The organism is Blastochloris sulfoviridis (assembly GCF_008630065.1).
Taxonomy (GTDB): domain Bacteria; phylum Pseudomonadota; class Alphaproteobacteria; order Rhizobiales; family Xanthobacteraceae; genus Blastochloris; species Blastochloris sulfoviridis.
In genome coordinates this window covers 1-115044 of record NZ_VWPL01000006.1, presented here as the reverse complement: position 1 = coordinate 115044, position 115044 = coordinate 1, and the positions used below count along the sequence as shown (strand labels likewise).

At 67.3% G+C, this 115044-nt stretch carries 101 protein-coding genes and 2 tRNA genes (1 of these 103 only partly in view); 65 read left to right on the top strand and 38 right to left on the bottom strand.

The annotated features are described in order from the left end of the window. The 9 genes from F1193_RS05205 to F1193_RS05165 form a co-directional block, all read left to right on the top strand. On the top strand, positions 1–684 hold the 3' portion of the coding sequence (locus F1193_RS05205; RefSeq protein WP_150096612.1) for a flagellin. Its footprint begins 132 nt before the window's first position; only the last 684 of its 816 coding nucleotides appear in the window; its start codon lies off the left edge, out of view; the stop codon is at positions 682–684. A 62-nt stretch (positions 685–746) separates the two neighbouring features. Then, complete coding sequence (fliD, locus tag F1193_RS05200; RefSeq protein WP_150096611.1) at positions 747–2423, top strand: flagellar filament capping protein FliD; 1677 nt, start codon at positions 747–749, stop codon at positions 2421–2423. Then, positions 2416–2886 (top strand): flagellar export chaperone FliS, encoded by a 471-nt coding sequence (locus F1193_RS05195; protein ID WP_150096610.1) that lies wholly within the window; start codon positions 2416–2418, stop codon positions 2884–2886. The genes fliD and F1193_RS05195 overlap by 8 nt, the downstream gene beginning before the upstream one ends. Before the next feature lie 393 nt (positions 2887–3279). Next, positions 3280–3939, top strand: a complete 660-nt coding sequence (locus F1193_RS05190) for a flagellar hook assembly protein FlgD (protein ID WP_150096609.1) — start codon at positions 3280–3282, stop codon at positions 3937–3939. Between the two features lie 13 nt (positions 3940–3952). Beyond that, the gene (gene flgE / locus F1193_RS05185) at positions 3953–5206 is read left to right on the top strand and encodes a flagellar hook protein FlgE (RefSeq protein WP_150096608.1); all 1254 of its coding nucleotides are present in this window, start codon (positions 3953–3955) and stop codon (positions 5204–5206) included. A 4-nt stretch (positions 5207–5210) separates the two neighbouring features. Next, a complete protein-coding gene (locus F1193_RS05180; RefSeq protein ID WP_150096607.1) occupies positions 5211–5504 on the top strand; it encodes a hypothetical protein in 294 nt (97 codons plus the stop codon). Between the two features lie 19 nt (positions 5505–5523). Continuing rightward, positions 5524–6024 carry a flagellar protein FlgN gene (locus F1193_RS05175; RefSeq protein ID WP_170263385.1) on the top strand — a complete coding sequence of 167 codons (501 nt, stop codon included), beginning with the start codon at positions 5524–5526 and terminating at the stop codon, positions 6022–6024. A gap of 15 nt (positions 6025–6039) precedes the next feature. Next, entirely contained in the window at positions 6040–7788 is a 1749-nt protein-coding gene (gene flgK / locus F1193_RS05170) for a flagellar hook-associated protein FlgK (RefSeq protein WP_150096605.1), read from the top strand. 218 nt (positions 7789–8006) lie between these two features. Further along, on the top strand, positions 8007–8924 hold the full coding sequence (locus F1193_RS05165; protein ID WP_150096604.1) for a flagellin: 918 nt from the start codon (positions 8007–8009) through the stop codon (positions 8922–8924). Positions 8925–9285: 361 nt separating this feature from the next. Here the strand turns inward: F1193_RS05165 and F1193_RS05160 are convergent, their stop codons facing one another. Genes F1193_RS05160 through F1193_RS05150 form a run of 3 tightly spaced genes read right to left on the bottom strand, consistent with a single transcriptional unit; the run spans position 9286 to position 13899 of the window. Further along, positions 9286–12498 (bottom strand): efflux RND transporter permease subunit, encoded by a 3213-nt coding sequence (locus F1193_RS05160; protein ID WP_150096603.1) that lies wholly within the window; start codon positions 12496–12498, stop codon positions 9286–9288. A 3-nt stretch (positions 12499–12501) separates the two neighbouring features. After that, a complete protein-coding gene (locus F1193_RS05155; RefSeq protein ID WP_150096602.1) occupies positions 12502–13662 on the bottom strand; it encodes an efflux RND transporter periplasmic adaptor subunit in 1161 nt (386 codons plus the stop codon). 3 nt (positions 13663–13665) lie between these two features. Then, the gene (locus F1193_RS05150; protein WP_150096601.1) at positions 13666–13899 is read right to left on the bottom strand and encodes a hypothetical protein; all 234 of its coding nucleotides are present in this window, start codon (positions 13897–13899) and stop codon (positions 13666–13668) included. Between the two features lie 14 nt (positions 13900–13913). On the opposite strand from F1193_RS05150, the gene F1193_RS05145 reads away from it, so the two are divergent. From F1193_RS05145 to fabI, 5 genes are all read left to right on the top strand, one after another. Then, on the top strand, positions 13914–14366 hold the full coding sequence (locus tag F1193_RS05145; protein ID WP_150096600.1) for a hypothetical protein: 453 nt from the start codon (positions 13914–13916) through the stop codon (positions 14364–14366). A 486-nt stretch (positions 14367–14852) separates the two neighbouring features. After that, a complete protein-coding gene (locus tag F1193_RS05140; RefSeq protein ID WP_150096657.1) occupies positions 14853–17054 on the top strand; it encodes a DUF3141 domain-containing protein in 2202 nt (733 codons plus the stop codon). A gap of 110 nt (positions 17055–17164) precedes the next feature. Continuing rightward, on the top strand, positions 17165–18151 hold the full coding sequence (locus F1193_RS05135) for a phosphate acetyltransferase (protein ID WP_150096656.1): 987 nt from the start codon (positions 17165–17167) through the stop codon (positions 18149–18151). 5 nt (positions 18152–18156) lie between these two features. Further along, entirely contained in the window at positions 18157–19359 is a 1203-nt protein-coding gene (locus tag F1193_RS05130; RefSeq protein WP_150096599.1) for an acetate/propionate family kinase, read from the top strand. Between the two features lie 15 nt (positions 19360–19374). Further along, the gene (gene fabI / locus F1193_RS05125) at positions 19375–20157 is read left to right on the top strand and encodes an enoyl-ACP reductase FabI (protein WP_150096598.1); all 783 of its coding nucleotides are present in this window, start codon (positions 19375–19377) and stop codon (positions 20155–20157) included. A 146-nt stretch (positions 20158–20303) separates the two neighbouring features. Here fabI and F1193_RS05120 read toward each other — a convergent pair whose 3' ends face one another. Together F1193_RS05120 and nusG are read right to left on the bottom strand one after the other, a co-directional pair. Beyond that, a complete protein-coding gene (locus F1193_RS05120) occupies positions 20304–21395 on the bottom strand; it encodes an AI-2E family transporter (protein ID WP_150096597.1) in 1092 nt (363 codons plus the stop codon). A gap of 120 nt (positions 21396–21515) precedes the next feature. Continuing rightward, positions 21516–22016, bottom strand: a complete 501-nt coding sequence (gene nusG / locus F1193_RS05115) for a transcription termination/antitermination protein NusG (RefSeq protein ID WP_170263382.1) — start codon at positions 22014–22016, stop codon at positions 21516–21518. 581 nt (positions 22017–22597) lie between these two features. On the opposite strand from nusG, the gene F1193_RS05110 reads away from it, so the two are divergent. From F1193_RS05110 to F1193_RS04970, 29 genes are all read left to right on the top strand, one after another. Next, on the top strand, positions 22598–24103 hold the full coding sequence (locus tag F1193_RS05110; protein ID WP_150096595.1) for a sugar transferase: 1506 nt from the start codon (positions 22598–22600) through the stop codon (positions 24101–24103). A 287-nt stretch (positions 24104–24390) separates the two neighbouring features. Next, positions 24391–25164: a glucose-1-phosphate cytidylyltransferase gene (gene rfbF / locus F1193_RS05105; protein ID WP_150096594.1), complete on the top strand. Its 774-nt coding sequence runs from the start codon at positions 24391–24393 to the stop codon at positions 25162–25164. Further along, on the top strand, positions 25146–26237 hold the full coding sequence (rfbG, locus tag F1193_RS05100) for a CDP-glucose 4,6-dehydratase (RefSeq protein ID WP_246164132.1): 1092 nt from the start codon (positions 25146–25148) through the stop codon (positions 26235–26237). Before rfbF ends, rfbG begins: the two co-directional genes overlap by 19 nt. 50 nt (positions 26238–26287) lie before the next feature. Further along, positions 26288–26785, top strand: coding sequence for a dTDP-4-dehydrorhamnose 3,5-epimerase family protein (locus F1193_RS05095; RefSeq protein WP_246164145.1), 498 nt, complete (start codon positions 26288–26290; stop codon positions 26783–26785). Continuing rightward, positions 26782–28008: a class I SAM-dependent methyltransferase gene (locus F1193_RS05090; protein ID WP_210247298.1), complete on the top strand. Its 1227-nt coding sequence runs from the start codon at positions 26782–26784 to the stop codon at positions 28006–28008. Before F1193_RS05095 ends, F1193_RS05090 begins: the two co-directional genes overlap by 4 nt. Beyond that, complete coding sequence (locus tag F1193_RS05085) at positions 28005–29135, top strand: DegT/DnrJ/EryC1/StrS family aminotransferase (protein WP_150096592.1); 1131 nt, start codon at positions 28005–28007, stop codon at positions 29133–29135. The genes F1193_RS05090 and F1193_RS05085 overlap by 4 nt, the downstream gene beginning before the upstream one ends. Further along, the gene (locus F1193_RS05080) at positions 29120–29776 is read left to right on the top strand and encodes a NeuD/PglB/VioB family sugar acetyltransferase (RefSeq protein ID WP_150096591.1); all 657 of its coding nucleotides are present in this window, start codon (positions 29120–29122) and stop codon (positions 29774–29776) included. The genes F1193_RS05085 and F1193_RS05080 overlap by 16 nt, the downstream gene beginning before the upstream one ends. A 38-nt stretch (positions 29777–29814) precedes the next feature. Continuing rightward, positions 29815–30558: a cephalosporin hydroxylase family protein gene (locus F1193_RS05075; RefSeq protein WP_210247297.1), complete on the top strand. Its 744-nt coding sequence runs from the start codon at positions 29815–29817 to the stop codon at positions 30556–30558. Continuing rightward, a complete protein-coding gene (locus F1193_RS05070; protein ID WP_150096589.1) occupies positions 30558–32069 on the top strand; it encodes an oligosaccharide flippase family protein in 1512 nt (503 codons plus the stop codon). Before F1193_RS05075 ends, F1193_RS05070 begins: the two co-directional genes overlap by 1 nt. Before the next feature lie 2 nt (positions 32070–32071). Next, entirely contained in the window at positions 32072–33016 is a 945-nt protein-coding gene (locus tag F1193_RS05065) for a glycosyltransferase family 2 protein (RefSeq protein ID WP_150096588.1), read from the top strand. 18 nt (positions 33017–33034) lie between these two features. After that, the gene (locus F1193_RS05060) at positions 33035–34171 is read left to right on the top strand and encodes a glycosyltransferase family 4 protein (protein ID WP_150096587.1); all 1137 of its coding nucleotides are present in this window, start codon (positions 33035–33037) and stop codon (positions 34169–34171) included. 278 nt (positions 34172–34449) lie between these two features. Then, a complete protein-coding gene (locus tag F1193_RS05055; protein WP_170263380.1) occupies positions 34450–35508 on the top strand; it encodes an O-antigen ligase family protein in 1059 nt (352 codons plus the stop codon). Between the two features lie 55 nt (positions 35509–35563). Next, positions 35564–36730 carry a glycosyltransferase family 4 protein gene (locus F1193_RS05050; RefSeq protein WP_170263377.1) on the top strand — a complete coding sequence of 389 codons (1167 nt, stop codon included), beginning with the start codon at positions 35564–35566 and terminating at the stop codon, positions 36728–36730. Positions 36731–36744: 14 nt separating this feature from the next. Next, positions 36745–37872, top strand: a complete 1128-nt coding sequence (locus tag F1193_RS05045) for a Gfo/Idh/MocA family protein (protein ID WP_150096584.1) — start codon at positions 36745–36747, stop codon at positions 37870–37872. Between the two features lie 109 nt (positions 37873–37981). Then, on the top strand, positions 37982–40114 hold the full coding sequence (locus F1193_RS05040) for a bi-domain-containing oxidoreductase (protein ID WP_150096583.1): 2133 nt from the start codon (positions 37982–37984) through the stop codon (positions 40112–40114). A gap of 5 nt (positions 40115–40119) precedes the next feature. Next, complete coding sequence (locus F1193_RS05035; RefSeq protein WP_150096582.1) at positions 40120–40839, top strand: class I SAM-dependent methyltransferase; 720 nt, start codon at positions 40120–40122, stop codon at positions 40837–40839. Between the two features lie 47 nt (positions 40840–40886). Next, positions 40887–42545 (top strand): heparinase II/III family protein, encoded by a 1659-nt coding sequence (locus F1193_RS05030; RefSeq protein ID WP_150096581.1) that lies wholly within the window; start codon positions 40887–40889, stop codon positions 42543–42545. Positions 42546–42547: 2 nt separating this feature from the next. After that, positions 42548–43819: a glycosyltransferase family 4 protein gene (locus tag F1193_RS05025; protein WP_150096580.1), complete on the top strand. Its 1272-nt coding sequence runs from the start codon at positions 42548–42550 to the stop codon at positions 43817–43819. 70 nt (positions 43820–43889) lie between these two features. Beyond that, positions 43890–45032, top strand: a complete 1143-nt coding sequence (gene wecB, locus F1193_RS05020) for a non-hydrolyzing UDP-N-acetylglucosamine 2-epimerase (protein WP_150096579.1) — start codon at positions 43890–43892, stop codon at positions 45030–45032. Then, positions 45029–46408 carry a UDP-N-acetyl-D-mannosamine dehydrogenase gene (gene wecC / locus F1193_RS05015; RefSeq protein ID WP_150096578.1) on the top strand — a complete coding sequence of 460 codons (1380 nt, stop codon included), beginning with the start codon at positions 45029–45031 and terminating at the stop codon, positions 46406–46408. The genes wecB and wecC overlap by 4 nt, the downstream gene beginning before the upstream one ends. A 202-nt stretch (positions 46409–46610) precedes the next feature. Beyond that, a tRNA-Gly gene (locus F1193_RS05010) sits at positions 46611–46685 on the top strand. A 1005-nt stretch (positions 46686–47690) separates the two neighbouring features. Further along, positions 47691–49430 (top strand): hypothetical protein, encoded by a 1740-nt coding sequence (locus tag F1193_RS05005; RefSeq protein ID WP_150096577.1) that lies wholly within the window; start codon positions 47691–47693, stop codon positions 49428–49430. 77 nt (positions 49431–49507) lie between these two features. Then, entirely contained in the window at positions 49508–51250 is a 1743-nt protein-coding gene (locus tag F1193_RS05000) for a hypothetical protein (RefSeq protein WP_150096576.1), read from the top strand. A gap of 100 nt (positions 51251–51350) precedes the next feature. Beyond that, positions 51351–53129: a hypothetical protein gene (locus F1193_RS04995; RefSeq protein WP_150096575.1), complete on the top strand. Its 1779-nt coding sequence runs from the start codon at positions 51351–51353 to the stop codon at positions 53127–53129. Between the two features lie 414 nt (positions 53130–53543). Next, on the top strand, positions 53544–54005 hold the full coding sequence (locus F1193_RS04990; protein WP_170263375.1) for a GtrA family protein: 462 nt from the start codon (positions 53544–53546) through the stop codon (positions 54003–54005). 78 nt (positions 54006–54083) lie between these two features. After that, positions 54084–54872, top strand: a complete 789-nt coding sequence (locus tag F1193_RS04985; protein WP_150096573.1) for a glycosyltransferase family 2 protein — start codon at positions 54084–54086, stop codon at positions 54870–54872. 51 nt (positions 54873–54923) lie between these two features. Continuing rightward, positions 54924–55664 (top strand): NTP transferase domain-containing protein, encoded by a 741-nt coding sequence (locus tag F1193_RS04980; RefSeq protein WP_150096572.1) that lies wholly within the window; start codon positions 54924–54926, stop codon positions 55662–55664. Between the two features lie 3 nt (positions 55665–55667). Continuing rightward, entirely contained in the window at positions 55668–57593 is a 1926-nt protein-coding gene (locus tag F1193_RS04975; RefSeq protein WP_150096571.1) for a lysylphosphatidylglycerol synthase transmembrane domain-containing protein, read from the top strand. Next, positions 57590–58159 carry an HAD family hydrolase gene (locus F1193_RS04970; RefSeq protein ID WP_150096570.1) on the top strand — a complete coding sequence of 190 codons (570 nt, stop codon included), beginning with the start codon at positions 57590–57592 and terminating at the stop codon, positions 58157–58159. Before F1193_RS04975 ends, F1193_RS04970 begins: the two co-directional genes overlap by 4 nt. 35 nt (positions 58160–58194) lie before the next feature. On the opposite strand, the gene F1193_RS04965 is transcribed toward F1193_RS04970, so the two are convergent. Next, on the bottom strand, positions 58195–58728 hold the full coding sequence (locus F1193_RS04965) for a response regulator transcription factor (protein WP_150096569.1): 534 nt from the start codon (positions 58726–58728) through the stop codon (positions 58195–58197). Positions 58729–58959: 231 nt separating this feature from the next. Between F1193_RS04965 and F1193_RS04960 the strand changes: the two genes are divergently transcribed. From F1193_RS04960 to F1193_RS04925, 8 genes are all read left to right on the top strand, one after another. Beyond that, positions 58960–60330, top strand: coding sequence for a glutamate--cysteine ligase (locus tag F1193_RS04960; RefSeq protein ID WP_150096568.1), 1371 nt, complete (start codon positions 58960–58962; stop codon positions 60328–60330). 294 nt (positions 60331–60624) lie between these two features. Further along, complete coding sequence (locus F1193_RS04955) at positions 60625–61674, top strand: patatin-like phospholipase family protein (RefSeq protein ID WP_150096567.1); 1050 nt, start codon at positions 60625–60627, stop codon at positions 61672–61674. Between the two features lie 2 nt (positions 61675–61676). Then, complete coding sequence (locus tag F1193_RS04950) at positions 61677–63131, top strand: GntP family permease (RefSeq protein WP_150096566.1); 1455 nt, start codon at positions 61677–61679, stop codon at positions 63129–63131. Between the two features lie 241 nt (positions 63132–63372). Beyond that, complete coding sequence (locus F1193_RS04945) at positions 63373–65166, top strand: metallophosphoesterase family protein (protein ID WP_246164131.1); 1794 nt, start codon at positions 63373–63375, stop codon at positions 65164–65166. A 102-nt stretch (positions 65167–65268) separates the two neighbouring features. Continuing rightward, the gene (gene alr, locus F1193_RS04940) at positions 65269–66399 is read left to right on the top strand and encodes an alanine racemase (RefSeq protein WP_150096565.1); all 1131 of its coding nucleotides are present in this window, start codon (positions 65269–65271) and stop codon (positions 66397–66399) included. Between the two features lie 137 nt (positions 66400–66536). After that, a complete protein-coding gene (locus F1193_RS04935) occupies positions 66537–68387 on the top strand; it encodes an AsmA family protein (protein WP_150096564.1) in 1851 nt (616 codons plus the stop codon). A gap of 404 nt (positions 68388–68791) precedes the next feature. Then, the gene (locus tag F1193_RS04930) at positions 68792–70066 is read left to right on the top strand and encodes a hypothetical protein (RefSeq protein ID WP_150096563.1); all 1275 of its coding nucleotides are present in this window, start codon (positions 68792–68794) and stop codon (positions 70064–70066) included. 97 nt (positions 70067–70163) lie between these two features. Then, entirely contained in the window at positions 70164–70484 is a 321-nt protein-coding gene (locus F1193_RS04925; RefSeq protein ID WP_150096562.1) for a YnfA family protein, read from the top strand. A gap of 3 nt (positions 70485–70487) precedes the next feature. Here F1193_RS04925 and F1193_RS04920 read toward each other — a convergent pair whose 3' ends face one another. Genes F1193_RS04920 through thrC form a run of 3 tightly spaced genes read right to left on the bottom strand, consistent with a single transcriptional unit; the run spans position 70488 to position 73780 of the window. Then, the gene (locus F1193_RS04920; protein WP_150096561.1) at positions 70488–71069 is read right to left on the bottom strand and encodes a GNAT family N-acetyltransferase; all 582 of its coding nucleotides are present in this window, start codon (positions 71067–71069) and stop codon (positions 70488–70490) included. A gap of 27 nt (positions 71070–71096) precedes the next feature. Beyond that, complete coding sequence (locus F1193_RS04915; RefSeq protein ID WP_150096560.1) at positions 71097–72368, bottom strand: M16 family metallopeptidase; 1272 nt, start codon at positions 72366–72368, stop codon at positions 71097–71099. Continuing rightward, positions 72365–73780: a threonine synthase gene (gene thrC, locus F1193_RS04910; protein ID WP_150096559.1), complete on the bottom strand. Its 1416-nt coding sequence runs from the start codon at positions 73778–73780 to the stop codon at positions 72365–72367. Before thrC ends, F1193_RS04915 begins: the two co-directional genes overlap by 4 nt. 298 nt (positions 73781–74078) lie before the next feature. Between thrC and F1193_RS04905 the strand changes: the two genes are divergently transcribed. Continuing rightward, on the top strand, positions 74079–74582 hold the full coding sequence (locus F1193_RS04905; RefSeq protein WP_170263372.1) for an invasion associated locus B family protein: 504 nt from the start codon (positions 74079–74081) through the stop codon (positions 74580–74582). A gap of 65 nt (positions 74583–74647) precedes the next feature. After that, on the top strand, positions 74648–76114 hold the full coding sequence (tldD, locus tag F1193_RS04900; RefSeq protein WP_150096557.1) for a metalloprotease TldD: 1467 nt from the start codon (positions 74648–74650) through the stop codon (positions 76112–76114). A gap of 63 nt (positions 76115–76177) precedes the next feature. Here tldD and F1193_RS04895 read toward each other — a convergent pair whose 3' ends face one another. Genes F1193_RS04895 through F1193_RS04880 form a run of 4 tightly spaced genes read right to left on the bottom strand, consistent with a single transcriptional unit; the run spans position 76178 to position 80416 of the window. Next, the gene (locus F1193_RS04895; RefSeq protein WP_150096556.1) at positions 76178–77494 is read right to left on the bottom strand and encodes a glucose-6-phosphate isomerase; all 1317 of its coding nucleotides are present in this window, start codon (positions 77492–77494) and stop codon (positions 76178–76180) included. A 23-nt stretch (positions 77495–77517) separates the two neighbouring features. Then, the gene (locus F1193_RS04890) at positions 77518–78330 is read right to left on the bottom strand and encodes an ABC transporter permease subunit (protein ID WP_150096555.1); all 813 of its coding nucleotides are present in this window, start codon (positions 78328–78330) and stop codon (positions 77518–77520) included. Beyond that, positions 78327–79241, bottom strand: coding sequence for an ABC transporter permease (locus tag F1193_RS04885; RefSeq protein WP_150096554.1), 915 nt, complete (start codon positions 79239–79241; stop codon positions 78327–78329). The genes F1193_RS04890 and F1193_RS04885 overlap by 4 nt, the downstream gene beginning before the upstream one ends. An 8-nt stretch (positions 79242–79249) precedes the next feature. Beyond that, the gene (locus tag F1193_RS04880; RefSeq protein WP_150096553.1) at positions 79250–80416 is read right to left on the bottom strand and encodes an ABC transporter ATP-binding protein; all 1167 of its coding nucleotides are present in this window, start codon (positions 80414–80416) and stop codon (positions 79250–79252) included. 134 nt (positions 80417–80550) lie between these two features. Between F1193_RS04880 and F1193_RS04875 the strand changes: the two genes are divergently transcribed. After that, complete coding sequence (locus tag F1193_RS04875) at positions 80551–81948, top strand: glutamine synthetase family protein (protein ID WP_150096552.1); 1398 nt, start codon at positions 80551–80553, stop codon at positions 81946–81948. Continuing rightward, positions 81941–82402, top strand: coding sequence for a GNAT family acetyltransferase (locus F1193_RS04870; protein WP_150096551.1), 462 nt, complete (start codon positions 81941–81943; stop codon positions 82400–82402). Before F1193_RS04875 ends, F1193_RS04870 begins: the two co-directional genes overlap by 8 nt. Before the next feature lie 27 nt (positions 82403–82429). Here the strand turns inward: F1193_RS04870 and F1193_RS04865 are convergent, their stop codons facing one another. Then, positions 82430–83311, bottom strand: coding sequence for a LysR substrate-binding domain-containing protein (locus tag F1193_RS04865; protein WP_150096550.1), 882 nt, complete (start codon positions 83309–83311; stop codon positions 82430–82432). Between the two features lie 211 nt (positions 83312–83522). On the opposite strand from F1193_RS04865, the gene F1193_RS04860 reads away from it, so the two are divergent. Further along, positions 83523–83819, top strand: a complete 297-nt coding sequence (locus F1193_RS04860) for a DUF1127 domain-containing protein (RefSeq protein WP_170263370.1) — start codon at positions 83523–83525, stop codon at positions 83817–83819. Positions 83820–83940: 121 nt separating this feature from the next. On the opposite strand, the gene F1193_RS04855 is transcribed toward F1193_RS04860, so the two are convergent. The 5 genes from F1193_RS04855 to aroQ form a co-directional block, all read right to left on the bottom strand. Further along, complete coding sequence (locus F1193_RS04855) at positions 83941–84738, bottom strand: DUF937 domain-containing protein (protein ID WP_150096548.1); 798 nt, start codon at positions 84736–84738, stop codon at positions 83941–83943. A gap of 176 nt (positions 84739–84914) precedes the next feature. Further along, on the bottom strand, positions 84915–86318 hold the full coding sequence (locus tag F1193_RS04850; protein ID WP_150096547.1) for an MATE family efflux transporter: 1404 nt from the start codon (positions 86316–86318) through the stop codon (positions 84915–84917). A gap of 168 nt (positions 86319–86486) precedes the next feature. Further along, the gene (locus F1193_RS04845; protein ID WP_150096546.1) at positions 86487–88313 is read right to left on the bottom strand and encodes a monovalent cation:proton antiporter-2 (CPA2) family protein; all 1827 of its coding nucleotides are present in this window, start codon (positions 88311–88313) and stop codon (positions 86487–86489) included. 644 nt (positions 88314–88957) lie between these two features. Further along, positions 88958–89941: an ABC transporter substrate-binding protein gene (locus F1193_RS04840; protein ID WP_150096545.1), complete on the bottom strand. Its 984-nt coding sequence runs from the start codon at positions 89939–89941 to the stop codon at positions 88958–88960. Beyond that, positions 89938–90384 (bottom strand): type II 3-dehydroquinate dehydratase, encoded by a 447-nt coding sequence (gene aroQ, locus F1193_RS04835; protein WP_150096544.1) that lies wholly within the window; start codon positions 90382–90384, stop codon positions 89938–89940. Before aroQ ends, F1193_RS04840 begins: the two co-directional genes overlap by 4 nt. Before the next feature lie 126 nt (positions 90385–90510). Here aroQ and F1193_RS04830 point away from each other — a divergent pair, with 126 nt between their 5' ends. The 7 genes from F1193_RS04830 to F1193_RS04800 all read left to right on the top strand — a co-directional run bounded on the left by F1193_RS04830 (position 90511) and on the right by F1193_RS04800 (position 97591). Beyond that, on the top strand, positions 90511–91503 hold the full coding sequence (locus tag F1193_RS04830; protein ID WP_246164130.1) for a patatin-like phospholipase family protein: 993 nt from the start codon (positions 90511–90513) through the stop codon (positions 91501–91503). A 181-nt stretch (positions 91504–91684) separates the two neighbouring features. Further along, a complete protein-coding gene (locus F1193_RS04825) occupies positions 91685–92623 on the top strand; it encodes a glycosyltransferase family 2 protein (protein WP_150096543.1) in 939 nt (312 codons plus the stop codon). A gap of 192 nt (positions 92624–92815) precedes the next feature. Continuing rightward, positions 92816–94582 carry a fumarate reductase (quinol) flavoprotein subunit gene (frdA, locus tag F1193_RS04820; protein ID WP_150096542.1) on the top strand — a complete coding sequence of 589 codons (1767 nt, stop codon included), beginning with the start codon at positions 92816–92818 and terminating at the stop codon, positions 94580–94582. A gap of 10 nt (positions 94583–94592) precedes the next feature. Further along, complete coding sequence (locus F1193_RS04815; protein WP_150096541.1) at positions 94593–95339, top strand: succinate dehydrogenase/fumarate reductase iron-sulfur subunit; 747 nt, start codon at positions 94593–94595, stop codon at positions 95337–95339. Further along, positions 95339–95791 carry a succinate dehydrogenase/fumarate reductase transmembrane subunit gene (locus tag F1193_RS04810; protein WP_150096540.1) on the top strand — a complete coding sequence of 151 codons (453 nt, stop codon included), beginning with the start codon at positions 95339–95341 and terminating at the stop codon, positions 95789–95791. The genes F1193_RS04815 and F1193_RS04810 overlap by 1 nt, the downstream gene beginning before the upstream one ends. Further along, a complete protein-coding gene (gene frdD / locus F1193_RS04805) occupies positions 95788–96141 on the top strand; it encodes a fumarate reductase subunit FrdD (protein ID WP_210247296.1) in 354 nt (117 codons plus the stop codon). The genes F1193_RS04810 and frdD overlap by 4 nt, the downstream gene beginning before the upstream one ends. A 340-nt stretch (positions 96142–96481) precedes the next feature. After that, on the top strand, positions 96482–97591 hold the full coding sequence (locus tag F1193_RS04800) for a DUF2336 domain-containing protein (protein ID WP_170263368.1): 1110 nt from the start codon (positions 96482–96484) through the stop codon (positions 97589–97591). Positions 97592–97732: 141 nt separating this feature from the next. On the opposite strand, the gene trmB is transcribed toward F1193_RS04800, so the two are convergent. The 15 genes from trmB to trpS form a co-directional block, all read right to left on the bottom strand. Next, a complete protein-coding gene (gene trmB / locus F1193_RS04795; RefSeq protein ID WP_150096650.1) occupies positions 97733–98476 on the bottom strand; it encodes a tRNA (guanine(46)-N(7))-methyltransferase TrmB in 744 nt (247 codons plus the stop codon). A gap of 19 nt (positions 98477–98495) precedes the next feature. Beyond that, positions 98496–99689, bottom strand: a complete 1194-nt coding sequence (gene metK / locus F1193_RS04790; RefSeq protein ID WP_150096538.1) for a methionine adenosyltransferase — start codon at positions 99687–99689, stop codon at positions 98496–98498. Between the two features lie 449 nt (positions 99690–100138). Beyond that, a complete protein-coding gene (locus tag F1193_RS04785) occupies positions 100139–100555 on the bottom strand; it encodes a helix-turn-helix domain-containing protein (RefSeq protein ID WP_150096537.1) in 417 nt (138 codons plus the stop codon). 213 nt (positions 100556–100768) lie between these two features. Beyond that, complete coding sequence (gene lnt / locus F1193_RS04780; RefSeq protein WP_246164128.1) at positions 100769–102415, bottom strand: apolipoprotein N-acyltransferase; 1647 nt, start codon at positions 102413–102415, stop codon at positions 100769–100771. After that, positions 102412–103566 (bottom strand): hemolysin family protein, encoded by a 1155-nt coding sequence (locus tag F1193_RS04775; protein ID WP_150096648.1) that lies wholly within the window; start codon positions 103564–103566, stop codon positions 102412–102414. Before F1193_RS04775 ends, lnt begins: the two co-directional genes overlap by 4 nt. Next, entirely contained in the window at positions 103544–104059 is a 516-nt protein-coding gene (gene ybeY / locus F1193_RS04770) for an rRNA maturation RNase YbeY (RefSeq protein ID WP_246164127.1), read from the bottom strand. Before ybeY ends, F1193_RS04775 begins: the two co-directional genes overlap by 23 nt. A 20-nt stretch (positions 104060–104079) precedes the next feature. Beyond that, positions 104080–105078 carry a PhoH family protein gene (locus F1193_RS04765; protein ID WP_246164143.1) on the bottom strand — a complete coding sequence of 333 codons (999 nt, stop codon included), beginning with the start codon at positions 105076–105078 and terminating at the stop codon, positions 104080–104082. Between the two features lie 57 nt (positions 105079–105135). Next, positions 105136–106578, bottom strand: a complete 1443-nt coding sequence (miaB, locus tag F1193_RS04760) for a tRNA (N6-isopentenyl adenosine(37)-C2)-methylthiotransferase MiaB (RefSeq protein WP_150096535.1) — start codon at positions 106576–106578, stop codon at positions 105136–105138. A 218-nt stretch (positions 106579–106796) separates the two neighbouring features. Beyond that, positions 106797–107618: a lyso-ornithine lipid O-acyltransferase gene (gene olsA, locus F1193_RS04755; protein ID WP_150096534.1), complete on the bottom strand. Its 822-nt coding sequence runs from the start codon at positions 107616–107618 to the stop codon at positions 106797–106799. Next, entirely contained in the window at positions 107618–108067 is a 450-nt protein-coding gene (locus F1193_RS04750; RefSeq protein ID WP_150096533.1) for a Fur family transcriptional regulator, read from the bottom strand. Before F1193_RS04750 ends, olsA begins: the two co-directional genes overlap by 1 nt. Positions 108068–108256: 189 nt before the next feature. Next, on the bottom strand, positions 108257–108745 hold the full coding sequence (locus F1193_RS04745; protein ID WP_150096532.1) for a GNAT family N-acetyltransferase: 489 nt from the start codon (positions 108743–108745) through the stop codon (positions 108257–108259). After that, complete coding sequence (gene tsaB / locus F1193_RS04740) at positions 108745–109425, bottom strand: tRNA (adenosine(37)-N6)-threonylcarbamoyltransferase complex dimerization subunit type 1 TsaB (protein WP_150096531.1); 681 nt, start codon at positions 109423–109425, stop codon at positions 108745–108747. Before tsaB ends, F1193_RS04745 begins: the two co-directional genes overlap by 1 nt. A 162-nt stretch (positions 109426–109587) precedes the next feature. Further along, the gene (locus tag F1193_RS04735; protein ID WP_150096530.1) at positions 109588–110145 is read right to left on the bottom strand and encodes a NifU family protein; all 558 of its coding nucleotides are present in this window, start codon (positions 110143–110145) and stop codon (positions 109588–109590) included. A gap of 219 nt (positions 110146–110364) precedes the next feature. Next, on the bottom strand, positions 110365–110862 hold the full coding sequence (locus F1193_RS04730; protein WP_126400990.1) for a universal stress protein: 498 nt from the start codon (positions 110860–110862) through the stop codon (positions 110365–110367). A gap of 112 nt (positions 110863–110974) precedes the next feature. After that, positions 110975–112006 (bottom strand): tryptophan--tRNA ligase, encoded by a 1032-nt coding sequence (trpS, locus tag F1193_RS04725; protein WP_150096529.1) that lies wholly within the window; start codon positions 112004–112006, stop codon positions 110975–110977. Between the two features lie 175 nt (positions 112007–112181). On the opposite strand from trpS, the gene F1193_RS04720 reads away from it, so the two are divergent. Both F1193_RS04720 and F1193_RS04715 read left to right on the top strand, forming a co-directional pair. Further along, positions 112182–112256, top strand: a tRNA-Gln gene (locus F1193_RS04720). A 429-nt stretch (positions 112257–112685) separates the two neighbouring features. Continuing rightward, positions 112686–113045, top strand: a complete 360-nt coding sequence (locus F1193_RS04715) for a PilZ domain-containing protein (RefSeq protein WP_150096528.1) — start codon at positions 112686–112688, stop codon at positions 113043–113045. A gap of 81 nt (positions 113046–113126) precedes the next feature. Here the strand turns inward: F1193_RS04715 and F1193_RS04710 are convergent, their stop codons facing one another. The 4 genes from F1193_RS04710 to F1193_RS04695 form a co-directional block, all read right to left on the bottom strand. Then, positions 113127–113369, bottom strand: coding sequence for a hypothetical protein (locus F1193_RS04710; RefSeq protein WP_150096527.1), 243 nt, complete (start codon positions 113367–113369; stop codon positions 113127–113129). Between the two features lie 112 nt (positions 113370–113481). Beyond that, complete coding sequence (locus F1193_RS04705) at positions 113482–113691, bottom strand: cold-shock protein (protein ID WP_150096526.1); 210 nt, start codon at positions 113689–113691, stop codon at positions 113482–113484. A 311-nt stretch (positions 113692–114002) separates the two neighbouring features. Next, positions 114003–114191, bottom strand: a complete 189-nt coding sequence (locus tag F1193_RS04700) for a hypothetical protein (protein ID WP_150096525.1) — start codon at positions 114189–114191, stop codon at positions 114003–114005. Between the two features lie 267 nt (positions 114192–114458). Further along, the gene (locus F1193_RS04695) at positions 114459–114710 is read right to left on the bottom strand and encodes a hypothetical protein (protein ID WP_150096524.1); all 252 of its coding nucleotides are present in this window, start codon (positions 114708–114710) and stop codon (positions 114459–114461) included. Positions 114711–115044: the final 334 nt, after the last annotated feature.

The following is a 115044-nucleotide window of genomic DNA, read 5'->3' as shown; positions in this document are numbered from 1 at the left end:
GCCGGCCTCGCCATCTCGACCCGCATCAACTCGGACGTCGTGGCGCTCGAGCAGGCGGCCACCAACGCCTCGCACGCCATGTCGATGCTGCAGACCGCCGACGGCGGCGCGGCCCGCATCTCCGACATCCTGATGCGCATGAAGGCGCTGGTCACGCAGTCGGCCTCGGCCACCGTCACCGACACGGAGCGTGCCTATATCGGGGCGGAGTACGACGCGCTGGTGCTCGAAATCGGCTCGGTCGCGACCGGCACCCGCTACAACGGCCAGTCGCTGCTCACTGGCTCCTTCACCGCCGCCGACGTGTTCGTCGGCTCGGATGCGGCCGATGTGATCGAGCTGTCGTTCACCGATATTGACGCTGCCGCCCTCGGCGTCGCCGCGGCCGGTGCCACGACCCAGGCCGCTGCCGAAACCGCGATTGCCGGCGTGACCACCGCGATCAGCACCGTGTCGGCCGCGCGTGCCAATATCGGTGCCCTGCAGTCCCGGTTCGACTTCCAGAGCGAAACGATTGCGACGTCGATCGAAAACCTCGATGCGGCCAGTTCGGCGATCGCCGACGTCGACATCGCGGCCGAGCAGGCCAAGCTGTCGTCGTCCGAGGTGAAGGTGCAGGCGGCCGTTGCCGCCGCGGCGTCGGCGAACTCCATGCCGCAGGCGCTGCTGAAGCTGCTCGGCTGATCACGCTCCCGGACGGCGGCGGGCCCGGCCCGCCGCCGTTTCTCCAAAATGGATGACTCGCCATGGCCAGCGTCTCCGGCACCGGTTCCTCGACCTCGACGAGCTACACCAGTTCGGCATTGAACTCGGACTGGAGCGCGCTGATCGAGGACGCCGTCGCGGCCAAGCTGTCGGCCGCCGACAGCATCGAGACCCGGATCACCAAGACCGAGACCAAGGTCGCCGCCTATCAGGAATTGCAGTCGCTGCTCTCGTCCATCTCGTCCGCCGCTTATGGCTTGAGCGCGCCTTCCGGCTACCTCGCCAAGGCCGATGATGTGTTCAACAATCGCAGCGCCTATCTGTCGACCGATGGCAGCTACGACACCAGCGATGTTCTGGGCGTCAGCATTGATAGTGGCACCGAGCTTGGCACCTACGATATCGAGGTAACCCAGATTGCCACCGCCCATAAGGTGGCGAGCAGTGCCCAGACGAGCAAGAGCGCCGATCTCGGCTACAACGGCGTCTTCAGCCTGGCCGTCGATGGCGGCACTGCCGTCGAGATCGATGTCACCGCGACGATGAATCTCAGCGAGTTGGCCGCAGCGATCAACACCGTCTCCAGCCAGAGCGGCGTCAAGGCCACGGTGCTGAAGGTGTCCGACTCCTCCTACAAGCTGGTGCTGACCGCGACCGAAACCGGCAAGGAGATCACGGCAACGGCCGTGTCCGGCGACGATGTGCTGAACGGCCTCGGCGTCACCAGCGGTACCGGCACCTTCGCCAATGTGCTGCAGCAGGCCAAGGACGCCATCCTCACGATCGACGGCGTGCAGATCACCCGCGATTCGAACGAGATCAGCGACGCGCTCGATGGCGTGACATTCTATCTCTACGCCACCACGGCGACGGACACCTCGGTGACGGTGGAGGTCGGGGCCGACCTCAATTCGGTTGCCGACTCGGTCCAGGAACTGGTCGACGCCTACAATGCTTATCGCGATTTCGTCATCGCCCAGCAGGCGACGAGCGCCTCCGGCGGCGCTGCCGACAGCGCCGTGCTGTTTGGCGACAGTACGCTGCGTTCGGTCAACTCCGATGTGATGAATGCGCTCAACACCGTGATCGACCAGAATACGATGGCGCTTCTCGGCTTCAGCTTCGACGCCACCAACCATCTCGTACTTGACAGCGGCAAGCTGCAGGATGCGCTGCTGGAAAATCTGGAAAAGGTCAAGTCGCTTCTGACCTTTCAATTCACCTCTTCGTCGGACGACCTGACCGTGCTGCGGCGCGGCACCTCGGCGCCGACTGCGTTCACACTCGATATCACCACGGACGGTGCCGGCACCATCATCTCGGCTTCAGTCGGTGGCGACAACTCGCTGTTCACGGTCAGCGGCAACAGCATCATTGGGGCTGCAGGCACCGCCTATGAGGGCTTCACCTTCGTCTTCATCGGCAACGCATCCGAATCGATCAATGTGACGTTGAGCTACGGCCTAGCCGACCGGCTCCATAACGCCGCAAACAAGGCGAGCGACACCTCCTCGGGCTCGATCCAGACGGTGGTCGATAACCTGAATGAAAAGATTAGCGACTATGAGTCGGACGTCGCGACCATTGAGGATCGGGCAGAAGCTCTGCGCGAGCGCCTGACCGCCCGATACGCGAAATATCAGGCCGCGATGGCCAAGGCCGAATCGACCCTCGCTTATCTCAAGGCAATGCTTGATGCTGCAAACAGCAATGATTGACGCCAAGGCACAGCAATCGGCCCCCTCGGCCGTCGCCGTCTCGGCAGCCTATCGCAGCGCCGCCGTCACCGTGGCGCCGACCACCGCCATCGTCATGGCGCTCGACCGCGTGCTGCTCAACCTCAAGCGCACGATCGCCGCAACCGAGGCGAAGCGCTTCGAAGAGGCGTTCAATCTCACCTCGCATTCGACGCAGATCCTGCGCGGCCTCGCTCATCATATCGACGTCGCCAAGGGCGGCGCGATGGCCGAACGGCTGCAGAAGACCTACCACGCCAACATCATGGCGATGCTGCTGGCGATGGGCAAGCCCGACGCCATCCGCCGCTATCAGAAGCTGGCCGAAGGCCTGACTGAGTTGCGCGACGCCTGGGCGCAGATCGCCAAGATTCCGCCGCTCGCTGCCCGCCCAAGCGCCAGCGCGAATGCCGGCACCGAGACGCCGGCCTCGTCGGCGGCCTGACCCGAAGGCGGGCGGATTGGCCCGACCCTCGCCGCCGCCACGCCGTCATGGCCGGGCTTGACCCGGCCATCTCGATGCCGTGATCGCCCCGCCGGCCGCCTGTTGGTCCGGCACCGTCCGCGTCAGCATCGTGACAATCCCATCGAGATCGCCGGGCCAGGCCCGGCGATGACCAAAAGTTGGGACCAAGCCCGGCGATGACGACAGCGCGCGCATGTCTTGTCGGCGCGCTTCTGTCTTGCGCGCCTGCGCATCGCGCGCGCCTGCCGTGCGGAAAGTGCGCCCGGAATTTCGGGCAGCATCGTTAAATCTCCAGATCGTCCCATTCGTGCAGAAGCCGAGAGCGATCCTGCCCGCCCGCGCCGGGCGGCGGGACATTGGTCGAGATTCGTCATGACATCCGTTTCTTCGATTTCATCGTCGTCAGCCTATACGTCGAGCACGAGCGCCAGCTCCAGTTCGACCGATCTGGACATGTCGGACTTCCTCACGCTGATGTGCGTGCAGCTCCAGAACCAGAACCCGCTGAGCCCGACCGATCCGAACGAGTATATGAACCAGCTCGTGTCCTATGCGAGCCTCGGCGAGCAGACGCAGATCAACGAGCAGCTCGGCAATGTGACCACCGCGCTGGCGAGCCTGCTGGCGGCGAACGCCGTGGGCTATGTCGGCCACACCGTGGAAGCCGTCGGCAAGACCAACGCGCTGGCCGACGGCCAGGCGACCTGGAACTACACGCTTGCCTCGGACGCCTCCAAGGTCGCCATCAAGATCACCGACGAGAGCGGCAAGACCGTCTACACCACGACCGGCGAGACCGCGGCGGGCGAGCACAGCTTCGTCTGGAACGGCAAGACCACGTCCGGCAGCACGGCGCCGGATGGCGCCTACACCATCTCCATCACCGCCACCGATGCCGCCGGCAATGCGATCGACGCCACGACCAACGTGATCGGCACCGTCACCGGCGTCGACAGTTCAAGCGGCACCGTGATGCTGCAGATCGGCGATGCCGAGGTCGCCTTCGCGAACGTCATCGCCATCAAGTCCTGAGGAGCAGTGTTCCATGAGTCTCTCCGGCGCCCTCAATTCGTCGGTCTCCGCGCTCAAGGCCCAGAGCACGGCGATCGCCACCGTCTCGGACAACCTCGCCAATTCCAGCACCTACGGCTACAAGACCACCGTCGCCAGCTTCGAAAGCCTGGTCACCGGCGCCTCGTCCTCGTCCTATTCGTCCGGCGGCGTGCTCAGCAACACGCGCTCCAATATCAGCGCCCAGGGCCAGCTCACCCGCACCAGCAGCACCACGGACCTCGCGATCGAGGGCAACGGCTTCCTCACGGTCACCGGCACGGCGGGCTCGAACGAAAAGTTCTACACCCGCAACGGCGAGTTCTCGAAGGACAACAACGGCTATCTCGTCAATAACGGCTATTTTCTGATGGGCTGGCGCACCGATGCCGACGGCAATGTCATCGGCGCGCCCACCGCCGGCAATCTCGAGAGCATCGACACCAACGTCATCACCAGCTGCGCCGCGCCCACCACCGAGGTGTCGATGAGCGCCAACCTGCCGGCCAATGCGGCGGTGGGCGACACGTTCGAGACCACGCTGGAGATCTACGACTCGCTCGGCACCTCGGCGCTGGTCTCCATCACCTGGGAGAAGACCGGCATCGGCACCTGGGAGGCGACCTTCTCCGACCCTGTGCTGTCGTCGGACGGCACCACGGTGGTCGGCACCTCGATGGCAACGCCGATCGCAATCACCTTCAACAGCGACGGCTCGATCGCCTCGGCCGCGCCGACCACGCTCTCCATCACCGGCTGGACCACAGGCGCCGCCAACAGCGCGATCAGCCTGGATCTCGGCGATCCCGGCAGCTTCAGCGGTCTCACCCAGCAGTCGGTGGACGGCACCATCAAGGTCGATCTCGGCACAATCGAGAAGGACGGTCTGTCCTACGGCTCGTTGAGCGGAATCTCGATCGAGGACGGTATCGTCTACGCCTCCTACAGCAATGGCGCGGTGCGCTCGATCTATCAGATCGCGGTGGCCACCTTCACCAATGCCAACGGCCTGCAGGCGGAAAGCGGCGGCCTCTACCGCGAGAGCGGGTCGTCCGGTTCGGCGACCATGCAGCTCTCGGGCAGCGGCGGCGCCGGGACGGTCAATGGCTCGACGCTCGAAGCCTCGAAGACCGACACCTCCGAGGAGTTCAGCGTGATGATCTCGGCGCAGCAGGCCTATTCCGCCTCCGCGCAGGTGATCAGCACCGTCAGCACCATGTACGACACGCTGATTTCGGCGATGAGGTGATCCGATGCTGCCGGGATGCCGAACCAGCGCGCAGTCTGACGACGAGCCTCTGCTGCGCCGGGCGAAGCGGCTTATCGCCGAGGCGCAGCGGATCGGCGCGTCGTCGTCCACAGGCCAGCCCTACCGCGCCGAGCTCGTGGCGTCGCTGGCGGCGGAGCTGGCCGACGTCTACCGCGCCATGGGCGAGGAGTGCGAGGCGATCAAGGCGCAGCTGGATGCCGCCGTGCGCCAGAAGGCCGCCGTCACCGCCTATGGCCAAATCGCCCAGACCCTGAACATGAACCGCAAGCGGACCTGATCCAACCCGCGAGAGTGCCATGATGGACAACACGCCCCGAATGCCGGGCAGCCAAGTCTTCGACAAGGATGCCGCCAACATCGATGCGTCCGACATCGACGCCGCCGTCGCCGAGGCGATCGAGCTGATCGACCGGCTGGTCGAGGTGCTGACCGAGGAGAACAAGATCCTCGGCCGTGGCTTCCCGGCCTCGCTGATCGGCTCGACCGCGCGCAAGAGCGAGCTGGGCGGGGCGTTCGAGCAGTGGGTCGCCGCGGTGCGTACGCGCCACATCGACCTGACCGCGGCCGACGAACGGCTGCGCGAGGCCATGGTCGCCCGCTCGCGCGTGCTCAACACCGCCGTCGGCGAGAACGTCGAGCGGCTGCAGGCGGCGCTCGACGCAAGTCACCGCCGGCTCGATGCGGTGATGCGGGCGATCCGCGAGGACATGACGCAGAACGCGCCCTACGACGCCAAGGGCCAGGTTCGCATCGCGCCCGCCGCGTCGCCGTCGCTGCGTGCGCCGCTGAACGTTTGACCCGGAGCCCCCGTCATGTCCTTCTCGGTGATCCGCAACATTGCCACCAGCTCGCTGATGGCAACCTCGGTCCAGGTGTCGCTGACCTCCTCGAACATCGCCAATGCGGACGTCGAAGGCTATACGCGCAAGATCGCGACGCAGGTGGCGACCTCGACCGCCGGCGTCGGCGCGGGCACGACGATCACCGGCATCACCAGCAAGGTCGACAAGTACCTGGTCAAGGCCCTGGTCGAATCGATCTCGGTGCTCGGCGCCGCCGAGACCAAGGCGAATTACGCCGATCGCCTGCAGAGCCTGTTCGGACAGACCTTCGGCGGTGACGAGACCGGGACGGGGACGTCGCTGGGCAACACGCTGGCATCGCTGGAGACCGCGCTCACCAATCTCGCCGCCACCCCGGAGGGCGAGAGCCTGCAGGCGGCGGTGGTCGATCAGTTCGAGGCGGCCGCCATCCAGTTGCGCGAGACCTCGCGCAGCGTCCAGGATCTGCGGGCGGAGGCCGACGGCTCGATCGAGGCCGTGATCTCCGACGTCAACGCCGCGCTTGAGGAGATCTCCTCGCTCAACAAGCAGATCATCGCCGCGCAGGCGCGCGGCGACTCCACGGCGGACCTGGACGACCGGCGCAACACCGCGCTGCAGACCGTCGCCGACAAGATGAACGTGTCCTACTTCACCAATTCGGCGGGGGTGATGTACGTCTATTCGGCGTCGGGCAGTCCGCTGGTCGACAGCTCCGCCCACCAGCTCTCCTACGAGTCGGTCGGTGCCGTCACCTCGTCGACGGTCTTCAACGCCATCACCGTCGATGGCAAGGACATCACCGCCTCGATCACCAGCGGCGAGATCGGCGCGCTGATCGAGCAGCGCGACAATCTCCTGCCGGCCGTCCAGGATGAGCTTGACGAGCTCGCCGCCAAGCTGATCGGCGCGATCAATGCCGTGCACAATCAGGGCACATCGCTGCCGCCGTCGTCGACCCTCACCGGCACGAAGGTGGTGGATGCGGCCGATGCGCTGTCGGCGACCGGCACGGTGCGCATCGCGGTGGTCAACGAGGATGGCACGCTGGCGTCCTATTCCGACCTCGATCTGACCGCCTATGCGACGGTCGGCGACCTGGCGTCCGCCATCGACGGACTTGCCGGCGTGTCGGCCCATTTCGATGCCTCCGGCCACCTGGTGGTCGGCGCGGATGCCTCCGGCACCGGCATCGCGATCAATGAGATGACCAGCGCCGTGGGCGCGGGCGGGCAGGGGATGTCGAGCTTCTTCGGGCTCAACGACCTGCTGACCGGAACCAACGCCACCGACATCAATGTCCGCGCCGACCTGCTGGCGACGCCGGGCCTGCTGTCGAGCTCGCAGCTCTCCGGCGCGGCGACGCTGACGGTCGGCAGCCAGGTGGTGACCAGCGGCAACGCCACGATCGCCAACGGGCTCTACGACACGCTCACCGATACGCACGCCTTCTCCGCCGCCGGCCGGCTGGGCAGCACCTCGACCTCGTTCTCGAGCTACGCGGCGGATATCATTTCGGACGTCGCGGCGATCTCGCAGGGCGCGGAGACCGGCCACAAGACGGCGGAAGGCGCGCAATCCACCCTGGCCGATTCGCTAGCCTCGCAGGCTGGCGTCAATATCGACGAGGAGACGGCGCGGCTGAGCGAGCTCGAAGACCTCTACAGCGTCGCGACGCAGATCATCGCCGCGCTGAACGACATGTTCGACGCGCTGCTGCAGGCGGCGCGGACGGCCTAGAGCGCTATCCGATCTGACTGCACCGGATCGGACGCTCTACGTTTCTGGTTTGTCGCATTTTCTTTCGCAAAACCGGTATCCACGTTTGCGGAATAAAATGCTCTAGAGCAGCCGCCGGTCGGACTGACCGGTCGGACGCTCCAGTTTCTTGAGTTGTGGCAGTCTCTTTCGCAAGGCCGGCATCCACGGTTGCGGAGAGTGTCTAGGGAGGACGCCCCATGTCGATGCGTGTTGCAACCTTCAACACCTCCACCCGGATGCTGGCGACCACCTTGGGCACGCAGGCACGCCTGGCCGAGCTGCAGATGCAGCAGGCGACCGGCAAGATCTCGACCGACTATGGCGGACTTGGCTCGTCGGCGGGCCGGCTGGTCAATGTCGAGGTCTCGAAGGCGCGCGCCGAGGCGTTCGCCAAGGCCGCGTCGCTCAGCGGCGACCGCGTCGAGGTGATGTATGACGCCTGCGGCGCGATCGTCGACGTGCTCACCGAGCTGCGCGCCAAGATCTCGCAGGCCACCGGCACGCTCGATGCGACCAGCGGCGAGGCGATCAACGCCGTGGCTTCGGAGCTGATGGAGGAAGCGGCCTCGCTGATGAACACCCAGTTCGAGGGGCGCTATCTGTTCGCCGGCAGCCGTGTCGACACCAAGCCGGTCGACCTGACGGCGCTGGCGGCGCAGTCGACCGCGCCGACCACCGCCGACACGTCCTACTACAATGGCGACGATGCGATCACCTCGGTGCGGGTGTCCAACGACGACGTCATCGAGTATGGCGTCACCGCCGCCGATCCGGCGTTCGAGAAGACGCTGCGGGTGTTCAATCTGGTTGCCAACATGGCGGTCTCGCCGCTCGATACGGCGGCATTGACCGAGGCGTCCTCCCTGGTGCTGGAGGCGCTCGATTCCATGACGACGGTACAGACCATGCTGTCGCTCGATGCGCGCGCCCTGGAGCGTGCCGAGCAGAACCAGCTCGATTATGTCGACTATGCCGAGGCGATGGCGAGCAGCCTCGGCGAGGTGGACATCGCCGCGGTGGCGGCCAGCGTGTCGACCTACGAGGCCCAGCTCCAGGCCTCCTATTCGGCGATCTCGAAGATCCAGAATCTGCGGCTGGTCGACTTCCTGCGCTGAGCGGCCTTCACAAGTCGTCCCGACGCGCTCCGCCGTCGCGTCATCATGGGCGCGTCTCTCCGTCCCGGGCGCGTCTCCGCCGCCGCCCGCACGTCATCCCGGACGGCGCGCAGCGCCGAGCCGGGATCGCTTTCAGAACAAGCTCATCATCCTGCTGACGGTCCCGGCTCGCGCGCCTTGCGGCGCTTGGCCGGGACGACGAGTGTGCGAGCCTGCTGACGGTCCCGGGTCGCGCAGCCAAGGCTGCTTGCCCGGGACGACAGCCTTTCCCTGCGCGCATCCCCCGCACGTCATCCCGGACGGCGCGCAGCGCCGAGCCGGGATCGTTGTCAGAACAAGCTCGCCACTCTCGATCCGCTCCTCAATCCGCCGGGCCGTTCGGCGCGGGTGCGGCCGGCACCGGCACCGCCGGCTCGGCCTCGGGCTTTGCCGTACCGGGCGCCGGGATCTCCACCTTCGGCCGCGCGCCCGGGCGCAGCTTCTCGCGGATCGCCTGGAAGAACACATAGAGCGGCGGGATGACGAAGATGCCGACGAAGGAGGCCAGGATCATGCCGCCGAACACCGGCGTGCCGACATGGCGGCGCGCCAGTTCCGAGGCGCCGGTGGCCACCACCAGCGGGTAGAGGCCGAGGATGAAGGCGAACGACGTCATCATCACCGGGCGGAACCGCAGGCGCGCGCCCTCGGTTGCGGCGTGCAGCAGCGGCAGGCCGCGCTCGCGCTGCTCCTTGGCGAACTCGACGATCAGGATGCCGTTCTTGGCGGCGAGGCCGATCAGCACGACCATGCCGATCTGGCCGTAGAGGTCGAGCGTCAGCCCGCCCATCACGATGGCCAGGAACGAGCCGAAGATGCCGACCGCCACCGACAGCAGCACCGGCACCGGGATCGTCCAGCTTTCATAGAGCGCCACCAGGAACAGGAAGGCGAACAGCACGGCGAAGCCGAGAATGATGCCGGTCTTGCCCTCGGCGCGCTTCTCCTGGAAGGCGGTGTCGGTCCACTCGCCGGCGAAGCCGGCGGGCAGCGTCTTGGCCGCCACCTGCTCCATGGCGGCGAGCGCCTGGCCGGAGGAGACGCCCGGCGCCGGCGCGCCCTGCACGGTGACGGCGCGGCGGTTGTTGTAGCGGATCAGCGACGGCGGCCCGACGATGAGGCGCACCTCGGCGAGGCTGCGCATCGGGATCATCTTGCCTTCATTGTTGCGGATGTTGATCCGGAAGATGTCGTCGATCTTGACGCGGTCGCTCGCCTCGCCCTGCACCTGCACCTGCCACGTGCGGCCGAACAGGTTCATGTCGTTGACGTAGTAGCCGCCGAGCGTCGCCTGCAGCGCCTGGAACACGTCGGAGAGCTGGACGCCCAGCACCTGCACCTTGTCGCGGTCGATATCGAGATAGATCGACGGGTTGGTGGCCGAGAACGTGCTGAACACCCGCGACAGGTTGGGATCCTGGTTGGCTGCGATCAGCAGGCCGCGCAGCACCTGCGCCAGCACCTTGGGATCGCCGGCCTGCAGATCCTCCAGCACATAGGCGAAGCCGCCGCCGGTGCCCAGGCCGATGATCGGCGGCGGCGCCAGCGTCACCACAGTGCCGCCCTGGATCTGGCGGAACTTCGGGGCGAGCCGCGCCATGATGGCGGATGCGGTCTGGTCATCGCCGGCGCGATCGTCGAACGATTTGAGCGTCACGACGATGAACGCGGCGTTCGACTGCGAATAGTTGTCGATGAAGTTGAGGCCGACCACCGAGGTGAAGTCGGCGACCGCGGTCTCCGCGCGCAGCATGGTCTCGGCCTGCCGCACCACCTCGGAGGTGCGCGACACCGAGGCGCCGCCCGGCATCTGCACCACCACGAAGAAGGCGCCCTGGTCGTCCTCCGGCAGGAAGCCGGTGGGCGTCATCTTGGACAGGCCGACCGTACCGATCCCCGCCGCCGCCACCGCGACGATGCCGACGATCGAGATGCGCACCAGCCGCGCCGCAGCCGTGCCGTAGGCATCGCGCACGCGGTCGATCGAGCGCATCACCCAGCCGATCGGCCCGCGCCGCGGCCCATGGTGGCGACGCAGCAGCATGGCGCACAGCGCGGGGGAGAGCGTCAGCGCGTTGATCGCCGACAGGAACATCGCCACCGCGACGGTGACCGCGAACTGGCGGAACAATTCACCCGAAATGCCGGGGATGAAGGCGACAGGTACGAACACCGACAGCAGCACCAGCGTGATGGCGATGATCGGCGCGGTGATCTCCGTCATCGCCTTCTTGGTGGCCTCGGCGGGCGTGAGGTCGGGATGCTCCTCCATCACCCGCTCGACATTCTCCACCACCACGATGGCGTCGTCGACCACGATGCCGATCGCCAGCACGACGGCCAAGAGCGACACCGAGTTCGCCGAATAGCCGATGGCATTGAGCACGATGAACGCGCCGATCAGGCTCACCGGCACGGCGATGGTGGGGATCAGCGTGGCGCGCAGGCTTCCCAGGAACAGGAACACCACCAGCACCACCAGCACGAAGGCCTCGACGAGCGTCTTCTGCACCTCGTGGATGGTGGCCTTGACGAAGGTGGTGGGATCGTAGGTGATCTTCCAGGTCAGATCCTCGGGGAAGCGCTTTTCGAGATCGCCGAGCAGGGTGCGCACCGCGGCGAGCGTGGAGAGCGCATTGGCGCCCGGCGTCTGGTAGATGGCGATCGCCGCCGCCGGGGCGCCGTTCAGGCTGGTGTCGCGGTCGAGATTGGCGGCGCCGAGCTCGACGCGGGCGATGTCGCGCAATCGCAGCACCGACCCGTCGGGATTGGTGCGGATCACGATGTTCTCGAACTCTTCCACCGAGGCGAGCCGCCCCTTGGTCTGGATGTTGAGCTGGAGCTGCTGGTCGTTCGAGATCGGGCGCGCGCCGATGCGGCCGACGGCGGCCTGCACGTTCTGCGACTGGATGGCGTTGATGACGTCGCCGGTGGTCAGGTTGAGCCCGGTGAGCCGGTCGGTCTCCACCCAGGCGCGCATGGCATAGTCCTGCGGACCCCACAGCGTGGCGTCGCCGACGCCCGGCGTGCTCTTGATCTGGTCGAGCAGGTTGATGGTGACGTAGTTCGAGATGAACAGCGGGTCGTAGGTCTGCTTGGGCGAGGACACCGCCACCACGCCGAGCAGCGCCGAGGACTTCTTCTTGACGGTGACGCCCTGGCGCTGCACGTCCTGCGGCAGCTTGGACAGCGCGACCTGAACGCGGTTGTTGACGTTCACCGCGTTGATGTCGGGATCGGTGCCGAGCTCGAACGACACCAGCAGCGTATAGCTGCCGTCGTCGCCGCTGACGCTCTTCATGTAGATCATCTTGTCGACGCCGATCACCTGCGCCTCGATCGGCTGGGCGACGGTGGCTTCGACCACGGCGGCGGACGCACCCGGATAGCTGGTGGTGACCGACACCTGCGGCGGGACGATATCCGGATATTGCGCGAACGGGATCGCGGCGAGCGACAGCAGGCCCGCAATGGTGGTGACGATGGCGATGACGATGGCGAAGCGCGGCCGGTCGACGAAGATGGCGGAGAGCATCGGTCAGCTCCGGCCGACCGGCTGCACCGGGGTGGCGCGCACCGGCGCGCCGGGCCTGAGGCCCTGCAGCCCCTGGACGATGACCAGTTCGCCGGCCTTCAGCCCCTCGGAGATCACCATGTCGCCGCCCACCTCGGCGCCCGCCTTGATGCGGCGCACCACCGCCTTGCCGTCCTCGACGACGAACACGTAGAGGCCCTGCTGGTCGGCGATCAGCGCCGCCTGCGGCACCACCACCTGCTCCTCGGGCTTTGCGGCCTCAAGCTCGACCTGGAGGAACTGGCCGTCGATCAGCGCGCCGCGCGGGTTGGGGATGGAGGCGCGCACCAGCACCGTGTCGGTCGAGCGGTCGACCGTGACGTTGATGAAGTTGATCTGGCCGACCTGATCGTAGAGCTTGCCGTCGGCGAAGCGGATGAGCACCTTGATGCCGGTGAGGTCGGGCCGGCCGCCGCGCTCGGCGGCGCGCAGGAAGTCGCGCTGGCTCACCGGGAAGAGGACGTACATCGGGTCCTGGCTGACGATGGTGGTGAGCACGCCGCTGTCGGGGCCGACCACATTGCCCTTGGTGATGATGGTGCGCCCGATCTTGCCGACGATCGGCGAGGTGATGTCGGTATAGCCAAGGTTGATGTTGGCATTGTCGAGGTCGGCTTGGGCCGCCAGCACGGCGCCCTTGGCCGCGGTCTCCTCGGCGACCGTCTGGTCGCGCGCCACCTCGGTGCCGACCTTCTTGGCGTAGAGATCCTCGGCGCGCGCCCGCTGCAGGCTGGCCAGCGTCAGCGCGGCCTTGGCCCGCTCCAGCGCGCCCTGCGCCTGTTCGACGGCGGCCTGGAACTGCCCCTTCTCGATGGTGTAGAGCGGGTCGCCCGTCTTGATGACGTCGCCTTCCTTGAAGCGCACCTGCTCCAGGAAGCCCTTGACGCGCGCGCGCACGTCGACCCGGTCCATCGCCTCGACGCGGCCGACGAAGCCCGCCTGCTGGGCGACCGGCTTCAGCTCGGCCATGACCACGCCCACCGGCACCTCGGGGCTGCCCTGGGCTGGGCCTTGGGCTTGGTCCTTGGGCTGGTCCTTCGCCTGGTCCTTCGCCTGATCCTTGGCCTGGACCGGCGCCGGCACGGCCAGGGCACACATCAAGAGGGTGATGCAGAGTCTCCGCATACGTCAGTCTCCGTCCTTGGCCTTGTGACGCCGGTCGGCCGGCATTGAGCCGCCATTGCGAATGCCGGCCTTGCGAATGCTGGAGATGTTCCACACCATGGCCGCACCGCCGACATTTGCGAAATAACTATAATTATTTAATGAACATAGGGAAATGACGCGGCTGTGCGCCGCTTGAAACGGTGCGGATTTTGGTAGCATAATTCGTTTCGTCTGAAATAATGAAATCAGCAGCATCAGGGGAGATTGCCATGGTCGCCAATGCGGATGATCTCCTGCCGAACGCGGCAGACTGCCGCAAGGTGATCGCCCAGGTCGAGGCGGACCGGGCGATGCAGGTCGTCCGCGCCCGCGAGCATGAAGAGGCCGAGAAGCACGCGCTGCTCGACCGGTTCAAGCGGCCCTCCGGCATCGACGACGAGGAACGGCTCAAGCGCGCCGCCGCGATCATCAACCGCGCGGTGGCGAACGGCCTGACGGAGACCCAGGTCTTCCGCTTTCCCAACGAACTGTGCACCGATCGCGGCCGCGCCATCAACAACCAGGAGCCGGGGTGGGAGACCACGCTCACCGGCCTGCCCAAGGAGCTCTACGAGTTCTGGGACAAGCACATGCGGTCGCGGGGCTATCGGCTGCGGGTGGAGGTTGTCGACTTTCCCGGCGGAATACCGGGTGACATCGGAATGACGCTGAGCTGGGGGTGAGGGGCGGTCGCGGCCGGCGTGCTCAAGACCCCAGCGTGCAGCACCTCGGTTCGTCACACGCCTGTCACGGGCAGCGTCCGGAGTACGGGATGCGCGGAGCGGAAACTTTGCCGGCTTCAATGAGTCTGCAGGGCATCGCGCCGCAACGTCCCGCATCATGTTGCGTCATCGATCGAAGACCGAGCACAGCACGCTGACTTGAACCTCCAGCAGGAGCGCAAGCGCATGTCGGCGAATCGACCCAAATCCCCCGAGCGCAGCAGGCCCGCGGACCGCAAGTCCGGTTCCGTCAATTCCGTCCCGGCCGAATCCCGGCCGGCCGACCCCGGCCAGGTCGTCGGCACGCAAGTCGTCGGCACGCAAGTCGCCAGAACGCAAGTCACGGGAACGCGGGCCGTCACCGGCTCCGCCGGGCGCCCCGAGACGACACCCTCCGAGACCGCGCCCGGTCAAAGCGCGAGCCGCTACCCGTTTGCCCACGATCCCATGGCGGTGGCGCTCAACCCGATGGCGGCGGCGTTCGAATACATGGTCGACCTGTCCCAGCGCACGGTGCTGTTCTGGGACGTCATGCGCCAGCGCGGCAATGTCTATCGCGAGCACATGGCGATGGCCGCCCCCCACGTGCTCGACTATGAGGCCGAGCTGATCGTCGACGGGCGCACGCTGGAGCGGCCGGTCAATTACGGTCTCGTGCGCATCATTCCGCCCGAGGGCGTGACCATCGATTCCAAGCTCCGGCCGTTCGTCGTCGTCGATCCGCGCGCCGGCCACGGGCCGGGGATCGGTGGCTTCAAGGCCGACAGCGAGATCGGCGTGGCGCTGCGCGCCGGCCATCCTTGTTATTTCGTCGGCTTCCTGCCCGATCCGATGCCGGGCCAGACCATTGAGGACGTCGCCCGCGCCGAGGCGGTCTTCCTCAAAACGGTGATCGAGCGCCATCCCGACGTCGACGGCAAGCCGTGCGTGATCGGCAACTGCCAGGCCGGCTGGGCGATGATGATGCTGGCCGCGGTGGCGCCGGACCTGTTCGGTCCGATCATCGTCGCCGGCTCGCCGCTCTCCTACTGGACCGGCCAGAGCGGCCTCAACCCGATGCGCTATTCCGGCGGCCTGCTCGGCGGCAGCTGGCTTGCGGCGTTGACCGGCGATCTCGGGCACGGCCGCTTCGACGGCGCCTGGCTGGTGCAGAACTTCGAGAACCTCAACCCCGCCAACACGCTGTGGTCCAAGCCGTACAATCTGTTCGCCAAGGTCGACACCGAGGCGCCGCACTATCTCGGCTTCGAGCGCTGGTGGGGCGGCCACGTCAACCTCAACGCCGAGGAGATGCAGTTCATCGTCGACGAGCTGTTCGTCGGCAACAAGCTCGCCGCCGGCGAGGTCAAGTCGTCGAACGGCACGGCGATCGACCTGCGCAACATCCGCTCGCCGATCATCGTGTTCTGCTCCAAGGGCGACAACATCACTCCGCCGCAGCAGGCGCTGGGCTGGATTCTCGACCTCTATGACGACGTGAACGAAATCCGCTGCTACGGCCAGACCATCGTCTATTCGGTGCATGAGAAGGTCGGCCACCTCGGCATTTTCGTATCCGGCGGCGTGGCCCGCAAGGAGCATGGCGAATTCGCCAGCAATATCGATCTGATCGACGTGCTGCCGCCCGGCCTCTACGAGGCGGTGTTCGAGACCAAATCCGCCGACACCGCCAATCCCGATCTCGCGCACGGCGACTGGATCATGCGCTGCGAGGCGCGCACCCTCGACGACATCCGCGCGCTGGGCGGCAACGACGTCGCCGAGGACCGCAGCTTCGCCGCGGCGGCGCGGGTGTCGGAGATCAATCTCGCGCTCTACCGCACTTTCGCCCAGCCCTTCGTGCGCGCCGCCGTCACCGCGCAGGCGGCCGACCTGATGTATCGCCTGCACCCGTTGCGGGTCCAGTACGAGGCGATGTCCGACGCCAATCCGCTCGCGGCGATGCTGGCGCCGGCAGCCGATCTGGTGCGCGAGAACCGGGTCGAAGCCGGCAAGGACAATCCGTTCCTCACGCTGCAGGAGACCATGTCGCGCCAGATCATCGCCGGGCTCAATGCCTGGCGCGACGCCCGCGACAGCTTCAGCGAGACGCTGTTCAAGGCGATCTATGGCTCGCCGGTCGTGCAGGCGATGGTCGGCATCGATCCGTCGTCCGAACGTCCGCTGCGCAAGGCGGGCAAGAGCGCGCTGCACCGCGAGCTGGTGGAGCGGCGGATCGCCGAGCTGAAATCGCACATCGGCAAGGGCGGGCTGCGCGAGGCGGTGGTCCGCGCGCTGCTTTATGTCGGCATGCCGCGCGCCTCGGTGGACGAGCGCGGCTTCGAGATGGTGCGCCGCATCCGGCGCAGCCAGGAGGACATGCCGCCGATCTCGCTGCAGGACTTCAAGGCGCTCGTGCGCGAGCAGTTCTTCCTGCTGCTGATCGATCCCGACGGTGCCATCGCCGCCCTGCCGGCGATGCTGCCGCAGGATGCCGCGGCGCGCGCCAAGGCGATGGCAATCATCCGCGAGGTGCTGGCCGCCGCGGGCGACATCGACGGCGAATCGAAGGCGCGGCTGCAGCGGATCGCCCGCATTTTCGAAGGCGGCGGGCCGGCGCTGAAGGAGGCGACGTCGGGAAGCGGCAAGCCGTTTCTCCGAAGCGTCTGACCGGCCGTCCGGCCACGGATCTGCGGCCCGGCGCGTCACCGGTCGGCCGTTTCCATCCTGGCCGCCGGCATCACAGGGAGGCGAGGTCCATGACCGCGTCCGACGTCTCGATGGCACACGACGCGCTGGGGGCGGAAGCCGAGGTTGCGCCCGCCTCGCATCCGCGCCACGCCAAATATGAGCGGCTGATCGCGCTCGCCAGGGAGCAGCAGCCGATCAACACCGTGGTCGCCCACCCCTGCGACGAGACCTCGCTGCGCGGGGCGGTCGAGGCGGCCGAAGCCGGCATCATCGTGCCGATCCTGGTCGGCCCGAAGGCCAAGATCGCCGCGGTCGCCAAGGCGCACGGGCTCGACATCGGCGCCTTCGAGCTGGTCGATGTCCCCCACAGCGAGGCCGCCGCCCAGAAGGCGGTCGAACTGATCCGCGAGGGGCGGGGCGAACTCCTGATGAAGGGCAGCCTGCACACCGACGAACTGATGCGCTACGTGACCGCGTCGGCCACGGGCCTGCGGACCGAGCGGCGGATCAGCCACGTCTTCATCATGGACGTGCCGACCTATCCCGAGACGCTGTTCATCACCGACGCGGCGATCAACATTTCGCCCGATCTCGACGTGAAGCGCGACATCGTCCAGAACGTCATCGACCTCTACACCCAGATCGGGCTCGGCACGCCGCGCGTGGCGCTGCTGTCGGCGGTCGAGACGGTGACCACCAAGATCCCCTCGACCATCGAGTCGGCGGCGCTGTGCAAGATGGCCGAGCGCGGCCAGATCACCGGCGGCATTCTCGACGGGCCGCTCGCCTTCGACAATGCGATCGACCCCGAAGCGGCGAAGATCAAGGGCATCCGCTCCGAGGTGGCGGGCCGCGCCCAGATCCTGGTGGTGCCCAATCTCGAAGCCGGCAACATGCTGGCCAAGAACCTCACCTTCCTCGCCCACGCCGATGCCGCCGGCATCGTGCTGGGGGCGCGCGTGCCGATCATCCTCACCTCGCGCGCCGATTCGGTGCGCACGCGCATGGCCTCCTGCGCCGTCGCCGTGCTCTATGCGCATGCGCGCCGGCACACCCTCGCCGTGCCGCCCGGATAGCTTCGATGCAGACCATCCTCGTCGTCAATGCCGGCTCCTCCAGCCTCAAATTCCAGCTGTTCGAAGTCGATCCGCAACAAGGCGCGTCGGGCCTCAAGCGCCAGCTCAAGGGGCAGGTCGACGGCGTCGGCTCGCGACCGCGGCTGCGCGCCGTCAATTGGGATGGCTCGGCGGCGACCGACCGGACCTTCTCGACCGACGAGATGCCGGATATGGCGACGGCCATGACTGTCGCCGCCGACTGGCTGCGCAGCACGCAGCAGCACGTCGATCTGTTCGCGGTCGGCCATCGCGTCGTGCATGGCGGCCCGGCCGGCGACCAGCCGCGGCTGGTGACGCCCGAGGTGCTGGCGGCGCTGGAGCGCTGCATTCCGCTGGCGCCGCTGCACCAGCCGCACAATCTGGCGCCGATCCGCGTGCTGGCGGCGCGCCGGCCCGATCTGCCGCAGGTCGCCTGCTTCGACACCGCCTTCCACCGCAGCCACGGCCCGCTCGCCGACCACTTCGCCATTCCGCTGGCGCTCTATGAGGAGGGCGTGCGCCGCTACGGCTTCCACGGCCTGTCCTACGAATACATCGCCAGCCGCCTGCCGGCGGTGGCGCCCGACATCGCCCGCGGCCGTGTGGTCGTCGCCCATCTCGGCAGCGGCGCCTCAATGTGCGCGCTCGATGGCGGGCGCAGCATCGACAGCACGATGAGCTTCACCGGCCTCGACGGCCTGCCGATGGGCACAAGGCCGGGGCAGATCGACCCCGGCGTGATATTGCACCTGATGTCCGGCAAGGGCTGGGATGCCGCCGCCATCGAGCGGTTTCTTTATCATGAGTGCGGGCTCAAGGGTCTGTCGGGCATCAGCAACGACATGCGCGAGCTTGAGGCCAGCGACGATCCGCGCGCAGCCTTCGCCGTCGACTATTTCGTCTACCGCATCGCGCTCTCAACCGGCATGCTGGCGGCGGCGCTTGGCGGGCTCGACGCCTTCGTGTTCACCGCCGGCATCGGCGAGAATTCAGCGTCGATCCGCGCCCGCGTCGCCGAGCGGCTGGCCTGGCTCGGCGTCAGGCTGGACGTCACCGCCAATGCGCGGCGCGACCTGCGCATCTCGGCCCCCGACAGCCGCATCCCCGTGCTGGTCATGCCGACCGACGAGGAATTGATGATCGCCCGCCACACGCTCGCCGTGGTGACGGCGCAGGGAAGATGCTGAGGGAGGGACTCGCCCATGATCCCCGCCTACAAGGTCCGCATCCATGAGGGCCGCCGTGGCCTGATCGTCGGCATCGCCAACGACCAGTCGATCGCCTGGGGCTGCGCCAAGGCGTTCCGCGCGCTCGGTGCCGAGCTTGCGGTCACCTATCTCAACGACAAGGCCAAGCCCTACGTCGAGCCGCTGGCGCGCGAGGTCGAGGCGCCGATCTTCATGCCGCTCGATGTCGCCAAGCCCGGCGAGATGGAGGCGGTGTTCGAGACGATCGCCAAGACCTGGGGCCGGCTCGATTTCCTGGTGCACTCGATCGCGTTTTCGCCCAAGGAGGCGCTGGGCGGCCGGGTGATCGATGTCGGCCGCGACGGCTTCCTCACCACCATGGACGTTTCGTGCTGGTCGTTCATCCGCATGGCGCACCTGGCCGAGCCGCTGATGACCCATGGCGGCGCGCTGTTCACCATGACCTATTACGGCAGCCAGATGGTGGTGGAGCACTACAACATCATGGGCGTGGCCAAGGCGGCGCTGGAGGCGGCGGTGCGCTATCTCGCCGCCGAGCTCGGCCCCGGCGGCATCCGCGTGCATGCCATCTCGCCCGGCCCGCTCGCCACCCGCGCCGCCTCCGGCATTCCCGAGTTCGACGAGCTTCTGGAGAAGGCCCGCACCAAGGCGCCGGCCCGCCAGCTCGTCACCATCGACGATGTCGGCCTCGCCACGGCGTTCCTGGCCCACGATGCCGCCCGCCTGATCACCGGCGAGACGCTCTATGTCGATGGCGGCTACCACATCATCGATTGAGGCGGTTTCCGGTCGATCGGCTCGCCTTTCTTCTTCCCTCTCCCCTTGTGGGAGAGGGTGCCGAGCGATCGAACGATCGCGAGGCGGGTGAGGGGTGAAGTCGAACGAGCTTCGGATACGTTTTCACCCGGCTGATGCCGAGCGGTTCAGGGCTCGGCCGTCACGCGGTCGTCGCCGTGGCGGCGCCACTGGTCGAGCAGCGTGAACAGCACGGCGAGCAGGCTCGGGCCGATGAACAGGCCGAGGAAGCCGAACGAGACGAAGCCGCCGAACACGCCGAGAATGACCAGCGCCAGCGGCATCTTGACGCCGAAGCTGATCAGCCAGGGCCGCACGAAATTGTCCACCGTGCCGACGAACAGGCCCCACACCACCATGAACACCGCCCAGCCGGTGGCGCCGCCATCGAGCAGCCACCACGCCGCGCCGCCCCACACGAAGATCATCAGCACAGCGCCGATCTGGCTGATGGCGAACAGCAGCGTGAGGAAGCTCAGCAGCGCCACGCCCGGCACGCCGGCAATCGCCAGGCCCACCGCCATCACCGCGCTCTGCACCACCGCGGTGCCGACCACGCCATAGGCGACGCCGGCCACCGCGCCCACCGCCACCTCCAGCGACCGCGTCGCCGCCTTGCCGCCGAGCCGGTCGAGAATGTCGCGGATCGCCACGCCGAGCGTGTCGCCGCTTGCCCAGAACATGGTCGCGACGATCAGCGACAGCACGAGCTGCAGCACGCTGTCGGCCAGCGCCTTGGCGGCATCCAGCATGAAGCCGCGCAGCGTTTCGGCGTAGGGCGCGACGAGGGTGCGGAAATCGCCCTGGCCATCGATGATGCGCGTCCAGGCCGATTCGAGGTCGGATCCAACGAGCGGAATGCGGGCGAGGAACGCCGGTGCCGGCGGCGGATTGGTGGTGAAATCGTGCACGAACCCGGTGGCGGTGGCGACCTGCTGCGACAGGCTCGGAACCAGCACGACGATCGGCACCACGATCACCACCAGCGCCACGCCCAGCAGCAGCGAGGCGGCAAGGCCCGGCCGGACGCCGTGGCGGACCATCAGCGCCCGCAACGGCCAGGCGGCGATCGCCAGCGTGCCGCCGAACAGGATGGCGGTGACGAACGGGCGCAGGATCAGCGCCACGCCGGCAAGCAGCCCGCCCAGCAGCGCCAGGATGATCGCCCGCTCGATGATCAGCCGGGTGCCGTGCGCCTGTTCCGACTTCGCATCCTGCACGACTGTCCCCTTGCGTCAGTGTCATCCGCGCCGGCCGGCGCAGGCGCGAACCGGCTGGCCGCGCCGCGCAAGGGTACCGGCTCGGACTGCGCGGCAAAAGGGGCTTGAACGCTCAGGATGTCAGCGGATGGGCTCGATCAGCTCGCGCGCCACCTTGAGACGGACCGTGCCGTTGAGCAGTTCGAGGAGGATCTCCACCCGCCCCCTGGCGTCGAGCCGCTCCAGGACGCCGAGCCCGCCGGTGAACGGGCCGCCGGTCAGCCGCACCCGGTCGCCCGGCGCCAGCTCCGGCTCGAAATGGACGATGTCGTCGTCGCCGGTCAGGCGGCTGAGCTCCTCGACGATGCCGGCCGGAACCGGGCAGGGCAGGTCGCCCGACGACACGATGTGCGAAATGCCGATCGTGCCGTTCACCGACCGCCAGCGGTCGCGCGCGAGGTCGAGCCGGATGAAGATGTAGCGCGGAAACAGCGCCGTCTTGACCACCTCGAAGCGCCGGGCGTGGCGCCTTGTGGTCAGGACCCGCGGCAGATAGGCCGCGAACCCCTGCTGCAGCAGATTGGTACGCGCCAGCACCTCCTTCCGCGGCAGCGTGTGGCCGACATACCAGCGTGCGCCCAAGGGCACATTGTCCGTCGTCGGCCCCGTCAGATTGCCGGCTGCGAAGCCGGCGGTCACCGCAGTTGCGCAGTCGCTTCGTTCTAAAGCTTCCATCGCGCGCTCGTCCTCATCCTTGCCGTCGAGAGGATCGCCTTCAACGCCATCGCCTTCGGCGTCGTCGTCTCCAGCGTCGTCAGCGTCATCGCCTCCGATACGATTGCCGCCCGCGCCGCCCCGTTCCGCCAGTCGGGCGGGCGAACGACGGTCGCAATTTAAGCGTGCGGACGGACGGAGTCACGTCCGCAATTCCGGCCGGTTTGCCCGCCGGCGAATCCGCGTTTGCCAGCCGGCCGGCGCGGGCCACGGCGCGTCTGATTCGGTAGCCGGCGCACAGCACCCAGTCCGGATGCGACCGGAAGGGCGGTTTCCGGCTGCCTCCGCAAGCTGTGGGTGGACGCGCGAATGCACCAAATAAGGGAGAAAACAAATTTTATGTTGCGGCAGGCGCGGATTTTTGGTTGTGTCACCCCGCTTGGCACCACCTGGGCGAGATACCGCCACGGGCGCCGCGGGGGCGGGGGCATACGATGCGATCGGCATACATGCTTGTCATCGATCTGTTGCTGATCCTGGCGGCGACTGTATTTGCGATTCTATTGAGGGACAACCTGGAGTTCTCGGAGGATCGCTTTGCGGCCGTCCTGCCCTACCTCCTGGCCACGCTCGGGACCGCCCTCATCGCCTTCCCGCTGTTCGGGGTGACACGGGCTGTGTGGAAGTACAGCTCGATGCGCAACTACATCGACATCGTGGCCGCCACCGGCGCCACGGTGATCGGCGCGGTGGCCCTCGCCTTCGTCGCCACCCGGCTCGACGGCACGCCGCGGGCGCTGCCGATCATCCAGGCGCTGCTGATCATGGTGGTGCTCATCGGCGCGCGGATTGCCGTGCGCATGTGGCATGCCCGCCGGTGCCGGCTGGCCCGCGTCCGCCCGGCGCTGCTGCACGACCAGGCGGAGACCGTGCTGGTGGTCGGCCTGACGCGGCTGGCCGAGCTCTATCTTCATTGCGTCGCCGATTTCGCGCCGGACCGCATTCACGTCGCCGGCGTGCTCGATCCGCACGGCAATGTCGGGCGCGTGCTCATCACCCACCCGGTGCTTGGCACCGCCGAGCAGGTCTCCGACGTGATCCGCACGCTGGAGGTTCACGGCGTCTTCGTCGACCGCGTGATCATCGCCCTGCCGTTCCGCGAGTTGCCGCAGGCCGCGCAGCGGGCTCTGCTCGCGCTTGAGGCCGGCTCCGCGATCGCGCTCGAATTCCTCGACCAGAGGATGGGCCTCGATGGCGAGGCCACGGGGGCCGGCGGCCTTGATGCCACCTCCACCCCCACCGCCGCCACCCTCGCCGCCGCGCCGTCGCAGCCGGCCGCCGCGCCGCTGGCCCCAACCGCACCGCTGCCCCCCCACGCGCGGGTCGACGTCGGCCTGCGGCCCTTCGCGCGGTCGCGCTACTGGGCCGTCAAGCGCCTCATCGATATCGCCGCGTCGTCGATACTGTTGCTCGTCCTGGCGCCGGTGATGGCAGTCGTGGCGCTCGCCGTCGCCGCCGACGTGGGCTCGCCCGTCCTGTTCTGGCAGCAGCGGCCGGGGCGCCGCGGCCGCCCGTTCCGGGTCTACAAGTTCCGCACCATGGGCGCGGCGCACGACGCCAGCGGCCGCCGCCGGTCGGATGCCGAGCGGGTGTCGGCCATTGGCCAGCTGCTTCGGCGGACCCGGCTCGACGAGCTGCCGCAACTGTTCAGCATCCTGCTTGGCCACATGTCGTTCGTCGGGCCGCGGCCGCTGCTGCCGGTCGACCAGCCGGCCGGCCATTCGGCGCGCCTTCTCGTGCGGCCCGGCCTCACCGGCTGGGCGCAGATCAAGGGCGGCCGCATCATTTCCGCGGAGGACAAGGCGGCGCTCGACGTCTGGTACGTCCGCAACGCCTCGCTCGCCCTCGATCTCCGCATCCTGCTGGGAACCATCCCGATGGTGCTGTTCGGCGAGCGTGTCGCCGAGGACGCCATCGCCCAGGCGTGGCGTGAGCTGCAGGAGGTGCGGGCGTGATGCGTCCCGCGATGCCGGGCGACGCCATGGCGGGAGGCAACTGATTTCGCGCGGGTGAAAGGCAGAGGCGGCGGCGCGTTCGCCGGGAGCCTTCATCCGTCCCAGGCCGAGACCTCGGCCTCACCAAACGCTGCAGCCGGGCCTGCCCGGCTGCAGCCCGCCACGGCCCCGCTTTGCGCGCCGCCCGGCACCTCAACGGCTGAAGCCAAAGCGCTTCACCCGAAGTGCGGTAGCGTGGGATGGCGGGTCGCGCCCATTCCGCAAGAACATTCGGCACCAATACCGACATGAAAGCCGTCATCCTGGCCGGCGGGCTTGGCACACGCATTTCGGAGGAGACGCACCTCAAGCCTAAGCCGATGATCGAGGTCGGCGGCCGGCCCATCATCTGGCATATCATGAAGGTATTCTCATCGCATGGGGTGAACGAATTCATCATCTGCTGCGGATACAAGGGCTATGTCATCAAGGAATATTTCGCGAACTACTTCCTGCATATGTCGAACGTCACGATCGACCTGAAAAACAACGAGCGGATCATCCACCGCAACAATGCTGAGCCGTGGCGGGTGACGCTGGTCGACACCGGCGAAAACACCCTCACCGGCGGCCGCCTGCGGCGCGTGCGCGACCATGTGGCCGATGAGGAGGCGTTCTGCTTCACCTATGGCGACGGGCTCGCCGACATCGACATCGCCGGCCTCATCGCCTTCCACAAGACGCATGGCCGCTTCGCCACCGTGACGGCGGTGGAGCCGGCCGGCCGCTACGGCGCTCTGATCACCGAGGGCGACCAGGTGACCGGCTTCGTCGAGAAGCCGCAAGGCGAAGGCGGCTGGGTCAATGGCGGCTTTTTCGTGCTGTCACCGAAGGCAATCGATTTCATTGATGGCGACGCGAGCAGCTTCGAAGGCGAATCGCTGCCCAGGATCGCCGCCGCCGGCCAGCTTGAGGCGTTCCGCCACCGCGGATTCTGGCAGGCGATGGATACGCTGCGCGAGAAGAACCTTCTCGAAGAGCTGTGGCAGTCCGGTCGCGCGCCTTGGAAGAGCTGGACGTGAACTTCTGGAAAAACAAAACCGTCCTTGTGACCGGCCATACCGGTTTCAAGGGCGCTTGGTTGACGCTGTGGCTGCTGCAGCGTGGCGCACGTGTGATCGGCATGGCGTTGCCGCCAGAGACCGAGCCGTCGCTGTTCGAGCAGCTCAAGCTGGCCCGGGAGATCGACCACCGGCTGGTGGATATCCGCGATCAGGTGGCCGTCGCGCACACGATCGCCGAGGTGGCGCCCGACATTGTGTTCCACCTCGCCGCCCAGTCGCTGGTTCTGCGCGGCTATCGTCTTCCCGTCGACACCTGGGCGGTGAATGTGATGGGCACAGCCCATGTGCTTGAGGCGCTGCGGCGGCTCGACAAGCCGTGCGCTGCCGTGCTCGTCACCACCGACAAGGTCTACCGGAACCGGGAATGGCAGTTCGGCTATCGCGAGACGGACCGTCTCGGTGGACATGACCCCTACAGCGCCTCGAAGGCCGCGACCGAGTTCGTCGTCGACTGCTGGCGTCAGTCCTTCCTCGACGGTGACTCGCCGTTGCGGATCGCCTCGGTGCGCGCCGGCAATGTGATCGGCGGCGGCGACTGGGCGGAGAACCGCATCGTCCCCGACATGGTGCGGGCGCTCGGTGCCGGCCGCGGCATCGAGGTGCGCAACCCGCACGCGACGCGGCCGTGGCAGCACGTTCTGGAGCCGCTCGGCGGCTATATCCGGCTGGCCGAACGGCTGGCCGGAAGCGACGATCCGCAGTTCCAGGACGCCTTCAATTTTGGCCCACTGGCGGATGCGGAACGCACGGTACGGGAACTGGTCGAGGAAAGCCTGCAGCATTGGCCCGGCTCCTGGACGGACGTGTCGCGCACCAACCAGCCACACGAGGCCGGGCGGCTCGCGCTCTGCATCGACCGAGCCCGCACACGGCTGGGTTGGAACCCGCGCTGGGACTTCCGCCGCTCGGTTCGCGAGACGATCGAGTGGTATCGCGACAGCATGGAGGCAACACCGCGGCGGCTGATCGAGCGCTCTCTCGATCAGATCGTCGCCTACGAGGCATCCCTGGTGCCGTGCATGGCACTATGAATCTCCTCGAAACCCCACTGCCGGGCGTCTTCGAAGCCGAGGTCGTGCCGATGCGCGACCAGCGTGGGCAGTTTGCGCGGCTGTTCTGCCAGCATGAACTGGCGGCCGCCCATCGCGATCGGCCGATCGTCCAGATCAACCACTCGCTGACGCGCACGGTCGGTGCCATCCGCGGCCTGCATTTCCAGCATCCGCCACAGGCGGAGGGCAAATGGGTGCGCTGCCTGCGCGGAAAAGTGTGGGACGTTGCGGTGGATCTCCGGCGCGGTTCGCCGACCTTCCTTCGCTGGCATGCGACTGAGCTTGATGCCGAACGCATGAACGCGCTGTTCATTCCGGAGGGCTGCGCGCACGGCTTCCAGGTGATCAAGCCGGACAGCGAACTGCTCTACCTTCACACCGCCCCATATACGCCGGCCCTCGAAGGTGCAGTGCGGTGGGACGATCCTGGTCTGGCGATCGACTGGCCGCTGCCGGTCACCGACATCTCGACGCGAGACCGCGGCCATCCGCTGCTCGACGATGCGTTCGAGGGGATCGCCGCATGAAGTGCCGTCACTGCGGTGCACCGCTCGATCATGTGCTGGTCGATCTCGGTCACCAGCCGCCGTCGAACGCCTATCTGTCGCGCGATCAGCTTGGCGAGCCGGAGCTCTACGCGCCGCTCAAGGCCCTGGTGTGCGATCGCTGCTGGCTGGTGCAGGCACCGGCCTATCATCGCGCGGACGAACTGTTCACGCCGGACTACGCCTATTTCTCGTCGGTCTCGGCGAGTTGGGTCGAGCACGCGCGCCGGTATGTGGCGGCGATGATCGAGCGGTTCGGCCTCAATGGCGACAGCTTCGTCGTCGAGATCGCCTCGAATGACGGCTATCTGCTGCAGTTCGTGCAGGCCGCCGGCATTCCCTGCCTCGGTATCGAGCCGACCGCGTCCACGGCCGCCGCGGCTCGCGCTAGGGGCATCGAGACGCTCGAGCTGTTCTTCGGCGCCGAAACCGGCCGGCAATTGGCCGGAACGCGCCGGTCGGCGGACCTCATCGCCGCCAACAACGTGCTGGCGCACGTCCCCGACATCAACGACTTCGTCGCCGGCTTCCGCGAGGCCTTGGCGCCGGAGGGCGTGGCGACCTTCGAGTTTCCGCACCTGACGCGGCTGGTCGATGGCTGCCAGTTCGACACCATCTATCACGAACACTATTCCTATCTGTCGCTGCATGCGGTGACGACGATCTTTGCCAGCCAGGGCCTGCGGGTGTTCGATGTCGAGGAGCTGCCGACCCATGGCGGCTCATTGCGCGTCTTTGCCTGTCGCAGCGAGGCGCAGGCGCACGCGGCGAGCCCGCGTGTGGAAGCATTGCTGGCGCGCGAGCGCGCCGCCGGCGTCACCGGACTGGCCTATTATGGCGACCTGCAGCGCCGGGCCGAGCGGGTGAAGCTCGATCTGTTGTCGTTTCTCGTCGAGCAGAGGCGGGCAGGCCGCACCTTTGCCGCCTATGGCGCGGCTGCCAAGGGCAACACCCTGCTCAATTTCGCCGGCATCCGGCCGGACCTTCTCGCCTTCGTCTGCGATGCGGCGCCCTCCAAGCAGGGACGCTTCCTGCCGGGAAGCCACATCCCGATCCTGCCGCCGCAAGCGCTGGCGGAGCAGCGACCCGATTTCGTGCTGATCCTGCCGTGGAACCTCAAGGACGAAATCGCCGCGGCGCACGGCGACGTGGCGGGCTGGGGCGGTCGGTTCGTAACGGCAGTTCCGGAGTTGGACGTGTTATGAGCGGTCGAATTGCCTATACGAAGCCGTCGATCACCGAGAAGGAGGTCGCGTACGCCACGGACGCTGCCCGGAACGGTTGGGGCGAGCACTGCTACGACTATATCTATCGGTTCGAGGATCTATGGCGGACATTTGTTGGGACACGCTACGCCATTGCGACATCGAGCTGCACCGGCGCTTTGCACATGGGGCTGGCCGGTCTCGGTGTCGGTGTCGGAGATGAGGTCATTCTCGCCGATATCAATTGGATCGCGACGGCCGCGCCGATCACCTATGTCGGGGCGACACCGATCCTCGTTGATGTGCTTCCCGACACATGGTGCATTGACCCAGATTGCGCAGAAGCCGCCATCACACCGCGGACCAAGGCCATTATCGCGACGCACCTCTATGGCAATCTCTGCGACATGGACCGGCTGCTGGAAATCGGCCGCCGGCATGGAATTCCGATCATTGAGGATGCCGCGGAGGCGATCGGCTCTCGGTGGAGAGGCCGCCACGCCGGTTCCATGGGTGTGTTCGGCACCTTCTCGTTTCACGGCACCAAGACGGTCTCCACCGGTGAAGGCGGGATGTTCGTCACGAATGACGAAGCCCTCTACGAAAGGGTTCTGACGCTCAGCAATCACGGACGTTCCCGTAGCCAGACCAAGCAGTTTTGGCCTGACATGATCGGCTTCAAATACAAGATGTCGAATATTGAAGCAGCGATTGGCTGTGCGCAGGTCGAGCGGATTGATGAGCTTATCGCCGGAAAGCGGCGGGTGTTCGAGTTTTATAGGGCCGCACTTGCCGGGCTGCCGTTGCGAATGAATCCGGAGCCTGACGGGACAGTGAACGGGTTCTGGATGCCGACGATCGTGGCGGAGGAAGGGGTTGCCTTTGATCGTGACGCTCTGCTGATCGAGTTCAAAAGAAACAATATAGACGGACGAGTGTTCTTTTGGCCGCTGAGCATGTTACCAGCATTTCATTCAAAGCCAGAGAACCGGGTGAGTTACGGGCAATTTTTTCAGGGAATTAATCTTCCGACGTTTCACGATTTGAAGACTGCCGAGATGCGGTTAGTTACGAAAATAGTTGCCAACACTCTGATGTCAAATTCAAAAAAATGCGCAAATTCGTGATCTGGGGCAGCTCGGGGCATGCAAAGGTTGTCTCTGAACTTGTGAACCTGATTGGCGGACAGGTCGTAGCGCTATTCGACAATGACCGCTCAGCGAGAAGTATCCTGAGCGGAGTTGAATTGAGACATGGGTGGGATGGATTTATAGAGTGGAGAAATATTATAAACGATCCATCCGACTATAGTGGGATAGTCGCAATTGGAGGTGCCCGAGGGCGGGACCGGCTTTGTATACAGAAAGATTTTGAGAATGCAGAGATCAACGTGAGTTCGATTATCCATCCAGGCTCGATAGTTTCTTCGAGTGTTCGCATCGGAAAAGGTTGCCAAGTGTTAGCAAATGCAACAGTCGCGGCCGATGTTGGCGTCGGTGACGCTTGCATCATCAACCATGGATCCGTCGTCGACCATGAAACACAAATCGACGACGGCGTTCACATTGGCCCCGGCGCAGTTCTTTGCGGGTGCATAAACGTCGGCGCGTTTGCATTCATCGGAGCTGGTTCGGTTGTGCTGCCTCGATTGAGTATCGGATCCGGTGCCATTATCGGCGCTGGATCCGTTGTGACCAAGGATGTTCCTCCTCGGGCTGTCGTCGCAGGAAATCCAGGACGCATTATTAAGTTCACGGGGGAGAAATGATGTCTGAGGCTGTCATCGAATTTAAGCAAAATCGCTCAATGACTATTGTTGAATTGGGTGGAGATCGCTCTCTGAACGAATTTGGTATCGAATTTGTCAAAAATACCGCGAAGTACAAATATTCATACAACTATGACTGGCTTGGAAGGCCAATTATTCAGTTCCCCCAGGACATTGTCGCCGTTCAAGAACTCATCTGGCAGGTCAAGCCGGACCTCATCATCGAGACCGGCATCGCCCATGGCGGCTCGCTGGTGCTCAGCGCCTCGATCCTGGCGCTGCTCGATTATGCCGACGCGGCGGGGCGCGGCGAGACGCTCGATCCGACATCTCCGAAGCGCAAGGTGCTGGGCCTCGACATCGACATCCGCGCCCACAATCGCGCGGCGCTTGAGGCGCACCCCATGCGCAGCCGCATCGAGATGATCGAGGGGTCCTCCATCGCGCCCGACGTGGTGGCGCGGGTGCAGGAGCGCGCGAAGAGCGCAGAGCGCATCATGGTGTTTCTCGATTCCAACCACACCCACGCCCACGTGCTGGCGGAGCTTGAGGCGTACGCGCCGCTCGTCAGCCGCGACAGCTACTGCGTGGTGTTCGACACCGTGGTCGAGGACCTGCCCGACGACTTCTTCCCCGATCGCCCCTGGGGCAAGGGCGACAACCCGAAAACGGCGGTGTGGCAGTATCTGAAATCGCATCCCGAGTTCGAGATCGACAAATCGATCGAGAACAAGCTGCTGATCACCGTGGCCCCTGACGGCTATCTGAAGCGCATCGGCTGATGGCGCTCAAGGCCAACGTCGCGGCCAACTTCGCCGGTCAGGCCTGGCGGGGGCTGCTCGCCTTCGCCTTCATTCCCGTCTACATCCGCTATCTCGGCGTCGAGGCCTACGGGCTGATCGCGGTCTATGCGGTTCTCCTGGCGTGGCTCAGCCTGTTCGACATGGGGCTGCGGCCGGCGCTCAATCGCGAGATGGCGCGCTTTCTCGGCGGCGAGCGCAGCGCCGAGCATATCCGTGACCTGCTGCGCAGCATCGAGCTGATTGCGTTGGGGATCGCCGTTGCTGCCGCGGCGGCGATGTGGGCTGCCTCGGGCTGGATCGCGACAGGCTGGCTGAATGCGCGGGGCCTGCCGGCCGAGACCGTGGCGCAGGCGATCGCCATCATGGGCGGCGTGGTGGGGCTGTCGTTCATCGAGAGCGTCTATGTCAGCGCCCTCAGTGGCCTGCAGCGCCAGGTGCTGCAGAACGCGGTGACCAGCACGATGGTCACGCTGCGCAATGTCGGCGTCATCGGCGTTCTGGCCTTCGTGTCGCCGACCATCGAGGCCTTCTTCATCTGGCAGATGGCAGTCGCAGCGCTCTCGGTGGTGGTGCTCCACATCTGCGTCTATCGCGTTCTGCCGGCGATCGGCCGCTTCGCCCGCTTCTCGGTTGCGGCCCTGCGCGAGGTCGGCCGCTTCGCCGCCGGCATGGTCGGCATCACGTTGATGGCGCTGCTGCTGACGCAGGTCGACAAGACACTGTTGTCGCGCCTGCTGCCGCTGGAGGAATTCGCCCATTATGCGCTGGCCGCGACATTGGCGGGTGCCCTCTATCTGATGGTGGGGCCGATCTCGAACGCCTTCTACCCCCGCTTCACACAGCTCGTCGCCAGAGGCGATCAGGCGGCGCTGCGCGAGACCTATCATCTGGGCGCGCAGCTGGTGACGGTGATGCTGGCGCCGGCGGCGATGATGCTGATCCTGTTCGGCGAGCGGATCGTGGCGATCTGGACCGGCGATGCTGCCCTTGCCGCGGAGGTCGCGCCCATTCTGCGGGTGCTGGCGTTCGGCAGCCTGCTGCACGGCTTCATGTTCATTCCCTATAATTTGCAGCTCGCGCACGGATGGACGTCGCTGACCTTCAAGGTCAATACGGCGGCGGTGATTGTCCTGGTGCCGGCGCTTCTGGTGGTGGTGCCGGCGTTCGGCGGCATAGGGGCCGCCTGGATCTGGGTCACGCTCACCACGGGCTATGTCACCATCGCCATCGGCCTGATGCACCGCCGGCTGCTGCCGAACGACAAATGGCGCTGGTACGGCGAGGATGTCGCAGCACCTCTGGCTGCGGCCGCAGCCACCGCGCTCGCCTGCCGCGCCTTGGCGCCTGATCCCATCGGCCGCGTGGCGGATGCCGGCCTGCTCGTTCTCTACGGCTGCTGCGCCCTCATGGCCGCCGCTGCCGCCGCCCCGCTGGTGCGCCGGCGGGTGGCGGTTCAGTGGGGGCGGGTGCGCGAGGGGTATGTGAGGTAACGATGACATCGCAAATCATGGCGGAAGAAAAATGTCAGCATATGAGCGCTCGTCCCAAAGTATCAATCGGAGTACCTGTACACAACGGCGCGCAATATATTCAAGAAGCTTTAGAATCAGTGTTAGCACAGAATTTTAACGACTTTGAAGTCATAATTTCAGACAATGCATCGAAAGACGCCACGGAAGAGATATGCGAAAAGATATGTCGTAAAGATCCACGATTTCATTATATTCGGCAGGGCGCTAACATTGGAATGATTCGCAACTTCGAATTCGTGGCAGCGCATGCGCGCGGAGAATATTTTGCATTTTTAGCTCACGACGACGCATTGTTGCCAGATTTTTTACAAGACACGTCAGAATATCTTGATAAAAACTTGGCGGTTGTTGCGGTATCTGGCGATAGTATTGTAGTAGATAGTTACGGCGTGCATCTGGAATATGTGAAGCTAGAAAGCATTCGCGCCGCTGTCCCGTGGCGACGCCGGCGCCGAAGATTCTTTATCTTCCCATGCTTTCCAGATAGGCCGTACTTTAGTATATACGGCTTGATGAGGACTGAAGTTGTCAAGGGAGCCTTAAAGGCGTTACGTGATAAAGATCAAATTGACTGCACAGATACAAAAATTATGGCGATCATTGCCACATATGGACAAATAGTGTCAATTCCATATGTTTTACGTAAATACCGCATAAGAGATGCGTCGGAATCAAAGCAAATAATGAAAAATAAAATCCGCAAAGCAGCAATATTAAGAATAATTATAAGAAATATTGACTACGTAAAAACTAGAATAAGTTTGTTAAATATCATCGTTGCTGCCAATATATCGATATTTGTTAAATTAGAAATAATAGCGGTATGTATAATAATTAACAGTATAAAATCAGATATAATAGAGTTTATAACGTTACCAAATAGAGCTAATCGACGGCGTTCGTAATTTGGCTGGATAAATCAAATGATAAAAGAACTTCCAAGCGAGCCGTGGGCGGAATGGGTCAAGCGCATCATCCTCCACGTCCCTGATTATTTATCATATGTCGGTGAGCCTACGAGTGGTGGAAGGCAACGTAAGGTCCGTGATATCGCGCGGATCATACGTGAGAGGATGCAAATTCCTTGCGTCATCCTTCAGAAAGGGGTGTCCGATTGGAAGACCAAGGATGCTGATGGAACGCCTGTCATCGGGTTGAATGCCGGCCTTCGCGTGTCGGGTGATCCCGAGTTCGGCTGGCGCACGCGCAGCTTTCTTCGGCCTGGGGATGCCATTATTTATATGGGAGGCGAGGATGCTTGGCCGTTCTTCGTTAAAGGCGCGAAAGCATATCACGTTGGCGTCTGGTGGGACGGCCCAAATAGCAGCATGGCGAAATGGGCCACGGGCATTCGAACCCAGGCGCTCTTTCAAGCGTGCCGGTCGATTGCCTGCTGTGATACGAATGTAATCAATTGGCTCCGCACACGAGACCGGAAGCATCAGGACAGTGCGAATGAAGCCGTTTACATCCCGAACTGCGTCGATCTCTCATCATTGAACGTATCTGAACGAATGCGGCCTTCAACGCCACTCAAGATCGTGTTTGCGCGCCGTTTCGAGATGAAGCGCGGTCCGTTTCTGATGCTGGACACCGCACGCAAGCTCGCCGACGCTTCTTTCGAGTTCGAACTATTGATGTCGTCCGCTGAAGGGCATGACGGAAGCGATACCATACGGGACGAAGCCCGAAAGCGAGGCATCGAACGCCATGTGAAGACCGCAGTTAATAACTTGAATTCAGTTTACAGTGTCTACAGGGACGCGGACGTGAGCGTCGTCCCAACGCTTTGGTCAGAGGGAACGAGTTACACTGCGGTGGAATCGATTGCGGCGGGATTGCCTGTTGTGACGACCACCGTTGGAGGTCTACCTAATCTCGTTGTCCCGGGGTTCAACGGCTACGTCTGCCCGCCGCAACCGGCATCAATCGCCGAAGCAATTCTACGCTATCGCGATCATACGCTGTGGCAAAGACATCACCGAAATTGTCTTTCGATGAGGGAAGCATTCTCCGTAGAGGCTTGGCGGGATCGAGTAATGGATTGGCTAGCCTCTTGACTGCATTTACAAGATATATATCTCTCACAATTTAGAAACTGTTATTCTCGGTGGCGCTTGTTTTCATAATTTCTGCACTGTACTGCCAGACACTTGCAGCCTATAGTGTGTTTTCGATACCGATTCCATGGCTTTCAACGGCGTTCATAATTCTTGCATACGCATCGACATTAAGGCTGAAAACCAATCGTATAGTATGGATGCGCCCGCTATACGTAATCGTTGTGTGGTCGATAATCATTTCGGCAGTAAATATTGCTGTTGGGACCGTCAGTCAAATGCCGTCTCTGGCAACCCTTCCCTACGAGTACTTCATAGGTGTAAGATATATATCTCTATTAAATTATATACTGATAACGGTTGCTGTATATAAATACTGCATCAATTGTGGGGTTGAAAAGCTTGCGGCAAGTATTTTGATTATTCTCGTGGCGGTCTCGGTGAGTGCGATATATATATATATAGCACAGAAAATTGGTTTGTGGGAGCCGCTACGGACGCGAATGGGCACTGGAGGCCAAGATTTCACAACTACGGAAGTTTCATTTCAATACGCATTCCACCGTGCGCTTGGAACATTCCAAGAGCCAAGTCACTTAGCGCAATGGATGCTGGCTCCACTTCTGATGGCCTCCGCGTTGTATATGAGGTATCGAAGAGGGGCGATTTTGGTCGTGATAATGATTGCGTTATCTGTGCTGGTGTTGACAGGAAGTCTATTGGGTATCATTGGATTCGCATTAGGAATAATGTCAATTGCAATATTTAGTAGAAATACAAGAAAAATTATGTTGGCGAGTATAGCGACCTCGATCTGGGTCGGTTTGTTCCTGACGTCATATATGTTTAGTATAGATTATATCGGGACAATAATGCCGCGTCTGGAAGAGTTGGGATCGGGCGTTCAAAATACCAATAGATCATACGTATGGTGGTACTTAATAGAATCGAGTCCAAAAATTATAGGTTATGGAATTGGAAATTCAAACATTGTACTAAGTGAATATTTAAAAAATATAATGATATCAAGCCATTTAAATTTATTTGTAAATATTATTTACAGCCTTGGTGTTGTTGGCTTTGCAATGATTGGTTTATTTATGGCATATCCGTTCTTGGCGTATATTAACTGCCGAGAGTTGTCGAAGGACTATATGTTCATTGGTTGCGTTGCTGGGCACGTGGCGTGGATTGTGTGTTACTTTGGTAATGCAGAAGAGTTAAACATAATACACGGAGTGTGTATTGGTATGCTGTGGGCGCGAGTTCGTATAAAAAATGCGGGGGCGTATATCAATACATGTGATGATCGGCGGTATGCAATTAGGCAAAGATAGCGTCATTTTAGTTACACTGGCGTTCTTTGAACGCACTCCTTTGGTGTATAATATAATGTTGTCGGTGCTCACATTCGTTCGCCACTACCTTCCCGGCTACAAGCACGGGGGGCCGCTTCGGACGATCGCCAATATGGTCGAGGCTCTCGGTGATGAGTTTTCGTTTCGCATCGTGACCTTGGATCGCGACGCGACTGACACCGAGCCCTATCCGGACCTTCCGTCGGATGGCGGTTGGGTAAACGTCGGCAAGGCAGCGGTGCTCTATCTGCCGCCCGACAAGAAGAGCTTTCGGCATTTCGCCAGGATCATCCGCGAGACGCCGCACGACAGTGTTTATCTCAACAGCTTCTTCGATCCGGTGTTCACCCTGAAGCCGCTTCTGGCACGGCGGCTCGGTCTCGTGCCGGACGCGCGTTGGATCATTGCGCCGCGTGGCGAGTTCTCGCCAGGCGCGCTGGACCTCAAGGCGTGGAAGAAGCGGCCGTTCATCGCAGGGGTGCGTGCGGCGGGTGTCTATCGCGGGTTGACCTGGCAGGCGTCGAGCGAGCACGAGGAGGCCGACATCCGGCGGGCGCTCGGCAGCGATGCGGAGCGGATCCATATCGCACCCGATCTCCCCGGTGGCGCGGCGCCGGCGAATGCCGCGGTCGCAGGTCCACGGAAGGATGGCGAGCCGCTGCGGATTTGTTTTCTGTCGCGTGTGTCGCCAATGAAGAACCTGGCATATGCACTCGATGTCCTGGCCCGCGTTCGCGTGCCGGTTCGCTTCGATATTTACGGGCCGCTCGATGATCGCCGGTATTGGGACGAATGTCGCTCCCGAATTTCGAGACTTCCGGCCAACGTCGTAGCGGACTATCGCGGAGCGGTAGGGCACGCCGAGGTGCTGTCCGTGCTCGCTCGGTACGATCTATTCTTCCTCCCGACGCTGGGCGAAAACTACGGGCATGTCATCTGCGAGGCCCTTGCGGCCGGCACGCCAGTTCTCATCGCCGACACCACGCCGTGGCGAGATCTGGCGGAATCTGGCGTCGGGTGGGCGTTGCCGCTGTCCGCGCCCGGCGCATTCGCCGAAAAGATAGAATGGCTTGCGCGAGCGGTGTGTGTAGAGCGAACGCGAATGCGCATCTGTGCTCTATCATATGTAAAAAAGATGCGTGATCAAGGCAGTGCGATTGAAAGTAATCGCCGGATGCTTCTCGTAAGTGCGCGTAATTAACGCGGAAATCGTTGATGGCAGGCAGATATATGTTACGGGAAGCCAGAAAAGTTTTCCGATTTTTAGAGATCTACGGGGTTGGTCGCGTCATTTATAAGGTAAACGGACGCATTAGAACGCATATTAGTTTCCCGACCTGGCGTCTCCGCAAGGCGACGGAAGGTGTAGGGATAATTGGATGTGGGCAGTTTGCATACTCGACGATTGCGTACTACCTTGCAGAGAAAGGGATATCGATATACACATGCTACGATACCGATATAGATAGATCAAAGAGCTTTGCAAAGGCGCACAATGTGTCGAAAATATCAAAAAGCATAGATGAAGTGATAAGCGAAAATGAAAAAAAGTATATATATATTGCATCAAATCATGCGAGTCATGCAGAGTATGCGGTTAACGCATTAATTCGCGGTCATTATGTGCACTGCGAGAAGCCGGTCGCGGTCAGTGTTGATCAACTTGCCGAACTTCGGCGGGCGGTTAAATCAGGTTGCGGGCATCTATTCGCCGGCTACAACCGGCCATTTTCTGGGGCGATTCGATTGCTAAAGAGTGTTATTAAAGATGCCCCAGGTCCGTTGACGCTATCGTGTTTCGTGGTTGGGCATTTCCTTCCCGCCGATCACTGGTATCGAAATAAAGGTGAGGGGACGCGTATTTGTGGCAATGCAGGCCACTGGATCGATTTGGCAGTTCACATTTTATGTTGGGGGACGTTGCCAGATAAGTGGGGAATTCATTTGACTTGGTCAAACCCTGATGTTCGCGATGAAAACGTTGTTATTACGCTCGTCAGCGAAAGGGGAGATTTAATAAATATCGTCATGTCTGCGCGGGCGGAGCCATTTGAGGGAATCAATGAGACAATAAACCTTCAGATAGGAGGCGTCTCTGCAAAAATTGATGACTTTCGCAGCTTAACAATTTGGGATGACGATAAAATAATTAGAAGAAAATACTTTCCAAAAGATGTTGGTCATAAGATGTCTGTGTTGCAAATGTTTTGCAGAGATCCGGCGCGGGAGTGGCGGGAAGTGGAGATTTCAACGTTGTTGATGTTGTGTATAGCGGAGATGGTGGAGAGAGGATATAATTTTAAGTCATTTTCAATAGCGGAAGAGTGTAGGAGAATATGTTAAAATTGTGTTATTTGAAGGTATTGAGGTTTTTTTGACTCGGGTGGGGCGCGGTGAGTGAATTGTTGTCAATTGCAAATTGGAATGGTCGTTTGTCTTGTGTCATGGCGCCATGAAGCAAATCCTCCAGAACCTCCGCAGCGGTGAGACCGAGCTCGCCGAGGTGCCGAGCCCGGCCGTGCCGGCGGGGCACCTCCTCATCCGCACCACGCGCTCGCTGGTGTCGGCCGGCACCGAGCGCATGCTGCTCGATTTCGGCAGAGCGAGCCTGATCGACAAGGCGCGCCAGCAGCCGGACAAGGTGCGCATGGTGCTGGAGAAGGTGAAGACCGACGGGCTGGTGCCGACGCTGGAGGCTGTGCGCAGCAAGCTCGATCAGCCGCTGGCGCTCGGCTACTGCAATGTCGGCCACGTGGTCGAGGTCGGGCGCGGCGTCAGCGGCTTTGCCGTCGGCGACCGGGTGGCCTCCAACGGCAAGCATGCCGAGATCGTCGCCGTGCCCGTCAATCTGTGCGCCAAGGTTCCCGACGCCGTTTCGGACGATCAGGCCGCCTTCACCGTGCTGGGGGCGATCGCGCTGCAGGGCATCCGCCTCGCCCAGCCGACGCTCGGCGAGACCTTCGCGGTCACCGGGCTCGGCCTCATCGGCCTCGTCGCGGTGCAGCTGCTGCGCGCCCATGGCTGCCGCGTGCTGGGGCTCGATTTCGACCCCGAGCGGCTGGCGCTGGCGCGTGCGTTCGGCGCCGAGACCGTCGATCTCGCGGCCGGCGCCGACCCGGTGGCCGCGGCCGCCGCCATCACCCGTGGCCATGGCGTGGATGGCGTCATCATCACCGCGGCGACGAAAAGCAGCGAGCCGGTGCATCAGGCGGCGCTGATGTGCCGCAAGCGCGGGCGCATCGTGCTGGTCGGCGTGACGGGGCTCGAACTGTCGCGCGCCGATTTCTACGAAAAGGAGCTCACGTTCCAGGTCTCCTGCTCCTATGGCCCCGGCCGCTACGACCCCGCCTATGAGCAGAAGGGGCTCGATTATCCCATCGGCTTCGTGCGCTGGACCGAGCAGCGCAATTTCGAGGCGGTGCTCGACATGCTGGCCGATGGCCGGCTCGATGCGATGGCGCTGGTGTCGCACCGCTTTGCGATCGAGGAAGCCGAGCGCGCCTACGAGATCGTCGGCGGGGCAGAGCGCTCGCTCGGTGTGCTGCTCAGCTATCGCGATGATCCTGAGGCGCTCCTTGAGACTGCGCAGGCGCGCACGGTCGTGATGCCGGCGCCGAGGGTGGCCAAGGGCGTGGGGCGCGCGGTGTCGGTCGGCGTCATCGGTGCCGGCAATTATGCCACCGGCGTGCTGATCCCAGCGTTCAAGGCGGCCGGCGCGCGGCTCAAGACCGTGGCGTCGAATGCCGGCGTCAGCGGCGTGCATGCCGCCCGCAAATTCGGCTTCGAGGCGGCGACGACGGATGTTGAGAGCGTCCTGGCCGACGCGGCGGTCGATGCCGTGGTGATTACCACGCGCCACGATACCCACGCGGAACTGGTCGTGCGGGCGCTGCAGGCCGGCAAGCACGTGTTCGTCGAAAAGCCGCTGGCGCTGAAGGAGTCCGAGATCGACGCCATCGACGCCGCCTATCGGGCGGCCTGCGCGCGCGGCGCGGCGCCGCTGCTGATGGTCGGATTCAATCGCCGCTTTGCGCCGCATGTGGTGCGCATGAAGGCGCTGCTGGCCCCGCTGCATGGCCCGCGTGCGATGGTGATGACGGTCAATGCCGGCGCCATCCCCGCCGATCACTGGACGCAGGATCGCCAGACCGGCGGCGGCCGTATCATCGGCGAGGCGTGCCATTTCATCGATCTCATGCGCCATCTTGCCGGCGCGCCGATCACGGCACGGCACCTGCAGCCGATGGCCAGCGAGACGGGCGACACCGCGACCATCACGCTCGGCTTTGCCGACGGCTCGATCGGCACGGTGAATTATCTCGCGAATGGCAACAAGGGCGTGGCGAAGGAACGCCTTGAGGTGTTCGCCGCCGGGCGCATTCTCCAGCTCGACAATTTCCGCGCGCTGTACGGCTTCGGCTGGAGCGGGTTCCGCAGGATGAAGCTGTGGCGCCAGGACAAGGGGCAGGGCGCCTGCGCCAAGGCGTTCCTGGAGGCGATTCGGATGGGCGGCAGCGCACCGATCGCCTACGACGAACTCATCGAGGTCGGGCGGACCTCGATCGGGCTGGCGCAGGAGCAGTGAGGGCCATGGGCGCACTGACGCAGTGGCTCGATGCCACGCTCTATCCCGACATCAGCCGGAATTGGGACGATGAGCTGTTTCGGGACCGCATTCTTGAGCATCTCAAGCCCGATGATGTCGTACTCGACCTTGGTGCGGGTGCAGGTATCGTCAAACAAATGAACTTCAAAGGTGTCGCTAGGCGCGTTTGCGGCGTCGACATCGACCCGCGCGTTGTCGATAATCCGATGCTGGACGAGGGGCGCATTTCCGACGCCAGCGCGATTCCCTACGAAGCCGAGACATTCGATCTTGTCTTCGCCGACAATGTGCTTGAGCATCTCGCCGAGCCGATGAGCGTATTTCAGGAAGTGGCGCGCGTCCTCAAGCCCGGGGGCATGTTTCTCTTCAAGACGCCAAACAAGTGGCACTATGTGCCGACCATTGCCCGGATGACGCCCCATTGGTTTCACGCGGCGGTCAATGGCTGGCGTGGACGCGAAGCAGACGATGTCTTCCCGACACTCTATCGCGCAAACTCAAGGAGCGACGTCGAATCGTTGGCGGCGGCAACAGGATTTGATGTGATCGCGATTGATCGTATCGAACGCCGACCGGAATATCTTCGGTTTTCTGTCCCGACCTATCTGGCCGGCGCAGCCTATGAGCGGTTCGTCAACATGGCACCGCTCTTTGCGCCGGTGCGCATCCTGCTGGTTGGTGCGCTCAAGAGGTCCGGGAACTAAGGCCTTCCTGCGGGCTGTCGTTTTTAGTTCGCGGACCGAAAGGACCGATGCAACACCTCGCAAGTGCGGCCCGGCTGGTGCGCACCGTGCGGCACCTCAAGCCGGTGCAGGTCTATGCGCGGGCGCGCCTGCTTCTGCCGCGCGGGTGGCCGGAGGACAGGCCGGCACCGGCACTGCGGCCGGTGCGCGTGACCTTCGTCGCGCCGACCTTGCAGGTGCGCTCGCTGCTCGGCCGCTGGCGGGTGCGCTTCCTCAACAGGGAAGGTGAGATCGCTCAGCCTCCACAGTGGAACGACAAGGCGCAGACCAAGCTGTGGCTCTACAATCTTCACTATTTCGACGACCTCTGCGGCCCGCCCGCCGATGCCGCGCACCGGGCGCTGCAGCGGGACGTCATCAACCGCTGGATTGCGGAAAATCCGCCCGGCGCGGGCAATGGCTGGGAGCCCTATCCGGTCTCGCTGCGTATCGTGAACTGGATCAAATGGGCGCTCGCGGGCGAGAGCCTTGAGCCGCATTGGCGCGACAGCCTGGCGATGCAGGTGCGCTGGTTGTCGGAGCACATTGAGTGGCATCTGCTCGGCAATCATCTCCTCGCCAATGCCAAGGCGCTCGTCTTCGCCGGTCTGTTCTTCAACGGGGCCGAAGCGGACCAGTGGCTGGCGCGCGGCCTGTCAATTCTCAGGCGTGAGCTGCCCGAGCAGATCCTCCCCGATGGCGGCCATTTCGAGCTGTCGCCGATGTACCACGCCATCATTCTCGAGGACGTGCTCGACCTCATCAATATCGGCCGCACCTTTGGCCGGGGCGACGCGAAGGTCTTCCGCAACCTGCCGGATATCGCGGCGCGCATGCGCAGCTGGCTCGCGGCAATGACCCACCCCGACGGCGGCCCCGCCTTCTTCAACGACGCGGCCTTCGGTGTTGCCGCCTCCCGTGCCGATCTCGAAGCCTACGCCGGACGGCTCGGCCTGGGTGCGGTCGAAGAGCCGGGCGAAGGCGTGCAGCACCTTGCGGCGTCGGGCTATGTCCGGGTCAATCGCGGCGACATGGCTGCGATTCTCGACCTCGCCGCTGTCGGGCCGGGCTACATTCCGGGCCACGCGCACGCCGATACGCTGTCGTTCGAGCTGTCGCTGGGCTGCGAGCGCATCGTCGTCAATGGCGGCACGTCGACCTATACGCCGGGCGCGCTGCGCGAGGCGCAGCGCTCAACCGCCGCGCACAGCACGGTGGAGGTCGAGGGCGAAAACTCGTCGGAGGTGTGGGCCAGCTTTCGCGTGGCGCGGCGTGCCCGCGTTCAGGATGTACGCATCGAGGCGGCCGGCGGCACCATTCGCGTGTCTGCGGCGCACGACGGCTACCGGCATCTTCTGGGCCGCCCGGCGTGCCGGCGGACTTGGCAGTTCGAGGGGGCATCGCTTGTGGTGGCGGATGAGGTTGCCTGCCTCCTCTCGAAGAAGGCAGTCGCCCGGTTTCACCTCGGCCCCGGCGTTGCGGCCGAGAGCGATGCCGATCGGCGAAGCGGCCGGCTGCAGAGTGAAGGTGGCCGCGTCGTCAATTGGTCGGCCAGCAGCGAAGCGTGCATCGCCCATTCGCCTTGGTTTCCGGAATTCGGACGCAGTGTGTCGACGGACACACTTGTTGTTCCTCTCTCGGCTGGCCAACTCGTCACGCGTTTTGCTTGGGCGCGCCCCTCCGTTTGATCATGCACATCCTGTTTCTGACCGATAATTTTCCGCCCGAGGTCAATGCGCCGGCATCGAGAACGTTCGAGCACTGCCGCGAATGGGTGAGGTTGGGGCACAGCGTGACGGTGATCACCTGCGCACCGAACTTCCCGCAAGGCCGCGTGTTCGAGGGCTACCGCAACCGGCTGTGGTCGCGCGAGACGATGGCCGGCATCGAGGTCATCCGAGTCTGGACCTATATCACCGCCAATGAGGGCTTTCTGAAGCGCACATTGGACTATGTGAGTTTTTTCGTTGCGGCCGTTCCGGCGAGCCTGTTCGTGCGCGACGTCGATATCATCGTCGGAACATCGCCGCAGTTGTTCACGGCGTGCGCGGCGTGTGCCGCGGGATTCATCAAGCGTCGTCCCTATGTGTTCGAGCTCCGGGATCTCTGGCCCGAATCCATCAGGGCGGTCGGCGCGATGCAGGCGTCATTCGTGCTTGATCGCCTGGAAGCATTGGAATTGTTTCTGTACCGTCGTGCCGCGCATATCGTGAGTGTGACGAATGCGTTCCGCAGGAATCTCGTGGGCCGCGGAATACCCGCTGAGAAGATCAGCATCACAATGAACGGAGCAGACCTTGCGCGGTTTCAGCCGCGGCCGCGAGACGAGGAACTCGCGGCCGAACTCGGCCTGCAGGGTAAGGTGGTGGTCGGCTATGTCGGCACGCATGGCATGGCACATGCGTTGGGGACAATTTTGCGAGCCGCAGAGCGTCTCCAGGCGCGCGCGGAGGCTAAGGAGATTCACTTCCTGTTTCTGGGCGACGGCGCGCAGAAGAAGGCACTGATCTCTGAAGCGGCAGAACGCAAGCTAGCGAACGTATTCTTCGTCGATAGCGTGCCGCGAGAGGACGTCGTTCGGTACTGGACGCTCGTCGACATCTCCATCATCCACCTCAAGCGGACGGAGTTGTTCGAGACCGTCATTCCATCGAAGCTATTTGAGTGCATGGCGATGGGCATCCCTATCCTGCATGGTGTCGCGGGGGAGTCAGCAGAACTGGTAACGCGCGAGAACGTTGGCCTTGTCTTCGAACCGGAGGACGATGCGGCGCTGGCTAATCATATCATCAAGCTAGCGCATGACCCCGCGCTCCGCCGCCAGCTGTCGCAAGGCTGCATCGCAGCGTCCCGGGCCTATGATCGCACTGCGCTTGCGCAGGAAATGCTCGAGACCCTGAAGCGCACGTGCGGCCAGACAGTGGCGCATCCGGCGGGCGCGATGAGCGCGCGGCATCCGTGAGCCGAAATTGATGAGCCCGCAGCCGCAGCGACGATAGATCGCTCACGGCCTTAGGTCAGACGTCTTCAACATGCCCCAGAAAATCCTTCTCGTCTTCGGCACGCGGCCGGAGGCGATCAAGATGCTGCCGGTCGCCCAGGCGCTGCGGCAGGAGCCGAGCGTCGAGGTTCGGATCTGCGTCACCGCGCAGCACCGGCAGATGCTCGATCAGGTGCTTGACCTGTTCGAGGAGCGGCCCGATTACGACCTCGACGTGATGACCCACAGCCAGGGTCTCGAACAGGTAACGACGGCGGTGCTCAACGGCCTCGGCCGCGTGCTGGACGACGCACGGCCGGACCGCATTCTGGTGCATGGCGACACCACCACCACCATGGCCGCAACGTTGGCGGCATTCTACAGGCGCGTGCCGGTGGCGCACGTCGAGGCCGGCCTGCGCTCGGGCGATCCGCTGCAGCCTTGGCCCGAGGAGATCAACCGGCGCGTCACCGATGTGGTGGCCGACCGCTTCTTCGCGCCGACTGCGCGCTCGCGCGACAATCTGCTGAAGGAGAATGTGCCGGCGCAGGCGATCCATGTCACCGGCAACACGGTCATCGACGCGCTGCTCGACGTGGTCGAGCGCATCCGCCGGCGGCCGGATCTGGTTGTGGGGCTGGAGCGCCGCTTCGCCTTCCTCGATGCCAAGCGGCCGATCCTGCTGGTGACCGGCCATCGGCGCGAGAATTTCGGCGCACCGTTCGAGAGTCTGTGCGAGGCGATCCGCGATCTCGCGCTCTCGCAGCATATCCAGGTCGTCTATCCGGTCCACCTCAATCCGAACGTCCAGTCGGCGGTGCGGCGCGTGCTGGGCGGCGTGACGCACGTCCATCTCATCGAGCCGCTCGATTATCTTCCGTTCGTCTATCTGATGATGCGGGCGCACGTGGTGCTGACCGACAGCGGCGGCATCCAGGAGGAGGCACCCTCGCTCGGCAAGCCGGTGTTCGTGATGCGCAACGTCACCGAACGGCCGGAGGCGGTGGAAGCGGGCACGGTGCGGCTGGTCGGCACCGACCGGGAGCGCATCTTCAACGCCGTGAGCGAAGTGCTGGCCGATCGCGCCGCCTATGAGCGCATGAGCCGCGCCCACAATCCCTACGGCGACGGCAAGGCGTCGCGCCGTATCGCCGACATTCTCACCCGCGGACAGACCAGCGAGTTCCTGCCATGACAACACGGCCCAGATTCGAGAACGGATTCGAGACCTGCGTCATCGTCGGTCTCGGCTATATCGGCCTGCCGACCGCGGTGGTGGCGGCGCGCGCCGGCATCCGCGTGGTCGGCGTCGACATCAACCCGCGCATCGTCGCGGCGGTGAATGCCGGCGCCTGCACGATCGAGGAACCGGGGCTCCCCGAGGCGCTGGCCGATCTGGTGGCGGCCGGACGCATATCGGCGCGGAGCGAGCCGGTTGCCGGCGACGTCTTCGTCATTGCCGTGCCGACGCCGTTCACCGGCGGCTACAAGCCGGACCTGTCCTATGTGGCGGCGGCGGCCCGTTCGATCGCGCCGGTGCTGCGCAAGGGCGACCTGGTCATCGTCGAATCGACCATTCCGGTTGGCGCCACCGAGCAGGTGGCGCGCTGGATCGAGACGGCGCGGCCCGATCTGGCATGCTCGCGGCGCGGCAGCGCGCGAACGCCCGACATTCTGGTGGCGCATTGTCCGGAGCGGGTGCTGCCGGGCCAGATGCTGAAGGAGCTGGTGGAGAACGACCGCATCATTGGCGGCGTCTGCGCCGCCGCCGGCCGGGCCGGCCTTGCCTTCTACCAGTCCTTCGTCACCGGCAATTGCTTCGTCACCGATAGCCGGACGGCCGAGCTTTGCAAGCTCAGCGAGAATTCGTTCCGCGACGTGAACATCGCGTTTGCCAACGAACTGGCCGAGATCTGCGGCGATTTCAGCATCGATGTGTGGGAGCTCATCTCGCTTGCGAACCGCCACCCGCGCGTCAACATCCTCAATCCCGGCCCTGGCGTCGGTGGGCACTGCATCGCGGTCGATCCCTGGTTCATCGTTTCGGCGCTGGGCGATCAGGCGCGGCTCATCCGTGAGGCACGTTGGATCAACAGTGGCCGGCCGCGCACCGTGGTGCGCGAGATTCTCGGCAAGATCGCCGGCCGGCCGGTGGGCTCGATCGCCTGCCTGGGTCTCGCCTACAAGCCCGACATCGGCGATCTGCGCGAAAGTCCGGCGGTTGAGATCGTCGAATATCTGTCCTCCGAACTCGAGCTGACGCGGCCGGAGATCGAGCTCCTGCTGGTCGAGCCGTTCGTCGACCGGCTGCCGCACGAACTCGACGGCGCGCATGGCGTGCGCAAGGTGGATATCGATGCGGCGCTGGCCGCAGACGTCATCGTCATGCTGGTCGACCACCGGCCGTTCTACGCCATCAAGCCCGAGCAGCTTGCGGGCAAGATCGTGGTGGACACCCGTGGCGTGTGGCGACGGGCGGCGCAGCAGGGGCCGGGCGGGCAGACAGTGGTGAATCGCGAGCCCGCCGGCCGCCCCGCCGCACCGGCCGAATCCGAGGCGGAGCCGGTTTGAGGCCGATGGCGGCGGACGGAGTCCGTTGCCCCGCCCTTCGAATTCTCGTGGCATTTCAAGCCAATCGGGCCGCGTGTCTGTGGGTCCCCTCCCCAATTCCACAGAAAGCGCACAAGATGCGATCGACCCCCTTGCGTCGGGGGGGAGGCTTTCGCTATATGCTGATCACTCGGCGCCGGGACTGCCCCGGACGCTGATGGATGCGGGTGTAGCTCAGGGGTAGAGCACAACCTTGCCAAGGTTGGGGTCGAGGGTTCGAATCCCTTCGCCCGCTCCAAAACTCAAGACAATCAAGCGCTTGCAAACGGCCCGGAAGGGCCGTTTTGCGTTTCTGGCCTCACCCGCTCCGGCCCCGCCCTGCCAGTGCGCCGGTCGGGCCTTGACGCCACCGCGTCCCCACCCGGTTCGTCGCGGCCGGATCCCACCCGAGCGGTGACGCATGAGCAGAGGGAGGTAAAAAGGTAGCGTACGCAAGCTTCCTGCTCGATAATCCGCCTCAGCCACGGCGCGATGGACCGCTCGCCGAGGACAGCCGCAGAGCTCTGCAGGCACGGGTGTCGGAAAGCCCATGGAAGAGCCGCGCGCGACAACGGGACGACTCCGTGATTCGGCGGGCACACGTGCGGGGCCGTCGCAGGACCACCCGGAGTCCGCGCGTGAACTTCGCATATGCCGTCATCCGGTGGATGGCGTCATCCGGTTGTAAGGGAAGAAAGCTATGTGCTGCTGGCGAGTTGATGAATTCAGTCGGGCCAGCAAGGTGATGGTCGTCACGCCCCGGTGACGCGGGACGCGCGGGAGCATTCTTCGCAAATGTGGGGGCCTGTCTTGCGAAAGAGAATGCGTTCGCTCAGAGACGGAATTCCGAGAGCCGCAAGACGTGACGATCCATGCCCCGTGCTCGCCGCCAAGCTTGCGCAGGCTGCATGGATTGGCCTCTCGCGGGCATCCACGACTTGATGGGATTTCCGGTTGATCCCGTCGAGATACCGGAAACGGTCTCGCCGAAAACCCGAGTTCTGCAAGAGGCTCGCGATAACGGGATTTTCGGCGATCGGAATACGGCTCGGAGACTTGATCAGCCGGAAACCGGATGAGACGTCTCTTGGAGAAAAGACATCGATGGCCGCGACAGGCCCGGCCATGACGGCGGCGGATCGGTCGCAAAGACCGCAAATATGGGAGCAGCCACCCGGCTCGGCCGGATTGGCCGACGCTCGAGACGAGACAGACCAGAAGGGCCGGCCGCGCGCGGCAGCGTGCGCCGGGAGAGGGCCGTAGCGTGAGACTTCTATATATTCCCCTGCTTCTCCTGGCGGGCTGGCTTGTCTATCCCATCCTCTTCCCGGTTCCGGTGGAAGGGTTCAGCGCGGCCATTCTCAGCCTCGGTGTCCACCTCACCAATGGCGACCTCCTGGCGTTCGACCGGCTGCAGCCCTTCAATGTCGAATTCTTCAGCCTGTCGAAGCTCGGGGCGGTGCTCGGCATTGCCGGGCTGATGGAGAGCCTCGGCGTCGACGCCGAGACGGCGCTGCGGCTGCTGATGTGGAGCGGCGAGGCCGTTCTTCTCGTCTCGACCTTCGTCCTCGTGCGCCGCTGGTCCGGCGCCTCGCCGCTCATCGCCATCGCCGCGATCCTGCTCGTGCCGGGCATGATCGAGAACAGCTTCTACTACAATGAGAACGTGGTGGCGGCCGCGCTCGCGGCGCTGGGGCTCGTCTGTTTCGGCACGCAATCGCGCGTTCTCCTGCCGCTGATCGGCGGCGCGCTGTTCGGCCTCGGTGCGTTGACGCGGCCGGACATCGTGCTGGCCAGCGCCGCGGTGCCACTCATCGTCTTCGAGCGCTCCGGCCTCACGCGCCGCAGCGCGATCGCGCTTCTCGTCGCCTCACTCGGCGGGGCGATCACCTGGTTCGGCGCGCTGGCGCTGATGGGGGCGAGCGTCCTCGACGTCCTCAAGGCCGCCGGCCACGCCTTCGTGCTGTGGGATCGCCAGCCCGCCTATCCGCGCCACGTGCGCGAACTCCTGTTCTTCGCCGGGCTGCCGGCCGGTCTCCTGGCACTGGCCGGCGTGGTGGCGCTGATCCGGCAGCGGGCATTCGCGCGCCTCGCTCTGCTGGTGCTGCCGATCGTCGTGGTCAATGTGGTGTTCTTCGGCAGCCTGTGGCAGTCGCGCCAGATCCTGAGCGTCGCGCCCTTCGTGGTGGCGCTGACGGCAATCGGCCTGATACAGCTTCTGCCGCAGCCGGGCATGAGCCGGCCGGGCGCGTGGGCGCGAGGTGCGGCCGCCGCCGCGATCGCGCTGATCCTGCTGGTGCCCGGCCCGACCGCCTATGATGACGGGCCGCGCGATCTGTTCGGCCGCATTCCGGGAATTGCCCACTGGCGCAACTGGCAGAACGACGTCGCGGCCGACATGGCGACCATCCGGCGCGCCGTCGATGACGATAAGCCCGGCCTGCGCGCCATCATCACCGACGACTGGAACCCGGACCGCTACGTCCATTTCGCGCTTGTCGATGCCGGCTTTCGGCCGCAGCCCCTCGCCGGCATCGCGCCGGCCTGCGCGGGTGTTGCCGAGTCCTTCGTGCGTGGCCCGCAGCAGGTTTTGCACCTGCGCATCCACCAGAGCTTTCTGAAGGACGCCAACGCGCTCAATCGCGAGCGCTTCGAGACGATGGCTCGCCCCTGTCTCGAGGCCGTGACGCCGGCCGCAACCACGCTGGTGCTGGCGGTCGATCGCCTGCGCTTCATCGAGGGCGGCGGCGACGTGGCGCTGCTCTGGCCCGCCGAGGCGAAGGGTACGTTCGGCCATCTGCTGCAGCGGATGTTCACCGGGCAGGCCGCCGGCCTCACGGCGGTTGCGGTCGATGCGGCGATGCTCGACCGCATGGCCACGGCCTATGTGGCGCTGGAGGCGCAGACGCGGCAGGACTTCATCGCCAAGGGCTACACGCTGCGTACGGTGGCCGACGGGATCGCCGGTACCCGACGCATCATTCCGTTTCCGAGGGGCGAGTGATGCGCTCTCCGACGCAGGCGGCCACGGCCCGCCCCGCGTCGCACGCAGGGCGCATGTGGTCGAGCGAGAATGGCACGATGAAGCTTCTCTTCATTCCGCTGGCCATCCTCGCCGCGTGGCTGCTCTATCCCAGTCTCAATCCCGTTCCGCTGGAGGGGTTCAGCGCCGCGATCATCGGTCTCGGCGTCCATCTCGCACAGGGCGACATGCTGGCGTTCGACCGGCTGCAGCCGCTCCACGTCGAGTTCTACGGCCTGTCGAAGCTCGGCGCCATTCTCGGTGTCGCCGGGCTGGTGAAGCTGTTCGGCATCGATGGCGAGACGGCGCTGCGGATCCTGATGTTGCTCGGCGAGGCGGCGCTCCTCGTCTCGACATTCATCCTGGCGCGCCGCTGGGCCGGCGCGCCGCCGCTCGTTGCCGCGCTGGCCGTGCTGCTTGTGCCCGGCGTGATCGAGAACAGCTTCTTCTATGCCGACAACGTCGTGGCGGCCGGCTTCACCAGCCTGGCTTTCGTCTGTTTCGGCATGCGTTCGGCCATCGTGGCACCGCTGATCGGCGGCGCGCTGTTCGGGCTCGGCGTGCTCACCCGGCCTGACATCGTCTTTGCCGGCGTCGCGGTGCCGCTCCTCATTGTCCTGCAGCATGGCCTCACGCGCCACGGCATGGTTGCGCTTCTGGCCGCAATCGCCGGCGGGGCCATCGCCTGGCTCGGGCCGCTCCTTCTCATGGGCGTCACGCCCCTCGACATCCTCAAGGTCGGCAAGCTCACCCTCCAGCTCTGGGATCGCCAGGTCTCCTATCCGCGCCACATTCGCGAGCTCGTCGTCTTCGTCGGTCTGCCCGCCGGTCTGCTGGCGACACTCGGCGTGGTGGCGCTGATCCGCCAGCGGGCGTTCCTGCGGCTTGCCTTCCTTCTCGTGCCGATCGTCGTCATCAATGCGGCGTTCGCCGGCAGCCTGTGGCAATCGCGCGCGCTGCTGGGCATGGCGCCGTTCGTGGTGGCGCTGACCGCCATCGGCTTGCTGCAGCTTGTGCCGCAGCCGGGCACGGGTCGGGTGGGGCTGTGGGCACGGGGCGCCGCTGCCGCCGCCATCGCGCTGATGCTGCTCGTGCCGATGAAGCCGGCCTATGACGACGGCCCGCATCACCTCCTGGGCCGCATTCCGGGGATTGTCGACTGGCGCGACTGGCAGGATGGCGTGGCGGCGGAGGTTGCGGCGATCGGCGACATCGCCGCGGCGAATCGTCCGGGCCTGCGCGTCATCATCTCCGATTCCTGGAACCCCGACCGCTATCTGCATGTCGCGCTGATCGAGGCCGGCTATCGCGCGCAGCGCCCCGCCGAGATCGAACCGGCCTGCGTCGCGATCGCCGAATCGTTCGAGCGCGATGGCGCGCGCGTCCTGCATGTGCGGCTGTTCCAGGGCTTCGTGAAATACTACCCCGCGCTCATTCGCGAGCGGTTCGAGACCATGGCGCGTCCCTGCCTCGACGCGGTGGCGCCTATCCAGACGACGCTGCTGACGACGGCGGATTTCCTGGCCCTCATGCAGGGCAAGGCGGATCTGGCGGAACTCTGGCTGGCGCAGCCGGCGAGCCCGTTCGACAACCTTCTGCGGCGCCTGTTCACGGACAAGCCGTGGCCCATCGTCGTCGTGCCGGTCGATGCCGGGATGGCCGACGGGATGAGCCGGGCCTATGCCATCGTGGAGGACGAGACCAGGACGCGGTTTGCCGCCATGGGAAGCCGCCCGCCGGGGACGGCGGCCGAGGCGATCGAAGCCACCCGCCGCATCATTCCGTTTCCGAGAGGGGATTGACGGGTCGCTCCGCGCAGAGGGACGGCGCTTGGGACCGCGACCGTGAAGCCGCCGGGGTCGAACAGGGGAGGCGGTCTGGTCGCAACCATCCAGGAAACGCATGAAGGATATCGAGATGATGCCTCTGTATGTTCTTCCGGTCATCCTGGGAGGCTGGCTGCTCTATCCAATTCTCTCTCCGGTTCCGGTCGAGGGTTTCAGTGCGGCGATCCTCGGTCTCGGCGTCCACCTCGCCCAGGGTGACCTTTCGGGGTTTGATCAGCTCCAGCCCTTTCATACGGAGTTCTTCGGTTTGGCGAAGCTTGGGGCGGTGCTCGGCGTCGCCGGGCTGGTGAAGACACTCGGCATCGACGGCGAGACGGCGCTGCGGCTGATGCTCTGGAGCAGCGAGGCGGCACTTCTCGTCTCCACATTCATTCTCGTGCGCCGCTGGTCCGGCGCCTCGCCGCTGATTGCGGCGCTCGCTGTCCTGCTGGTGCCAGGCATCATCGAGAACAGCTTCTTCTACGCCGAGAATTTGGTGGCGGCCGCGCTGGCCACCCTGGGCCTCGTCTGCATCGGCTCGCGATCCCTCGTTCTCGCGCCGCTGATCGGCGGCGCATTGTTCGGGCTTGGCGTGCTCACCCGGCCGGACACCATCGTCGTCGGCATCGTGGCGCCGCTTGTCGTCGTCGAGCGCTCCGGGCTCACGGGCCGCAGTGCGATTTCACTGGCGGCGGCCGCGACCGGCGGCGCCATCACCTGGCTCGGGCCGCTCCATCTCATGGGCGTGACGCCCTTCGACGTCATGAAGGTTGGCGATCGCTATTTCGAGATCCTGGATCGAAACTACGCCGACCTGCACGATCTTCTGCGCGGACTCCTGCGCCAGGTCCGCCAGGAGTTGATCTTCATCGGGCTTCCCGCCGGTTTGCTGGCGGCGATCGGCGTGGTGGCGCTGATCCGGCAGCGGGCGCTGCTGCGCCTCGCCATTCTTCTGGTGCCGCTCCTCGTGGTCAATGCGGTGTTCTTCAGCACCCTGCAGCAGTCCCGCCAGCTTCTGCCTCTCGCGCCCTTCGTGGCGGCGCTCGCCGCGGTCGGCCTGCTGCAGCTCGTGCCGCAACCGGGAACAGGCAGGGCGGGGCTTTGGGCGCGTGGTGCCGCCGCCGCTGCCATCGTGCTGATCCTGCTCGTGCCGGGCAGGACGGCTTATGATGACGGACCGCGCGATCTCCTGGGCCGCATCCCCGGAATCCTGCACTGGCGTGACTGGCAGACGACGGTGGCGGCGGAGATGACCGCGATCGGGCAGGCAGTCGCGGCAGACCATGCGGATCTGCGCATCGTCATTACCGACGAGTGGGATCAGGACCGCTACGTTCATTTCGCGCTGCTGGACGCCGGCTATCGCGCCCAGCGCCTTGCGGAGATCGAGCCTGCCTGCGCCGGGGTCGCCGAGTCGTTCGTGCGCGGTCCGCAGCGGATCCTGCATCTGCGGGTCCTGCAGGGGTTCGTGAGATACTATGCTGCGCTCAGCCGCGAGCGATTCGACACCATGGTCCGGCCCTGCCTCGACGCCGTGACGCCGGCCGAAATGGTGCTGGTGGTGCGCCAGGAGCGCCTCGATATTCTGCAGGATGCGGGTGCGACGCCGATCGTCTGGCCGCCGCCGGGGAACGGCTTCATCGAGGATCAGTTGCGGCGGCTGTTTCCGGACAAGCCCTCGCCGATCCGCGTCCTCACGATCGATGCGGGCATGCTCGACCGCATGAGCAGGGCATATGCGGCCCTAGAGGCGACCGGAAGGCGGGTGATGGCGGAGAAGGGCCTGGCGCTGCCTTCGGCATTGGAGGCGGCCGCAGCCACCCGAGGTATCGTTTCGTTTCCGAGAGGGAATTGATCGGGACTGCAGCCGATCCGGCGATGCGGTTTTCGGCGGATCAAGCCTTCGAGCCCCATCCCGATCGCCGAAAATCCAGTTGCGGACCAGGGATTTTCGGCGAATCTGTTTCTGGAGGTCACGAAAGGATCACCCGGAAACCGTATCAGTCGTGAAGCAGGAGGCTTCGACGATGCCCGACCGCCCGGCCGACCCCATTCGCCTTCGGCCGCCAGAGCGTCCGCCGATCCGATTGGATCACGCGGACGCTCCAGGTTCCTCGTCTATCGCATTCTCTTTCGCAAAACCGCTTCCCACGTTTGCGGAGAAAGCTCCAGCCTGTCCCGGCGCTGGCTGCGGACGGCTGGCGTGCCGGCAGCCATGATCCCCGGCAACACATCCCAAGGCGCGGTCCAAGGTGCGATCGTGGCCGCGATGTCGCGTGCGGGTCTCGGGGGGCTGCTCGGCCGGCTTGAGTCCGGCGCACTGGCCAAGCCGCTGCGCTTCGTCGGCCTGTCCGGGATCGGCTGGCTGCTCGACACCAGCGTCTACATGCTGCTCGTCGGCGGCCTCGGCCTGCGGGTGTTCGTCGCGGCGATGATCGGCGGCCTGTGCGGCGCGACCTTCGCCTTCCTCACCTCCAGCCGCTGGGTGTTCTCCGGTCGCCGCCACGGGCTGGGCGGCCGGCTGCTGGTGTATCTGGTCTACATTGCCGTGCAGATCGTCGCCATGTCGGCCGTGATCGATGGACTCGCCACTGCGCTGCAGGCGGGCTTTGCGCTGGTCGATCTTGCCGTGTCGTGGCCGCTGATTGCGCTGCTGAGCAAGTGCCTCATCACGCCGTTCGTGCTGGCGATGAACTACCTCGTCGCCCGCAGGCTCAATGCGGCTCCGTGACATGTCCGTGGCCCGAACACACAGACCGCATCTTCGCCATCCGGCCGGCGGCCGGCGTCATCAAGGACTCGAAAGCTCGTGACCGACCGCATCCTTGTGTTCATCCCGATGTACAATTGCGCGCGGCAGATCGGCCGGGTGATCCCGCAACTGTCGGGCCGGATCAAGCCGCTCATCGCCGAAGTGCTGGTGCTCGACAACGGCTCGCGCGATGGCGGGCCGGAGGTCGCGCGCGATGCGCTGCAGCAGATCGACGGGCTGTCCTGGCGCATTGCCCGCAACCGCGAGAACTACAATCTCGGCGGATCGCACAAGCTCGCCTTCGACCATGCCATCGACAACGGCTTCAGCCACGTCATCGTGCTGCATGGCGACGATCAGGCCGACATCGATGATCTCTTCGATGCGCTGCAGGACGGCCTGCACCACCAATACGACAGCCTGCTGGGCGCACGCTTCATGCGCGGCTCGCGCCTGCAGGGATATTCAGCTTATCGCCTGATCGGGAACCACGGGCTCAACATCCTGACCAGCGCCATCGTCCGCCGCTGGATCGCCGACCAGGGCTCCGGGCTCAATCTCTACAGCACGGACTATCTCGCGCCGCGATTCTACAACGCCTTCCACGACAACCTCATATTCCCCGCCGAGATGCTCTACCACTCGGTCTCTTCCGGCGCGAAATTCCGCTTCGTGCCGATCTCGTGGCGGGAGGAGGATCAGTCGTCGAGCGCGCGGCCGATCAGGCAGGCGCTTCAGATCCTCGACGTCGCATGGAACAGGAACCGGATATTCGCAGAACCGCCGCGCGAGCCGCCTCCGGCAGCGCGCGGCTTCGATGTCATCTACCGGCATAGTGCGGGCTGAGGGCAAGGGCGCCGCTCGCAGCACGAGCGGACGCGCATCAGGCAAGGCAAGATGGCTGTCAATCTGATCATCCCGATGGCGGGGCGCGGATCCCGCTTCTCGAAGGCCGGCGTCAGCATCCCCAAGCCGCTGGTCGAGCTCGCCGGCCGCCCGTTCTTCTGGTGGGCGACCGAGAGCGTCCGCCGCAGCACGCCGATCGGCGAGATGGTGTTCGTCGTGCTGCGCGAGCACGTGGCGGCGTTCGGGATCGATGCGCGCGTGCTGAACCTCTACCCGTCCGCCCGCATCATCGTCATCGACGAGGTCACCTCGGGCGCGGCAGAAACCGGGGTGATCGGCGCGCGCGCCATCGCCAACGACCTGCCGGTTGCCATCAACGACTGCGACCACGCCTTCAACGCGCCGTTTCTCGACGAGGCGGCTGCGGCGCTGGCGCGCGGCAGCGCCGGCGCGCTGGTCGGCTTTCGCGCATCCGAGCCCTGCTATTCCTATGTCCGGATGGACGAGGCCGGCCGCGTCGCCGGCACCGTCGAGAAGGTGGTGGCGAGCCCCTTCGCCATCGCCGGCTGCTACCTGTTCCGCGATGCGCAGACCTATTGCCGGCTGTTCGAGTCCTACCGCCTGCAATGTCCCTACAATGAGCTGTTCATCAGCGGCATGTTCAACCTGCTGATCGAGGCCGGCGGCACGGTGGAGTTCTGGGAGCTTCCCGTCCATTTGTCCTTCGGCACGCCCGATGAGCTGGACCGGATGCGCGCGCGCGACCCGCTCGCCGCGCTGGGGTGGAGCTGAGCGATGGTGCCCGCGGTCGGTGTCGAGCTGTTTCTTGCGGCGGTCGCGACGCTTCTGGTCGCCCATGTCGTGCGGTGCATCCGCTGGGCCACGCTCTTTCCCAATCTCAGCCACGTCCGGCATTCGGATCTCCTGGTCGGGCTGTCGATCGGCTATCTGGTCAACGCGATCCTGCCGTTCCGCATCGGCGAGCTGCTGCGCATCCTCTACGTCCACTGGCGCGGCAAGGTGCAGATCGCCTGCGTCGTCGCGACGGTGGTGCTGGAGCGCGTTCTCGACATCCTGGTGGTCGCGGCGATCCTGCTCGTCTTCGTCGCGGGCAACCGGCTGCCCTGGTCGGCGACGATAGCGGTGGCGCTTGGCCTTGCTGCCGTCGCCGCCACGGTCGCGTTCGGGCTCTACGTGCCCCGCTCCCGGCGGGTGCGCCAATGGGTGTGGACCGTCGCGTCGGTGTTCAATTCCAAGATCAAGTTCATGATCCTGGATTCGGTCTGGACGTTCGCGTCGCTCCTGGCGTCGCGGCGCTATCTCAGCCCGCGCTTCATGATCCTGACGGTGTCGATGTGGGCGGTCTATCTCGTCTCCTACCTGCTGTTCGCCAGGGCGGTGGAGGCGGGGTTCGTCGAGGCCACCTATTTGCTGCTCGGCAGTCCGCTGAGCTCGCCGATCCTGCTCCTGGCGGACCACAATCTCGACAATGATCTCGCGCTCGGCCTGCTGCTCATCGCCTACACCTCCCTGCCGATCCTTGGCGTCATCACCTACGGCCTGGTGCGCGACCGGCCGGCCATCGTCGGCGCGATGCAGGCCGCCCACCGCTACGGCTTCATCGGCGGCGAGCTCTATCGCATCGTCTCCACCGACAAGTTCCGGCGGGCGTCGGACTACGAGCTGTTTCTCACCGCGCTGTTCGGCGACGAGCACCACCTCGTGTCCGACTTCGGGCTGTCGGCGCTCGACGACGCGGTCGTCCACCGCCTGCTGCACGGCGGCTCTGACGCGATCACCGCCGTCGTCGAGAGCGACGGGCGGCTGATCATCCGCAAGTTCGCCGTCTGCGATGCGGCCGAGAAGCTGTCGGTGCAGGCCGCCTGGCTCAACACCCATCGCGGGCGCCTGCGCACCGTCGACATCATCGAGGAGCACAAGGGCCAGCAGTTCTATCGCTACGACATGCCCTACCTGATCGAGGCCAACGACTTCTACGACGTCATCCACATGCTGCCGATCGAGAAGAGCGCGGCGATCCTCGATGACGTGGTCGGGCAGCTCGACGCCTTCCATCGCGCCCATGATGTCGGCGTCGCCGCAGGGGACGAGGTGGATCGCTATCTGGCCGTGAAGGCGGCCAGGAACGCCGGCATCATCCTCGATTTCGCCCGCTCGTTCCTGAGCGGTCCCGTCTACACCATCAACGAGACCGCCTACAGTCTCGCGGATTGGGCGCGCCTCGCCGACCCGGACTGGCTGAGGGCCCAGATCTCAGACCGCAGGACGACGGTGCTGCACGGCGACCTGACGATCGAGAACATCATCGTGCGGCTGGATGGCGCGCAGAGCTGGTATCTGATCGATCCGAACCCGGACAATGTGTTCAACAGCCCGCTGATCGACTGGGCGAAGATGATGCAGTCGCTCAATCTCGGCTATGAGGGTCTGAACCGGGCGTCGCCGGTGACGGTCAGCGACAATGCCATCCGGCTGACGGTCACCAAGTCGCATGCCTATCAGCTTCTGCACGAGCAGTTCCTGGATATCATGCGCGCGAAATTCGGCGTCGGGGGCCTGCGGGAAATCCATTTCCACGAGCTCGTCAACTACCTGCGCCTCACGCCCTACAAGATCCGGCAGAACCCCGAGAAGGGCATGACATTCTTTGCCTGCAGCAGCATCCTGCTCAACCGCTACCTCGAACGGACCGCCAGATGACGGTGAAGGCGGTGCTGGTGGATCTGGACGGCACGCTGGCCGACACCGAGACGGCGAGCGCCGCCGCCTATGCGGAGGCGCTGGCGGAGGTCGGGGTCGGGGTGGGGGTCGGCGAGCTTGCGCGGTGCGCGCATGGCCGGCACTGGTCGCAGTTCCTGCCGGAAATCCTGGCGGGCGCCGGCCGCGCCTCGGCGCCGGGCGCGGTGGCGGAGCGCAAGAGGCAGATCTACGAGGCGCGGCTGGCGCAGATCCGGATCAACCATGCGCTCGCCAGCCTCATCGCCTTCGTGCGTCCGATGTGCCGCACCGGGCTGGTGACGACAGCCGCCTCGGGCACCGTGACGGCGCTCCTGACGTGCCACGGGCTCGACGGCCATTTCGACATCGTCGTCACCGGCTGCGACGTCGAGTTCCGCAAGCCGCATCCCGAGGCCTATCTGCGCGCCGCCCACCTGCTCGGCGTCGCCCCGCAGGAGTGTCTGGTGTTCGAGGATTCGGACGTGGGCGTTGCCGCAGCCAAGGCGGCCGGCGCCCGGGTCATTCGGGTGGCGGCGCCGGCGGCGTGATGGCGGCAGGTTCCTGGCGCCGATGCCTGGCGGCCTCAGCGCCGCGGCGCCGTGGTGTCGGTCGCACGCTGGCGCCGGGCGAAGTCGGCGGCCTCGGCCACCGTGCGCCGCGGCTCGGGGCCGTAATAGTCGCCGATCTGCACCATCCGCCGCGGCTGCAGCAGGATCGACACGATCCGCTCCAGGAGCGCGTTGCCGGAAACCGGCTTCTTGAGGAACTCATGGACGCCGAGCCGCGTCGCCTCGACGATGCGCCAGCGCTCGACATGGCCGGTCAGCATGATGATCGGTACGTCGGGCTGCGGGAAGACGCCGGGCGAGCGGACGATTCGGACCATCTCGGCGCCGTTGAGCATCGGCATTTCCCAGTCGACCACCACGATGTCGGGGGCGAACATGCGAATTGCCTCGATTCCGGCCAGGCCGTCGGCGGCTTCCAGCGTCGTCTTAACGCCGATATTCGTGAGAATGTTTCGGACAAGCTTGCGCATGAACGCATTGTCGTCCACCACCAGAACGGAAACGTTCTGGAGAAGCTTCTCCACTTTCTTGGGAATGACGCTCTGCATCTTAGGGGAAGGATCACGCTCGTCTGCCGGCCATCGGCCGGAGCAACCTGCCACAGGGATCGTCAAGACCAGCTTTACGGCGGCACGGAAAGACCGGCCGTTAAGGGCAACTTTCGTCCAACCCGTTTCGCACCTTTTGAAAAATATCCGGACGGCGCGAAAGGGCAGCAGGCGATTTGCGCCGGGCGGCGTGTTGTGTAAGGTCCGCCACCTTTCCCGCCGGAGCCCTGGATGGCGCGCGATACCACCGACATGATCCCGATCGAGGGGCGCGAGGAGCTTGCCGCCTATCTCGAGGCCGGATGCAAGCCGCCCGATCGGTTCCGAATCGGGACCGAGCACGAGAAGTTCGCCTTCACCCTCGGCCGTCATGAGCCGATACCCTATCAGGGCCAGCGCAGCATCCGTGCGCTGCTTGACGGTATGCGCCTGCAGCTCGGCTGGGAGCCGATCCTGGAGGGCGACAACATCATCGGCATGGTCGATTCGGCCCATGGCGGCGCCATCTCGCTGGAGCCGGGCGGCCAGTTCGAGCTGTCGGGCGCGCCGGTCGAGACGGTGCACGAGACCTATGCCGAGCTGTATGCGCACCTCGCCCAGCTTCGCCAGGTGGCAGCACCGCTGGGCATCGGCTTTCTCGGCCTCGGCATGAGCCCGAAATGGACGATGGCCGAGACGCCGGTGATGCCCAAGGGCCGCTACCAGATCATGGCCGCCTACATGCCCAAGGTCGGCACGCGCGGCCTCGACATGATGTTCCGCACCTGCACCGTGCAGGTGAACCTCGACTTCGCCTCCGAGGCCGACATGGTCAAGAAGCTGCGCGTGTCGCTGGCGCTGCAGCCGGTGGCGACCGCCATCTTCGCCAACTCCCCGTTCACCGATGGGCGGCCGAACGGCTTCCTGTCGGCGCGCTCGGAGATCTGGCGCGACACCGACAATGCGCGCGCCGGCATGCTGCCCTTCGCCTTCGAGCACGGCATGGGCTTCGAGCGCTATGTCGATTACGCGCTCGACGTGCCGATGTATTTCGTCAAGCGCGGCGACCATTACATCGACGTCGCCGGCGCCTCGTTCCGCGACCTGATGGCCGGCACGCTGCCGCAGCTTCCCGGCGAGCGGGCGACCCGCTCGGACTGGGTGAACCACCTCTCGACCATCTTTCCCGAGGTCCGGCTGAAGCGCTTCCTGGAGATGCGCGGCGCCGACGCCGGGCCGTGGCGGCGGCTGCCGGCGTTCTCGGCGCTGTGGGTCGGCGTGCTCTATGACGATGCTGCGCTCGATGCCGCCTGGGATCTGGTCAAGGGCTGGAGCGCCGAGGAGCGCCAGCGCCTGCGCGACGAGGTGCCGCGTCTCGGCTTCAAGGCGTCCATTGCCGGCCGCAGCGTCCACGAGATCGCCCGCGAGATGCTGACGCTGGCCCGCGCCGGCCTCGCCCGGCGCGACCGGCCGGACGACAATGGCTGCGACGAGACCAGGCATCTGGAGGCCATCGTGCCCTTCGTCGAGGCCGGCCGCACACCGGCCGAGGAGCTGCTCGACAGCTATCACGGGCGCTGGAACGGCTCGGTCGAGCCGGTGTTCGAAGAGCACGTCTATTGAGCGACACGGCCGCTGTCGCGCGCCGGCATTTCGGCACCGCTCATCTCCCGCATCCGCCGGCCTCGCCGAACAGGTGAGTCGGCCGCTGCCGCACGGTCAGGTTGACTCCGATATCGGCGTGTCAACAAGATCAAGTAGACGTTCCGGCCAGCCGGCCTGTTTTCCGGTCACCTTCCAGGTCACTTCCCTGGTCACTTCCCAGGTCAATTTCCAGGTCGCGAACATCCGTCCTGCGGACCGAACGGCCCAAATCCGGGCTTGCCGCCGGGCGCTGCCACAGCAGGAGGGAATCAGATGTCAGCCGCCGAGAGCCGTGAGACGACAACCCGGCGCAAGCAGCAACTGATCGACTTGGCGCTGCAGGGCGGCGGGGCGCATGGCGCCTTCACCTGGGGCGTGCTCGACCGGCTGCTGGAGGAGCCCTGGCTGAAGATCGACGGCATCTCCGGCACCTCTGCCGGGGCGATGAACGCCGCCGTGCTGGCCGACGGCTACGCCGCCGGCGGCGCGGAGGGCGCCCGCGCGGCGCTGGCGGCGTTCTGGAAGCGGGTGTCGGACGCGGCGCGCTTCAGCCCGTTCCAGCGCAGCCCGCTCGACCGGCTGCTCGGCCGCTGGTCGATCGACACGTCGCCGATGTTCGTGGTCATGGATCTGATGTCGCGGCTCTATTCGCCCTACGACCTCAATCCCGGCGGCAACAACCCGTTGCGCGGCATCCTGGAGGAGCTGATCGACTTCGAGCGGCTGAAGACCTCGCCGATCCGCCTGTTCATCACCGCCACCAATGTGCGCACCGGCCGCGGCCGGGTGTTCCGCAATGGCGAGATCACCCCGGACGTGCTGATGGCCTCGGCCTGCCTGCCGACGCTGTTCCAGGCGGTGGAGATCGACGGCGAGCCCTATTGGGACGGCGGCTATTCCGGCAACCCGACCATGACGCCGCTGGTGCGCGAGCTCGACTCCGACGACACCATCCTGATCCCCATCAATCCGGTCGAGCGGCCGGGCACGCCGAATTCCGCCCGCGACATCCTCAACCGGCTGAACGAGGTCTCCTTCAACGCCGTGCTGCTGAAGGAGCTGCGCATGATCGCCATGCTGCGCCAGGTCGCCGACCCCGGCAATTGCGAGGGGGCGCAGTGGGCGAAGATGCGCATCCACATGGTGCGCAACGAGATCATGGGCTCGCTCGGCTATTCCTCCAAGCTCAATGCCGAGTGGGAATTCCTGAGCATGCTGCTCGACGAGGGCCGCCGCGCGGCGGACGCCTTCCTGGAGACGGACGGCGACAAGATCGGCGTCACCTCGTCTGTGAACCTCGACGCGCTGCTCGAGGGCGTCTGACCATGGGTCTCCTCGGTATCCTGGTCGGCCTCGGCCTTCTCATCTTCCTGGCGTTTCGCGGCTGGAGCGTGCTGCTGCTGGCCCCGGCGGCCGCGCTCATCGCCGCGGCCTTCTCGTCGGAGCCGCTTCTGGCGCACTGGACCCAGACCTTCATGGGCAGCGCGGCGGGTTTCATCGCCCAGTTCTTTCCGCTGTTCCTGCTCGGTGCCCTGTTCGGCAAGCTGATGGACGATTCGGGCTCGGTGACCACCATTGCCCGCTTCATGACCGAGAAGATGGGGCCGCAGCGCGCCGTGCTGGCGGTGGTGCTGGCCGGTGCGCTCGTCACCTATGGCGGCGTCAGCCTGTTCGTCGCCTTCTTCGTGCTGGCGCCGATGGCCGAGGCGCTGTTCCGCGCGGCCAATATTCCGCGCCGGCTGATGCCCGCCGCCATCGCGCTCGGCACCTCCACCTTCACCATGTCGGCGATGCCCGGCACGCCCTCGATCCAGAACGCCATCCCGATGCCGTTCTTCGGCACCACGCCGTTCGCGGCGCCGGGGCTCGGCATCATCGCCTCCGCCATCATGCTGGGCTTCGGCCTGTGGTGGCTGGCGCGCATGGAGGCCGCGGCGCGCCGCCGCGGCGAGGGGTTCGGCACGGCGCGGCCGCTCAGCGTCGATGATGCGGCCGACGATCTGGTGGTGCGCGAGCGCGCCACCACCGCCCGCGAGTTCGACCCGGCCGAGATCAATCGCGGCAGCCACGCCGCGGCCGGCCCGCCGGTGGCGGTGGCCTTCGCGCCGCTCGCCGTGGTGGTGCTGGTGAACCTCCTGATGTCGCTCGTGGTGCTGCCGCGGCTCGATCTCGCCTTCCTCGCCGAGCCGCGCTTCGGCTCGACCTCGCTGTCGGCGGTGGGCGGCGTGTGGTCGGTGGCGGTGGCGCTCGCGTCCGCCATCCTGGTGGCGATCGTCCTCAATGTCCGCCGCCTGACCGAACTGCGCGCCACCATGGACGCCGGCGCCAACGCCTCGGTGCTGCCGGTGCTGAGCGTGGCGAGCCTCGTCGGCTTCGGCGCGGTGGTGGCGGCGCTGCCGGCGTTCGAGATGGTGCGCGACTGGGTGCTGTCGATCCAGGGCGGGCCGCTGGTGTCGCTCGCCGCCTCCACCAACATCCTGGCCGCGCTCACCGGCTCGGCGTCCGGCGGCATGACCATTGCCCTCGACGCGCTGGGCGCGACCTACATGAAGCTCGCAGCCGAACTCGGCATCGATCCGGCGCTGCTGCACCGGGTGGCGGTGATCGGCTCGGGCACGCTCGACAGCCTGCCGCACAATGGCGCGGTGGTGACGCTGCTCGCGGTGTGCGGCACCACCCACAAGGACGGCTATCTCGACATCGTCATGGTCGGCATCGTCGGCGCCGTGCTGGCGCTCGCCGCCGTCATCGGCCTCGGCACGGTGTTCGGCTCGTTCTGATGCGATTTGCGGGTGATCGGCTCGGTTTCTTTCTTCCCTCTCCCCTTGTGGGAGAGGGTGGCGCGACCGAGCGAAGCGAGGTCGAGCCGGGTGAGGGGTGCATGTGGATGCACGCTGGAAGAGTCACCCCTCACCCGCCTCGCGATCTTAGATCGCTCGGCACCCTCTCCCACAAGGGGAGAGGGAAAGAGAGTGCGGCTCCCGGCAAGCGGTTGTTCCGAGGCGATCGGCCGGAAACCGTATGACAACGCGATACGATCACAGCGGGGTGCATATGGCGGCCATCATCGACCCGCGGCAGGGCGATGCCGAGGACGACGCATCGAGCACCAAGCAGCGCTCGCTGCTTTCGCTCGCCGGCTCCCTGCTGGCGGAGATCAGCCTGCCCAAGCTGGCCCTCACCTGGGTGCTCTTGATCGGCGCGCCGGCCCTGCTGCTCGGGCTGGCGCCGCTTCTCGCCTCGATCTGGCTGTCCACGGTGTCGGCCAAGCTGGCCTATGCGCTGTCGGGGCTGGGCTCGGCGCTGCTGCTGGCCGGCGTCGTCGCACTCGGCTGGTATGGCGGCACGCGGCTGATAAGGATGGCCGAGCACAATTTCTGGGCGCTCAATTCGCTGGCGGTGCAGCCGGTCTATGCCATGGCCCGCGAGGCGCTGCGCCAGCTCGCCGAATCCCTGCTGGCCGCGACGGCGAGCGCCGAGCGCCGGGCGGCGCTGCGCGCGGCCATCGCCGCGGTTGCCGGCCTCGCGGTCGCGGTGCCGGCGGCGCTGCTGGCGATGCTGGTGTGGCCCCAGACCCGCTGGGTCGGCACCGCAGCCGACCTCGCCATGCCCGGCCAACTGGCGCTCGCCGCGCTGGCCAACGGCTTCGTGCTGATCGTCGGCTATTTCGCCGCGGCCGCGCTGGTATGGGGCTTCGCCGACGCGACGATGGCCCAGCCGCGCGACATCCGCTTCGCCCAGCCGCCCGAACCGGGGCGGCGGCGCTGGCGCATCGCCCATCTGTCGGACATCCACACGGTCGGCGAGCGCTACGGCTTCCGCCTCGAGTCCGGCCGCGCCGGCTCGCGCGGCAACGACCGGGTGCGCCACGCGCTGGCCCGCCTCGACGCCCTCCACGCCGCCCAGCCGCTCGACGTGGTGCTGGTGACCGGCGACGTCACCGACGCCGGCCGCTCGGCCGAGTGGGCCGAGTTCTTCGACGCGCTCGCGCTTTATCCGGCGCTGGCCGAACGGCTGCTGATCCTGCCGGGCAACCACGACGTCAATGTCGTCGACCGCGCCAACCCCGCCCGGCTCGACATGCCGTTCAGCCCCAACAAGCGGCTGCGCCAGTTGCGCACCATCTCGGCCATGGCGGCGGTGCAGGGCGGGCGCGTGCGCGTCGTCGATGTCGCGGCCGGGCGGATCGGCCCGACGCTGGAGGAGGCCCTTGCGCCGCACCGCGCGGCGATGCGCGAGTTCGCCGACACCGGCACGCTGCGCCACATTCTGGCGATGGCCGATCTGTGGGCCGGCCTGTTCCCGCTGGTCTACCCGCCCGATACCGAGGACGGCCTCGGCCTCATCCTGCTCGATTCGAACGCCGACACCCATTTCTCCTTCACCAACGCGCTGGGGCTGGTGTCGGTGGCGCAGGTGCGCGGCATCGAGATTGCGAAGGCGCACTATCCCGCCGCCCGCTGGCTGGTCGGCCTCCATCACCACGTGGTGGAATATCCGATGCCGGCAAAGCAGCTCTCCGAGCGCATCGGCACCGCCCTGGTCAATGGCAGCTGGTTCGTGCGCCGCCTGCAGCGGATCCTGCCCGGCGCGGTGGTGATGCACGGCCACCGCCACATCGACTGGATCGGCGCCTGCGGCAGCCTGCGCATCGTCTCGGCGCCGTCGCCGGTGATGGAGGCGACGGACGACAAGCCGACCCATTTCCTGATCCACACCCTCGCCGACGGGGCGGACGGCGGCCTCGACCTTCTGGAGCCGGAGCGCATCGTCATTGCCGGCGAGCCGGTCGCGGCGGCGGCGGCGATCCTCTGAAGGCGGTCCTCTGAAGCAGGCGCCACGCTGCCGGCCGGCATTCGCAGAGGTTCACGGGCGATTCGGTCTGCTAGACTGGAGTTTTCCGTTTCCGAGTCCGCCATGCCTGCCGCACAGCCTCTCCCCATCGGCGCCCCCGACCTCGCCGGTGGCGTCCTCACCGTCGATCTTGCCGCCCTCGTCGCCAATTGGCGCGCGCTGGCGGCGCGCCTCGCGCCGGCCCAGTGCGCCGGCGTGGTCAAGGCCGATGCCTATGGCTGCGGCGCCGCCGAGGCCGGCCGGGCGCTGCGCTCAGCCGGCTGCACCACCTTCTTCGTGGCGCTGGCGGCGGAAGGCCGGGCCTTGCGCGCCGCCGTGCCGGACGCCGCGATCTATGTGCTGAACGGCCTGCCGCATGGCGCCGCCGAAGCGTTCGCCGCCGCCCGCCTGCGGCCGGTGATCGGCGATCTCGGCGAGCTGGCCGAATGGGAGGCGTTCGTCGCCCGCAGCGGCTGGGGCGAGGGCGCGGCCCTCCACCTCGACACCGGCATGAACCGGCTGGGCCTGCGGCCGGAGGAGGCCCGCGCGCTGGCGCTCAGGCCGCGCGGCCGGCCGCCGGTCTCGCTGGTGATGAGCCACTTCGCCTGCGCCGACGAGAAGGACCACCCGATGACGGCGCGCCAGGTCGCGCTGTTTCGCGAGGTGCGGGCGCTGTTTCCCGGCGTGCCGGCCTCGCTCGCCAATTCGGCCGGCGTGTTCCTGGGGCCGGAGGCGCATTTCGACCTCGCGCGCCCCGGCTACGCGCTCTATGGCGGCAATCCGACGCCCTGGACCGCGAACCCGATGCGCCCGGTGGTGCGGCTCGATCTGCGCGTCATCCAGGCCCGCACCGTGCCGCCCGGCGAGACGGTGGGCTATGGCGCCCGCTGGACGGCACCCGCCACCCGCCGTATCGCCGTGGTCTCGGCCGGCTATGCCGACGGCCTGCTGCGCGCCGCCTCGGCGCGGCCGGGCGCGCGCGTGCTGGGATACGCCGGCGAGGTGGCCTGCCCGCTGGTCGGGCGCATCTCGATGGATCTCGCCGCCTTCGACGTGACCGACGCGCCCGCCGATGCCGTGCAGCGCGGCGACACCATCGCGCTGCTGTCGGAGCGCTTCGGCGTCGACGACTATGCCGAGGCTGCCGGCACCATTGGCTACGAGGTGCTGACCAGCCTCGGCCGGCGCTATCGCCGCGTGCACGTCGGAGGATGACCGTTTGGGGATGACGGCCGGGAGGATGCCCGCAAAGGCCTGATTCGCGACCGTTTCGAGCCTTGAAAGCGTCACAGAGCGCCGCCACAGTCGCCGCACTGCACCCGCCGGTGCCTCCTCATTTTGGTGTGGCTGCCGTGACCGCGCGATCCCTGGCCAAGTCTGTCGCCTTTGCGCTCGCCGGCTTCGCCGGTGTGCTGGTGGTTGGCGCCGTCGTCCTGCGCGTGGCGGTCAGCAACCAGGACGTCCACGCAGCCGTGTTCTCCGCGCTCGGCCGGGATGCCGGCCGCTCGTTTGCGGCGGGCAATCTGCGGGTGGTGGCCTGGCCGCGCCCGGCGGCCCTGTTCGAGGATGTCGCGATGCGCGGCGAGGGGCCCGCCACCTTCACGGCGCCGAGCCTCACCGCCACGCTGAAGCTGCTGCCGCTCCTGTCCGGCCGCGTCGAGGTTGACGAGCTGGTGCTCGATCAGCCCGAGATCACCTGGTCCGTCGCCGGCGGTCCGCTGGTGCCGGCCGCCCCCGGCGGCTCGGCGCCGGACATCCGCATCAATGGCGGGCGGATCGACATCGACGGGCCCGATGGCGCCATCGAGCGGCTCGAGGACGTCACCGCCGAAATCGAGCACGGCTCCACGGCAATCACGCTGTCCGGCACCATGCGGCTGCGCGACGAGCCGATCGAGGCCTATCTGTCGATCGGCGATGCCGCCGCCTTTGCCCGCGGCGCCCGCTCGGCGGTCCGCTTCAAGATGACCGCGCCCGCCGCCACCCTGGCCTTCGACGGGCACGCCGTCTTCAACCGCACGCTTCAGCTCGAAGGAGCCGTGGCAGCCGACAGCAGCGCGCTGCGCACGGCGCTCGCCTGGTTCGATCTCGACCCGGTGGTCCGCGGCGGGCTCGGCCGCTTCGCCCTGAAGGGCGACCTCGCGGTGTCGGGCCGCCAGTTCGCGCTGCGCGACGCCAGCCTCGAACTCGACGGCAACCGCGCCGAGGGCGGTCTGACCGTGCGCTTCGAGAACGGCCAGCCGATCGTGCAGGGCACGCTGGCGGCGGAGACGCTGACGCTCACCCCCTATATCGTCGACGTCGCTCCCCGCCGCACCGGCGGCTGGAACAGCGACCGCTTCGACACCTCGGCTCTCACCGCCGCCAATGCCGACATTCGCCTGTCGGCCGGGCGCATCGTCTTCGGGCAGGCGAGCCTCGGCCACGCCGCAGGTGCCGTGCTGCTGCGCGGCGGCCGGCTGTCGCTGACGCTGGGCGAGGCGGAGGCGTTCGACGGCATGCTGCGCGGCACTCTGGAGCTCGCCTCGAATCCGGAGGGCGTGGAGCTTCGGGTCGACGCCGTCGCCAGCGATATCGATCTCGACCGGTTCGGCCAGACCCTGTTCGGCGCGCGCCGGTTCGAGGGCCGCGGCGCCCTGGTGGTCGGCCTGGCAGGGCAGGGCGCGAGCCCGGCGGCGATGGCCCGCAGCCTCACCGGCGAGGTCAAGGTCAATGCCGGCGCCGGCGCGCTGACCGGCGTCAATATCGAGCAGATCCTGCGCCGCATCGAGAAGCGGCCGCTGGCCGGCACCGGCGATCTGCGCGGCGGCCGCACGGCGTTCAACCGGCTGGCCGTCCAGGTCCGGGTGACCGATGGCGTCGCCACCTGCGATGACGTGGTGATGGAAGGACCGGCGGTGCGGGTGGTAGTGTTCGGCACTGCCTCGGTCGGCGAGCGCACGCTGGACCTCAAGGGCAACGCCGGGCTGGTCCGGGCCGCCGGGGCGGGGTTCGAGCTGCCGTTCATCATCCGCGGCCCGTGGGACAGCCCCTCGGTGGTGCCGGACGCCGAAAGCCTGATTCGCCGTTCGGGCGCCGCTGCGCCGCTGCTGGAGCGCGCGGTTCGCCGCGACGAGCCCGCCGCAGCCGGGCCGAGCACCGCCGCCAATGGCGCGGTGCCGGCGGTGGAGGGCGCAGGCGGGCTGGCCTCGGACACGCCCTGATCCGAAATCCGGCCAGAAGGGCCGGAATTTCCTGTGGGGGCGGACTGTCGCAGGACGGTTGCCGGAAATCCGGCCTCGGCCCGGAAGGAGAGCGGCCCAGGGGGCTGGGCGATCTCGGGTCAGGTCGGGTTGCAGACAGTGCCGAGTTCAAGTTGGGCCTTGCCCAATTTCGAGGCCGAGGTGATCGTGGTCCGGCTGATCGGGCCTGATCCGCGTCGCCAGCGTCTGCTGCCTGTTCCGCCTGCCGCCTGTTCCGCCTGCCGTCCAACCGTGTTCACGCCGACACCACCGCCATGCTTCTCCAATCCCTGCTCGCCGCGGTCGTCTTCGGGTCCGTTACGGCCGCGATTGCCCAAGACTCTGTCCCGCAGGCTCCGAAATCTGCGCCGCCCGATGTCGGCCGGATGATCGACGAGGCCGTGGGCATGCCGTCGATGCCGACGGCGCCGCCGGCCAATCTGCTGCCGCCGGGCAAATCCACGGAGCCGGGCAAATCGGCGGCGTCGGGCCAGCCGGCGCCTGCCGCGCTGCCGCCGGGGCTCGCCATTGAGGTGGTGCCGAGCGACGCGTCGATCGCGGCCGGCAAGGCGGTTGCGCCGGGCGTGACGCGCACGCTGCGCATCGCCCTCACCAATCGCGGGACGGTGCCACTCGCCCGCATCGCCGTCACCGCCCAGCTCGACGGCGCCCGCGCCGACCCGTCCGGCCCGTGGCGGGTGGACGGCGCCCTGGTCCGCGCCGAGGTGCGCTCGCTGGCGCCGGGCGCCCGCATGCTGCTGCCGCTGCAAGTGCGCTCGGCCGATCCGGGGCCGGCGGGGCAGGCCACCGGCCGGGTGCTGGTCGATGCCCGCGTCCAGGGCCAGCCGCCGGCCGGGGGCGATTTCGCCTGGACGGTGCGGGATTGCCCCGGCGCCTATCACGCGGCGCTGGAGGGGCTGCGGACCGGCGCGCTGGCCGAGCTGCGCCGGGTCTCGGAGGCGATGCGCAAGGGCAATCCGGACCTGCCGGCGGGGGGGCTGCGTTTCCGCCCGGCCAAGCCGGCGCGCGGCGCGGCCGGCGCGCCGATCCGCATCGCCGCGAGCATCGCATCGCGCCGCGGCGGCGACCCCGAGCTCGCCCGCAATCCGCTGCTCTACACCGCCGCGCGGACCATTCTCGAACTCGACCAGTACATGAAGCAGCGGGCGGTGCCGACGCTGTGCACCGGCGCCGCCGGGGTGGTGGCGGCCTATCGGCGGGCGTTCGCCCCGGTGGAACGCCGGCTTGCCGCCATTCGCGGCGCGGCCGCCAGGGCCCGCTCGGCCCCGGCCGACCTGGGCGACGTCACGGCGGTTGTCGCGGCCGGCGGCGGGACCGGCGGGACTGGCGCCAGGTCAGAAGCGAGTCCCGGGCCGAGCTCGCTCGACGACCTCGCCGCCCGCGCCCGCCGCGCCGCCATCGATGCGGGCCTGCTGGCGCCCGAGGCGCCGGCCGCCGGTTCCGCCCTCGCCACGCTGGCAGTGGCGGCGCGGGCCGGCACGCAACTCGATCCGGCGGCGGCCGACGCGCTGTCGGCGATCGAGGTGGAGGCGTGGCTGGCCGAGGCCGAGGCCGGTGCCGACCGCCTGTCGCGGGCGTTCAACGCCACACTGGACGGCATCCTCGCCGCCCATGCTGCGAACTGCACCTGCGGGCCGTAGAGCATGATGCGCAAAAGTGGGAACCGGTTTTGCGAAGACATCATGCTCAAGCAATAGCTTAACGCGTCCTTCCGACCACGGCAGGCTCCGACAGACCATGGCCACTGCGCTCGCCTATATCGGCGCCGCCCTTGCGGAAATCGCCGGCTGCTTCGCCTTCTGGGGGTGGCTGCGGCTCGGCAAGTCGGCGCTGTGGCTGGTGCCCGGTATCGGCTCGCTGATCCTGTTCGCCACGCTTCTCACCCAGGTCGACAGCGCCGCGGCGGGCCGCGCCTATGCCGCCTATGGCGGCGTCTATATCGCCGCGTCGCTGGCGTGGCTGTGGGCGGTGGAAGGCGTCTTCCCCGACCGCTGGGACATCGCCGGCACGGCGATCTGCCTGATCGGCGCCGCGGTGATCATCGCCGCCCCGCGGTGAGGCTCACTCCTCCCGCACGCGGGCATAGAGGTAGTGGTCGGCCCATTCGCCATTGATGCACAGATAGCGCCGGGCGTAGCCCTCGCGCTCGAACTGGTTGCGTTCCAGCAGGCGGATCGAGGGCTGGTTGGTCGGCACGCACGCCGCCTCGATCCGGTGCAGGCGCAGCGTGCGGAACGCGAACGGCACCAGCGCGCCGACCGCCGCGCTCATGTGGCCGCGCCCGGCATAAGGCAGGCCCATCCAGTAGCCGAGCGACGCGCTCTGGGCGACGCCGCGCCGCACGTTTGACAGCGTCAGCCCGCCGACCAGCACGTCGTCATCGGCGCGGAACACCAGGAACGGATAGGCGAGATCCTCGCGCTGGTCGCGCGCATAGCGCCGGAGCCGGCGGCGGAAGGCGCTGCGCGTCAGGTCGTCGGCCGGCCAGGTCGGCTCCCACGGCCGCAGGAAGTCGCGGCTCATGGCCCGCAGTTCGGCCCACGCCTCGTAGTCGGCCATCTGCGGCGTGCGCAGCACCACTCCGGCCGCGCCGATGGCCGGAACCGACGGCTCCGACCAGGGGACTGGTCCGAACAATCCCATGCCGCCTCGTCCGGTCTTCCCGGGGCCTCACGCCGCCGGATTGCGCAGACTGTCGGCGATGCCGACCGCGGATTCAAGACCGCCGGCCGGTCCGACGCCGGCAAAGGCCGGCTTGCCGCGGTCGAGCATCATTCGGCCCGCCATACGCACATCCTCGACGGAAAGCGCGTCGATGCGGGCGACCACCTCGTCGGGGTCGAGCGGGCGGCCGTGGAACAGGATCTGGCGGGCGATCTGCTCGGCGCGCGACGCCGGCCGCTCCATGGCCATCAGCAGGCCGGCCTTCATCTGCGCCTTGGCGCGCGCCACCTCGGCGGCGGTGATGTTGCCCGCCGCGGCGTCGAGCTCGCCGGCGATCACCCGCATCGCTTCGGCGATGTCGGACTCGTCGGTGCCGGCATAGACGCCGAACAGGCCGGTGTCGGCATAGGGCCAGTGGAAGCCGAACACCGAATAGGCGAGCCCGCGGCTTTCGCGCACCTCCTGGAACAGGCGGGACGACATGCCGCCGCCGACCACGATGGTGAAGGCCTGCAGCGCGTAATAGCTGGGGTCGTGATAGTCCACGCCCTCGAAGGCGAGGATCATGTTGGCCTGATCGATGTCGCGCCCGTCGATCAGCGAGCCGCCCTGCCACACCGCCGCCGCCGGCTCGGGCGCAATGCCCTGGGCGATGCCGGAAAGCCGCGCGCCGGCGGCGGCGACGAGCTGGTCGTGCTCGACGGCGCCGGCCGCCACAACCACCGTCTGGCCGGTGAGATAGTGGCGCGCCAGATAGTCGGTCAGCCGGTCGCGGCCGAGCGCGCGCACCGACTCCGGCGTGCCCAGGATCGAGCGGCCGATCGCCTGATCGGGGAAGGCCACCGCCTGGACATGGTCGTAGACGATGTCGTCGGGCGTGTCGTTGGCGGCGCCGATCTCCTGGACGATCACGCTCTGCTCGCGCGCCAGCTCGTCGGGGTCGAACACCGAGTCGGTGAGGATGTCGGCCAGGATGTCGAGGCCGAGCCAGACGTCCTCGCCCAGCACATGGGCGTAATAGGCGGTGGTCTCCACCGAGGTCGCGGCGTTCAGGTCGCCGCCCACCGCCTCGATCTCCTCGGCGATGGCCCGCGCGCTGCGCCGGCGGGTGCCCTTGAACGCCATGTGCTCCAAAAGGTGCGAGATGCCGTGCTCGTCGGGGCGCTCATGGCGCGCCCCGGCGCCGACCCACACGCCGAGTGCGGCGGTCTTCAGCTCCGGCATGGCGTGGGTGGCGACGGTCAGCCCGCTTTCCAGGCGCGTCAGGCGCAGTCTCATGCGGCGGCTCCCGGACGCACGGCGCGCGAGCGCTCGGCGACGAAGCGGGCCACAGTGGCGGCGTCGTTGGGCAGCACGGCCATCCGCTCCGGCCGGGTCATCAGGTCGCCGAGCGCCGCCGGCAAGGCCGGGCGGATGCCGCAGGCCGCCTCCACCGCGTCGGGGAACTTGGCCGGGTGGGCGGTGCCCAGCACCACCACCGGCACGTCGCGCGCGGTTTCGACCTTGCGGGCGGCGGCGAGCCCCACCGCGGTGTGCGGGTCGAGCAGATAGCCGGCGCGCTTCCAGGTGTCGGCGATGGTGGCCATGACCTCCGCCTCGTCGGCGCGGGCGGCGCCGAACACGCCGCCGATGGCGGAAAGCGTCAGGGAATCGACCGCGAAGCGGCCGGTTTCCGCAAGGTCGGCCATCTGGCGGCGCACCTTGGCGGCGTCGCGGCCGCCGGCGTCGAACAGCAGGCGCTCGAAATTGGACGACACCTGGATGTCCATCGACGGCGAGGTGGTGGCCACCACCTCGCGCGGCTCATAGACGCCGCTGGCCAGCGTGCGGGCCAGGATGTCGTTGACATTGGTGGCGACGATCAGCTTCTCCACCGGCAGGCCCATCCTGGCCGCCACATAGCCGGCGAACACGTCGCCGAAATTGCCGGTCGGCACCGAGAACGCCACCTTGCGCTGCGGCCCGCCAAGCGCCGCCGCCGCCGTGACGTAATAGACGATCTGGGCGACCAGCCGCGCCCAGTTGATGGAGTTGACGCCGGACAGCCGCACCGTGTCGCGGAAGGCATGGTCGTTGAACAGCGCCTTCAGGATCGCCTGGCAGTCGTCGAACGTGCCCTCGATCGCCACCGCGTGGATGTTGGCGTCGGTGGGGGTGGTCATCATCCGCCGCTGCACGTCGGACACCCGGCCGTGCGGGAACAGCATCACCACATCGACCCGCTCGCGGCCGCGGAACGCCTCGATCGCCGCGCCGCCGGTGTCGCCCGAGGTGGCGCCGACGATGGTGGCGCGCGCGTCGCGTTCGGCCAGGACGTGATCCATCAGCCGCCCGAGCAGCTGCATGGCGACGTCCTTGAAGGCCAGCGTCGGCCCGCGGAACAGCTCCAGCACCCATTCGCGCTCGGAAAGCTGGACCAGCGGGCACACCGCCGGGTGGTGGAAGCCGGCATAGGCGTCCTCGACCATGCGGCCGAAGGCGGCGGCCGGGATGGCGTCGGCGACGAACGGCGCCATCACCGCCTTGGCCACGTCGGCATAGCGCTGGCCGGCAAAGCCGGCGAAGGTCGGGGCCTCAAAAGCGGGCCAGTGGTCCGGGACGTAGAGCCCGCCATCGCGGGCAAGACCGGCCAGAAGCGCGTCGGCGAAGCCGAGCACCGGGGCTTCGCCCCGGGTCGAGACATAGTGCATGGGTGCGTTCCGTGTTCGCGCGGACCCTAAAGCATTCTCCGCAAAAGTGGGAACCGGTTTTGCGAGAGAGAATGCGGCAAGACCGGACCGCGAGGAACCGGCCCAACCCTGTCGGGCCCGTGGTTGCTCGCGAGGGGACGGGCGAAAGGCGGGCAAGCTTGAGCGGCCCGGCTGGCGGCCCGATTGCCGGTTTGGCAAACTTGCCCTTGTTCTTGACACGATTTTTGGGCGATGTCCCGATGGCATGGCAGATTGGACAGGGCTGGCGCGACGATTCGTGCCGGCGGAGGCGTTGACGATGACGAAGCTCTGGGGCGTTCGGATCCTTGCCGCGGCGGCGTTGGCCGCCTCCATCGCCGGGCCGGCCAGTGCCCAGGGTGTGGTCAAGTCCGTGCATGGCGACTGGCAGATACGCTGCGACACCCCGCCGGGCTCCCAGGGCGAGCAGTGCGCCCTGGTGCAGAGCGTCACCGCCGAGGACCGGCCCAATGTCGGCCTCACCGTCATCGTGCTCAAGACCGCCGACCAGAAGGCGCGGCTGATGCGGGTGCTGGCGCCCTTGGGCGTGCTTCTCCCCTCCGGGCTCGGCCTGCGCATCGACGACGCCGACATCGGCCGCGCCGGCTTCGTGCGCTGCCTGCCCAATGGCTGCGTCGCCGAGGTGGTGATGGACGAGAAGCTGCTGGCCCAGCTTCGGGTCGGCAAGCAGGCGACCTTCATCATCTTCCAGACGCCGGAGGAGGGCATCGGCATCCCGCTGCTGCTCAACGGCTTCGGCGACGGGTTCGACAAGCTGCCCTGACGTTGCGCAAGCTGGCAATCGTCGGGCCGGGACCCTAGGTTCTGAGGGTCACCCCGGAGCCCGCAATGTCAGCTTCCAGATCGCCGCTCGCCTACAAGTCTTCGCCGTCCTCCGCCCAGACCCTGTCGCTTTTTGCCTGCCTGGGGCTCAACCTGAGCGCGATCGAGCGGCTGCTCGGCAACGCGCTGGAGGGGGCCGACGACGGCGAGCTGTTCCTCGAATACTGCCAGAACGAGTCGCTGGTCTTCGACAACGGCCGGCTGAAGACGGCGAGCTACGACACCTCCCAGGGGTTCGGCCTCAGGGCGGTGAAGGGCGAAGCCGCCGGCTACGCCCACGCCTCCTCGCTGTCGGAAGCCGCGCTGCTGCGCGCCGCCGACGCGGTGCGGGCGGTCGCCTCGGGCTATCGCGGCACGCTGGCGCTGCCGCCCGAGCGCACCAATGTCCGCCTCTATGGCGACGAGAACCCGCTGGAGGCGCCGGGCTTCGAGGCCAAGACCCGGCTGCTCGCCGAGATCGACGCCTATGCGAGGGGCCGCGATCCCCGCGTCAGGCAGGTGTCGGCCGGCCTCGCCGGCACGTGGCAGGTCGTCGAGATCTTCCGGGCGGACGGCACGCGGGTGCGCGACGTGCGCCCGCTGGTGCGGCTGTCGGTCAGCGTGGTGGTCGAGCAGGGTGGCCGCATGGAGGCCGGCAGCTACGGCCTTGGCGGACGCGAGGCCTTCGAGCGGGTGATCGTGCCCGAGACCTGGAAGGCCGCGGTGGACGAGGCGCTGCGCCAGGCCCTGGTCAATCTGGAGGCGGTGCCGGCGCCGGCCGGCGAGCTCGACGTGGTGCTGGGCAAGGGCTGGCCGGGCATCATGCTGCACGAGGCGATCGGCCACGGGCTGGAGGGTGATTTCAACCGCAAGAAGACCTCGGCCTTCGCCGGCCTGCTCGGCCAGCAGGTCGCGGCCAAGGGCGTCACCGTGGTCGACGACGGCACCATCGCCGGCCGGCGCGGCTCGCTCACCGTCGATGACGAGGGCACGCCGACGCACCGCACCGTGCTGATCGAGGACGGAATCCTGGTCGGCTACATGCAGGACCGCCAGAACGCCCGGCTGATGGGCATGGCCCCCACCGGCAACGGCCGGCGCGAGAGCCACGCCCACATCCCCATGCCGCGGATGACCAACACCGTGATGATGGGCGGCAGCCACAGCCCGGAGGAGATCATCGCCTCGGTGAAGAACGGGCTCTATGCCGTCTCGTTCGGCGGCGGGCAGGTGGACATCACCTCGGGCAAGTACGTCTTCAACTGCACCGAGGCCTACCGCATCGAGAACGGCAAGGTCGGCGCGCCGGTGAAGGGGGCGATGCTGATCGGCAACGGCCCCTCCGACCTGCACCGCGTCACCATGATCGGCGACGACCTGGAACTCGACCCCGGCATCGGCACCTGCGGCAAGGCCGGCCAGGGCGTGCCGGTGGGCGTCGGCCAGCCGACGCTGCGCATGGACCGCATCACCGTGGGCGGCACCGGCGGCTGAGCCGCTGGCGGGGGGTGCGGTTTCCGGCGCATCGAGCCGGATCAACCGCTCCCCGCGCGCCGATCAGCTCTCCGCCAGATACTGCTTCGCCAGGATCTTGCCTTCCTCGACCGCCGGCTGGTCGAAGGCGTCGATGCCGAGAAGCTGGGCGGCGATGATCGTCTCCAGCATGAAGTGCATCAGGAGCGCGCCGAGCGAGCGCTCGTCGAGCGTCTCGACATGGATGGTGCGGGTGGGCAGGCCGTTCTTCGCCAGCGTGTCGGCGGTGGCGCGGCCCTGGGCGGCGACGAGGTCGCCGATGGTCCGCCCGCCGAAGCCCGGCTCGCCCGCGATCTTCGACAGTTCGGGATCGAGCTTGGGCCCCTTGCCTTTGACGCCGGTGGTGATGACCGTGAAGAACTTGTCCTTCGGGCCGGCGAGATAGAGCTGGAGCTGGCTGTGCTGGTCGACCGGGCCGAGCGCGCCCACCGGCGTCGTGCCGTGGCCCTCCTTGCCCAGGCTTTCGGCCCATAGCTGCACGTACCATTTGGTGAACATCGCCAGCCGGTCGGCATAGGCCATCACCACCGCGATGGTCTTGCCGCGCTCCTCGGCGAGCGCGAGCGCGGTTGCCGCGCCGAGCGCCGGGGCCACCTCGGCGGCCGGCTTGCCCGACAGCACCGCGTCCATCACCTCCTGGGCTCCGGCGCGGATCGCCTGGGCGTCGAGGCCGAGGGCGGCCGCCGGCAGCAGGCCGACATTGGTCAAGACCGAGAAGCGGCCGCCGACGCCGGTGTGGTGCTCCATCATGGTGACGCCGAAGGCCTCCAGCAGCGTGCGCAGGCCGTTCGTCTTGCCGGGCTTGGCCGGCTCCGACAGGCCGAACACCAGTTCGGGGATGCGGGATTCGAGCCCGGCCTTCTTCAGCGTGTCGAGCACGGCGATGGTCTGCATCAGCGTCTCGCCGGTGCCGCCGGATTTCGAGATGGCGATGAAGCGGGCGGTGGCGAGCGGCACGTGCGCAAGCAGCGCGGCGAAGCTCAAGGGATCGAGATTGTCCATGAAATGGACGCGCGGCCCGGCGCGGAAGGGGGCGGCCCCCGGCACCAAGTGGTCGGCGAGCTGCGCCACGGTCTGGCCGCCCAGCGCCGAGCCGCCGGTGCCGAGGAAGACGAGGTCGGTGGCGCCGGCAAAGCGCGCGACGACCGGCTTCAGCGCCGCGACGTCGGCGCTCTCGGCCGGCAGGCCGAGCAGCGGCAGGCTGCCGTCGGCGTGCCAGGCGCGCACCACCTTCAGCGCCGCCTCGGTGCGCGCCAGCGCCGCGCCGAGCGCCGCGTCCGACACGCCCTCGCGGCCGATGGCCGACTCGCGGGCGCGCTCGATGGATTGAACGTAGAGCATGAAACCCCCTCCGGGTTGGATTCCTAGGTGGCGGCGCCGCGTTCGGCCCGCTGGCGCTCGACCTCCGAGCGCTTGGTTGAGAGCGAGAACGCGATCACCGCCAGGGTGACGAGGCCGATCAGGATGGTGGATGCGGCGTTGATCTCGGGCGACACGCCAAGCCGCACCGCCGAATAGATCTGGATCGGCAGGGTGGTGGCGCCGGGGCCCGAGGTGAAGCTGGCGATCACCAGATCGTCCAGCGACAGCGTGAAGGCGAGCAGCCAGCCGGCGATAAGCGCCGGCAGGATGATCGGCAAGGTGATGCGGAAGAAGGTCTCGGCCGGCGGGCAGCCGAGATCCTGCGCCGCCTCCTCCAGCGAGCGGTCGAACGAGATGAGGCGCGACTGCACGACGATGGCGACGAAGCTGAGCGTGAAGGTGACGTGGGCGAGCGTCACTGTCCAGAAGCCGCGGTCGAACGCGACGGCGACATAGAGCAGCAGCAGCGACAGGCCGGTGATCACCTCGGGCATCACGAGGGGCGCATAGACCAGGCTGGAGAACACCAGCCGGCCGCGGAAGCGCCCGAACCGTACCAGCACGATGGCGACCAGCGTGCCGAGCACGGTGGCGATGGTGGCCGACACCGCGGCCACCATCAGGCTGACGCGCGCGGCATCGAGCAGCTGGGTGTTGGCGAGCAGCGCCGCATACCATTTGGTCGAGAAGCCGGCCCACACCGTGACGAGGCGCGAGGCGTTGAACGAGTAGATCACCACCAGCAGGATCGGCACGTAGAGGAAGGCGAAGCCCGCCGCCAGCACGGCGATGTGGAAGGCGCCGAAGCGTCTCATCGGTCCGCCTCCAGCTGGCGCGCCTGCATGTGCTGGTAGATGCCGATCGGCACCAGGAGCGCCACCAGCAGCACCACCGCCACCGCCGAGGCCACCGGCCAGTCGCGGTTGGAGAAGAACTCGCTCCACAGCGTCTTGCCGATCATCAGCGTGTCCGAGCCGCCGAGCAGATCCGGAATCACGAACTCGCCGACCGCCGGGATGAACACCAGGAGGCAGCCGGCCACCACGCCGGGCAGCGACAGCGGCACGGTGATGCGCCAGAACGCCTGCCAGGGCGGGCAGCCGAGGTCGGCGGCGGCCTCCAGCAGGCTCAAGTCCATCTTCTCCAGGCTGGCATAGAGCGGCAGCACCATGAACGGCAGATAGGAATAGACGATGCCGATCATTACCGCGGTGTCGGTGGACAGGATGTCGAGCGGCTCGCTGATCAGGCCGAGCCCGCCGAGCGCCTGGTTGAGGAAGCCGTCGCGCGCCAGAATGCCCATCCAGGCATAGACGCGGATCAGAAACGACGTCCAGAACGGCAGCACCACCAGCATCACCAGGAGCGGCTGCGTGCCCTTCGGCGCCCGCGCCATGGCGTAGGCGATCGGATAGCCGACCGCCAGGATGATCGCCGTCGACAGGCCGGCGATGCGGATGCTGGAGAGGTAGGACTCAAGATAGAGCGGATCGGTGGTGAGGAAGACGAACTTGTCGAAATCGAGCCGGCCCAGCGCCTCGGCAAACGCCGCAAAGCCCGCGGAGAGATCGAACACCGGCTCATAGGGTGGCATGGCGATCACGCTCTCGGAGAGCGAGATGCGCACGACGATGGCGAACGGCACGGCGACGAACAGCGTGAGCCACAGCGCCGGCACGCCGATCAGCGCGAGCCGGCCAAGGCGGGTGTTGCGTTGGGTTGCCATGAGGGCGCTCACCGCGTCAGCAGCACGCCGGCCTCCGGCGCGAACGACAGCCAGACCTTGTCGTCCCAGCCGATCGGCCGCTCGACCAGACGCGTGGCATTGGGCTGCGACGCCTTCATGAAGGTGCCGTCCGGCCGGCGCACCTTGTAGATCGACAGATCCCCCAGATAGGCGATGTCGAACACCTCGCCGCTCAGCACGTTGGGCGTATCGGGCGGCAGCGGGTCGGGCGAGATGCGGGCCTTCTCGGGCCGCACCGCGATCCACACGGTTGCGCCCGGCGCGGCATCGGCCATGCCGGCGAGCGCGCGCAGCAGCACGCCCGAGGTCCGCTCGCGTACCAGTGCGACGTCGCCGTCCCGGCCCTCCAGCGTGCCCTTGAACAGGGTGACGTCGCCGATGAAGTCGGCGACGTAGCGCGAATTGGGCTGCTCGTAGATCTCGGCCGGCGTGCCGACCTGGACGAGCCGGCCCTTGTCCATCACCCCGATGCGGTCGGCCACCGTCATCGCCTCCTCCTGGTCATGGGTGACGATGACGAAGGTCATGCCCAGCTCGTACTGGATGTGCATCAGCTCGAACTGGGTCTCCTCGCGCAGCTTCTTGTCGAGCGCGGCCATCGGCTCGTCGAGCAGCAGCACCTTGGGCGATTTGGCGAGCGAGCGGGCCAGCGCCACGCGCTGGCGCTGGCCGCCGGAGAGCTGGTGCGGCTTGCGCGCGCCCAGCCCGTCGAGCTGAACCAGCTTCAGCATCTGACCGACGCGGGCATCGACGCGCGCGCGCGGCCAGCCGTCCATCTTCGGGCCGAAGGCGATGTTGGCCGCCACGCTCATGTGCGGAAACAGCGCATAGGACTGGAACATCATGTTGACCGGCCGCAGATGCGGCGGCACGGCGGAAATGTCCTCGCCGCCGAGGAGCACCCGGCCGGCGTCCGGCGTCTCGAAGCCGGCCAGCAGCCGCATCAGGGTGGTCTTGCCGCAGCCGGAGGGGCCGAGCAGCGCGAAGAATTCGCGCTCATAGATGTCGAGGCTCACGCCGTCGACCGCGGCGACGTCGCCGAACCGCTTGGTGACCGCGTCGAACCGGATCAGCGGCGCCGCCGCCGGATCGGTCCAGGGGGCAAACTCGCGCCGGACGCCGCCGAGCTGCTGCTGCCTGATGACGTCTGCCATCCCCGCCCCATTTCGCCCGTGATCCTGTTCGTTTACCGGGGGGCCGCCTTGCGTTCAACCGTGGCGTCATCGGTCGCTGATGGCTTGACCGGGGCCCGGCCGGGTCCGATCCTGGCGCCATCACCGGAGGAATCATGGCCAAACCGAAGGATCCGAAAGCCGGATCGCCCCAGGCGCGCGGCGTTGAGTCTGCGGAGGCCGGTCGCGCCTGGGCCAAGAAGCGGGGCATCGAGGAGATCGAGTGCGTCCTGCCCGATCAGGCGGGCGTGGCCCGCGGCAAGATCATGCCGGCGGCGAAATTCTTCGCCAAGCCGCAGCTCGCGCTGCCAAGCTCGATCTTCTGCCAGACCATTTCCGGCGAATACCCCGACAGCGACGAGAAATGGCAGGCCGACCCGGCCGACGGCGACCTGATCCTGGAGCCCGACTGGTCGACGCTCGCGGTGGTGCCGTGGGCGTCCGATCCCACCGCCCAGCTCATCCACGACGCCTTCCATTATGACGGCCGGCCGGTCGATGTGGCGCCGCGCCAGGTGCTGCGGCGGGTGACCGAGCTTTATTCCCACCATGGCTGGACGCCGGTGGTGGCGCCGGAGATCGAGTTCTACCTGGTCAAGCCCAACACCGATCCCGACTATCCGCTGGAGCCGCCGATCGGCCGCTCGGGCCGGCCGGAGATCGGCCGCCAGTCCTATTCCATCCAGGCGGTCAACGAGTTCGACGCGCTGTTCGAGCGCATCTACGACTATTCGGAGGCGCAGGGGCTGGAGATCGACACGCTGATCCACGAGGAGGGCGCGGCGCAGATGGAGATCAATCTGCGCCACGGCGAGCCGATCCAGCTCGCCGATCAGGTGTTCATGTTCAAGCGCACCATCCGCGAGGCGGCGCTGCAGCACCAGATCTACGCCACCTTCATGGCCAAGCCGATCGCCCGCGAGCCCGGCTCGGCGATGCACATCCACCAGTCTGTGCTCGACACCACCACCGGGCTGAACATCTTCTCCGACGAGAAGGGGCGGCCCACCGCGGAGTTCTTCTCCTTCATCGCCGGCCAGCAGAAGTACCTGCCGGCGGTGATGTGCATGCTGGCGCCCTATGTGAACTCCTACCGGCGGCTGACCCGCGATTCCACCGCGCCGATCAACACCCGCTGGGGCTACGACAACCGCACCACCGGCCTGCGCATCCCGCCCTCCGAGGCCGACGCGCGGCGGGTGGAGAACCGGGTGCCGTCGTCCGACGCCAACCCCTACCTCGCAGTGGCGGCGTCCCTGGCCTGCGGCTATCTCGGCATGATGGAGGGCCTGCCGGCCACCGAGCCGACCGAGGGCTCGGCGCACGGCCTCGACTTCGAGTTGCCGCGCGGCCTGCTCGAAGCGGTGGCGGCGTTCGAGGACTGCGAGCCGCTGGTCGACGTGCTGGGGGAGGCGTTCGTGGCGACCTACGCCGCCATCAAGCGCACCGAGTTCGAGACCTACATGCGGGTGATCTCGCCCTGGGAGCGGGAATACCTGCTGCTCAATGTCTGACGCCGCGACCCCGCCCGACATCGCGATCCCGCCCGGCCCCGGCCTCGCCATCGGCGATCTCGCCCGCGACGAGATCGCCGCGGCCGTGGCGCTGTGGACCGAGGCGGGCCTCACCCGGCCGTGGAACGACCCCAACGCCGACATCGACCTCGCGCTGGCCTCGCCGGGCTCGACCGTGCTCGCCGGCCGGCGCGACGGCCGGCTGGTGGCCACCGCCATGGTCGGCTCGGACGGCCACCGCGGCTGGGTCTACTACCTCGCCGTCGCCAGGGATTGCCGCGGCCAGGGCCTGGGCAAGGCGATGATGGCGGCCTGCGAGGCGTGGCTAAAGGCGCGCGGCGTGCCCAAGCTGCATCTGCTGGTGCGGCGCGACAATGCCGGCGTCATCGCGTTCTACGATCGCCTCGGCTACGAGACGAGCGACAGCCTGATGCTGATGCGCTGGCTGAAATAAACCGGCGCATCCTCGTTCCGGCTGCGCCTATTCCGCGGCGGCGGCCGCCTCCGACATGTTGTCGAGCGAGGAGATGATGTGCTCGGCCAGCGCCTCGGCCAACGCCGAGCGCTCGTGCGGTGAGCGCGCAAGGCCGATGTCGACGGTGGGCAGCGTGGGGAAGCCGTCGGCATGGCCGAGGATGCGCATGCCCGGCCGCATGCCCGATTCCGGCAGCACCGAGATGGCGAGCCCGGCCAGCACGGCGGCGGCCACCGCCCCGGCGTTCCAGCTCGAATAGAGCACGCGGTGGCGGCGGCCGGTCTCCTCGATCTTCTCCAGCGCGGTGCGCCGCCAGGAGCAGTTGGGCCGGCCGAGCGCCAGCGGCAGGGGCTCGATCTCGTGGGTGGCGTGGCGCATCGAGCCGACCCACAGCAGGCGCTCGCGGCGGAAGGTCTCCACCGGATAGTGCCCCTCGGTGTTGGTGATGATGGCGAGGTCGAGCTCGCCGTCCTGGATGCGGCTGATCAGGTCCGGCGTCGGCTCGCAGATCACGGTCAGCTCGACGCCGGGATAGGAGCGCGAGAACCGCGCCATGATCTCCGGCAGATAGCGGTCGGCATAGTCGTCGGGCACGCCGAGCCGGACGTGGCCGGCGAGCGAGGCGCCGGTGAACGCGCTCACCGCCTCATTGTTCAGCCGCACGATGCGCCGTGCATAGTCGAGCAGGCGCTCGCCGTCCTCGGTCAGCTTGGAGCCGCGGCCGTCGCGGGCGAACACCGGCCGGCCGATGCGCTCCTCCAGCCGCTTCATCTGCATCGACACCGCCGACTGCGTCTTGTGCACCACCTCGCCGGCGCGGGTGAAGCTGCCGGTCTCGGCGATGGCGACGAAGGTGCGCAACTGGTCGATGTCGAGGAGGTGGGCCATGGGTCGGACCGCGGTCGGAGGGGGGGGGGGGTATCAGCAATCGTGATGTTGGAAATTAGGAACATTCGCTCGTCTGATCAATTCGTTTCGTGCATAGTTTGGCTGTAACTGTTCAGCCCCGTGAATGACTCGGCCCCGTGACTGATTCGACTTGCGTCCGCCCCGCGGGCGCGACGCCGGCTCGCTTTGCCCAATTTCCATGGAGACGACCATGACGATCGCCTGTGCGCCCTCTTCCGCACGGACCTCCAAGGCTGTGGCGGGCACCATCGTCCGCACGCTGGCCTGGCCGTTCGTCGCGCTGGCCCGGGCCATCGAGGCCCGCCGCCAGATCGCCCAGATGGCACAGCTGAGCGACTACATGCTCAAGGACATCGGCCTGCAGCGGCAGGATCTGCAGGATGCCGCGAGCCTGTCGCCATTCGCCGATCCCACCCGGCTCCTGGTGTCGCGCGTCGTCGAGCGCCGCGCCGCCCGCTTCCTATCCCGCGAGCGGAAGAAGAACTGACATTCCGGGGCCGCCCGCCCCCCGCGGCCCCGCACAGGCGCCCGCCCGCCCCCGCCGGGCGGGCGCTTTCGTTCGGGGCCTCTCGCGGACTGCCTGTCCGATCAAGGATCGCGCGCCCGCCTCAACTGCCGCGGGCCTTCGAGGTGTCCACGAAGGCGTCGAAGATCTGGCTCAGGCGCTCCATGTGTGCCTTCTGGGCATCGACGCCGGCCTCGAACATCTTGCTGAAGGTGGCATTGCCGGTGCGGCCGAGATCCTGGATCTGCTCGGTCATCGCCGCGATATCCGGTCCGGCCGGCGGCTGCGCCTTCGGGCGCGGCGGCTCGCTCTGGCCGAGCATGGTCTGCATCATCGTCGTCCACACCTTGGCGAAGTCGGCCGGGCTGCCGGGCGCAGGCTCCGGTGCCTGCGCCTGCGGCATCATCGGCACGAAGGCGCGCTGGAACGCCTCGGCCATGCCGGCCTGGCCGCGCATGGCATGGGGCAGGCCGGCGGCGATCATCGCGGCGATGACCGGCATCATCGCCTTGGTGATCTCGATGCCGACGCCCGACAGCGCCGCCGCCTGCGCGGCCACCGCCCGGCTGACCTCCTTGGAGCCGAACAGCAGCGCCATCATCTCCTCGCCGGGCAGCGCGCGCTCTTGCGGGCGCAAGCCCATGGCCTGCTGGGAGGCATCGGCGAACAGCCGCCCGGCATTCTCGAACCACTCGGCATAAGGGTTGCGGGCGAGCATGCCGAAGAACGCGCTCAGCCCGTCCGGCGACTCGGTCGTCCGCTTGAGGCCGAGCGCGAAGGCCGGCAGCAGCGCCTCCACCGCCGCCTGGGCCTGCTCCTGCGACAGGCCGTAGAGACGGGCGAGGTTCGCCATCGCCGCGCCGCCCTGGGCATTGGCGATGATCTCATAGAGATTGAACATGGCTCGATCCTCCCTGGCGGCGCGTTGATGCCACGCTCGAGCGCCAGCACTAAGTTCTTGTATTATTGTTCCAACACAGTCCGGTTCGCAAAGCCGGCCGCCACTGTTGCGGAGAATGCGTGAGGGCACAAGCGCCACCTGCCCGGGGCGGGCGGCCCGAGCTGGCTTGGCGCCCCTCAGGGCAGGAGGGGGCGGTCCTCGGGGCCGGCGGGCGGGGGCGAAGGGTCGGGGAGCGGCGGCGGGCTTTCGGCGCGGCCGAGCCGGGCGATCACCCGGAACGCCACGACCACCCCGACGATGCCGAACACCACCCCGCCCAGTGCCTGGCCGGTCAGCACCCCTTCGGCGCCGGCCAGCGCCGCCCCGGCCCACACGAACGGCATGGTGCCGAGCGTCGCCCGCCCCCAGTTGAACACCATCGACAGCGCCGGAAAGCCGAGATTGTTGAAGGCGGCGTTGGCGACGAACAGCGCCCCGTTGAACACGAACAGGCCGGTGAGCCACAGGGCGTAGAAGGCGGCGAGGGCGGACGCCTCCTCCGACAGGCCGAACATGTGGGCGATCGGCCAGCGCAAGAGCGCCAGCAGAACCCACACCGCCACCACATAGACCACCACCAGCATCAGGCTGTCGGCGAGCGCCCGCCGCACCCGCTCGAAATCCTTGGCGCCGACGTTCTGGCCGAGGATCGGGCCGATCGCCCCGGTGAGCGCGAACACCGGCGAGAAGGCGAGCGGGATGATGCGGCCGATCACCGCCCAGGCGGCCACCGCCGCGTCGCCGAAGCCGGCCAGCGCCACGGTGACGAACACATTGCCGACCGGGGTCGCGACATTGGTCAGCACGGCCGGCACCGCGATCTGCGACAGCGCGCGGGCATCGGCGCGGATGTCGGCAAGGCGCGGCCGGCCGACCAGGTCGTGGATGCGGATCGCGCCGTAAAGCCCGACCCCCGCCAGCATCAGCCGCGACAGGATCGAGACGATGGCGGCGCCGTCCACGCCGAGCCCCAGCACGAAGATGAACAGCGGGTCGAGTGCCGCGGTGACCAGCCCGCCGCCGAGCGTCACCCACATGGCGCGGCGCGCATCGCCCACCGCGCGCAGGAGGCCCGATCCCGCCATGCCGAGCGCCAGCAGCGGCGTCGAGGGCATCACCATCCACAGGAAGCGCTCGGCCACGGCATGGGTGCGGCCGGTGGCCCCGAGCAGGGAGAGGATGTCGCCGAGAAACGGCTGGGCGAGCGCGGTCACGGCCGCCGTCACCGCCAGCGAATAGACCAGGAACGAGGCGCCGAGCCGCCGCGCCGCCTCCCGGTCGCGCCCGCCGAGCGCCCGCGACACCAAGGCGGTGCCGGCGATGGTGACGCCGATCGACACCGCGGTGGCGAAGAACAGCACCGTGCCGGCATAGCCGATGGCGGCGGCAAGCTCGACCTCGCCGAGCAGCGAAATATAGAACAGGTTGAGAAAATCGACGACGAACACCGCCATCAGCCCGACCGAGCCGGTCGAGGTCATGATGAGCACGTGCTTGAAGGTCGAGCCGCGGGTGAAGGCCGGAAATGAAAGATCGGACATCTGGACCGGGTTCTATCTTGGGCCTGGTTCTATCTTGGACCCGGTTTCATCTTGGACCGGGCGCTCGCCGGCCACATTGCCGGTCTGCGGGCGGGGGTCTCCGTAGGGCGGATGCGGCGTGCAGGCGCGAATGCGGCCCCCGTCCTTCCTGCCGGCAGGACCGCTCCGTCAGCCCGAATACTCGGTCTCGCCGGTGAGCGCGTCCTCGGCTTCCGGGTTGAGGGCGCGGCCGGCCTTGCCGGGCTGCACCAGCGGCTCGGGCGCCGGGGTGCGGCGGTAGTGCAGAAGATGGGCGCCGGCATTGAAGCCCTGCGCCTGCTGCAGCACCAGCCGCTCGGCGTCGCGGTGGCGGACGTCGGCCACCACCTCGTCGGCGACGATCTCGGCCGCGCCGAGCCCGATCAAGAGCGCCCGGCCGAAGGTGATGGCCGATTCATAGGTCTCGCGGATCTCGAAATCGACGCCCTTGGCGAGGAGTTCGAGGCTGTGGCCGCGGTCATAGGCGCGCACATAGACCCGGCACGCCGGGAAGGCGGCGCGGACGATGTCGACGATGCGGTCGGCGGCGTCGCGGTCGTCGACGCACACCGCCACCAGCCGCACGCGGTCGCCGCCGGCCGCGCGCAGCACGTCGAGCCGTGTGCCGTCGCCATAGAAGACCTTGAAGCCGAACCGGCCGGCCGACTGCACCATCTCCGCGTCGTTGTCGATGATGGTGACGTCGTAGCCATTGGTGAGCAGGCACTGCGAGGCGACCTGGCCGAACCGGCCGAAGCCGATCACCAGCACCGAGCCGCGGGCGTCGGAGAAGTCCTCGACGATCGGCACCGGCGCGCGGCGGCGCGCCAGGATCGGCGCGAGGCGGTAGAGCAGCGGGTTCAGCGCCATCGACAGCACCACCATCGCCACCAGGATCGAGGCATGGTCGGGCCGGATCACCCCGGCGGACACCGCGGCGGCATAGACGACAAAGCCGAGCTCGCCCGACTGCGCCATCAGCAGCGCCACCTTCACCGATTCCTCCCGGTCGTGCCGGAACAGCCGCATGATGGCGTACATGGTGGTGGCCTTGAGCAGCACCAGCATGGCCAGCGCCAGCCCGATGCGCCAATAGGCCTCGGCGATGACCTGAAGGTCGAGCGCCATGCCGACCGACAGGAAGAACAGCCCCATCAGGATGCCGCGGAACGGCTCGACGTCGGCCTCGATCTGGTGGCGGAAGTTGGATTCGGCCAGGAACACCCCGGCCAGGAACGCGCCCATGGCCATCGACAGCCCGGCCAGCATCATCAGCGTGGCCGAGCCCAGCACCACCAAGAGCGCCGCCGCCGTCATGATCTCGCGCGCGCCCGAGCGCGCGAGCGCCCGGAACATCGGGTTGAGCAGATAGCGCCCGATCAGCACCACCGCGGCGATGGCGCCGACGATCAGGAGCGCCGACAGCCAGAACGGCTCGCCGGCCGCCGCCGGGCGCGGCGACAGGAATGCCACCAGGGCCAGGATCGGCACGATCACCACGTCCTGGAAGATCGCCACCGCGAAGGCGCGCCGGCCGTGCGGCGAGCGCACTTCGCCGCGTTCCTCCAGGATCTGCATCAGGATGGCGGTCGACGACAGCGCCAGCCCCAAGCCCGCCACCAGCGAGGCCTCGAACGGGCGGCCGAAGGCCAGCGGCACCCACATCAGGGCCGCGCTGGTGACCAGCATCTGCGCGCCGCCGAGGCCGAGAATGTCGCCCCGCATCTGCCACAGCCGCGAGGGCTTCATCTCCAGCCCGATCAGGAACAGGAAGAACACGATGCCGAGCTCGGCGAGATGGGAGACGGTACCGGGATCGTGGAACAGGCCGAGCGCCTGCGGGCCGATCGCAATGCCGGCGAGCAGATAGCCGACGATCGAGCCCAGGCGCGCGCGCTTGGCCAGCGGCACCGCGACAACCGCGGCGCCGAGCAGCACCAGCACCTGTTCGAACAGGCCGAACCCGTCCCCATGCATCCCGTTACGTCTCCAGTCGCCGGTGCACCGCCGCCGGCGCGTCGCCCCGGCGCCCTGTCTGCGGGCGCCTCGTGACCACAATGGGGAAAGGCCGCCTCGGACGCTGTTCCGATTCGGGACGGCCAGTCATCCGGCCTCCGGTTGATCCCCCAGGGATGCCGGAATCGACTTCGCCGAAAAATCCTTGATCTGAAAAAGGATTTTCCGGCGACAGGAACACGGAACGCCGGCTTTCTTGGCCGGTTTTCATATCACACTCGGGTGAGCGCTGCCGCTGCCCGACGCAGCCGGCCCGCCCCCGGGTGGTAGCCTTTGGTCGGTGTCATGGGCAAGACGAGACACGCCGGCCTGACGGATGACATTCCGCCACGGGTGGCCGTCGCGCGGCAACGCGCCTGTCTCACGCGGCTGCCGGGTCGTCGGCTCGGGCGCGTGGCTGCCGGGAGCCGCCCTTTTTTCCCTCTCCCCTTGTGGGAGAGGGTGCCGAGCGATCGTCAGATCGTGAGGCGGGTGAGGGGTAAACCTTCCAACATTCGCCCATATGCACCCCTCACCCGGCTCGACCTCGCTTTGCTCGGTCTCGCCACCCTCTCCCGCAAGGGGAGAGGGAAGGAGAGGGAGCCGGCCCGATCGCCCGGGCCGAATCAGAGTTCGAAATAGAAGTCGTCGCCCGGCAGGCGGCCGCCGATCAGCGCCGGCGACAGGTCGGAGAGCGCGGACAGGAACGCCTCGATCGACGGCCGCGCGGTCAGGGCCGGGATCACGATGCTGTCGCCCAGTTCGAGCGCGGCGGTGGTGGCTGCCGCGGAGAACCCAAGCCGCTGCGCGGCGAGCGCGCCGGCCGCCACCGGCTCCGCCCGCACCCAGGCCGCGGCCTCGGTGGCGGCCTCGTGCAGCGCGCGCACCACGTCCGGTGATTCGCGGGCGAAATCGGCGGTCACCGCCAGCCCGGCCATCGGCAGGAAGGCGGGCGTGCCGGTGGCTGCCGCCCAGGCCGACTGCAGCGTGAACGCCCGCCGCAGCGCGAGCCCGGCCTTGTCGGCCGCCAGCAGGGCGGCGCTGGCTGCCGGCTCGTTCAGCAGCACCGTCTGGGCGCGGCCGGCGAGCACGAACTGCGCCGCCTCGTTGGCCGAGCCGGCATAGTCGAGGAAGACATCCTTGTCGGGGACGAGCCCCGCCTTGCCGAGCAGCCAGCGCAACGAGATGTCCGGCATGTCGTTGCGGAAATAGAGCTGCACGCGCTTGCCGCGCAGGTCGTCAAGGCCGGCGATGGCCGGGTCGGTTGACAGCACGTGCATGTGGCCGGCGCTGATGATCGACACCAGCTTGAGCGGCAGGCCGCGCGCGGCAAGGTTCGCGGCGACATTGGTCGGCAGCGTCACCGCCCCGGCGCGGCCGGAGACCAGGGCGGCGCGCAGTTTGTCCGGGCTGCGCCACACGGCGAAGGTCGCGCCTGGCGCCACGGCGTCGAGGGCGCCGCTGTCGAGCGCCCGGGCGACCAGGATCGAGGCGGTGCTGGGCGCCGCCAGGATCGCCAGCGCCTCGGCGCGGGCCGCCAGCGACCGGCTTGCGGCGAGCGCGGCGAGCGCGGCGAGCGCAGTGCGGCGGCTGGGGCGGAAGGCGGTCATGCCGGGCTCCTCAGATGATGGGCCAGGGCTTCGAGCGCCATCAGATAGCCGAACGCGCCGAAGCCGCAAATCTGCCCCAGCGCCACCTTGGCGATGTAGGAGTGGTGGCGGAACGGCTCGCGCCGGTGGATGTTCGACAGATGCACCTCGACCGTCGGCAGTTCGACGCTGGAAATCGCGTCCATCAGCGCGATCGAGGTGTGGGTGTAGGCCCCGGCATTGAGGATCAGGCCGGCATGCCGGCCGCGCGCGTCATGGATCAGGTCGACCAGCTCGCCCTCGCTGTTGGAGTGGCGGAACTCGACATCGAGGCCGAGCGCTTGTCCCTTGGCCCGGCAGTCGCGCTCGATGTCGGCCAGCGTGGTGGTGCCATAGACCTCCGGCTGGCGGGTGCCGAGCAGGTTCAGGTTCGGCCCGTTGAGGACCAGGACGGACAGCGGCATGGTGATTCCCGCCTTCGGCGATGCGGCGCCAGCATTGTTGCCGGCCGGCCAAATGTCCATCATGTTCCCGCGCCAGCTTGTTCCCGCGCCGGCTTGGGCGCACAGCCACCCCGCCCGGACCCAGCGATGACGTCTGACGATTTCCCTTCCGAGAACGCCTCCCCTGCGAACACCGACGATCCCGCCGCCGCGCGGGCCCGCCGGGCCCGGCTGGCGCGCCGCAAGCCGGCCGCCGCCATGCCCGAGGCGCCGGCCTATGCCGAGCCCCAGATCGAGCGCGAGGACGACACGCTGGCGCTGGTGCTGGGCAGCGGCGGCGCGCGCGGGCTCGCCCACCTGCCGGTGCTGGAGGCGCTGGACGAACTCGGCGTGGTGCCGTCCATCGTCGCCGGCACCTCGATCGGCGCGCTGATCGGCGCCGCCTATGCGTCCGGCATCTCGGCCCGCGAGATCCGCCTCCATCTCGTCCACACCTTCCGCGACCGCGCCGGCATGCTGCAGAAGCTGCTCGCCGCCCGCGTCGGCCGCTTCTCGGATCTGCTGTCGGCCGGGCTCGGCAATCCGGTGCTGGTCGATGGCCAGACGCTGTTTTCCGCCTTCCTGCCCGAGGGGCTGAAGAGCGACTTTGCCGAGCTCAAGATTCCGCTGGCGGTGCTGGCCACCGATTTTCATGCCCGCGGCCCGGCGGTGTTCACCTCCGGCCCGCTGCTGCCGCCGGTGGCGGCCTCGGCGGCGGTGCCGGGCCTGGTGCGGCCGGTGGAGATCGACGGCCGCGTGCTGATCGACGGCGCGGTGGTCGATCCGGTGCCGGTGGCCTGCGTCGTCGGCAAGGCGCGCTATGTGCTCGCGGTCGACGTCACCGGCCGGGCCTCGATCCGCGACGGCCTCGTGCCGACCGCGCTGGAGGCGACGCTCGCCGCCGCCCAGATCATGCAGGCGGTGATCTCCGCCGAGAAGCTGCGCCAGCGGCCGCCCGACATTCTGGTGCAGCCGAGGGTCGACGGGTTCGGCATTCTCGATTTCCTGCACACCCACGCCATCCTGCACGCCTCCGAGCCGGTGAAGGACGAGGTCAAGCGGCGGGTGACGGCGCTGCTCGACGTCCGCACGAGCGCCTGAGCCGTCGATCCCCCGGCGCCGGTTGCCGGACCGACACGGGATCGTCACCGCCCTGTCGTTGGCCGGGCCGGGCTGTTTGCTAAGGTGGGCCTGGGGAACTTTGCCGCCTGTGGGCTGGGATGTCGCGGACACCAACGAAACGCGCCGTCACGCCGGGGCTGCACACACGGAGACGGCAGCGATGACGGGTGGCGTGGACTTCTGCGTTCTGTCCTACAACCGGCTCGACGACCTCAAGCGCTGCCTTGCCGGCGTCGAGCAGGCGATGACCGGGGGCGACCAGGTGATCGTCGTCGACAACGGCTCGACTGACGGATCGCGCGCCTTCCTTGCCGACTACGCGCAACGGAACGCTGCCTGCACCGTGGTCGAGACCGCCGAGAATCTCGGCGTGGCGGGCGGGCGCAACGCCGCCTATCGGCTGGCGCAGGGCGAATTCCTGGTCAATCTCGACGACGACTCCATCCCGCCGCCCGACATCGCCGCCCGCACCCGCGAGGCCTTCGCCCGCTATCCCAAGGCCGGCGTCATCGCCTACCGCATCGTGCATCCCGAGACCGGCGACGTGCAGAACGACAATGGCCCGCACGCCGTCGAGGTCGGCAATTTCCACGGCGCCGGCTACGCCATCGACCGCCGCACCCTGCAGTCCATCGGCCTCCTCGACGAGAAGTGCTGGTTCGCCGCCGAGGAGATCGAGTATTCGATCCGTGTCCGCCGGGCCGGCGGTACGGTGATGTCCGTGCCGGACATCGTCGTGATGCACAATTCGCGGCGGCGCACCGGCGAGCACCGGCTGAAGACCGAGCGGATGTGGGCCTACAATTTCAGCCGCGTCAGCTTCACCTATTTTCCGCTGAAGACGGCCTTCGTCTTCCTGATGCGGCAGTTCGGCATCGAGATTCCGCTGGGCTGGCGGCACGGCGGCGTGGTGCACTGGCTGCGGCTGCTCCAGGTCATGGCGTCGGGCGCCATCGACGGCCGCCGCAACCACGTCGCGCTGCCGCCCGAGGTGCTCGCCTTCTACACGTCGCCCGACACGCGGCCGGATGTCGGCAACGTGCCGCTGCGCGCCAAGCTGGCGCAGCGGCTGGCGAAGGCCTTTCCGCGCACGGCCTGACACAACTTTTGCGGCCTGGGGCGCAAAGGTTCGCGCCAGATCTCCGGATTGGGGCGAAGGCGTTCGGTTTGCACCGGCTCTTGCCAATCGGTCCTTCGCTGGCCACCATGCCGCCCGCCATGCCACGCAACGTCACATCGTTCCGGCCGCTGGCCGGGAGGGAGTTCGGAATGCCTGTCGCCTGCGGATGCCATGCGAATCATTTCTGCTGACGTCGTCGTCATCGGCGGCGGGGGCGCGGGCCTGCGCGCCGCCATCGCCGCCGCCGAGGCCGACCCGGGCCTCGCCATCGCCCTGATCTCGAAGGTGCTGCCGATGCGCAGCCACACGGTCGCCGCCGAGGGCGGCTCGGCCGGCGTGGTGCGCGACGACGACAGCCTCGACAATCATTTCGACGACACCGTCACCGGCGGCGAGTGGCTGTGCGACCAGGACGTGGTCGACTATTTCGTGCGCCACTGCACCGAGGAGATGGTGCAGCTCGAGCGCTGGGGCTGCCCGTGGAGCCGCAAGCCGGACGGCTCCATCAATGTCCGCTTCTTCGGCGGCATGAAGGTGCAGCGCACCTGGTTCGCCGCCGACAAGAGCGGCTTCCACATCCTGCACACGCTGTTCCAGACCTCGTACAAGTATCCGGCGATCACCCGCTACGACGAGTATTTCTGCGCCGACCTGATCGTCGAGGACGGGCGGGTGCGCGGCGTCGTCGCCATCGAGATCGCCACCGGCGAGATGGTGCTGTTCCACTGCAAGGCGGCGGTGCTGGCCACCGGCGGGGCGGGGCGGGTGTTCCGCCAGAACACCAATGCCGGCATCGTCACCGGCGAGGGCATGGGGTTGGCGCTGCGCAGCGGCGCGGTGCTGCGCGACATGGAGTTCGTGCAGTGGCACCCCACCTGCCTGCCCGGCACCGGCATCTTGATGAGCGAGGCCTGCCGCGGCGAAGGCGCCATCCTCACCAACAAAAACGGCGACCGCTACCTGCAGGACTATGGGCTGGGGCCGCTCGATCCCTGGCCGCGCGCGAAAGCGATGGAATTGGGTCCGCGCGATCGCCTGTCGCAGGCGTTCTGGCACGAGGACAAGAAGGGCAACACGATCCAGACGCCGCACGGCAGCGCCGTCAATCTCGACCTGCGCCATCTCGGCGAGAAGAAGATCCTGGAGCGCCTGCCGCTGATCACCGAGGCCGCCCGCACCTTTGCCGGCGTCGATCCGGTGCGGGAGCCGATCCCGGTGCGGCCGGCGGTGCACTACACGATGGGCGGCATCGCCACCAATGTGCACACTGAGACGTCGATCTCCGGCCTCTACGCGGCCGGCGAGTGCGCCAGCGTCGGCATCCACGGCGCCAACCGGCTGGGCTCGAATTCGTTGGCCGAGATCGTGGTGTTCGGCAAGGTGGCGGGCGAGCGCGCCGCGCACTATGTGCGCTCCGCCCGCCCGGTCAGTCCTGGGCGCACCGAGCGCCAGGCGGAGGTGTCGGCGGCGCGTGTCCTGCGCCTGCTCGGCAACGAGCGCGGCGAGCGCCTCGCCGAGATCCGCGATGCGATGATGGACGCGATGGAGGAGGGCGTCGGCCTCTACCGCACCGAGTCCGGGCTCAAGGCGGCATGCCGCACGCTGGCCGAGTTGCGCGCGCGCTATCGCCGCGGCATCCGGCTCGACGACAGGAATCGCGCCTTCAACACCGAGTGGCTCGCCGCCATCGAGCTTGGCAGCATGCTGGAGGTCGCCGAGGCGATGGCCCATGCCGCGCTGTGGCGCCGCGAATCGCGCGGCGCCCACCAGCGGCTGGACGCCACGGCGCGCGACGACCGGCGCTTCCTCGTGCACTCCATCGCCCGATCCGGCGGCGACGGCGCGCCGCAGATCAAGTCGGCGCCGGTGACCATCACCAAATCGCGGCCGGGCTCGCGCGTCTATGGCGGCGCCGGAACCAAGGCCGAACTGACGTGAGGTGGTCCATATGACCGACACCCGCACTATCCGCATCGAGGCCCTGCGCTTCAATCCGGAGACCGATTCCGAACCGCGCCTGCAGCGCTACGAGGTGCCGTTCACGCCCGACATGTCGGTGCTGCAGGGGCTGCAGTACATCAAGGACCACCTCGACGGCTCGCTCACCTTCCGCTGGTCGTGCCGCATGGCGGTGTGCGGCTCGTGCGGCATGATGATCAATGGCCGCCCGCATCTGTCGTGCGAGACGTTTCTGCGCGACCTCTATCCCGGCCCGGTGCGGGTGGAGCCGCTCGACCATTTCCCGGTCCAGCGCGATCTCGCCATCGACCAGGCGGGCTTTCTCGACAAGCTGGCGGCGATCAAGCCCTACATCGTGTCGGCAAAGGAGCGGCCCCTCAGCGAGGGGCCGAGCCGCCAGACCCCGGCGCAGCTCGATGCCTATTACCAGTACTCTCAGTGCATCAACTGCCTCCTGTGCTACGCCGCCTGCCCGCAATTCGGCCTGAACCCGGACTTCATCGGTCCGGCGGCGCTGTCGCTCTTGCACCGCTACAATCTCGACTCGCGCGACATCGGCTGGTCGGTGCGCGCCGACGCGGCCAATGCCGACGTCGGAGTGTGGGAGTGCACGGTCGTCGGCTACTGCTCCGAGGTCTGCCCCAAGGGGGTCGACCCCATGCACGCCGTCAATGAGAACAAGGTCAATTCGGCGCTTGATTATCTCGGCGTGAAGCGCCTTCTGGGAGGCCGGTGATGGCCGAGGTGAGAACCTACCGCCGCCCCATGCCGGCGGACTGGTGGACCAGGAACCCGTCCTACGTCGTCTACATGCTCCGCGAAGCCTCGGCGGTGTTCTTCTTTCTCTATGCGCTGGTGCTGCTGTGGGGGCTTAACGCGCTGAGCCAAGGCGAGGCCGCGTTTGACGGCTGGCGGGCCTTGCTGGCGACCCCGGCGATGATCGCCTTCCACGCGGTGGCGGCGGCGTTCGCGCTGCTGCACACCGTCACCTGGTTCATGGTGCTGCCCAAGACCGCGCCGACGCTCCGCCTCGGCGGGCGGATCGTGCCGGTTGCCGCGGTGGTGGTGGTTGGCGTCGGTGCGTCGGCGGCGATCTCGGCCTTCATCTATGCCTGGGTCGCCGGGATCCTGCCGCCCGGCCTCGCCGAGGCGGTCCGCAATCTGGTTCCGCCGGGAGGCGCGTCATGAAGCTGAAGCGCTCGCAGGAACCGATCTTCTGGCTGCTGTTCGGCGGCGGCGGTACGCTGGCGGCGCTGGTCGGCGTGGTGCTGATCGTCATCACCGGCATCCTGGTGCCGGCCGGCAGCCTTCCGCCCGACACCATGAGCTTTGCCGCGATGCACGCCTTCGCCGCCTCGCTGTTCGGCAAGGCCGCGATCTTCCTGGTGATCACGCTTCTCTTGTGGCACGGCGTGCACCGCATGGCAGCCACCGCCCATCACATCGGCCTCGCCAGCGCCCACACCGCACAGATCGTGCTGCGCGGCTTCGCGGCGCTGGCCACCGCCGCCTGCGCCTATCTGCTGGTCGGGCTGTGAAACCAGCGGCCCCACGCCCCACGCGTCAGCGTCTGGGGCCGCTGGGATGGTTCAGTCTCCGGTCGAGGGGCGGTCTCCCCGTTGAGGGTATCATGACCCGGTCGCCCGGAAATCGCAGGGGCGGGCGGTACCGCGCCGCCAGATTGTAACGAAGGCCATTCTTCGCGTTGTCATAAACGGTTCTTTATCCGCCTGCCGCTAAGCTGGTCCCTGGAGCATGATCCGACGGCATCGGGTCGGGCGCTCCAGACTCTTGAGTTGTCGCATTCTCGTTCGCAAAGCCGGTTCCCACTTTTGCGGAGAATGCTCTGGCTGAGTTGCAGTACCGGACAGCATGACGATGGCGGCAATAGCCCGTGAGTCCCTCATCATCGCCCTTGAGGACGCGATCATCCGCGGCTCTGCCGGCCGGCGCATCGAGGTGCTGCGGCAGATCACCGATCTGTTCTTCGCCGGTGCGGAAGTCTACGATGATGAGCAGATCGCACTGTTCGACGACGTGATCGGCCGGCTTGCCAATGCCATCGAAGCGGAGGCGCGCATCGAGCTCGCCTCCCGGCTTGCGCCGGCCGAGAATGCGCCGCCGCGGGTCATCCGCCAGCTTGCGCGCGACGACCTGATCGATGTCGCCGGCCCCGTTCTGTCGCAGTCGCCGCGGCTGACCGACGACGACCTGATCGACATCGCCCGCACCAAGAGCCAGCCGCATCTGCTCGCCATCTCGGAGCGCGAGGAGATCTCGCCGCCGGTCACCGACGTGCTGGTGGCGCGCGGCAACCGCGAAGTCATGCACACGGTGGCGGCCAATTCCGGCGCGCGCTTCACCGACAAGGGGCTGTCCTGTCTGGTCGACCGCTCCGATGGCGACGAATCGCTGCAGATGGCCATCGGCCGGCGCCGCGACCTGCCGCCCCAGCTCTTCCGGGCGCTGATCGCCAAGGCCACCCAGGCGGTTCAGAAGCGCCTTCTGGCCATCGCCAATCCGCTCGATGCCCGCGAGGTGCAGCGCGTGCTGGCCTCGGTGGCCGATCGCATCGGCGAGGCGGTGGCGCCGGCCAAGCGCGACTTCACCGCCGCCAAGCGCAATGTCGAGACGCTGGTCTCGCGCAGCGCGCTGAATGAGATCCAGCTGCACAATTTCGCCCGCAATGGCCGGTTCGAGGAGACGCTGGTGGCGCTCGCCGAACTCACCGGCGTGCCGTTGGAGGTCGCCGAGCGGCTGCTGCTCGGCAGCCAGCCGGACCCGGTGCTGATCCTCGGCAAGGCCGCGGGGTTCACCTGGCAGACCGTGCGGGCGATCGTCCTGGTGCGGCCGGGGGCGCAGGAGATGTCCCAGGCCGCCCTCGACAAGGCGCTCTCGCACTTCGAGTGCCTGTCGGTCCAGACCGCGCAGCGGGTGGTCCGCTTCTGGCGGGTCCGCCGCAACACGCTCACCGCGACGGCGGGCTGATACCAACGGCAGCGAAAGCTGGCCGTTGGTTCCGGTCGCGGATTTTCGCGAAATCTCTGATTTCCGAAAAGAAAATCCGCGAGTTCAACGGCTTCACGCGTCAGCGTTTGGGGCCGTTCGTATGATACGGTTTACGGCCGATCAGGCCTGCGAGCCGTGTTCCGCCAGCGCCCGGCGCCGGAACACCAGATAGGCCGGCCGCCGCCCGGCGGCGATCGCCTTGGCCTCGTAGCGGGTGGAGGGCCAGCCGGTCCAGGGATCGCGCCAGTCGTCCGCCCGCTCGGCCGTCCATTCGAACTGCGCCGCGCGCTTCAGATGGACCAGCGTCCATTCCACATAGCTGTCGATGTCGGAGGCGAAGCGGAACAGCCCGCCGGGCCGGATCGCGCGCGCCATCAGCGCCACGGTGTCGTCCGAGACGAAGCGGCGCTTCCAGTGGCGCTTCTTCGGCCACGGGTCGGGATAGAGCAGGTCGATGCCGGCGACCGATCCTTCCGGCAGCCAGGGCAGCAGCCCGAGCGCGTCGGCATGGACGAGCCGGATGTTGGGGCGGGGCGTTGCGGCGAGCGCCGCCAGCATCTTGGCCATGCCGTTGACGAACGGCTCGACGCCGATGAAGCCGACATCGGGATTGGCATCCGTCTCGTGCAGCAGATGCTCGCCGCCGCCGAAGCCGATCTCGACCCGCACGGCGCGGACCGGACACGCAAACAGCGTGGCAAGATCGGCCGGCGCCGGCTGGGCGAGGTCGAGCGCGCGCGCGGGCAGCGCGCTCGCCATCAGCTCGGCCTGGGTGGCGCGCAGCCGGTGGCCCTTGCGGCGGCCGAAAAATGCGCCGCGGCGGGAGCTGGGCTCGCCGCCGCGGTCGTCCAAGGGGTCGTTCAGCGTCGTCACGTGCAGCCGGTCAGGCTACCGCGCGGCGCAGCGTGTCGGCCAGGTCGGTCCTCTCCCAGGAGAAGCCGCCATCCTCCTCCGGCGCCCGGCCGAAATGGCCGTAGGACGAGGTGCGCGCATAGATCGGCCGGTTGAGCTGCAGATGGGTGCGGATGCCGCGCGGCGACAGGTCCATGACGTCGCCCAGCACCTTCTCCACCACGCTTTCGGAGGCGTTGCCGGTGCCGTGCAGGTCGACATAGAGCGACAGCGGCCGCGACACGCCGATGGCGTAGGAGAGCTGGATGGTGCAGCGGTCGGCGATGCCGGCCGCCACCACGTTCTTGGCGAGGTAGCGCGCCGCATAGGCGGCCGAGCGGTCGACCTTGGTCGGGTCCTTGCCGGAGAAGGCGCCGCCGCCGTGCGGGGCCGCGCCGCCATAGGTGTCGACGATGATCTTGCGGCCGGTGAGGCCGGAGTCGCCGTCCGGCCCGCCGATCACGAACTTGCCGGTCGGGTTGACGTGCCAGATCGTCGCGTTCGAGATCCAGCCCTCGGGCAGCGCCTTCAGCACGTAGGGCTTGACGATCGCCTTGATGTCGTTCGACGACAGCGCCTCGTCGAGGTGCTGGGTGGAGACCACGATCTCGGTGGCCTCGACCGGCTTGCCGTTCTCGTAGCGGACGGTGACCTGGCTCTTGGCGTCGGGGCCGAGCACGCTGGCCTCGCCCGAACGGCGCGCCTCGCTCATCAGCTTGAGGATGCGGTGGGCGTAATAGATCGGCGCCGGCATCAGCTCGGGCGTCTCGCGGCAGGCATAGCCGAACATGATGCCCTGGTCGCCCGCGCCCTCGTCCTTGTTGCCCTCGGCGTCGACGCCCTGGGCGATGTCGCGGGACTGCGAGTGCAGCAGCACCTCGATCTTCGCGGTCTCCCAGTGGAAGCCGGCCTGCTCGTAGCCGATGTCCTTGATGGCCATGCGGGCGATGTGGGCGATCAGGTCGTGGGTGATGTCGGCCGGCCCGCGGGTCTCGCCGGCGATGACCACGCGGTTGGTGGTGGCGAGCGTCTCGGCGGCCACCCGCAATTGGCTGGGATCCCAGCCATAGGTCGGGCCGAGACGGAAGAAGGCGTCGACCACCTCGTCCGAGATGCGATCGCAGACCTTGTCCGGATGACCCTCGGACACGGATTCGCTGGTGAACAGATAGCTGTTGCGGGACACGGCAAGCACTCCGGCGCTGCGCGGGCCCAACCGGGCCGGCCGAGCTGAAACCATATGCGCCACGCCGGGGAACGTGCGCGCGCGTGTTTCTCGCAGCGCGCCCCGCCGCGGTCAAGAGTGGCCGGACGTTTCGTTCGGAGTATCGAACGCGACGCGAGGGCGCGTTTCAAGGGCGCGTTTCGCAAATGCGAGAACTGGGTTGCGAGGAACGCGTATCTCGCCCGGTTTCCGGCCAGTCAAGCCGGAGATCCGTCGACCGGCCGCCGAAATCGCGCGCTCGAACAGGGAAGCGTGTTGCGCGCCAGGGGGGATGGAAGAACGGGATCCGGGGCCACGAAGTGACCCACCGGATCCTTCGGGAGGCGACCAGGTCGTCCTTTCGGGAACGGACCGGGTCGCCACAGCCTTCGCACCACCTCGTGCGACGTCCTGAAGCAGCCGAGCCGCCGTCAGTTCGGCGTCTCGGTGGGCAGTTCGGCCAGTGTCTCGACCAGCTCGACGATGCGCCGGCGCACGCGGGCGTCGCGGATGCGGGTGAAGGCGCGGGTCAGCGACAGGCCCTCTGCCGTAGATAGAAATTCCGAAACGTAAGGCGGCGAGGCCGCATCGTTGAAGCTGATGTCGGTGCCATCCAGATCAGGTGCGCCTTCGAAGAAGAAGGAGACCGGCACGCCCAGCGTCTTGGAAATCTGCTGGAGGCGGCTGGCGCCGACCCGGTTCGTTCCCTTCTCGTATTTCTGGACCTGCTGGAACGTGATTCCCAGGGAGTCCCCGAGACGTTCTTGGCTCATCCCGATCATCATCCGGCGCATCCGAACTCGGGCGCCAACGTGCTTATCGACGGGATTCGGTGACTTTGCAGACATGATTCGTGTTCTTCTCCTTGCGACCGCCATGACCAACCACGTGCGGTCGAGTCTGGTACGGTCATAGTGTCACAATTAAAAATAGATCAACCCCAAGAAGTGAGAATACGATCACAAACAAGGGACCCATCGCCGCAATCCGAAGCAGACGAAACGTACCGGGATCGGCCGCGCACGGAAGGCTGCCCGGAGTGTAAACAACTTGTCGCAAGGTTAACATTGCCTTTGCTGCAGCTTCGCTGTACTGACGGAACCCCGCACGCGACGCGCGAAAATCACAATCGCCAGGGCGCCGAGCCAGAGGGTGAGGGGGATCGCGTCGGCCAGCCGCGCATAGGGTGGCGGGGTGACCGGACGGGGCAGGTCGGCATCGACGATACCCTCGCGCCCAAGGTTGATCTGCGCCCGCATGCGGCCGAGCGGGTCGACGACCCCTGAGATTCCGGTATTGGCAGCCCGCACCACGGGCATACCTTCTTCGATGGCACGCAACCGCGCCTGGGCCAGATGCTGGTGCGGTCCGCTGGTATCGCCAAACCAGCCGTCATTGGTCAGGTTCAGCATCCAGCCCGGTCGCGGCGCATCCTTGGGCAGGTCCGCCGCCGGCGCCCCCGGAAAGACGATCTCGAAGCAGATCAAGGGCAGCGTCGGCGGCGCCCCCGGCACCTCCAACGCCCGGCGGCGCGTACCGGCCGAAAATCCGCCCTGCACCCGGGTGAGCTGCTCCAGGCCGAGCGATTCGAGCGTCGCCTGGAACGGCAGGTATTCGCCGAACGGCACGAGGTGCACCTTGTCGGCGGTGGCGATGATGGCGCCGTCCGAATCGACAATCTGGACGGAATTGTAGACGTCGTAGCGCCGCGGCCCCTTGTCCGGCCGCTCCTCGGCGCGGGCCGCGCCGGTGATCAGCACGGTGCCGGGCGGCAGGTGGTCGGCGATCTTGGCCAGCACCGCCGGCTCGCGGCTGAGGAAGAACGGGAACGCCGATTCCGGCCAGATCAGATGGGTGACCGGCGCCCCCGAGGGCGGGCTCGCGGCGAGGTCGCTGAGCTTGAGATAGTGCGCCACCACCTCATCCTTGGCGGCGTAGCGGAATTTCACGTCCTGCGGCAGGTTGGGCTGCATCAGCCGCAGCCGCACCCCCTCGACGGTGCCGACCGGGGTGGTTGCCAGCCGCACCGCGCCGAAGACGAACATCGCCGCCAGCACCAGGGCGCCGAGGCCCACCCAGCGCCAGGGGTGGCGGGTGTCGCGCGGCGCATCGGCCAGCACCGCCGGCAGCGCGCCCAGCGCCACCGCCAGGAAGGTCAGGCTCCACAGCCCGCCAAGCGAGGCGGTCTGGGCGAGCCGGAGGTCGGAGGCCAGCGCATAGCCGAAGCTGTTCCACGGCAGGCCGGTCAGCACGTGGCCGCGCAGCCATTCGGCGGCGGTGAGGCCGACCGCGAGCGCCAGCACCCGTGCCGGTCCCGGCACCCACAGCGCCCGGGCGAGCGCGGTGCCGGCCGCGGTGAACAGCGCGAGCCCGGCCGGCAGCCCCGCCACCGCCACCGGCAGCAGCCAGCCGAACTTGTCGGCATCGACCAGGAAGGCGACCCCGATCCACCACAGGCCGGTCAGGAAATAGCCGAAGCCGAACCACCAGCCGATCGCGGCGGCCGCGCCGATCCCCCGCCGGCCACCGCTGCCGGCGCCGTCGAGCAGCCACACCAGAACCGGAAAGGTGAGGAAGATCACCGGCCAGGCCAGCGCCCCGAGCGGGGCCATCGCCAGCGCCGACGCGGCGCCGGCCGCCAGCGCCGCCAGCGCCCGAGAGCGCCCCCAGGCCAGGGTGAAGCGATGGGCGATCGGGGCGGCGATCACGAGTGCAGCACCGTGTTGGTGCCGGCCGGGTCGGCGTCGGCCGGGTCGGCGTCGGTGGGATCGGCGTGGGGCGGATCGGCCGGCGGGCCCTGCCGGCGCTGCCCGCGCTGGGCCGGCTCGCCGTCGCCGACCGGCACGATCCTGAGCCGCTTGACGCGGCGCGGATCGGCATCCAGCACCTCGAACTCGTAGCCGGCCGGCCCGGGCAGGATCTCGCCGCGCACCGGCACGCGTCCGGCCACCGTCACCAGCAGGCCGCCCAGCGTGTCGACCTCTTCGGCGCCCTCCATGTCGGCGAACGCCTCGCCGAAGGTCTCGCCCACCTCGTCGAGGCCGACGCGGGCGTCGGCGATCCAGCTCCCGTCGGGCTCGCGGGTGATGCTCGGCCCGGTGTCGTCGTCGTGCTCGTCCTCGATGTCGCCGACCACCTGCTCGACCATGTCCTCGATCGACACCAGGCCGTCGCTGCCGCCATATTCGTCGATCACCAGCGCGAGGTGGACGCGGGTCGCCTGCATCTTCACCAGGAGGTCGATGGCCGGCATCGACGGCGGTACGAACAAGAGGTGTCGCAGGAGCCCGGTCTCGAAGAGCGGCTCGGAGAGGTCGAGGGCCGAGATGTCGTAGCCGGCCCGCCGGAGGCCGTGCACGGCCTCTTCGCCACGCTCTTCGCCTGCCGCCTCGGCGTCCTGCGGGCAGGCGCGGTTGGTGAGATAGGCGACGAGGTCGCGGATGTGGACCATGCCCACCGGATCGTCGAGCGTCTCGCCATAGACCACCAGCCGCGAATGGACGGCATTGGCGAACACCTGCAGCAACTCGCCGAGCGGAATGTCCTTCGGCACCGCGATGATATCGGCGCGCGGCACCATCACGTCGCCGACCCGGAGTGTGCGCAGCCCGAGGATGTTGCGGAGCATGCGCCGTTCTTCGGGCGTGAAATCGGTGGAGGACGGCGCACCCTCTTCAAGCACCTCCTCCAGATCGTCGCGCAGGGAAGAGGTGGGTGGCCTCAGCCCGAGAAAGGCGCGCAGGCGCTCGAACAGGCTCTCCCCCGCGGCCGGTTCGGGGGGCGGCGTCAGCGAGGGCTGGGGACTTCGGGTCTCGGTGGTGTCTGGCATGGCTGGGTCAGTCGATACCGCGGGCGGCATAGGGATCGGCGATACCGAGGGTTGCAAGAATGTCACGCTCGATCGTCTCCATCTGCTCCGCCTCGCCGGCCTCGATATGGTCGTGGCCGAACAGGTGCAGCATGCCGTGAACGACGAGGTGGGCGAGATGGTCGGCGATCGTCTTGCCTTCGGCGGCGGCCTCCGCCGCCGTGGTCTCGAACGCCACCGCGATGTCGCCGAGCAGCACCGGCGCGCCGGGGATGGCGACCGGCGGCGCCGGGAACGACAGCACGTTGGTCGGCTGGTCCTTGCCGCGCCATGCGCGGTTGAGGTCGCGGATCGCGGCATCGTCGACCAGCGCGATGCTGGCCTCGGCCAGCGCCGGCCGATGGGGCATGGCGGCGAACGCCGCCTCGGCCGCGGCGCGCACCCCGGCCTCGACGCCGGGCACCGCCGCCCACAGCGGGCTTTCGACCGACAATTCGGTTTCGAGCCGGGCCGGGTGTTGCCGGATCTGGTCTTGCCGGGTCACGCTGTTTCGGGCCGGAACGTTCACCGTCCGCTCCCCTTGCGCGTCCGCTGGGCGTCGCGGGCGTCATAGGCGGCGACGATGCGGGCCACCAGCTCGTGGCGCACCACGTCGGCGGCGCTGAACGCCACCTGCGAGATGCCCTCGACATCGCCCAGCAGGCCGACCGCCTCGACAAGGCCGGAGGACTGGCCGTCCGGCAGGTCGATCTGCGAAGGATCGCCGGTGACGATCATCTTGGAGTTCTCGCCGAGCCGGGTGAGGAACATCTTCATCTGCATCGGGGTGCAGTTCTGCGCCTCGTCCAGGATCGCCACGGCGTTGGCCAAAGTGCGGCCGCGCATGAAGGCGAGCGGCGCGATCTCGATCTCGCCCGACTGCAGCGCGCGCTCGACCATGCCGCGCTCCATCAGGTCGTAGAGTGCGTCATAGACTGGGCGGAGGTATGGATCAACTTTCTCGCGCAAATCGCCGGGCAGAAAGCCGAGTCGTTCGCCGGCCTCGACCGCCGGACGCGACAGAATGATGCGGTCGACCTCGCGCCGCTCGAACAGGTGCACCGCGTGCGCCACGGCGAGCCAGGTCTTGCCGGTGCCGGCCGGGCCGGTGGCGAACACCAGCGTGGAGCGCTTGAGCGCGCGGATATAGGCGTCCTGCACCGGGGTGCGGGCCCGCACCACGCGCTTGCGCAGCCGGATCTCGGCCGAGGCCAGCCGGCCCGCCGCTTCGTCCTCGAACAGCGAGCCCTGGGCGGTGACGAGGCGGATCGCGCCCTCGACGTCGCCCTGGGTGAGATCGTGGCCGGTGCGCAAGAGCTCGTAGAGCGAGTCGAGCACCTTTCGGGTCTGCTCGCAGGATTCCTGCGGCCCGGCGATGGCGACGTGGTTGCCGTGGCTGTCGGCGATGACGCCGAGCCGCCGCTCGATCAGCGCCAGATTGCGCCCGTATTCGCCGAACAGTGCGTTCGCCAGCCGGTTGTCGTCGAACTCCAGCACGAGCTGAGCGCCCTCCAGCGAGCCGATGCCGGCTGCAGCCTGTCCGCGGCGGCTCGTGCGCTCTGCACCCACCCTCACACCCCCCTAGACCGCGATTGGACGTGCGGCCGCGTCTTCAAGCTCGCCGAACAGCGTGTGGCTGCCGACCGCCACCAGTCGCACCGGCACGATGCGGCCGAGCATTTCGGGCCCGGCCTGCACGTGCACCGCCTGCATGTGCGGCGACTTGCCGACGATCTGGCCGGGCAGCCGGCCCGGCTTCTCGAACAGTACCTCGACCGTCCGGCCGACGCTCGCCGCGTTGAAGGCGCGCTGCTGCACCTCCAGCAGCGCCTGCAGCGCCGAAAGCCGCGCCGACTTGACCGCGTCGGGCACCTGGGTGTCCATCGCCGCCGCCGGCGTGCCCGGTCGCGGCGAATACTTGAACGAATAGGCGCTGGCGAAGCCGATGCGCGCCACGAGGTCCATGGTGTCGGCGAAGTCCTCGTCGCTCTCGCCGGGGAAGCCGACGATGAAGTCCGACGAGATGGCGATATCGGGCCGCGCCGCCCGCACCCGGTCGATGCGCTCGAAATAGAGCTCGCGGCCGTGGCGGCGGTTCATCGCCGCGAGAATCCGGTCGGAGCCCGACTGCACCGGCAGGTGCAGATAGGGCATGAGCTGCGGCAGGTCGCGGTGGGCGGCAATCAACTCCTCGCTCATGGCGCGGGGATGGCTGGTGGCATAGCGCAGCCGGGCGATGCCCGGAACCTCGGCGAGCCGGGCGAGCAGGCGCGCCAGCTTCCACGCCCCCCCGTCCGGTCCCTCGCCGCGATAGGCGTTGACGTTCTGGCCGAGCACGGTGATCTCGCGCACCCCGGCATTGGCGAGCCGCGTCACGTCCGCCACGACCGCCGCGACCGGGCGGGAGACCTCGCCGCCGCGGGTGCCCGGCACCACGCAGAAGGTGCAGAAGCGCGAGCAGCCCTCCTGGATGGTGACGAAGGCCGCGGCCCCGCGGCCGGCGATCGCCGCCGGCGAGGGCGGGGCGAGGCGGTCGAACTTGTCCTCGGGCGTCAGCGCAGTGTCGACGAGGCCGGGGCGGTCGGCGGCGCGCGCCACCAGCTCCGGCAGGCGGTGATAGCTCTGCGGGCCGACCACGAGATCGACCACCGGGGCGCGGCGCACCAGGTCGGCGCCCTCGGCCTGGGCGACGCAGCCGGCGACGGCGACGATCAGCCGGCGGCCCTCGGCGGCGGCGGCGTCCTTCATCACCCGCAGCCGGCCAAGCTCGGAATAGACCTTCTCGGCCGCCTTCTCGCGGATGTGGCAGGTGTTCAGCACCACCAGATCGGCATCCTCGGCCGCCTCGACGCTGACGAACCCTTCCGGCGCCAGGGTGTCGATCATGCGCTCGGCGTCATAGACGTTCATCTGGCAGCCGAACGACTTGACGTAGAGCTTCTTCCGGCGGGAAGCCTCGCGGGGCGGCGCGGCGGCCGGGCCGGGGCACGGGCGGGGGTCGTCGGTCCGGGAGTCGTCGGTCATCGTCTGCGCGAATCGATCTTTCCGAGTGTCGCGGCCTGATGCGACGGGACTGTGAAACCGGAACGCGGCGAAGGCAGAACCGTCGCCGGTAGCGCCACGCCTGCACCGCCGTACCTGTAACGCCGTACCTGCCGCCGGGCGGCTGCGGCATCCCGCCACCCGCGCGGCCGGCCGGGCGGGGCGCCTCGGGACGGGCCTTGTTGCGCAACGCCGGGGTCTTAGCGGGTTTCCGGCAAAAAGGGAACGGCGGCGGTGTGGGGCAGGTCCCGCCCCAGCAGCGCGGCCGCGGTCATCGCCCGCACCGCCGATTCGAGCGAGCGGGTGGTCTCCTTGCGGCCGCTGTTGCCGTCGAACGGCACCGGCGGGCCGAAGCTCACCACCACGTCGATGGCGCTGCGCTTCAGCAGGTTCATCAGATGGGGCGGCATGTCCATGTCGCCGTACCAGGCGACGTGGGGGCGCAGGAAGCGTCCCATCGGCAGGCCGTCGAGCCTTGTATAGGCGATCGACACCGGCTGCATCGTCACCTTGCCGTCGGCGGCGCTGCCCAGCGCGTCATGTGCCGCGCCGACCAGCGCCGAGCGGAACGGCAGGACGCGGTTGCCATCCGACGAGGTGCCCTCGCCGAACAGCACCACCGGCTCGCCCTCGGCCATGCGCGCGGCGATCTCGGCATTGACGTCGCCGGTCTTCAGCCGGCGCGAGCGGTCGACGAACACCGAGCGCTGCAGCTTGGCGAGCAGGCCGAACACCGGCCAGCCGGCGATCTCCTGCTTGGCGACGAACACCAGCGGGAACAGCGAGCCCAGCACCGGAATGTCGAGCCAGGAGACGTGGTTGGCGACCACCAGCAGCGGCCGGCCGCGGGCGGGCTCGCCGCTCACCCACACCCGCACGCCGAGCAGCCGCAGCAGCACCCGGTGATAGGCCAGCGGAACGATGCGGCGGATCGGCAGCTTCAGCGCCACCGCCGCCCATTGCACCGGCAGCAGCACCAGCGTGACCAGCACGAGGGCCGGAATGACGAGAATGGCAGGCATCAAGACCCGGTGCGCGACGGATCGCTCGAAGTGTCATCGAGCGGCAGGCAGTACAGTTCCAGCCGGTGGTCGACAAGGCGATAGCCCAGCTTGCGGGCGATCTCGCGCTGGAGCAACTCGATTTCGTCGGACTGGAACTCGATCACCTCGCCGGTGCGCAGATTGATCAGATGGTCGTGGTGGGTCTCGGTGCGCTGCTCGTAGCGCGAGCGGCCGTCGCGGAAGTCGTGCCGCTCGATGATTCCGGCATCCTCGAACAGCTTGACCGTCCGGTAGACGGTCGAGATCGAGATGTGCTCGTCGACGGCGGAGGCGCGCCGGTAGAGCTCCTCGACGTCCGGATGATCCTCGGACTCGGCCAGCACCCGCGCGATGACCCGCCGCTGCTCGGTCATCCGCATTCCCTTGGCGGCACACAGCGCCTCGATCAGGCTCGTCTTGGAGATCATCACAAAACCTGTCCCCTTCGCCACGATCCGCCCGGCCGCGGGCTGTGCAGGATCGCAGCGTGACTCAGAGTTCCGAAGTGCGGCCCTGCGACGCAGTGAGCGGCTACTTTGTCGGGCCGGGACGCCGCGCGCAACCCCGCGTGGCGCGGCCTGCACGGCAAATCGCAAGACGACGCAACGTCATCCGAGTCATCCGATGGTCCGCCGCAACACAAGCGCGGTCGCGGCTTCGCCTGGGCGGGCGTAATACGCCTTGCGCCGCCCGACTTCAACGAAGCCGGCGCCATCATAGAGCCGGCAGGCCACGGCATTGTCTTCGGCGACCTCCAGGAAAACCTCGCGCACGCCGATCGCCGTCAACTGGTCGAGGTGATGGCGCAGCAGCGCACGGCCGACGCCGAAGCCGCGCTCGGCGGGGCGCACGACCACGGTGAGAACCTCCGCCTCGGTCTCCGCCCGCCGCGACAGGAAGGCGCCGACGATGTCGTCGGGCCCGTCCGGCCCCAGGGCGACATGGGCGACGCTCGCCTGGTCGGTCAGAAGCCGCTCGAACTCGTCCTCGCTCCAGCCGCGGTCGAAACCGGTGGCGTGCAGCTCGGCCAGCCGGGCGCAATCGCCTGTCCGCGCGTCGCGCATCGCCGGCGGGGCAGCGGGGGGGAAGACAGGAAAGACAGGCATCAGCAGCGGGCGATTCGGGCGGCGTCCTGCGGCCGGGCGTCGGGCGGGCGCAGATAGACCGGACGCGGCAGGGCGTCGGGCGAGGTGGCGGCTCCGAGCCGGGCCACCCAGGCGATGTCCGGCGCCCCGCGCGGATCGACCAGCAAAGGGGGGCGCTCGACCGCCGGCCACGCCGCGGCGAGCAGAGGCGCGCCGGAGCCGACCAGCCGCACCTTGCCGATCGCCGCCACCCGCACGGCATCCCTGAGGCTCGACACCCGCGGCGAGATCATTGCCCGCCCGCCGGGGCCGGCGATCTGCATATAGACATTGCCGTGCTTGGCATCGATTGCCGCCACCACCGGCACCCGGTCGTCCTCGGCCATCACCGGCGCCGACAGCGCCGCCAACGTGGTGACGCCGACCGCCGGCCGGCCGAGCGCCAGCGCGAAGCCGCGCGCGGCGGCGATGCCGACCCTGAGGCCGGTGAAGCTGCCCGGACCGACGGTGGTGACGATGCGGTCGATGTCGTCGAAGCCGAGGCCGGCCACCCACATCACCCGCTCGACCAGCGGGATCAGCGCCTCCGCATGGCCGCGGTGCATCGGCAGGCTCTGGACCGCGCGAATCTCGTCCGCCGCTGCATCGAACAGGCAGACCGAGCAGGCACTGAGAGCCGTATCGAGGGCGAGGACGCGCAACCTGAACCTCCGCGGCCCTTCATGCGGTGAATCGTCCCGGAAGAAAAGCCGGCACGCGCGCCGAAATGATGCGGCTTCCGGTTGGTCCCTTCGGGATCCCGCAAACCGTATGACGCCCCCGGCTGCGCCGGAGTCGGGGACGCCGCAGGGGGAGGGCGCCGGTCAGACCGGGCGGACTTCCGTAACGTCCGGCACATAGTGGCGCAGCAGGTTCTCGATGCCGTGGCGCAGCGTGGCGGTGGAGGACGGGCAGCCCGAGCAGGCGCCCTTCATCGACAGGTAGACGACGCCCTCCCTGAAGCCGCGGAAGGTGATGTCGCCGCCGTCATTGGCCACCGCCGGGCGCACGCGGGTCTCGATCAGCTCCTTGATGATCTCGACCGTCTCGCTGTCGGCGTCCTCATAGAACTCGTCGTCGGCCGCGCCGGCACCGGCGTCGTCGCGCAGCAGCGGGCTGCCGGACATGAAGTGTTCCATGATCGCGCCGAGGATCGCCGGCTTCAGGTGCTGCCAGTCGCCCCCGGCCTTGGTGACCGAGATGAAGTCGCCGCCGAAGAACACGCCGGCGACGCCGGGAATGGCGAACAAGCGCTCGGCGAGCGGCGACCTGGCCGCGGCCTCGGCGTCGCGCAGGTCGAGCGTGCTGTCTTCCAGCACGGCCCGGCCGGGCAGGAATTTGAGGGTCGCCGGATTGGGCGTGGCTTCGGTCTGGATGAACATGGGGTACTCCGGAAAGCCCGGTCAAGGCGGGCGGGTCACCGTTGTCTGCTCTCCAGAGCGTCCGCCGATCCGATAGAGCCCGGCGGACGCTCCAAATGACTGAGTTGTCGCATTCTCTTCCGCAAAACCGGTTCCCGCTCTTGCGGAGACTGCTCTAGCAGGTGGGCAGGAGAAGAAAAATGGCAAGCGCCGTCAAGCCGGACCGCCATGCCCAGACCGTCAGGCAAGGGCGTCGATCTCGTCGTCGCTGAGATGCCCGGGCACGATGGCCAGCGGAATGGGGAAGGTGCCCGATGCCTTGCCGGCCAGGGTCGAGACCAGCGGCCCCGGCCCCTCCGAGCCGGTGCCGGCCGCCAGCACCAGCACGGCGATGTCCTCGTCCTCGTCGATCAGCGACATGATCTCGGAGGCCTTCTCGCCCTCGCGCACCACGCATTCCGGCTCGATGCCGGCAAGGGCGCGCACCTCGCGGGCAAAGCGCTCCAGCGTGGCGGCGGCGGCCTCGTGGGCCTCCGCCCGCATCAGGTCGGCCACCCCCAGCCATTGCTGGTCCATGTCGGCGGTCTGGATCACCCGCAGCATCAGCAGCCGCCCGCCGATGCGGGCGATGCGGCGCGCGGCGAAGCGCACCGCGCGGTCGCACTCGGGCGTGTCGTCGACAATGACCAGGAATTTCGGCTTGTGGCCGGATTCATAGGCGCGCCGCTTGCGGCTCATCGGCACCCCCCTGCCGCGATCCCGCCGGATGCTGGCACGGCCGGGTGGGGGGCGACAACCCTCCCGGCTCGGCCGGCACCGCAAGACTCCTCAGCCCAGAAGGCCGAACTCCTCAGCGCAGCAGGCCGACGATGTCCTTGACGTGGTTCATCGTCTCGGCCGCGATCACCCGCGCCCGCTCGGCGCCGTCCTTCAGCACGCCGTCGACAAAGCCGGGATCGGCGAGCAGGCGGCGCATGTCGGCGTTGAGCGGCGCGAGCTTGGCCACCGCCAGATCGGCCAGCGCGTTCTTGAAGGTGGAGAACTGGCCGCCGCCGAACTCGGCCAGCACCGCCTCGACCGACCTTTCGGACAGCGCGGCATAGATGCCGACCAGGTTCTCCGCCTCCGACCGGCCCTCCAGCCCCTTGGGCTCGGAGGGCAGGGGCTCGGGGTCGGTCTTGGCCTTGCGCACCTTCTGGGCGATGGCGTCGGCGTCGTCGGTCAGGTTGATGCGGGCATAGTCGGAGGCATCCGACTTCGACATCTTTTTGGAGCCGTCGCGCAGGCTCATCACCCGCGTCGCCGGGCCCTGGATGACCGGCTCGGTCATCGGGAAGAAGCCGTCGGCGAAGCCCGCCGCCTCGATCTGCGGCCGGAAGTCGTTGTTGAACTTCTGGGCGACGTCGCGGGTCAGCTCCAGGTGCTGCTTCTGGTCCTCGCCCACCGGCACGTGGGTGGCGCGGTAGAGCAGGATGTCGGCGGCCATCAGGCAGGGATAGGCGTAGAGGCCGACCGACGCGTTCTCGCGGTCCTTGCCGGCCTTCTCCTTGAACTGGGTCATGCGGTTGAGCCAGCCGAGCCGCGCCACGCAGTTGAACACCCAGGCGAGCTCGGCGTGCTCGGCCACTTTCGACTGGTTGAACACGATGCTCTTCTTGGGGTCGAGCCCGGCGGCAAGATAGGCCGCGGTGACCTCGCGGATGGCGCTTTTGAGCGCGGCGGGATCCTGCCACATGGTGATGGCGTGCATGTCGACGACGCAATAGACGCAGTCGTGGGTGTCCTGCATCTTCACCCAATTGACCAGCGCGCCGAGATAGTTGCCGAGATGCAGGTTGCCTGTCGGCTGCATGCCCGAGAACACGCGCTGTGCGAACGCCATGATCAGAACTCCCCCAGATAAGGCGGGCGCGTCATGGCACCGTGGCGCTCGCGACGCAAGCGGCGAGATGGGTTTGGCCGCTCTGCGCCGCGCCGCGGCGTTGCGTCCCGCCCGAGCCGCCGCTATGTGTCGGCAGCTTCGGGCGCCGCCGCTGGCGCCGCACCGCAGGCAGTCTTGGGGCGTAGCCAAGTGGTAAGGCAGCGGATTTTGATTCCGCCATTCCCTGGTTCGAATCCAGGCGCCCCAGCCAGCCTCTGCAAGACCCCTGATTTCTTTAACGAATCTGCCGGATGCGGCTCGAACGCCTCAGGTGGGACACAGGCCCGCGGCACACCGGCGCGACACGGGAGCTTCGCCGGCCTCGCCGCTGCAGCCATCCGGCTCCCGTAATAAGGTTTCCGGTCGATCCCGTCGGGATATCGGGCGCGGTCGCGCCGAAAACCCCAGGTCTGCAAGAGACTCTCGAGAACGGGATTTGCGGCGATCGGACTACGGTCTCCGGCCTGATCGGCCGGAAACCGCATGAAGACCGCAGCAAAGGCCTTGCCCTGCGCCAAATCGGCGCAACGCTCGGCTGAATGGCGATATGGACTTTCGTTAAGGTTTCATGCAGGTGTGGAACACATGACGTTTCCCGCGTCCGGGATAGCCGAAGGCAGTTCTTGCCGCGAAAGCCGCCATGTTTGACGAAAAGCGAAGATCGCACCGCAGAGACTTGCAATGGCATGCCTATGTCGTCCTGGAGGATGGCAGGCGGCTGTGCCGGGTGAGCGACATTTCCGACCTCGGCGCCTTCCTCAAGGTCGAAGGGCCCGCGGACATTCCGGAAAGCTTCGTTCTGCAGCTGACCGTCCTGGGGCCGCCCTGCCGGTCCGGCCGCGTCATGTGGCGCGATGAGCAGGGTGTCGGCGTGGAATGGACGGGCCGGGTCAGCAAGGCGGCGTGCGCCGACGGGAAATGCACCTTCGATTGCCCCGGGGTTCTCGGCGGGGCCGGCGGTCCCGGGGATGACACGGGCGACGACCACGCGTGGCTCTGACAGCGCTTGTCACTGAGAACGCGTGGCTCTGACAGCGCTTGTCACTGAGAACGCTTGTCTCTGAGAACGAGGCGGCCGGCGCTATTTCGAGGTCGTCCGGGAAGCGGCCTTCGAAGCGGCCTTCCGTCTCGGCTTGGCGTCCTGGGGCAGGGCGGCATCCCGCGTCAGCCGCAGCGCCTTCAGTCGTTCGGTCTTTGCATGAATGGCAGCCTGGTTGGCGTGATACTCGGCCCAGGCCGCCGATTCCGCCTTCTCCTGCGCTTCCTTGCGGAAGTACTGGCGGGCTTTCTCGGCCGCCGTATTCTGCCGAGGAGTGTCGGTCATCGTGAGGCTCTCGTGTGAAAAAGCCCCGCTGCCCGGCGAACCGGGTGCGAGGCTTAAACCAGAGTTTTACCAGTACATCCGTGGTCGAAGCTCCACGGAGGTGCCGCTGCCGTCAGACGGCCCGTAGATTGTCGGCAGATGATTTGCCGGTCCGCCGGTCGGCAACCACGTCGAAACTCACGCGCTGCCCTTCGTTCAGGGTGGACATACCGGCGCGCTCCACCGCGCTGATGTGCACGAACACATCCTTGCCGCCGTCATCCGGCTGGATGAACCCAAAGCCCTTTTGGCCATTGAACCACTTCACGATTCCTTGCGTCATGTCGTCGAATCCTAAAGATAAGGTGTGAGGCGGTGCGACCGCTCAGGCGTCAGAGATCGAGGCTTTGGTGGGAAACCGTCAGTCAAGCGCGCGTTGCGCGGCAAGGCCAAGTCGTTCGGCCGAAACCCGATGGACCTTTTTAGACGGGATGGCGGTGCGAGGCAAGGAAAGCCAACGGGATCATAATAGGTTTATGTCGCCAGTTTCCCGATCGGCTGGGGAACAATTTTGGCTTTGGCATTTCGACCTGCCAAGCCCTGGCTGGCGGCTGCCCCAGCGTGCCCCCGCCGCTCCTTGGCCAGCCGCGACGCTCACACCCTGCGCCGCTGATCCAGCTTGCGCACGACGGCCGACCAGAACCGGTGCTGGCGCGCATCCGCGACGCTCTGGCGCCGGTTCTCAAGCGCGACGGCGCGCGCCTGCGGGCCATGCTGCCCGATCAGCTCCGCCACCCGTCCCCTGACGGTGCACATGAATTCCTGAAGCGTGACATCGTTCACCTGGGCCATCCTCGCGCGCCGAAAAAGGACAGGGCGGCTCTGTTCCGGCCACACCCCGCCCGTGCCTCAACCAAGAACCGGTGGGCGCGCTCTGCCGCTACATTGGATTGCATCCAAGTATGAACGGCACGGCCGAACACAATGGTCGACGCCACGAAACGGGAGCGCTTTTTCGGTCCGGAGCAAGACCCTCGCCGCTCCCGGCCCGCCGCTGGCGCATTCTGCGCAAACGCGGGAACCGGCTATGCGAAAAGAGGGTGCGATCGCTCAGTCTCTTGGCGCATCCGCCTGGTTCGATCGAATCGCCGGATGCTCTGACGGCGAGCGTCCGGCGTCGGTGGTGACGGCAGATGCCGGGGCGGCTGCGCCGGGGTCAACGGCGGCCAGGGCGAAGTGCAACCCGAGAATGGGCGCGAACACCAGCCCGAGAAGGGCAACGACGATGAGGGTCACGCTGTCGCTGCGTGCATCTGCCGCCCGCTCGCGCGGGCCGGTGGAGAACAGGTTCTGGAGGGTCATGGCTCACCTCGCTTGACCAGCCGCCTCGGGCCGGTCGCGTGGCGAGCCGATCAAGCGATCAGGCGGCGGTCACGCGGTCGGCCGGGGGCGGCGCGGTCATTCGACTACTGTCGCTTGGCATGGGATTCGGAGTTCCTGTGATGACACGCGTCGGCGCTTGGGCGTCAGCGTGCGAACGCTCCTCAGATGCGCCCGATGGGAGAGTCCGTCAACCCCCGAAACCAGGGCGATCGGGTGAAGAAAGGCGTGACAAGGTCCTGAAGTGCTGAATCTGTCGGTTCCTTCGATTCGGATGCGGAGGATGGGCGATGGAGCCAGCGGAACCGGACTTTGC

Excerpts from the sequence above, each read along its gene's own strand:
- flgE (WP_150096608.1), top strand. The coding sequence starts at position 3,953 with ATGAGTCTCTCCGGCGCCCTCAATTCGTCGGTCTCCGCGCTCAAGGCC.
- F1193_RS04850 (WP_150096547.1), bottom strand. The coding sequence starts at position 86,318 with ATGTCCGATCTTTCATTTCCGGCCTTCACCCGCGGCTCGACCTTCAAG.
- F1193_RS04950 (WP_150096566.1), top strand. The coding sequence starts at position 61,677 with ATGGGTCTCCTCGGTATCCTGGTCGGCCTCGGCCTTCTCATCTTCCTG.
- F1193_RS05150 (WP_150096601.1), bottom strand. The coding sequence starts at position 13,899 with ATGCTGCTGATTTCATTATTTCAGACGAAACGAATTATGCTACCAAAA.
- F1193_RS04775 (WP_150096648.1), bottom strand. The coding sequence starts at position 103,566 with ATGCCGCCCGCGGTATCGACTGACCCAGCCATGCCAGACACCACCGAG.
- F1193_RS04875 (WP_150096552.1), top strand. The coding sequence starts at position 80,551 with ATGGCCAAACCGAAGGATCCGAAAGCCGGATCGCCCCAGGCGCGCGGC.
- F1193_RS05035 (WP_150096582.1), top strand. The coding sequence starts at position 40,120 with ATGGGCGCACTGACGCAGTGGCTCGATGCCACGCTCTATCCCGACATC.
- F1193_RS05175 (WP_170263385.1), top strand. The coding sequence starts at position 5,524 with ATGATGGACAACACGCCCCGAATGCCGGGCAGCCAAGTCTTCGACAAG.
- F1193_RS05160 (WP_150096603.1), bottom strand. The coding sequence starts at position 12,498 with ATGCTCTCCGCCATCTTCGTCGACCGGCCGCGCTTCGCCATCGTCATC.
- F1193_RS04745 (WP_150096532.1), bottom strand. The coding sequence starts at position 108,745 with ATGCCTGTCTTTCCTGTCTTCCCCCCCGCTGCCCCGCCGGCGATGCGC.
- F1193_RS05075 (WP_210247297.1), top strand. The coding sequence starts at position 29,815 with ATGACTATTGTTGAATTGGGTGGAGATCGCTCTCTGAACGAATTTGGT.
- F1193_RS04955 (WP_150096567.1), top strand. The coding sequence starts at position 60,625 with ATGTCAGCCGCCGAGAGCCGTGAGACGACAACCCGGCGCAAGCAGCAA.
- F1193_RS05110 (WP_150096595.1), top strand. The coding sequence starts at position 22,598 with ATGCTTGTCATCGATCTGTTGCTGATCCTGGCGGCGACTGTATTTGCG.
- F1193_RS04885 (WP_150096554.1), bottom strand. The coding sequence starts at position 79,241 with ATGGCAACCCAACGCAACACCCGCCTTGGCCGGCTCGCGCTGATCGGC.
- F1193_RS05095 (WP_246164145.1), top strand. The coding sequence starts at position 26,288 with ATGCGCGACCAGCGTGGGCAGTTTGCGCGGCTGTTCTGCCAGCATGAA.
- wecC (WP_150096578.1), top strand. The coding sequence starts at position 45,029 with ATGACAACACGGCCCAGATTCGAGAACGGATTCGAGACCTGCGTCATC.
- tldD (WP_150096557.1), top strand. The coding sequence starts at position 74,648 with ATGTCAGCTTCCAGATCGCCGCTCGCCTACAAGTCTTCGCCGTCCTCC.
- aroQ (WP_150096544.1), bottom strand. The coding sequence starts at position 90,384 with ATGCCGCTGTCCGTCCTGGTCCTCAACGGGCCGAACCTGAACCTGCTC.
- F1193_RS05155 (WP_150096602.1), bottom strand. The coding sequence starts at position 13,662 with ATGCGGAGACTCTGCATCACCCTCTTGATGTGTGCCCTGGCCGTGCCG.
- alr (WP_150096565.1), top strand. The coding sequence starts at position 65,269 with ATGCCTGCCGCACAGCCTCTCCCCATCGGCGCCCCCGACCTCGCCGGT.
- fliD (WP_150096611.1), top strand. The coding sequence starts at position 747 with ATGGCCAGCGTCTCCGGCACCGGTTCCTCGACCTCGACGAGCTACACC.
- F1193_RS05045 (WP_150096584.1), top strand. The coding sequence starts at position 36,745 with ATGGCAGGCAGATATATGTTACGGGAAGCCAGAAAAGTTTTCCGATTT.
- F1193_RS05165 (WP_150096604.1), top strand. The coding sequence starts at position 8,007 with ATGTCGATGCGTGTTGCAACCTTCAACACCTCCACCCGGATGCTGGCG.
- F1193_RS05130 (WP_150096599.1), top strand. The coding sequence starts at position 18,157 with ATGCAGACCATCCTCGTCGTCAATGCCGGCTCCTCCAGCCTCAAATTC.
- F1193_RS05030 (WP_150096581.1), top strand. The coding sequence starts at position 40,887 with ATGCAACACCTCGCAAGTGCGGCCCGGCTGGTGCGCACCGTGCGGCAC.
- F1193_RS05070 (WP_150096589.1), top strand. The coding sequence starts at position 30,558 with ATGGCGCTCAAGGCCAACGTCGCGGCCAACTTCGCCGGTCAGGCCTGG.
- F1193_RS05145 (WP_150096600.1), top strand. The coding sequence starts at position 13,914 with ATGGTCGCCAATGCGGATGATCTCCTGCCGAACGCGGCAGACTGCCGC.
- F1193_RS04750 (WP_150096533.1), bottom strand. The coding sequence starts at position 108,067 with ATGATCTCCAAGACGAGCCTGATCGAGGCGCTGTGTGCCGCCAAGGGA.
- F1193_RS04905 (WP_170263372.1), top strand. The coding sequence starts at position 74,079 with ATGACGAAGCTCTGGGGCGTTCGGATCCTTGCCGCGGCGGCGTTGGCC.
- F1193_RS05040 (WP_150096583.1), top strand. The coding sequence starts at position 37,982 with ATGAAGCAAATCCTCCAGAACCTCCGCAGCGGTGAGACCGAGCTCGCC.
- F1193_RS05055 (WP_170263380.1), top strand. The coding sequence starts at position 34,450 with ATGCCGTCTCTGGCAACCCTTCCCTACGAGTACTTCATAGGTGTAAGA.
- F1193_RS04855 (WP_150096548.1), bottom strand. The coding sequence starts at position 84,738 with ATGTTCAATCTCTATGAGATCATCGCCAATGCCCAGGGCGGCGCGGCG.
- F1193_RS04990 (WP_170263375.1), top strand. The coding sequence starts at position 53,544 with ATGTCGCGTGCGGGTCTCGGGGGGCTGCTCGGCCGGCTTGAGTCCGGC.
- F1193_RS04975 (WP_150096571.1), top strand. The coding sequence starts at position 55,668 with ATGGTGCCCGCGGTCGGTGTCGAGCTGTTTCTTGCGGCGGTCGCGACG.
- F1193_RS05080 (WP_150096591.1), top strand. The coding sequence starts at position 29,120 with ATGCGCAAATTCGTGATCTGGGGCAGCTCGGGGCATGCAAAGGTTGTC.
- F1193_RS04845 (WP_150096546.1), bottom strand. The coding sequence starts at position 88,313 with ATGCATGGGGACGGGTTCGGCCTGTTCGAACAGGTGCTGGTGCTGCTC.
- F1193_RS04825 (WP_150096543.1), top strand. The coding sequence starts at position 91,685 with ATGACGGGTGGCGTGGACTTCTGCGTTCTGTCCTACAACCGGCTCGAC.
- F1193_RS05090 (WP_210247298.1), top strand. The coding sequence starts at position 26,782 with ATGAAGTGCCGTCACTGCGGTGCACCGCTCGATCATGTGCTGGTCGAT.
- F1193_RS05025 (WP_150096580.1), top strand. The coding sequence starts at position 42,548 with ATGCACATCCTGTTTCTGACCGATAATTTTCCGCCCGAGGTCAATGCG.
- F1193_RS04810 (WP_150096540.1), top strand. The coding sequence starts at position 95,339 with ATGGCCGAGGTGAGAACCTACCGCCGCCCCATGCCGGCGGACTGGTGG.
- F1193_RS04945 (WP_246164131.1), top strand. The coding sequence starts at position 63,373 with ATGACAACGCGATACGATCACAGCGGGGTGCATATGGCGGCCATCATC.
- F1193_RS04800 (WP_170263368.1), top strand. The coding sequence starts at position 96,482 with ATGGCGGCAATAGCCCGTGAGTCCCTCATCATCGCCCTTGAGGACGCG.
- F1193_RS04785 (WP_150096537.1), bottom strand. The coding sequence starts at position 100,555 with ATGTCTGCAAAGTCACCGAATCCCGTCGATAAGCACGTTGGCGCCCGA.
- F1193_RS04915 (WP_150096560.1), bottom strand. The coding sequence starts at position 72,368 with ATGAGACTGCGCCTGACGCGCCTGGAAAGCGGGCTGACCGTCGCCACC.
- F1193_RS04860 (WP_170263370.1), top strand. The coding sequence starts at position 83,523 with ATGACGATCGCCTGTGCGCCCTCTTCCGCACGGACCTCCAAGGCTGTG.
- F1193_RS05195 (WP_150096610.1), top strand. The coding sequence starts at position 2,416 with ATGATTGACGCCAAGGCACAGCAATCGGCCCCCTCGGCCGTCGCCGTC.
- F1193_RS04840 (WP_150096545.1), bottom strand. The coding sequence starts at position 89,941 with ATGACCGCCTTCCGCCCCAGCCGCCGCACTGCGCTCGCCGCGCTCGCC.
- F1193_RS04970 (WP_150096570.1), top strand. The coding sequence starts at position 57,590 with ATGACGGTGAAGGCGGTGCTGGTGGATCTGGACGGCACGCTGGCCGAC.
- F1193_RS04880 (WP_150096553.1), bottom strand. The coding sequence starts at position 80,416 with ATGGCAGACGTCATCAGGCAGCAGCAGCTCGGCGGCGTCCGGCGCGAG.
- F1193_RS05190 (WP_150096609.1), top strand. The coding sequence starts at position 3,280 with ATGACATCCGTTTCTTCGATTTCATCGTCGTCAGCCTATACGTCGAGC.
- thrC (WP_150096559.1), bottom strand. The coding sequence starts at position 73,780 with ATGCACTATGTCTCGACCCGGGGCGAAGCCCCGGTGCTCGGCTTCGCC.
- F1193_RS04895 (WP_150096556.1), bottom strand. The coding sequence starts at position 77,494 with ATGCTCTACGTTCAATCCATCGAGCGCGCCCGCGAGTCGGCCATCGGC.
- F1193_RS04715 (WP_150096528.1), top strand. The coding sequence starts at position 112,686 with ATGTTTGACGAAAAGCGAAGATCGCACCGCAGAGACTTGCAATGGCAT.
- frdD (WP_210247296.1), top strand. The coding sequence starts at position 95,788 with ATGAAGCTGAAGCGCTCGCAGGAACCGATCTTCTGGCTGCTGTTCGGC.
- rfbF (WP_150096594.1), top strand. The coding sequence starts at position 24,391 with ATGAAAGCCGTCATCCTGGCCGGCGGGCTTGGCACACGCATTTCGGAG.
- F1193_RS05140 (WP_150096657.1), top strand. The coding sequence starts at position 14,853 with ATGGCGGTGGCGCTCAACCCGATGGCGGCGGCGTTCGAATACATGGTC.
- fabI (WP_150096598.1), top strand. The coding sequence starts at position 19,375 with ATGATCCCCGCCTACAAGGTCCGCATCCATGAGGGCCGCCGTGGCCTG.
- F1193_RS04705 (WP_150096526.1), bottom strand. The coding sequence starts at position 113,691 with ATGACGCAAGGAATCGTGAAGTGGTTCAATGGCCAAAAGGGCTTTGGG.
- F1193_RS05000 (WP_150096576.1), top strand. The coding sequence starts at position 49,508 with ATGAAGCTTCTCTTCATTCCGCTGGCCATCCTCGCCGCGTGGCTGCTC.
- F1193_RS04695 (WP_150096524.1), bottom strand. The coding sequence starts at position 114,710 with ATGACCCTCCAGAACCTGTTCTCCACCGGCCCGCGCGAGCGGGCGGCA.
- F1193_RS05060 (WP_150096587.1), top strand. The coding sequence starts at position 33,035 with ATGATAAAAGAACTTCCAAGCGAGCCGTGGGCGGAATGGGTCAAGCGC.
- F1193_RS04735 (WP_150096530.1), bottom strand. The coding sequence starts at position 110,145 with ATGTTCATCCAGACCGAAGCCACGCCCAATCCGGCGACCCTCAAATTC.
- F1193_RS04865 (WP_150096550.1), bottom strand. The coding sequence starts at position 83,311 with ATGGCCCACCTCCTCGACATCGACCAGTTGCGCACCTTCGTCGCCATC.
- olsA (WP_150096534.1), bottom strand. The coding sequence starts at position 107,618 with ATGCCTGCCATTCTCGTCATTCCGGCCCTCGTGCTGGTCACGCTGGTG.
- F1193_RS05085 (WP_150096592.1), top strand. The coding sequence starts at position 28,005 with ATGAGCGGTCGAATTGCCTATACGAAGCCGTCGATCACCGAGAAGGAG.
- F1193_RS04870 (WP_150096551.1), top strand. The coding sequence starts at position 81,941 with ATGTCTGACGCCGCGACCCCGCCCGACATCGCGATCCCGCCCGGCCCC.
- F1193_RS04920 (WP_150096561.1), bottom strand. The coding sequence starts at position 71,069 with ATGGGATTGTTCGGACCAGTCCCCTGGTCGGAGCCGTCGGTTCCGGCC.
- F1193_RS04995 (WP_150096575.1), top strand. The coding sequence starts at position 51,351 with ATGAAGGATATCGAGATGATGCCTCTGTATGTTCTTCCGGTCATCCTG.
- F1193_RS04830 (WP_246164130.1), top strand. The coding sequence starts at position 90,511 with ATGACGTCTGACGATTTCCCTTCCGAGAACGCCTCCCCTGCGAACACC.
- F1193_RS05135 (WP_150096656.1), top strand. The coding sequence starts at position 17,165 with ATGGCACACGACGCGCTGGGGGCGGAAGCCGAGGTTGCGCCCGCCTCG.
- F1193_RS04710 (WP_150096527.1), bottom strand. The coding sequence starts at position 113,369 with ATGACCGACACTCCTCGGCAGAATACGGCGGCCGAGAAAGCCCGCCAG.
- F1193_RS04960 (WP_150096568.1), top strand. The coding sequence starts at position 58,960 with ATGGCGCGCGATACCACCGACATGATCCCGATCGAGGGGCGCGAGGAG.
- F1193_RS04925 (WP_150096562.1), top strand. The coding sequence starts at position 70,164 with ATGGCCACTGCGCTCGCCTATATCGGCGCCGCCCTTGCGGAAATCGCC.
- F1193_RS04980 (WP_150096572.1), top strand. The coding sequence starts at position 54,924 with ATGGCTGTCAATCTGATCATCCCGATGGCGGGGCGCGGATCCCGCTTC.
- flgK (WP_150096605.1), top strand. The coding sequence starts at position 6,040 with ATGTCCTTCTCGGTGATCCGCAACATTGCCACCAGCTCGCTGATGGCA.
- F1193_RS05050 (WP_170263377.1), top strand. The coding sequence starts at position 35,564 with ATGTTGTCGGTGCTCACATTCGTTCGCCACTACCTTCCCGGCTACAAG.
- F1193_RS04730 (WP_126400990.1), bottom strand. The coding sequence starts at position 110,862 with ATGAGCCGCAAGCGGCGCGCCTATGAATCCGGCCACAAGCCGAAATTC.
- trpS (WP_150096529.1), bottom strand. The coding sequence starts at position 112,006 with ATGGCGTTCGCACAGCGCGTGTTCTCGGGCATGCAGCCGACAGGCAAC.
- F1193_RS04965 (WP_150096569.1), bottom strand. The coding sequence starts at position 58,728 with ATGCAGAGCGTCATTCCCAAGAAAGTGGAGAAGCTTCTCCAGAACGTT.
- miaB (WP_150096535.1), bottom strand. The coding sequence starts at position 106,578 with ATGACCGACGACTCCCGGACCGACGACCCCCGCCCGTGCCCCGGCCCG.
- F1193_RS04815 (WP_150096541.1), top strand. The coding sequence starts at position 94,593 with ATGACCGACACCCGCACTATCCGCATCGAGGCCCTGCGCTTCAATCCG.
- F1193_RS04930 (WP_150096563.1), top strand. The coding sequence starts at position 68,792 with ATGATCGACGAGGCCGTGGGCATGCCGTCGATGCCGACGGCGCCGCCG.
- F1193_RS05180 (WP_150096607.1), top strand. The coding sequence starts at position 5,211 with ATGCTGCCGGGATGCCGAACCAGCGCGCAGTCTGACGACGAGCCTCTG.
- wecB (WP_150096579.1), top strand. The coding sequence starts at position 43,890 with ATGCCCCAGAAAATCCTTCTCGTCTTCGGCACGCGGCCGGAGGCGATC.
- F1193_RS05065 (WP_150096588.1), top strand. The coding sequence starts at position 32,072 with ATGACATCGCAAATCATGGCGGAAGAAAAATGTCAGCATATGAGCGCT.
- F1193_RS04890 (WP_150096555.1), bottom strand. The coding sequence starts at position 78,330 with ATGAGACGCTTCGGCGCCTTCCACATCGCCGTGCTGGCGGCGGGCTTC.
- frdA (WP_150096542.1), top strand. The coding sequence starts at position 92,816 with ATGCGAATCATTTCTGCTGACGTCGTCGTCATCGGCGGCGGGGGCGCG.